The sequence below is a fragment of the Pantoea sp. Morm genome (assembly GCF_016643525.1).
In the GTDB taxonomy this organism is placed as follows: Bacteria; Pseudomonadota; Gammaproteobacteria; order Enterobacterales; family Enterobacteriaceae; genus Pantoea; species Pantoea dispersa.
On sequence record NZ_VOQX01000001.1, the window covers coordinates 1 to 115343 of the forward strand.

The window sequence follows — 115343 nt, forward strand, 5'->3', positions numbered from 1 at the left end:
TCTTGCCTTGCGTGGCTGGACGCTCTGGTGGATGTGGCGACGTCACTGGCGACACGACAGCTGGTTCACTGTTTGAATAAGCGAAGCGTAACCTACAGATTATTCTGTATTTTTTTGCGTAATCCTATCTGGCTACTATAATTATCTCAAACGGCGCAATTGAGTAGCGCGTTGTGTGGGTGATTACCTGATTTATCAGGAGATCATCACATCTCACTCAGGATGATGTGGAGGATTATGATGAACAAAGACGAAGCGAGCGGTAACTGGAAGCAGTTTAAAGGAAAAATGAAAGAGAAGTGGGGCAAGCTGACGGATGACGATATGACGGTCATTGAAGGTAAGCGCGATCAGCTTGTCGGTAAAATTCAGGAACGCTACGGCTACGCGAAAGACCAGGCCGAAAGCGAAGTGAAAGACTGGGAAAGTCACAATAAAGATTACCGCTGGTAACCGGAATTAAGGAAGATGCTCCTACCCCGCCGATCACCCGTCGGCAAGGCACAAGGAAGTGCCACTCACCCTTTTCTCACTCTCTTTTTCGTATCAATCTCATGATCGTGATCGCAGCTATCGTGATGATTACACGCTGCGACTTCTGCGCAGTTTTCACACAAACCATGGGCTTCAATAACCGTGTGGCGCAGTGAGAATCCGGCCTGATCGGCCAATCCCGAAATAATCTTTTCTACGCCGTGTGCGTGTTTTTCACTGACTGCCGCACAACCATCACACACCAGCATCACCGAAGTATGCGCAGGCTCATCGAAATGGTGGCAAACCACATAGCTGTTATTTGATTCAACACGATGAATAAAACCCTGCTCCAGCAGAAAATCCAACGCGCGGTAAATGGTCGGCGGTTTAGCCTGCGGCTCGCTGATGCGGAGTTGATCCAGCAGATCGTAAGCACTGATCGAACCATTCTGCTCAGCCATTAAACGCAACACTTCAGCGCGTTGAGTGGTCAGGCGCACGCCGCGGTCAAGGCAAAGGGATTCTGCCTGAGTAAGCAGTTGTGCGGGCGTGAGGTTTGACATAAGTGTTCTCCAGGTTGCAGGCGATGTTATTTTATCACACAAACTTTTACCCTGCTGTGATTGCTTTTTACCCGGTTAAAGACCAGGAAAAATCCTGCTAATCAATAAATTAACTTAACCTTCCTGTTGTGCTGATAAAACTGCTCATTTCAGACCCTCTATGAGATCAGTCATATAGCGTAATTATCACGCTATTTTTGCTTTGCAACTCACCGGGTTAGCGTCTAAGGTTCAAAAGGTCTTAAGTAATATCTGGCATCAATTTAGGCTTTGTTCATTTTTCTGCATAACTAAACAGCAGAATGGTGTGGTTGCATCCAATTCTGCGAACAGCAGTGCTATTTCCTTTTAATTCACAGCAATGATGCGTTAGCCAGGGTTCAGAATAGCGGCTAACTAAACTGTTTCGTTTCTGAGTTATTCAGCGACATTTCAAAGGTGATGGCAGGCTCATGGTGAAGACATTATTCAGGCACAAAAAATTAGCTTATCTTGTTGGTTTGAATGCAGTATTTCTTTCTTCTTCAGCTCTGGCAGCAGGTACATGGTATGACGCGCGTAACGATGCCATGGGTGGCACCGGCGTTGCTTCGTCAACCTGGAGTTCAGCGGTGCTGGCTAACCCGGCATTGATGACCAAAGCCAAACCTGAAGATAACGTCAGCGTCATATTCCCTTCAGCCGGTGTGCAGGTTACCGACAAAGACAAATTAATTAACAAAGTTGATGACATTACCGACAGTGTCGATCGCTATAAACAACTGATTGATGATTTCGACTTTGCTGATTATCTCAGAGGTTACCCGGAGCTTAAGGCTGCGGCAGGGGATATGGCCAATCAGCTTCAAGATTTAAAAGGAAATAAAGCGAACGGTACTGCGGGAGTCGCTTTTGCCGTCACTGTTCCAAACGATACGCTGCCCTTTGCCTTTATTACAAAAGCCTACGGTACAGCACATGTGCGCGCCAATGTGGTTGATAGCGACATCACCTATCTGCGTGGTGTGGCGGATGGGAGCATCACGCCAAGGCCGGGCGATCAGGATAACCTGCGTTCGAGCGGCAATGGCCTTGCGGCGTTAGTCACCGATTATGGCGTCTCCGTTGCACATGAATTTGATGTCGCTGGCCATCCGGTTTCCGTGGGTGTGACGCCAAAGCTGCAAAAAACCTGGCTGTATAACTACACCGCCAGTATTTATAACTTTGATAAAAGTGATATCAACAACAGCCAATACCGCAGTTCCGATACTGGCTTCAACATTGATGCAGGCATCGCGACCGACTTTGGTGAGCATTGGACGTTGGGTGTGACAGGGCAGAACCTGATCTCACGCGACATCGACACCAAAACAGTGGAAGGCTACCGCGATACCTATCAAATCCGTCCGCTGGTCACGTCAGGTCTGGCCTGGAACTACGGCGCGTTCACCCTGGCAGGCGATGTTGATTTGACGCAAACCAAGCGTTTCAAATCGGAAGAAAGCAGCCAATATGCGGGAGTGGGTGCGGAATATCGGGTGCTGGATTGGTTAGCACTGCGCGCGGGTTATCGTGCGGATATGAAATCAAACGATACCAATGTGTTTACCGCAGGTCTGGGCGTTTCACCGTTTAACAATACCGTGCATTTGGATCTCGCTGGTTCAGTGGGTGACGATAATACCTGGGGCGGCATGCTGCAGCTCGGCTTTAACTTCTAAAACTCACAATAACGGGCGGCTGTGTCGCCCGTTATTGCTGTGGTATCATTGCGCAGTTTCTCATCACTCACTAACTCCGGATTTACTGCGTTTCATGACCGATACTTTCTCTTCGCAACGTTTTTCTATCGCTCCGATGCTGGACTGGACCGATCGCCACTGCCGTTATTTTCACCGTAAGCTGAGCGGCGATACGCTGTTGTATACCGAAATGGTGACCACGGGCGCCATTATTCACGGCAAAGGCGATTATCTGGCTTACAGCGAAGAGGAGCATCCGCTGGCGCTGCAGTTGGGCGGCAGCGATCCGGCAGCCCTGGCGCAATGTGCGAAGCTGGCGGAAGCGCGCGGTTACGACGAGATTAACCTTAACGTCGGTTGCCCATCCGATCGCGTGCAGAATGGGCGCTTTGGTGCCTGTCTGATGGCTGACGCCGCGCTGGTCGCCGATTGCATTAAAGCGATGCGCGATGTGGTCAGTATTCCGGTGACGGTGAAAACCCGTATCGGAATTGATGAGCAGGACAGCTACGCATTTCTGTGTGATTTCATTGGTACGGTGGCCAATAAGGGCAACTGCGAGACCTTTATTATCCATGCGCGTAAGGCATGGCTTTCTGGTTTAAGCCCGAAAGAGAACCGTGAGATTCCGCCGCTGGATTATCCGCGTGTCTATCAGCTGAAGCGTGATTTTCCGGCGCTGACCATGGCGATTAACGGCGGCATCAAGACGCTGGAAGAAGCGAAAGCGCATTTGCAGCATATGGATGGTGTGATGATGGGCCGTGAAGCGTATCAGAACCCCGGCATCCTGGCGCAAGTGGATCGTGAACTGTTCGGCCGCGATACGCCGTCTGTCGATCCGGTCGCGGTGGTGCGTGCGATGTACCCTTACATCGAAGCGGAGCTGAGCAAAGGCACCTACCTGGGGCACGTTACACGCCATATGCTGGGCCTGTTCCAGGGCATTCCTGGTGCGCGCCAGTGGCGTCGTCATTTAAGTGAGAATGCCCATAAGCCGGGTGCAGATGTACGGGTGCTGGAAGCGGCACTGGCGCTGGTCGCGGATAAGATTCCACAGGAAGCCTGATTGTAGGTGAGTCGGGAAAGGCAAGAGTGCTTGCCTTTCTCGTCCCTTAAGAGGGGCATCGCTGTAGTTAGTGCGGTTTAAAATGCGCCAATTTTTAGTGTATTTCATCACTACTGAAAACCCTCTCCCAATATAATGTCCTGATTTTCAATGCATTAAGTATCTCTTCACTTTGGCACGCATCTTGTAATGCACTCTGTGTTACTTACACAGGAGAGCCTTCGTGGAAATTTTATTTGTTATCGGCTTTTTTCTGATGCTGTTGCTGACTGGCGTTTCACTGCTGGGTGTTATCGCTGCATTGGTTGTTGCCACCGTTGTGATGTTCCTCGGCGGGTTATTCGCGCTTGTTATCAAGTTGTTACCGTGGCTGGTGTTGGCGGTGGTCGCCGTGTGGCTTTATCGCGCTTTTACGACACCGAGCGGTGAAGTGAAATTGAACAGACTGAAAAGAAAAATCAGTAAGTTAGAGCGGCGTGGTTGGCGCTAAATGCGGGAGCGATCACAGAGTCGGTAATTGCTTAGTACGAATCTGCAATTAAACATATTTTTTACTTATGTTTTCTGTCAGGATGCGTAAAGTAATTCAAAACGAATTCATCGCCGCTGACCCTACACCAGCGCGAACTATAAAAAGAAAGAAAAAAGGGCTTCCTTCGGGAAGCCCTTAACTTTTTAGGGAATCAGCAAGCTAGAGCCCTGCGTGGCACGGCTCTCAAGAACCTGATGCGCGCACACCGCATCGCTCAAAGCAAATTTTTGTTCATCCGGTATCTTCAACTGAATCGCACGACTGGCAATTAACGAGAACAACTCGTTGCTGGCGTTATCCAGTTCCTGACGATTGGTAATGTAACCAAACAGCGAAGGGCGTGTGACAAACAGCGAACCTTTCTTGTTCAGAATCCCAAGATCAACGCCGGTGACGGGGCCCGAGGCATTACCAAAACTCACCATTAAGCCATGACGACGCAGGCTATCGAGAGAAGGTTCCCAGGTATCTTTCCCCACCGAGTCATACACCACCGCGACCTTTTCTCCGTCAGTCAATTCACTGACGCGCTGAGCGATATTCTCTTCGCGATAGTTAATGGTCGCCCAGGCACCGGCATTTTTTGCAATCTGCGCTTTTTCGGCGGAGCCCACGGTACCAATCAGATGCGCGCCCAGCGCTTTAGCCCACTGACAGGCAATCAGTCCCACGCCGCCCGCTGCGGCATGGAACAGGAATATTTCATCGGCTTTCACTTTGTAGGTCTGACGCAGCAAATACTGCACGGTTAAGCCTTTCAAAAACGAGGCTGCACCTTGTTCAAAGCTTATGCTCTCCGGCAGGATCACCAGACGATCTTCCGCCACGTTATGCACTTCGCTATAGGCACCCAGCGCGGCCTGGCAATAGACGACGCGGTCACCGGGCTTAAAGCGCGTTACGCCTGAGCCAACACGCTTCACCACGCCTGCGGCCTCTATGCCCAGCCCGGATGGGAAAGCCGCCACCGGATAGAGCCCGCTGCGCACATAGGTGTCGATATAGTTGATGCCAATCGCCTTGTTTTCGACCTGAACTTCATGTTCGGCGGGATCGGCCAGCTCGAAATCGACCCATTGCAATACCTCCGGGCCACCGTGTTGGTTGAACTGAATACGCTTTGCCATTCTGACTCCTGTGATTGTTCATCCTGGGACGGTATACTTGCGCGTCCCTTTCACGATCGGTAATGCATTCACTATGGCAGGAAATAAACCCACCAACAAATCGAACGAACCCCGCGATCGGCAGCTCGAAGGCGTGAAAATGCCGCCGCACTCTCTCGAAGCGGAGCAGTCGGTGCTCGGTGGGTTGATGCTGGATAACGAACGCTGGGATAACGTCTCCGAGCGCGTGGTCGCGGAAGACTTCTTCAACCGTTCGCACCGCATGATTTTCTCTGAAATGCAGCGCCTGCTGGAAGCCGGTCAGCCCATTGATCTGATCACCCTGTCAGAGTCGCTGGAAACGCGCGGTGAGCTGGAGATGGCGGGCGGCTTTGCCTATCTGGCCGAGCTGGCAAAAAATACCCCAAGTGCGGCGAACCTCGGCGCTTACGCTGACATCGTGCGTGAACGTGCGGTAGTGCGTGAGATGATTTCGGTGGCTAACCAGATCGCTGATGCCGGTTACGATCCGCAGGGCCGCAGCAGCGAAGAGCTGCTGGATTTCGCTGAATCCAACGTCTTTAAAATTGCCGAACAGCGCGCCAATAAGGATGAAGGCCCGCAAAATATCGAGCAGATTCTCGAAGCGACGGTATCGCGCATTGAAGCGCTGGTGTCAACGCCGCACGATGGCGTGACTGGCGTCGATACCGGCTATCAGGATCTCAACAAGAAAACCGCCGGTCTGCAGGGTTCAGATCTGATCATTGTCGCGGCGCGTCCGTCGATGGGTAAAACCACTTTCGCCATGAACCTGTGCGAAAACGCCGCCATGCTGACAGACAAACCGGTGCTGATTTTCAGTCTTGAGATGCCCAGCGAACAGCTGATGATGCGTATGCTGGCCTCGCTGTCGCGCGTTGATCAGACGCGTATCCGTACCGGTCAGCTGGAGGATGAAGACTGGGCGCGCATCTCGGCCACCATGGGCATCCTGTTAGAAAAGAAGAACATGTTCATCGATGACTCGTCCGGCCTGACGCCTACCGAAGTGCGTTCACGCGCGCGCCGCGTGTTCCGTGAAAACGGCGGCCTGAGCATGATCATGATCGACTACCTGCAGCTGATGCGCGTACCGGCGCTCTCTGACAACCGTACGCTGGAGATCGCCGAGATCTCACGCTCGCTTAAAGCGCTGGCGAAAGAGCTTAATGTACCGGTGGTGGCGCTGTCGCAGCTTAACCGCTCGCTGGAGCAGCGCGCCGATAAGCGTCCGGTTAACTCGGATCTGCGTGAATCGGGCTCGATCGAGCAGGATGCGGACCTGATCATGTTCATCTATCGTGACGAGGTATATCACGAAAACAGCGATCTGAAAGGCATCGCCGAGATCATCATCGGTAAACAGCGTAACGGTCCGATCGGCACAGTACGTCTGACGTTCAACGGCCAGTGGTCACGCTTTGATAACTACGCCGGACCGCAATACGACGACGAATAATCGCGCTTCCACAGTTGCATGCACGATTTGTGCATGCATTTCACGTCATCAGAAAATAGTGTTGGACAACCTCGTCAATTATCAGGTTATCTGTAGCAAAGCGAATCCTATAACGCTGTGGACACAGAATGACTCAGGTAGACGATTACGACCTTAAGATACTGACACTACTACAATCTAACGGCCGCCTTACCAACCAGGAACTCAGTGATTTAGTCGGACTTTCGGCGTCGCAATGTTCACGCCGGCGCATTAATCTCGAACAGGCAAATCTCATTCTCGGCTATCACGCACGGCTCTCGCCGGACGCGGTAGGGCTGGGCATGGTCGGCTTGATCGAGGTGCGACTGAAAAATCACACGCCCGATTACGAAGAGAGTTTTCACCGCATGGTGGAGCAGGAAGCGGCGATTGTCGACGCGTTCAAAACCACCGGCGACGCCGACTATCTGTTAAAAGTCGCGGTGGCCGATTTAGCGGCGCTGAGCGCGCTGATCAGTCAGCTCGTCGCTGGCCATCAAAGCGTGGCGCACGTGAAAACCTCGGTGGTACTCAATCGTTTAAAAGAGAACGGTTTGATGATGATCCCCGAGCACAAAGTGCGCCAAAAGAGTGCATGATGTGCCAGTGTGGTGCAGATTTCTGCCATTTTTCGCGTAAAGCGCGCACCAGAAACCGAATTTGTGCATGAATCGATTATTTTACGGCAGATTGATGCACATAAACCTGCAATAAAGCGCCTTAGTTATCAATTGGATAATCGCTGGCACCCATCGGCGGCGACAGGAAGCCGCCGATGTGGTGCGTTTTTTGCAAATGAACGCCATCATTTGCAAAGAGATCGCGCCATGGATAACGCTGTACAATCTTCCCGCATTCCCCACACCCGTACAGAAGATGCGCTGGCTATCGTGCTTGGCACGCTGATGGTGTCGTTTGGCGTCATTATGCTGAAACAGGCGGGCGCGCTGACCGGCGGTACGGCGGGCGTGGCTTTTCTCATTAGCTACCTGTCGCCGCTCTCGTTCGGCAGCGCCTTCTTTCTGATTAACCTGCCGTTTTACTGGCTGGCCATTCGTCGCATGGGCTGGGAATTTACCCTGAAAACCTTCTGTGCGGTGGGGCTGGTATCGCTGTTCACCCATTTGCACCCGCTGTTTATCCATTTTTCTGCGCTAAATCCGTTTTATGCGACATTGTTCGGTAACGTGGTGATGGGGATTGGGTTTATAGTGTTGTTTCGTCACAAAGCCAGCCTCGGTGGTATCAATATTCTGGCGCTCTGGCTGCAGGATCGCTCTGGTCTGCGCGCCGGCAAACTGCAAATGGCGCTGGATACCTGTGTGGTACTGGCCTCGCTTTTTGTGGTATCGCTGCCGATGCTGCTGGCCTCCATCGCCGGCGCGGTGATGCTCAATCTCATCATCGCCATGAATCACCGTCCCGGCCGCTATTTTGTTTGATGACGTCGACCCACACATTTATGAATAATCATGGAGATCTGCACCGTGTTTCAAAACGTTGATGCCTATGCTGGCGATCCGATTCTGTCGCTGATGGAAACCTTCAAACAGGACCCGCGTGACCACAAGGTGAATCTGAGCATCGGCCTCTATTACAACGAAGCCGGCATCATTCCTCAGCTGCAGGCGGTGGCCGCCGCGGAAGAGCGTTTGCAGGCGCAGCCACATCAGGCTTCGCTCTATCTGCCAATGGAAGGATTGGGTCCGTACCGTAACGCCATTGCGCCGCTGCTGTTTGGTAAAGAGCACCCGATGCTGCAGGCGGGGCGCATTGCTTCCATCCAGACGCTGGGCGGATCCGGCGCGCTGAAAGTGGGCGCAGATTTCCTGAAGCGTTACTTCCCGGACGCCAGCGTATGGGTCAGCGATCCGACATGGGAAAACCATGTGGCGATCTTTAACGGTGCCGGTTTTAACGTTAACACCTACCCGTGGTACGACGACGCCACCAACGGCGTGAAGTTCGATGCCTTCATCGCCAAACTGAAAACGCTGCCGAAGCAATCCATCGTGTTGCTGCATCCGTGCTGCCACAACCCGACCGGTGCGGATCTGACCAACGCGCAGTGGGATCAAACCGTTGAGGTCCTGAAAGCGCAGGAGCTGATTCCGTTCCTCGATATCGCCTACCAGGGCTTTGGTGCCGGTATGGAAGAGGACGCTTACGCGATTCGCGTGATTGCCGCGGCGGGCCTGCCGGCGCTCGTGAGCAACTCCTTCTCGAAAATCTTCTCGCTGTACGGTGAGCGCGTTGGCGGGCTGTCGATTGTCTGCGACAGCGCAGAAGAGTCGGCACGCGTGCTGGGTCAGCTGAAAGCGACCGTACGTCGCAACTACTCCAGCCCGCCGAACTTCGGTGCTCAGGTGGTTTCCTGCGTGCTGAACGACGAAGCGCTGCTCAACAACTGGCTGGCGGAGGTGGAAGCGATGCGCCTGCGCATCATCGAAATGCGCCAGGTGCTGGTCAATGTGCTGAACAGTAAACTGCCCGGCAAAAACTTTGATTATCTGCTGAAGCAGCGCGGCATGTTCAGCTACACCGGCCTGAGCGCACAGCAGGTGGACCGCCTGCGCGAAGAGTTCGGCGTGTACCTGATCGCCAGCGGCCGCATGTGTGTCGCCGGTCTCAACAGCCGCAACGTCAATCAGGTGGCTGAGGCGTTTGCTGCCGTAATGTAATTGACGCGATGCCTGTCAGCCGCGCGGCTGGCAGGCATTCGTTCAGCCATCCACGCATTGTCTGTTCCCGCTGTACCTTCTGCCGCCCCCCCCCGCTTTTCCACGCTTCTCTTTGCCAGCCATGCTGGCTGGCGACCGCATTCCGCATGGCTATAACACCTTAACCCCGGGTAATCGGGACGGGTCTTGTGTGTTCCTGTTAGTGAGGGCGCTATTTTTTGCCGGCGCGCTTTGGCGCACTGCCAGAGCGCTCGCCAATCACAATAAGGAACCGCCCATGAGCTATTTCCCTTCCGCACTGAAACCCCTCTGCATTGCCATGACGCTGGCGCTCGCACTGCCTGCTGCGGCCGTTGAGCTGACGCGTGATAACGGCGCGCCGGTCGGCGATAACCAGAATTCACAAACTGCCGGCGCCAATGGCCCGGTGCTGTTACAGGACGTGCAGCTGATTCAAAAGCTGCAGCGCTTTGATCGTGAACGTATTCCGGAACGTGTGGTGCACGCGCGTGGCACCGGCGCGCACGGTGAATTTCGCGCCAGCAAAGATATCAGCGATCTGACTATCGCTGAGGTGTTTAAACCGGGAACGGTGACGCCGGTCTTCGTGCGCTTCTCCAGCGTGGTGCACAGCAAGCATTCGCCGGAAACGCTGCGCGATCCGCGTGGTTTTGCCACCAAATTCTATACCAGCCAGGGCAACTGGGATCTGGTGGGCAACAACCTGCCGGTGTTCTTCATCCGCGATGCGATCAAGTTCCCTGATATGGTGCACGCGTTTAAACCGGATCCGCGCACTAACCTCGATAACGATGCGCGCACCTTCGATTTCTTCTCCCACGTACCGGAAGCCACGCACGCGCTCACCATGCTGTTCTCCAACATGGGCACGCCGGCGACCTATCGCGAAATGGACGGTAACAGCGTGCACGCCTACAAGTTTGTGAACAGCCAGGGCGAAGTGCACTACGTGAAGTTTCACTGGAAAACGTTACAGGGCGAACGCAACCTCGATCCGGCTGAATCGGCAGCGATCCAGGGGCGCAGCTACAGCCACATGACAGAAGATCTGGTGGCGGCGATTAACCGCAAAGCGTTTCCGAAGTGGGATCTTTACATTCAGACCATTAAAGCCAGCGAAGTGGATAAGTTCGATTTCAATCCGCTCGACTCCACCAAAATCTGGCCGAACGTGCCCGAGGTGAAAGTCGGGCAGATGGTGCTGAATCGCAACGTCGACAACTTCTTCCAGCAAACCGAGCAGGTGGCGATGGCCCCGTCCAACCTGGTGCCGGGCATTGAGCCGTCTGAAGATCGCCTGCTGCAGGGCCGCCTGTTCTCCTATGCTGATACCCAGCTGTACCGCGTGGGCACTAACGGCCTTAGCCTGCCGGTGAATGCGCCGCGCGTACCGGTCAGCAACGGCAATCAGGATGGCATGATGGACAGCGGTAATGCTGATGACAAGGGCGTCAATTATCAGCCCAGCCGCATCTATCCGCGTGAAGAGCTGCAAAGCGCGCGTTACAGCCATACGCCGCTTAGCGGCAGTACGCAGCAGGCGATGATCGCCAAACCGCAGAATTTCCGCCAGGCAGGGGAGCTGTATCGTTCCTTTAACGCGAAAGAGCGGGGCGCTCTGATCACCTCGCTCGGTAGCGCGCTGAAAAGCGCCGACGCGCAAAGCCGGCTGGCGATGCTCTCGTTCTTTTATAAGGCCGATAGCGAGTACGGCACGCGTCTGGCGGCGGTAACGCAGGACGATATCACCACGGTAAAAGCGCTGGCTGACAAGCTGAGCGACTGATGTGCCGGCGGCAGAGCAAGCGCTCTGCCGCTTTTTCCCGCTGAAGGGTTTACCTTTCGCCGACATGCTGCACACTTAAGTAAACGGTTTAACCCAGGAATGTGGCATGTGGCAGCAACAAACTCTCACGCTGAGCGCGAAGGCGCGCGGCTTTCATCTGATCACCGACGAAATTGTCGGCCAGCTTAAGGGCTTAACGGACCTGCGCATCGGCCAGCTGCATCTGCTGTTGCAGCACACCTCAGCGTCGCTGACGCTCAATGAAAATTGCGATCCTACGGTGCGCAGCGACATGGAGCAGCACTTTCTGCGGCATGTTCCAGAGGATGCGCCCTACCAGCACGACTATGAAGGCGCTGACGACATGCCGGCGCACATTAAATCGTCACTGCTTGGCGTATCGCTGCTGATCCCGGTCAGCCGCGGCAAACTGCTGCTCGGCACCTGGCAGGGGATCTGGCTGGGCGAACATCGGGTACACGGCGGCGCGCGGCGCATCGTCGCCACCTTACAAGGGGAATAAAACATGAACACGTCGGATTTACTGACCTACTGCATGAGCAAACCGGGCGCTTCACAAAGTTATAAAGATGAGTGGGACGCAACCCAGGTGAAAAGCGATGGCGTGCTGTTTGCCATGGTGCATGACGTTGAAGGGCGACCGGCGTTGTCGCTGAAAACCTCGCCCGCGCTGGCGGAATTATTGCGCGATGAACACCACGATGTGTTTCCCAGTGAACATCTCAATAAGTCGCACTGGAGCACGCTGTGGCTGGATGGATCGCTGAAGGATTCGCAGATTTACTATCTGGTTGATGCATCGTGGCAACAGGCTGACGCCACGCGCGCGGCGGGCGTCAGCCATGATGATGAGACGCGCTGATTAAGCCGCAGACTCTTCACGCAGGGTGTTGATATCAATCACGAAGCGATACTTCACGTCGCTTTTCAGCATGCGCTCGTAGGCGTCGTTGATTTGGTTCATGGCGATCAGCTCGATATCCGAAGTGATGCCGTGCTTGCCGCAGAAATCCAGCATCTCCTGGGTTTCGGCGATACCGCCAATTAGTGAACCGGCAATGCTGCGACGCTTGAGGATCAGGTTAAATACCTGTGGCGCCGGGTGATCGTGCTCCGGCGCGCCGACCAGCGTCATGTTGCCGTCGCGCTTCAGCAGGGCGATAAACGGGTTGAGATCGTGCTGCGCGGCGACGGTATTTAAGATGAAGTCGAAGCTGTTGGCGTGCTGCGCCATCTGGTCAGCATCTTTCGAAATCACCACTTCGTCAGCGCCGAGGCGTTTGCCATCTTCAATTTTTGACGGTGAGGTAGTGAACAGCACCACGTGCGCGCCCATCGCATGCGCGATCTTCACGCCCATATGGCCGAGGCCGCCCAGACCAACGATACCAACTTTTTTGCCGGGACCGACATTCCAGTGACGCAGCGGGGAATAGGTGGTGATACCGGCGCACAGCAGCGGCGCAACGCCCGCCAGATCGAGGTTTTCCGGTACGCGCAGCACAAAGCTTTCATCAACCACCATGCTGGTGGAGTAGCCGCCGTAGGTGATGGCGCCGGTTTCACGATCCTGGCCGTTGTAAGTGCCAACAAAGCCGTTTTCACAGTACTGCTCGAGTCCTTCCTGACAGCTTGGGCAGCTGCGGCAGGAGTCGACCATACAGCCGACGCCGACTAAATCGCCCACTTTATATTTGTGCGTGTGCGCGCCAACGGCGGTGACGCGACCCACGATTTCATGGCCTGGCACCACCGGGAATACGGTGTTGCGCCATTCGTTGCGCGCCTGGTGCAGGTCCGAGTGGCAGACGCCACAGTACAACACTTCAATCTGCACATCATGAGCGCGCAGTTCGCGCGGCTTATAATCGAACGGGGCGAGTTTGGCTTTCGCGTCCTGTGCGGCATAGGCATGCGTAATATTCATGGTGTCTCCAGTCAGATGTGTCGTGAGTATTTTTTGCGAGGGGTCCGTTCAGTGATGACACTGAAGGACAGAGGCGCGTCAGCGGCGCCAAAAGGAACGCAGTAAGAATAGTCAGCGGGACGCGATGCGTATATGCCTGAAGTTGTCTGTTTCTTGCCTGTTTCTGCATTTGCTAAGGCATTCAGACAATAGCACCGGCTGGTAAGCAACCGGAGCGGTGAGCCGTGGCGAGATCAGAAAAAACGCGCCGCAACAGCGGGTGCGGCGCGTTAAACCTACTTTTTCAGCATCGGCTTGAGGAAGCGTGCAGTATGCGATTTTTCGCACTGTGCAACGGTTTCCGGCGTGCCGGCCACCAGAATTTCACCGCCGCCGCTGCCGCCTTCCGGACCGAGATCGACAATCCAGTCAGCGGTTTTGATCACGTCAAGGTTGTGCTCAATCACCACGATGGTATTGCCCTGATCGCGCAGCTGATGCAGTACTTCCAGCAGCTGCTGGATGTCGGCAAAATGCAGGCCGGTGGTCGGTTCATCGAGAATGTACAGCGTCTGACCGGTACCGCGCTTCGACAGCTCACGCGCCAGCTTAACGCGCTGCGCTTCACCGCCGGACAGCGTGGTTGCCGACTGGCCAAGACGAATATACGACAGGCCGACATCAATCAGCGTCTGCAGCTTACGCGCCAGTGCAGGTACCGCATCAAAGAACTCACGCGCCTCTTCGATGGTCATCTCCAGCACTTCGTGAATGCTCTTGCCTTTGTATTTAATCTCCAGCGTTTCGCGGTTATAGCGTTTGCCTTTGCACTGATCGCACGGTACATAAATGTCCGGCAGGAAGTGCATTTCGACCTTGATTACGCCGTCGCCCTGACAGGCTTCACAGCGGCCGCCGCGCACGTTAAAGCTGAAGCGGCCCGGATTGTAGCCGCGCGAACGCGCTTCCGGCACGCCGGCAAACAGTTCACGCACCGGGGTAAAAATCCCGGTGTAAGTGGCCGGGTTTGAGCGCGGCGTCCGGCCGATCGGGCTCTGATCGATGTCGATCACTTTATCGAAGTGCTCCAGCCCGGCGATCTCGCGATACGGCGCAGCTTCACCGCTGGTAGCACCATTCAACTGGCGCTGCGCAATCGGGAACAGCGTATCGTTAATCAGCGTTGATTTGCCGGAACCGGACACGCCGGTGATACAGGTAAACAGCCCAACCGGAACCGTCAGCGTGACATCCTTCAGGTTATTACCGCGTGCGCCGCTCAGTTTCAGTACTTTGGACGGATCGCCTTTCACCCGCTCTGCCGGCACCGCGATTTCACGCTTGCCACTGAGGAACTGACCGGTGAGAGAATCTTCGTGCGCCATGATGGCATGCACATCGCCCTCGGCTACCACCTGGCCGCCGTGCACGCCAGCGCCCGGACCGATATCAATAATATGGTCAGCGGCGCGAATCGCGTCTTCATCATGCTCAACCACGATCACGGTATTACCGAGATCGCGCAGGTGAATCAGCGTCGACAGCAGGCGCTCGTTGTCGCGCTGATGCAGACCGATGGACGGTTCATCCAGTACGTACATGACGCCAACCAGACCGGCACCAATCTGGCTCGCCAGACGAATACGCTGTGCTTCACCGCCGGACAGCGTTTCCGCTGAACGCGACATCGACAGATAATTCAGGCCGACGTTGACCAGGAAGCTCAGACGGTCGCCAATTTCCTTCAGCACTTTCTCGGCGATTTTGGCGCGCTGGCCGCTCAGCTTCAGATTGCGGAAGAAGTCCATGGCGTGGCCGATGCTCATATCCGAGATGGTCGGCAGGTTGGTATCTTCCACGAACACATGGCGCGCTTCACGACGCAGGCGCGTCCCTTCGCAGCTGGCGCAGGCGCGGTTGCTGATAAACTTCGCCAGCTCTTCGCGCACCGCGTTGGATTCCGTCTCTTTGTAGCGGCGCTCCATGTTATGCAGCACGCCTTCGAACGGATGACGACGCACCGAGGTATCGCCGCGATCGTTGATATATTTGAACTCAATGTTCTCTTTGCCGGAGCCGTACAGAATCACTTCGCGCGCTTTCTCGCTCAGGCTATTGAACGGCGCTTCGACATCGAAATCCAGATGTTCCGCCAGCGAGCGCAGCATCTGGAAATAGTAGAAGTTACGGCGATCCCAGCCGCGAATGGCGCCACCGGCCAGCGACAGCTCCGGATTTTGTACCACGCGATCGGGATCGAAATATTGCTGAACGCCGAGGCCGTCACAGGTCGGGCAGGCACCGGCCGGGTTATTGAACGAGAACAGGCGCGGCTCCAGCTCACGCATGCTGTAACCGCACACCGGGCAGGCAAAATTGGCCGAGAACAGCATCTCTTCGGTATCGGGATCGTCCATATCCGCGACGATCGCCGTGCCGCCACTCAGTTCCAGCGTCGTTTCAAAGGATTCGGCCAGACGGGTCGCCAGATCGTCACGCACGCGGAAACGATCGATCACCACCTCAATGGTGTGTTTCTTCTGCAGCTCCAGCTTGGGTGGATCCGACAAATCGCACACTTCGCCATCGATACGTGCGCGGATGTAGCCCTGCGCCGCCAGATTTTCCAGCGTTTTGGTGTGCTCGCCTTTGCGATCTTTTACCACCGGCGCCAGCAGCATCAGGCGCCGCCCCTCTTCCTGCGCCAGGACCTGATCGACCATCTGACTGACAGTTTGTGCCGCCAGCGTGACGTTATGATCCGGACAGCGCGGCTCACCCACGCGGGCAAACAGCAGACGCAGATAGTCATGAATTTCAGTGATGGTGCCGACGGTCGAGCGCGGGTTGTGCGACGTCGATTTCTGCTCAATGGAAATGGCAGGCGACAGCCCCTCAATGTGGTCTACGTCCGGTTTCTCCATTAAGGAAAGAAACTGGCGCGCATAGGCAGAAAGCGATTCAACATAGCGGCGCTGGCCTTCGGCATACAGCGTATCAAACGCCAGCGAAGACTTACCGGAACCCGACAGACCGGTCACTACAATGAGCTTGTCGCGTGGGATGATCAGGTTGATATTCTTCAAATTATGGGTGCGAGCACCGCGGACTTCAATCTTATCCATTCACCTTTCCCGGATTAGGCAACGCTCGCCATGCCTTGCCAGCACGACCAGCAGAAACGCATCATTATGGCACAAAAAATAAACTGAATAAATATCCAGTGTTTTTGCTATCCTGTCACGGTCGAAAAACTGGAATCCCGCTCGAAAGTGGGAAGCGTCATTGTGACGTGATACAATTTTTCGCTTAGACTTTTAGCATTAACTCATCGGGAGACAGCAACATGGCCAGTCGTGGCGTAAACAAAGTGATTCTTGTCGGGAATCTGGGTCAGGATCCGGAAGTGCGCTACATGCCGAATGGTGGCGCGGTAGCCAACATTACGCTGGCCACGTCAGAGAGCTGGCGCGACAAGCAAACCGGTGAAAACAAAGAGATCACCGAGTGGCACCGCGTCGTGCTGTTCGGCAAGCTGGCTGAAGTCGCCGGCGAATATCTGCGTAAAGGTTCGCAGGTCTACATTGAAGGCCAGCTGCGCACCCGTAAATGGCAGGACCAGAGCGGTCAGGACAAATACACCACCGAAGTGGTCGTGAACGTGGGCGGCACCATGCAGATGCTGGGTGGTCGTCAGCAGGGCGGCAACGGCGGTGGCGCACCGATGGGCGGCCAGGGCGGCGGCAACAATAACGGCTGGGGCCAGCCGCAGCAGCCACAGGGTGGGGGCAACCAGTTCAGCGGCGGCGCGCAGCAGCGTCCACAGCAGCAGAGCGCACCGGCGAACAACGAACCACCAATGGATTTCGACGACGATATCCCGTTCTGATTGGCGTACCGATCCACGCATTATCCAGCCCTCGCTTCTGCGAGGGTTTTTTTATGTCCTGATAAGCCGGCGATCAAACATAAACGGTAACGCTTTCACACCCGGCAGATAGTCACTAAATGCAGGATGGAGAGGGTTCAGGATGGCGTTGTTTTCCATCGGGATAATCGTGGAAGGTAGCATCAGCGCGGCACCTTCAGCGGATTGCAGCCAGCCGGTGCCGAGATCCATTGTCGACAGTGGCGCTGGATCATGACGCCAGTCCGGCGGCAAAAATGCTTCAGCAAGATAGGCAACTTCTGCATCCGGGATGTCGATACTGAGTAAGGTGTACTCATCCAGCACCGACTCTCTTCCGATATGGACCAGCACTTCCAGTGCTGCGAGTGACACCGACGTGGCAACATAAACGGTGGGATAGCCTTTATGATTCCAGCGTCCACCATACTGTTTTGCCCCATAACCGGACCAGGCTTCAGCCGCATACTGGCTCTTCGTCAGCCGATAAAAAATCACGAGAAAACACCGTGCTCCAGACGGCCGATCAGATCGAGCACATCCAGCGCACCGCTCTCCGTCGTCAGTAAGGTGATGGGCGCAACATTGCCTAACCCTTTCACCGGCCGGCTCAGCCACTGGGTGGCCTCTTCTTTATTACCAGCAAAAAGCTGAACGGCGGCATCCATCACGCGGACGAAGCGGGCGACACGTTCACTCTCGTCGGGTGACAGACTTTTACCCGTGCTTTTACGACGGGCAATGTTGCGTTCATTAATCCCTGTGACCTTCATGATTTCGGCGCGCGTCATGGCCGACCAGTGACGGATATCATCAATGACGGCCACCGGCAAACCGGCTTCCAGCATACGCGTTAACTCAATACCACGTGGAGGCAGGCCTGCAACCCGCCACAGCGTGTTGTCATTGGCTCCAGGCTGAGGAATATAAGCTCGCATGTGAGAAACTCCATACAGACAAGTGTCATGCTCTATTATTGACACTTGTCAGATTATTTCAATAGCGCAACCCTTAATGCGCGCGCCACTCCCGCAGTAATTCTTCCGTGGTTTTAACCCGCACCGGATTGCCCGGCATGATCAAATCCGCCCACACTTCGTTGTGCTGATTAATAAGCTGCTGCGCCGACACATGTGTGCGATCGGCGGTGGTGTGGGCATCGGCCGCCACGGTGACGTGATAGCCAAGGCTGGCCCCGACTTTGATGGTGGTATCGACGCAATAATCGGTGGCGCAGCCGCAAATGACAAAGCTTTCAATCTGATGCTGTTCAAGCTGCGCCGCGAGCCCGGTTTGCCAGAAGCTGTCGCAGGCGGTTTTGGTGATGTAAAGCGCGCCGGCGGGTTGTTCCAGTTCGGCGACTATTTGCCAGTCTGCGGAGTCAGCGGCTAAATCCGGCCCGCTATGCTGAATAAAAATGACCTGATCGGCGGCGGCCATCAGCTGATTAATGCGCGCGCAGCGTCCGGCGCGGTCGTAACGCGGCGTTGCCAGCACGCCATTTTGCATATCCACTACCATTACCACCCGTTGTGCCATTGTCGCCTCCTTTATAGGTCAGGCCCCAGTGTCGCGCTGAAGGGCCAGGCGCGTAAAGCGATTGGGCTTTGCTTTTTTTGTGCGCGCCGCGCATGCTTACTGCCTGATAGCGTATGGAGGTGTGTGGTGACGGTGGTTCCCGAAGTCTTTCCCTGTGAGCAGGATCGTGCGCAGTTTCAGCACTTTGCTGAGCTGCCGGGCATTGAGCTTTATCAGGCGCACATCTCCCGCTACGCTTTTGAGCCCCATACCCACGAAGCCTTCGGGATTGGCACCATTGAATCCGGCGCGCAGCGCTTTCGTTACCGCGGCACCAATTATGTCGCGCCGGTGCATTCGCTGGTGATGATGAATCCCGATGAACTGCACACCGGTGAATCGGCCTGCGCTGAAGGCTGGCGTTATCGCATGATCTATATCGATCCGGCGGAGATGGATCGGCTGACCGGCGATCGCAACTGGTGGTTCAGCGATGCGCTGCGCACCGATGCGCGCCTGGCGCAACCTTTCTCTCACGCGCTGGCACAGATGTGGCAGGCGCAAAGCGCGCTGGAGCGGCAGGGCGCGCTGCTGGATCTGCTGGAGTGGCTGCGTCCGCTGGCGCAGCAGGGCGTCGCGCGGCCGCGCGAAGGCGCCCACCGCTTTGATGTGGTAAAAGCCTGGCTGCGCGATAACCTGGCAGAGCCGGTGCGGCTGGAAGAGCTGGCGGCGCTGGTATCGCTGTCGCCGTGGCATTTTCTGCGCAGTTTCAAACAACACTTTCACGTCACTCCCCATCAAATGCTGATGGCCTTCCGCCTGTTCGAGGCCAAGCAGCGGCTGGCGCAGGGCGAGAGCGCCGCCAGCGTGGCGGCGGCGGTTGGCCTCACCGACCAGGCGCATCTGACGCGGGCGTTTGCCCATCGCTACGGCATTACGCCGGGACGCTATCAAAAGCAGGTGTTCAGCGGACGTTAACCGCAATCTGCTACAAGCCTTTCACCTTTTCCTGCGCCACACTGTGGCGGATTAAAGATAAAGGAAAGGTGTATGTTTGCAGGAATAGTGTTTGCCCTCGCGGCGGGGCTGATGTGGGGCATGATTTTTGTCGGGCCGCTGCTGATACCCGATTATCCGGGCACGTTGCAATCGGCGGGTCGCTATGTTGCCTTTGGTCTGGTGGTGCTGCCGCTGGCGTGGCTCAGCCGGCGCCGGCTAAAACAGCTGACGCGCCCGGACTGGACGGAGGCGGTGAAGCTGTCGCTGGTGGGCAATCTGCTCTATTACGCCTGCCTTGCCAGCGCGATTCAGCGCACCGGCGCACCGGTCTCCACCATGATCATCGGCACGCTGCCGGTGGTGATAACCGTCACCGCTAATCTCTGTTATGGCCATCTCGAAGGGCGCCTGCCATGGCGCCGGCTGATGCCCGCACTGGTCATCATTGCTGCCGGTCTGGGCTGCGTCAACGCGGCGGAACTGCACGGGCAGGGGCCGGCATTTGATCTCTGGGGCTACCTGAGTGGCCTGCTGCTGGCGGTGCTGGCAGTGGTGTGCTGGACCTGGTATCCGCTGCGCAATGCGCGCTGGCTACGCGAGCATCCTCAGCACAAACCGTCGAGCTGGGCCACCGCGCAGGGGCTGGTGACATTGCCGCTGGCGCTGGTGTTTTATGGGCTGGTGAGCCTGCAGATTCACTGGCAGCAGCCCGATTTCGCTTTGCCGTTCGGCCCGCAGCCGGCGCGCTTTATCTGGCTGATGCTGGCGATTGGTTTGTTCTGCTCATGGCTGGCGGCGCTGTGCTGGAATGCCGCCAGTCAGCGTTTGCCAACGGTAGTGATGGGGCCGCTCATCGTATTCGAAACGCTCTCTGGCCTGCTGTGGACCTTTATTTACCGCCAGAGCTGGCCACCGTTGCTCACCAGCGTCGGTATCGGCTGTCTGATCGTTGGCGTGATCTATGCCATGCGCATTAAACCGCAGCGGCTGACCGCACTTCCTTAACCCTGCCCTGCTGCTGAGTCATCCACTCAGCAGCGCTTTCCTCTGATATTTTAGGAATTTGACCAGCCGATAATCCCGCCTCAGTGACCTGATACTGGCCGCCACGCGCACGCTATATAACCGAGCAGCGCTACGGCTGCCCGGTTTTCATTCTCTTCCGCTATAAAACTCCCTGCCGTCAGCACGGTAAAAGGTCGACTTTAGCTGCCTTTTAGCATTCCGGTGGGATAAAAAAAGCGCATATCGGGCAACAATTCGCCGGTTTGGCGCGTAAAAAACTCTTCGCCAGTCGGATTTTTACCCGGCTGTGGCACTGAAAATCCAGCGTGAGAAGCCACCTTAGCCTTAAGCGTTACCGGCATTGTTAAGAATGATTCCCAACAGCTGCCAGAAAAAAAGATTAAAGATGACGATGGATTTAAGCGCAGTATTTACCGTGGATAACCGTTTTTCGGCTTTATAGTTTAAACATCATAACGTTTTTGAACCGGAGTATTCCTGGTGTGGTTTAAGAGTTAGCCGACTAGCGCTGATCGCCAAAGCGATCATAAACGCAGCGGCCAGATCCAGTTTAAAACTGAGCCAATGTGTGAGCGGTTACACCGTGTTGTTCATTAACGCTTAACAGAATTGTCTGTGATCAGGTCTGATTATTAGTAATCGTGAAGTAATAGACTAAGCACCAATCTCACCGAAATGAGATTGGGCTAAGTCTAAATGGCTTGAAACGCGAGGCTTTTGCTGGTGTGAATCAATTTTACCGCAAAAAAGGAAGTGATTCCGTGATGGCATTCATCAGGAAAAAGTGGTTCGAATTGTTATGTAGCGAATGCCGAATTTAATGATCTTCATCTCTTCTGGTAAGAACAAATCTCAGCATTAAGTCATATAACATCGGCCTCAATGGTATTAGCGATTATCGGAACCGGAAGGGTAATGATAAACGCTACGGCTAATATCCAGTAAACGACAGCTGCGACGGGTACCGATGTCGAAAGTGGTTTGCAGGAAGTTGACCGCCTGACGCTTTTCATTCGTAGTGAAGAAGTTTTTCAGCACGCTTTGCAGCATCTCCTTGTCGGAGCTCAGGGTCTGCAGCTCGCGCGTAAGGTTCTGCAGTTTATCCTCCAACTCCTTGATTTTTCGACCCTCCTCTGAAGAAAGCCCGGAGAACTTCTTCTTCCAGCTATAGAAGGTGGCCTCGGAAATGCCCAGCTCCTCACAAATCTCCCTGACTTTCACTCCCGTTTCAGAAGCTTTAATGGCATTTGTGATTTGCTCTTCGCTATATCGTGACTTTCTCATAAATGCTCTTACCTTTCTTATCAATTAGTGGATGAGAATTACTGTATTAATATCTGGTACTGCAAAAACGGTATTAATGCAGTATTAAAGTGCGCGATTAGAATTGCGAGGGTTAAATTAAGTTATTTAGAATAAATATCATCATGGGATAAATCTTATTTTATTCTTAATGCCATTGAACGCCTTCCTGGTGCTGGGTTTTTGATATAGATTCATTCCATCCCAAATGTAGAAAAATACGACAATCATTGGAAATTCGGCATAGCCTGCTTGCAAAAAACTCAGGATATGCCTGTGAACTTTTGTCCTGAATTCGGGTTGAAATCGTTTACATCCATCGGGCTTCGCACCAGGTTTAATCGGAATTTTCCTGAATTTAATCGCTAAACTCTGACGCGAGTCTCATTTTTCGGACCAGCCTGGTTTGAAGTTATTAAATTGTGTCAGGCCCACTGAGCGCTTGTTAATTCATTTCAAGGACGTTGTACCGAAAAGCAGTTGCTGTACGTAATACTAAGGACCAGTCAATGAAATTGAGCGTAATGTCTAATGCCGCCTGGATGATGTCTGAGAAGATCGTCTCGGTATTCGGCGTCATATTTGTGACCTCCTACGTGGCAAAATCCTTTGGCCCAACGGTGTTTGGCCAAATGGCATTTTCGACCTCGCTGTTCTCCATGGTGCAAACCGTGGCGATTTTTGGTACCGAAACCATCCTGTTCAAGCGCATCAGCAAAAGTGCGCCGAAAGGCCTGCGGTTAATGGCCGTGGCGCGGACCATGCGCCTGGTGCTGCTGTTGCTGACATCAATCCCGGTGTTGATTTGGGTCTGGTACAACATGCAGGAAAACTTCCTTGCGTTTGCACTGGCCTCGTTTATCTCGTCGGTGTTTGTTACCCAGGACACGTTCAGCGTGTATAACAATGCGCGGCTGGCGTCGCGGCTCAATACCATTGCTAACTCGGCCGGCTTGCTGCTGGGCTTTGCCATGAGCTTCACCATCGCCTGGCTGCACCTCAATCCACTGTGGCTCACCGCCTCGATTGTGGCCGTCACGCTGGTGCCGTACGCCATCAAGCGCGTCAATTTCTATCGCGAACATCAGGATCTGGCGCCGCCGCAGGACAAGCGCACCACCTACCTGCGCTACCTGATGTATGCCGGCCTGCCGCTGGCCATCTCCAGCATCTTTATCTCGGTGCAGGTGAAAGCCGCACAGATGTTCCTCGCGGGCATCGCCTCAGCGCGCGACCTTGGCCTGTTCGCCGCCGCGAATACCATTTCGGCTTCCTGGATTTTTATCCCGGTTGCCATCATCACTTCCTGCTTCTCGGAGATTTTCCGCGAGCGTGGAGCAGCCGCGATCAAGCTCACCGCGCGGCTGAACGGCTATGTCATGGGAGTTTCATTGCTGTTATTAGCGGTGATTGCCTTGTACGGCGAAAAAATCATCATCGCTTTATATGGTCACGAGTACACACAGTCCGGAAGTCTCATTACGTTACTGTCGTTAGCAACCTGCTTTTCGGCAATGGGGACCGTCGCTTATCGCTACATGGTGAAAGAGGGCGGGTTTAACTATCTGTTGAAGAAGATCATTTGTCTGATGGTCATCAGCCTGCCGCTGTCGTGGTGGCTGATCCAGGGCTACGGCATCATGGGTGCCGCCTGGAGCGTCTTCATCACGGAGTTACTGTCCCTGACCGTAATGAATTACTTCTTCAAAAACGGCGTCATCCAAAAAATTCAGGTTTCCTCACTCAACTACAAAACCTACAAATGAGGTCAGATATGATCAGGTTGAAAGACGAACTCAGAAGAAGCGTACAGTATTTCATCAAAAAGATGCCCTGGGCTTACCAGGATCGCATCTACTACTTTCACAAATTCCGTAAGCTGCCGAACCTGCGTCAGCCGAAGGTGTTCAACGAGAAAGTGCTGTATCGCAAATTCGTCTACGGCGACTACCAGTGCTATGGCCGCCTGTCGGACAAGTTTTCGGTGCGTGAGTACATTGCCGAAAAGGTGGGCAGTGAGTATCTGATTCCGCTGGTTTATGAGACCAGCGATCCGCACTCACTGCATACGCTGCCGAGCTGGAAGAACACGGTTATCAAGCCGAATCACGGCTCCAACATGGTCGAGATCCTGCTGGAAGAACCGGATGCGCTGAAAAAACAGCAAATTATCAGCGACTGCCAGCGCTGGCTGAAGACCGATTTCGCCAACGAGGCGCGCGAGATTCACTATCGCTATATTAAGCCGCGCATTCTGGTGGAGAAGTACATCGGCGATGGCAAAACCGCGCCGATCGATTACAAGTTTCACATGTTCAACAAGCGCGACGGCAATTTTGAATATGTGCTGCAGGTTATCTACAACCGCTGTAATCCGCTGCTGTCGATGAACTTTTACGTCAACAATCTTAACGAGGCGTATCACAAAATCCGTGATACCGGGCTGGATGTGTCACCGCTGCTGCCACAGCTGCAGCACGCGCTGGCGCTGAGTAAAACGCTGGCCAGCGACTTCGATTATGTGCGTGTGGACTGGTATATCGATGGCGAACAGATCTACTTCGGTGAGCTGACGTTCACGCCAGGCGCCGGGCTGGTCACCGGGTTGGATCGGGGGCTTAATCAGATGATGGGTGATATGTGGATTCAGGATCGTCGCGATACGCAGAGATCGGACGTCACGGTGCCGGAAGTACCACTTCCAGCCGTATTGAAGAAAATTTGAAATCACACAGCAAAATAAAAAACCCCGCTTAGCGGGGTTTTTTATGCGCCGCGTTTACGGCATTGGCCAGTCGGCTGGTGTCTGGCTCATCACCTGAATAAACGCCTCTTTGGTGATGGACATAAAGTTATGCACGTTTTCCATGCTCAGCGTAATGCCGAGCAGACCGGTAACGAACCAGCATGACATCGCTACGCCCACGCCGCCGCACATCAGCGCCATCACGTGGTGGCTGTTCTGACGCAATTTAATTTTCATGGTGCTGGCGAAGAACATCATTACCGCGCTGAGCAGTTCCCAACGCATGACGATCAGACTGGTAGTTAACGTAGCCATCGGCGAAAAACCTCTTGAGATCAGTAATATCCCTGACATTCATCGGACATCACTGGCGGCAGAAAAGGGAGGTCAGGGAAGCCCTTCTGTCGTCTTAATACAGCTTGAATCTGTGACTTGGGTCACATTATATCACTGGATTTGAAAATTTGAACAAAATTTAGACCTGGTATGGCAGGCCAAGAAAGGGCTGGAGGAAGGTGAGGAGGAGGGGAAAGGCGCGCCCGCGTGGGGCGCACTGACTTCAGCGTACCGGGCAGCACTCGCCGGTGGTGCGCTGGGCAAAGCTGTTCATGCCTTCGCTGCAGTCAAAGTTGACCAGACGCGGACGCTGCACCATCGCCTGGCGACGCATGCTGTGACGATAAGCGGTAGGGGTTTGCGAGAACTGACGGCGGAACACGCGCGAAAACGTCTGCTGCGAGTCGTAGCCGTACTGCATCGCAATGTCGAATACCGGACGCTGCGTCTGACGCAAGGCTTCGGCGGCCAGCGTGAGACGGCGTTCACGAATATAACCACCCAGCGTTTGTTTCGTAACTGTACGGAACATACGCTGCAGGTGCCATTTCGAGTAACCCGATTTTGCCGCCACTTCATCAATCGACAATGTTTTATCCAGATTCTGATCGATCCAGTTAGTCAGTGAATGGATGATTTCCTGTTGCATCATAGCCTGTTCCTTCTGCAAGGTTATCGCCTGGTTTGAAATTCGCTGTTTTGCTGGGGTGCGAGTATAATTCCTCAAGTTAACTTGAGGTAAAGGCCCTAAATGAAAAAAGAACGCAATTACCCAAAACCGGTGCTGACGCCGGGCGAAGTGGCGAAACGCAGCGGCGTGGCGGTATCGGCGCTGCACTTCTATGAAAGCAAAGGCTTGATCAGCAGCACGCGCAATGGCGGTAATCAGCGCCGCTACAGCCGTGATGTGCTGCGCCGTGTGGCAATCATCAAAATTGCCCAGCGCATCGGGATTCCGCTGGCGACGGTCAGCGACAGCCTGATGCACGTGCCGGCGAATAAGCGCATGTCGACGCAGGAGTGGGACGCGCTGACGCAGCACTGGCGCGAAGAACTGGATAAACGCATCGAAACCCTGACGCGTCTGCGCAACGATCTTGACGGCTGCATTGGTTGCGGCTGCCTGTCGATGCGCGACTGCCCGCTGCGCAATCCGGGTGACCGTCTGGGGCAGCAGGGCTCCGGAGCGGTCCTGCTCGATCCGCAACAGGACGAGCCGCAGCGTTAATCCGCTATACTAGATGCCAACCCTTAGCAGCAAGGAATCGCGCATGATTACCGTTCACCATCTGGAAAACTCCCGTTCTCATCGGGTGCTGTGGCTGCTGGAAGAGCTGGCGGTGCCGTATCAAATCAAACGCTATCAGCGGGAAAATACCCTGCTGGCGCCGGACGAATTAAAGAAAGTGCATCCGCTGGGTAAATCGCCGGTGATTACCGATGGCAATCGGGTGATCGCCGAATCGGGCGCCATCCTCGAATATCTGCAGCTGAAATACGACAGCGAGCATCTGCTAGCGCTGCATGAGGAAGAGGAGCAAATTCAGGCGCGCTACTGGCTGCACTATGCTGAAGGTTCGCTGATGCCGATGCTGGTGATGAAGCTGGTGTTTGCGCAACTGGGCAAAAAGCCGGTGCCATGGCTGCTGCGCCCGGCCGGCGTGGCGCTGAGTAAAGGCATTCAGAAAGCGTGGCTGAACAAGCAGCTGGCGCTCCACGGGCGCGTGATTGAGCAGCATCTGGGCCAGCAGCGCTTTTTTGCCGGTTCACGCTTCAGCATTGCCGATGTGCAGATGAGTTTTCCGCTGCTGGCGTTGCAGATGCGTGGCGCGCTGGGTGAGATGCCCGCCACGGCGCGCTGGCTGGAGAATATGCAGCAGCGGGCCGCGTGGCAGCGCGCGCTGGAGCAGGGCGGCCCGATTCAGTTCAATAACGGCTGAGGCGCAGCGGTAACGCAACGAAACAAGATGCCGCGACGCGCTGTCGCGGCACCGCAGCAAACCACCTGAAATGCCAGCATTTTTCCTCCATGATTTCCTGCTTCCGCTAGCGTAACGCCAGCCATAATTGCGCCTGAGCTGCGCATTATCCTGCCTGCCAGGTGATTAGCAGTTGAAAACGCCACCCCAAACGCCAGATAATCGTTTGCCTTTTTCCGCGTCACCCCTTTTTGACCTGGAATACGCGGCCACGTAATCGTTTGCCTGCTTTTCTCTCTGAGACATCTTCACCAGGATGATGCGCAAACGCGAGCCGCGCGGTGACCTATATCTTAAAAAACACAGAGGAATAACTATGTCTGGCGAATCACGCCCGGCCAGGGGAAAACTGGACGCCTGGTTCCACATTTCAGCACGCGGCAGCAGCGTGCGGCAGGAAGTGCTGGCTGGCCTCACCACCTTTTTAGCGATGGTCTATTCGGTCATCGTGGTGCCTGGCATGCTCGGTAAAGCGGGCTTCTCACCGACGGCGGTGTTTGTCGCTACCTGTCTGGTGGCCAGCTTTGGCTCCCTCATCATGGGACTGTGGGCCAACCTGCCGATGGCGATTGGTTGTGCCATCTCCCTGACCGCTTTTACCGCGTTCAGCCTGGTACTGGGCCAGCACATTAGCGTGCCGGTGGCGCTGGGCGCGGTCTTCCTGATGGGCCTGCTGTTCACGCTAATTTCCGTGACCGGCATTCGCGCGTGGATTCTGCGTAACCTGCCGATGGGCGTGGCGCACGGCACCGGCGTCGGTATCGGCCTGTTTCTGCTGCTGATTGCCGCCGATGGCATTGGTCTGGTGGTAAAAAACCCGGCGGCAGGCCTGCCGGTGGCGCTTGGTCACTTCACCTCTTTCCCGGTGATCATGGCGCTGATCGGGCTGGCGGCGATTTTTGGTCTGGAAAAACGGCGGGTACCGGGCGGCATTCTGCTGACCATCATTGCGATTTCGCTGCTTGGGCTGATTTTCGACCCGGCGGTAAAGTGGCAGGGGCTGTTTGCCATGCCAAGCCTGCGTGATGCCAGCGGCCAGTCGGCAATGTTTAGCCTGGATATCATGGGTGCGCTGCAGCCGGTGGTGTTACCGAGCGTGCTGGCGCTGGTGATGACCGCGGTGTTTGACGCCACCGGCACCATTCGTGCGGTGGCCGGGCAGGCGAACCTGCTGGATAAAGAGGGCCAGATTATCAATGGCGGTCGCGCGCTGACCACTGACTCTATCAGCAGCCTGTTTGCCGGACTGGTGGGTGCCTCGCCCGCCGCAGTGTATATCGAGTCCGCTGCGGGTACTGCCGCCGGCGGTAAAACCGGCCTGACGGCGATTGTCGTGGGTCTGTTGTTCCTGCTGATTCTGTTTATGTCGCCGCTGGCTTATCTGGTTCCGGCCTATGCCACCGCACCCGCGCTGATGTATGTCGGCCTGCTGATGCTGAGCAACGTGGCCAAAATCGACTTCAATGATTTCGTCGATGCGATGTCTGGCCTGCTGACGGCGGTATTCATCGTACTGACCTGCAACATCGTCACCGGCATCATGCTCGGCTTTGCCGCGCTGGTGATTGGCCGCCTGTTTGCCGGCGAGTGGCGCAAGCTCAACGCTGGCACGGTGGTGATTGCTGTGGCGCTGGTGGCGTTCTACGCGGGCGGCTGGGCTATCTGACCGCAATCCGGGCGTCAGTCCGGATTATTCTCTTTATCGCACACGCCGCACATCGGGTAGCCCCGCCGGGCGGCGTTTTGTTTTACACTTTCCGACGCAACATCGCTTCGATTAATATGATTCGCCTAAGGAAAGCATGGAAATCTTCTTTACTATTCTCATCATGACGCTGGTGGTTTCGCTGTCCGGCGTTGCGGCACGTATCCTGCCGTTTCAGATCCCGCTCCCGCTGGTACAGATCGCGGCCGGCGCGCTGCTGGCCTGGCCAACCTTTGGTCTGCACGTCGATTTTGACCCCGAACTGTTCCTCGTGCTGTTTATTCCGCCGCTGCTGTTTGCCGATGGCTGGAAAACGCCGATCAACGAGTTTCTGCATCACGGCCGTGAAATTATCGGCCTGGCGCTGGTGCTGGTGCTGATTACCGTGGTCGGTATCGGCTACCTGATTTACTGGCTGGTGCCGGGCATTCCGCTGATTCCGGCGTTCGCGCTGGCGGCGGTGCTGTCACCGACCGATGCGGTGGCGCTCTCCGGCATCGTCGGCGAAGGGCGCATCCCGAAAAAGATCATGTCGATTGTCCAGGGCGAGGCGCTGATGAATGACGCGTCGGGCCTGGTGTCACTCAAGTTTGCCGTCGCGGTGGCGATGGGCACCATGGTGTTCACCTGGGGCGGCGCCAGCGTCGAATTCCTTAAAGTGGCGATTGGCGGCCTGGTGGCCGGTGTCGCAGTTTGCTGGCTGTACGGTCGTTCGCTGCGCCTGCTCAGCCGCTGGAGCGGTGACGATCCGGCAACGCAAACCGTACTGCTGCTGCTGCTGCCGTTCGCCTCTTATCTGATTGCTGAACACCTCGGCGTCTCCGGCATTCTGGCGGCGGTCGCGGCCGGTATGACCATCACCCGTTCCGGCATCATCCGTCAGGCACCGCTGGCAATGCGCCTGCGCGCCAACAGCGTATGGCAGATGCTGGAGTTTGTGTTCAACGGCATGGTGTTCCTGATGCTGGGCCTGCAGCTGCCGGACATTCTCTCCACCTCGATTGCTCAGGCGAACGCCGATCCTAACGTCGAGCTGTGGATGCTGTTCGCTGACGTCGGACTGGTCTATGCGGCGCTGATGATCGTGCGCTTCGGCTGGCTGTGGATCATGAAGCGCACCAGCCTGCGCCTGCTGAAGAAGAAGCCGCTGGAGTTTTCCAGCTACTCGCTGCGTGAACTGCTGATCGCCTCTTTTGCCGGCGTGCGCGGTGCTATCACGCTGGCCGGTGTGCTGTCGATTCCGCTGTTCCTCAGCAATGGCGAACCTTTTCCGGCGCGCTACGAACTGGTGTTTATCGCCACCGGCGTGATTCTGTTCTCTCTGTTTGTCGGCGTGATTCTGCTGCCGATTCTGCTGCGCGGCATGGAGAGCCACGACAAAGTGGGACACCGTCGCGAAATCCAGAGCGCGCGTGCTGCGATGGCCGGCGTGGCGATCGAAAGCCTGCACAAAATGGAGCAGCGACTGGAAAACGACGCTGAAGAGAACATCGATCCTGAGCTGCTGAAAGAGGTCAGCCTGCGCGTGATTGGTAATCTGCGTCGTCGCGTCGATGGCAAAGATGATATGGAGCAGGCGCTGTTTGCGGAAAATCTGGAGCGCCGTTTCCGCCTGACCGCGCTGCGCGCCGAGCGTGCCGAGGTTTATCATCTGCGCGCCACCCAGCAGATCTCCAACGAGACCATGCAGCGCCTGCTACGCGATCTCGACCTGCTGGAAGCGTTGCTGATAGAAAAAGAGGAATAGCCGCCGCGTTTTGCTGCTCTCCGATCCCGCGGCCGCCTGACAGACAGGGCGGCCGCTTTGCTACAGCGATAGCCGTGGCGCGTTATCCGGCCAGTGTTCGCGGCAGCAGGCAATCCACGCCTGCGCGCTGCGCGACAGATAACTGCCTTCGCGCCAGATTAGCCCCAGACGCCACTGCAGCTCCGACTCCAGCGGCAGCCACAGCAAGGCCTGTTTATCCAGCCGCTGGCAAATCGGCTCCGGCAGGATCGCCAGCCCCATATCCGCCTGCACCATCGCGGCAAGAAAATCCCACTGCGCGCTGCGCAGCGCGATATCCGGCATCACTCCCTGGCGCTGAAACGCTTTCATCAGCTGGCGGTTAAGCGAAAACTCTTCGTTGAGGATCAGCAGGGGATGCTGAGCCAGCTCGGCCAGCGTCAGGCTGGTGCGGTTGAGCCAGCGCGCGCTGCGCGGCAGCAGCACGCACAGCGGATGGCGCATCAGTTCCAGCGTATTCAGCGGCAGCTCCGCATCAATCGGCAGGGCGGTCAGCGCAATATCCAGCCCGCCGCTCAGCACCGCCTGCTGCACCGTCAGGCCACCAAATTCGGAGATTTTCAGCTGTACGCCGGGATAGCGGCGGCGGAACGCTGAGATCGATCCGGCAATCTGCATGCCGACCATCGGCGGAATGCCCAGCCGCAGCTCACCGGTTTTCAGCTGGTTGATGTCACTGATTTGCGCCTCCAGCTGATGAAACTCCTGCAAAATCGCCAGGCCGCGCTGATACACCGCCTGGCCGCTGTCGGTGAGATGCAGCTTGCGTCCCTCGCGCAGCAGCAGCGTGCAGCCCAGCTCTTCTTCCAGCTGGCGCAGCATTTTGCTGATGGTGGGTTGCGTCACGAACAACTTCTCCGCCGCGCGGGTAAAGCTCTGCTGACGCACCACTTCGGTAAAGTAACGCAGGGCACGCACGTCCATAAACATTCCTTTTTGGCATAGTTTGAATAATTTTAATTCATTTCTTTCACACTCTGGCGCGGATTTATACTGAAACCCTGAATTTTGAGGGGGAAGAGAGAAATGGCGTCCGCGCTTCGTCCGCGCACCACGGATATCCTGCAACGCGTCACGGTGCCGCTGCAGCTGGTGCTGTATATCGCCCTGTTCGTTGCCAGCGGTCAGCTGGTGAGCTGGCTGCATCTGCCGTTACCGGCCAACGTCGTGGGTATGGTGTTGCTGTTACTGTTGATCGTCAGCGGTATCGTGCCGCTGCGCTGGGTTAAAGCCGGGGCCAACTGGCTGCTGGCCGAAATGCTGCTGTTTTTTATTCCGGCGGTGGTGGCGGTGGTGAATTACAGCGACCTGCTGCGCAGTGAAGGCTGGCGCATCTGCGTGGTGATCGCCGTCAGTACGCTGATGGTGCTGGCGGCCACCTCGCTGGTGGTCGATCGCTTATACCGCTTCGAACTGGCGCGCGCGGCGCGTAAGCAGGGCGATCGTGACTGACTTTATCATTAGCCTGTTGTGTCTGGCGCTGACGCTACTGGTTTACTACCTCAATAAACGCCTGTACCGGCGCAGGCCCACACTGCTGCTGATGCCGCTGGTGTTAACGCCGCTGGTGCTGGTGGCGCTGCTGCTGCTGACGCACGTCAGCTGGCAGGATTACATCGCTGAAAGCCACTGGCTGCTGTGGCTGCTGGGGCCGGCGACGCTGGCTTTTGCGGTGCCGGTTTACGAAAACCTGCACATTATCCGCCGCCACTGGCTGTCGCTGAGCGTGGGCGTGATCACCGCCACGCTGGTGGCCGTGTGCAGTTCGGTATGGCTGGCGCGGCTGCTGACGCTACCGGAGAGCATCCAGCGCAGCCTGGCGGTGCGCTCCATCACCACGCCTTTTGCGCTGGCAGCGGCCCAGCCGATTGGCGGCCAACCCGATTTGGTCGCGCTGTTCGTAGTGATTACCGGCGTGTTTGGCATGGCGGTGGGCGACGTGCTGTTTTTACGCATCGCGATTAAGCAGGGCGTGGCGAAAGGCGCCGGCTTTGGCGCCGCCTCGCACGGTGCCGGCACGGCACGCGCTTATCAGCTCGGCCAGCAGGAGGGCGTGGTCTCCAGCCTGGTGATGATGCTCTCCGGCGTGCTCACGGTGTTGCTGGCCCCGCTGCTGGGACAGCTGTTATGGCATGCCTGACGGGCAAATCTGCGCCCGCATCGCCCTGCATGTTATCGGATGCGGTCAGTTTCTGCCCGCTGTAACCCATTTTTACGTAAAGCTTTCCAAATAAAGTTGTGTCACGTCGCCGCGCTGTTTACCCTTTGCGCCGAATTATGTGTCCTTCATGGAGTGGATTGTTATGTTTAAGCAACTTGTTACGGGAAGCGTTTTAGGTCTGGCACTGCTGAGCGGCGGCGCGCAGGCGATTGAGGGCAGTGTTGACGTGGGTGAGCACAGCACCAACCTGAACCTTGGCCTCGGCACCGCTTCACCGGGTCTGTTTCTGAAAGGCAACTGGCTGCGCAGCGATCACGACGGCAGCACCTACGGCCTTGGTATGGGGTATAACCTGGATGTGGGTGATTTCCGCGTGGCACCGACGGCGAAAGCGCTGTTCACCCATCCGGAAGATGGCCGTGATGGCTTCACCGTGGCGCTGGGTGCCGGTGCGCAGTATAACTTCAACAGCATGTGGGGCCTGTACGGCGAATATTACTATGCGCCGGAAGCGTTCTCCGATCGTCTGGACAGCTATAAAGAAGCCTCAGGCGGCCTGAGCTTTACGCCGATTTCGCTGCTGAACCTGCGCGTTGGCTATCAGTACATTGAGCTGAACAACAAAGGCGACCGCAAAGATAACGTGCTGGTCGACGGCCCGTACGTCGGTGCGTCGCTGCGTTTCTGATGACTGGACCAGGTGCGCATGAATGCGCACCCTACGAAATTCTGTTGGGTCGCCATTTATGGCGACCTGGTCAATTACCGCACTACGTTCATGGCGACCTGGTCAATCATCGCACCCTCTCAATCTTAATGCGCTTTCCCCTGCGAAATCCCGACGCCCGTCTGTGAACGGATAAACTGTCCGCGGAATTTCGCCCGCTCCAGCGCCCCCTGCTGGGAATGATCGGTAATGGAAAACAGCCAGGTGCCGACAAACGCGACCAGCATCGAGAACAGCGCCGGATACTCATACGGATAGACTGGCGTTGCGTGTCCCAGTACCTGCACCCAAATGGTCGGGCCGAGAATCATCAGCACCACCGCCGTCAGCAGGCCCAGCCAGCCTCCCACCATGGCGCCGCGCGTGGTCAGTTTTGACCAGTACATCGACAGCAAAATAATCGGGAAGTTACAGCTGGCGGCAATCGAGAACGCCAGGCCGACCATGAAGGCAATGTTCTGTTTCTCAAACAGAATCCCCAGCGCAATCGCCACCACGCCCAGCACCAGCACGGTAATTTTCGACACACGCAGCTCTTCTCGCTCGGTGGCCTGACCTTTGCGGATCACGCTGGCATACAGGTCATGCGACACCGCCGAAGCGCCGGCCAGCGTCAGTCCGGCCACCACCGCCAGAATGGTGGCGAAGGCTACCGCCGAGATAAAGCCGAGGAACAGGCTGCCGCCGACCGCATTGGAGAGATGCACTGCCGCCATGTTAGTGCCGCCAATCAGCGCGCCGCTGGCGTCTTTGAAGGCCGGATTAGCGCCGACCAGCAGAATCGCGCCGAAGCCGATAATAAAGGTCAGGAAGTAGAAGTAGCCCATAAAGCCGGTAGCCCAGAACACGCTTTTGCGTGCTTCCCGCGCATCGGCGACGGTGAAGAAACGCATCAGAATATGCGGCAGGCCGGCGGTGCCAAACATCAGGCCCAGACCGAGCGACAGCGCGGAGATCGGGTCTTTCACCAGACCGCCCGGCTGCATGATCGCGCTTCCTTTCGGATGCACCGCCATCGCCTCGGTAAACAGCCTATTAAAGCTGAAACCGGTGGCTTTCATCACCATGATGGCCATGAAGCTGGCACCAAACAGCAACAGCACCGCTTTGATAATCTGCACCCATGTGGTGGCGAGCATGCCGCCAAACAGCACGTACAACACCATCAGAATGCCGACCAGCACCACCGCGATGTGGTAGTCGAGACCGAACAGCAGCTGGATCAGCTTACCGGCACCCACCATCTGCGCTATCAGATACAGCGCCACCACCACCAGCGAACCGCAGGCGGAAAGGGTGCGGATGGGCTTTTGCTGCAGGCGATAGGACGCCACATCGGCAAAGGTATAACGGCCCAGGTTGCGCAGGCGTTCGGCAATCAGGAACAGAATCATGGGCCAGCCGACGAGGAAGCCGAGCGAGTAGATCAGCCCGTCGTAGCCGGAGGTGTAGACCAGCGCGGAGATACCGAGAAACGAGGCGGCCGACATAAAGTCACCGGCCATCGCCAGGCCATTCTGGAAACCGGTGATGTTGCCGCCGGCGGTGTAGTAATCGCTGCGCGAGCGGGTGCGTTTGGACGCCCAGTAAGTAATGCCGAGCGTGGCTGCCACGAAGACCACGAACATGATGATCGCTTCGTAGTTGGTGGCCTGTTTTTGCACCGCGCCGGTAATGGCATCGGCGGCAAATACGCTGGCTGGTACGATAGCCAGCGAGGCGGAGAGCAGGCGCTTCATGATTTCACCTCGCTGACAATCTGTTTGGTCAGACGATCAAACTCGCCGTTGGCGCGCCAGACATAAACGCCGGTCAGCAGAAACGACACCACAATCAGGCCGACGCCGATGGGGATGCCGCGCGTCACACTAGTGCCGGCGTGCAAGGGCGTGCCGAGCCAGCCGGGCGCGAAGGCAATCAGCAGAATAAAGCCGACGTACAGTACCAGCATGATGAGGCTGAGCAGCAGCGCAAACGACTGACGTTTGTGCACCAGCTCCTGAAAACGCGGATTGCTTTCGATTTGTTGCCAGACGGCTTCCTGTTGGTTCAGGGCTTCGTTCATCACATTTTCTCCAGAGGCAAGGCAGACAGAAAACTCACGGCAACGTGATTTAACTGGCTGAATATTCTAGTTATAAAGGTTGTGCGATGGTGAAAAGCATACGGCGTAAGGATGGAAGAGCGGAGAGCTGCCTGCCGGGGACAGGCTGATACTCTCCGCCGGGTCAATGCCGGTTATGGCATGGTGATCGACTGTTTCTCCTCGAGCAATTTCTCCACCACGCCCGGATCGGCCAGCGTTGAAGTATCGCCAAAGTTGCTGGTATCGCCGGCGGCGATCTTGCGCAGAATACGGCGCATGATTTTGCCGGAGCGGGTTTTTGGCAGCGAATCGGTCCAGTGCAACACGTCTGGCGTGGCAATCGGGCCGATCTCTTTACGCACCCAGTTGCGCACTTCGCTGTACAGCTCTGGCGACGGCTCTTCGCCGTGATTCAGCGTGATATAAGCATAGATCGCCTGGCCTTTAATGCTGTGCGGAATCCCCACCACCGCGGCTTCGGCAATTTTCGGATGTGAGACCAGCGCGGACTCGATCTCCGCCGTACCAAGCCGGTGGCCGGAGACGTTCAGCACGTCATCGACGCGGCCGGTGATCCAGTAATAGCCATCGTCGTCACGGCGCGCGCCGTCGCCACTGAAGTAGCGATTTTTAAACGTCGAGAAGTAGGTTTGCTCAAAGCGATCGTGATCGCCAAACAGCGTGCGTGCCTGGCCGGGCCATGAGTCAACGATCACCAGGTTGCCCTCGGTGGCACCGTCCAGCGTATTACCTTCGTTATCCACCAGCGCCGGCTGGACGCCAAAGAACGGTTTGGTGGCCGAGCCGGCCTTCAGCTCGGTGGCACCGGGCAGCGGCGTAATCATGAAGCCGCCGGTTTCGGTCTGCCACCAGGTATCGACGATCGGGCAACGGCTGTCGCCAATCTTTTTGTAATACCACTCCCAGGCTTCCGGGTTGATGGGCTCGCCGACCGATCCCATGATGCGCAGGCTGCTGCGCTGAGTGCCGGCAATCGCTTTATCACCCTCGGCCATCAGCGCGCGGATAGCGGTTGGCGCGGTGTACAGCAGCGTGACCTTATGTTTATCCACCACTTCCGCCATGCGGCTGGGCTGAGGCCAGTTGGGTACGCCTTCGAACATCAGCGTGGTGGCCCCGCAGGCCAGCGGGCCGTAGATCAGATAGCTGTGCCCGGTAATCCAGCCCACGTCGGCGGTGCACCAGTACACATCATCGTCATGATAATCAAAAACATATTTGAAGGTGGTGGCAGCATACACCAGGTAACCACCGGTGGTGTGCAGCACGCCTTTCGGCTTGCCGGTGGAGCCGGAGGTATAAAGGATAAACAGCGGATGTTCGGCCTCGACCGCTACCGGCTGATGCTGATCGCTGGCTTTCGCCATCAGTTCATGCCACCACAGATCGCGGCCTTCGCGCCAGCCGGTCTCTTTGCCGGTGCGCTGGAACACCACCACGTTTTTCACGCTGGTGACGTTTGGATTGTTCAGCGCATCATCCACGTTTTTCTTCAGCGGAATGCTGCGTCCGGCACGCACGCCTTCGTCAGCGGTAATCACCAGTTTTGCACTGGAATCCACTACGCGTCCGGCCACCGCTTCAGGTGAGAAGCCGCCAAAAATGACCGAGTGCACGGCGCCGATGCGCGCGCAGGCCAGCATGGCGACCGCGGCTTCCGGCACCATCGGCATGTAGATCGCTACCACATCGCCTTTCTTCACGCCAAGGCCGGTCAGCACGTTGGCGAAGCGGCAGACGTCGGCGTGCAGTTCACGGAAAGTCAGGGTTTTGCTCTCGCTGGCGTCATCGCCTTCCCAGATAATCGCCGGGTGATCGCCGCGCGTAGCCAGGTGGCGATCAAGACAGTTGGCGGCAAGGTTCAGCGCACCATCTTCATACCAGCGAATCGAAATATTGCCGGGAGCAAACGAGGTATTTTTCACTTTGCTGTAGGGCGTCATCCAGTCGAGGATTTTGCCCTGTTCGCCCCAAAAGGCCTCAGGATCGTCAACCGACTGTTGATACAGCGCCGCATACTGATCGGCATTTATCAGGGCATTCGCTGCAATGGCAGCGGGTACGGGATGCTTGTGTATTTGGCTCATGGCTGACCTCCTTGAAGATGTTAATCATATGTCAATCAAAGGTTAATTGAAGAGTGAGGCCGGGCTTTGTTTCTGTTTTGCAGTCTGGATCACGACCTTGTGTAAGGCTGAAAAGTCACCCAATTCAATCTGTTTACCGGCGCAGGAAATGAGGCAAAACCACTGGCTGGATCAATAAAATTATGAACCAGCCGGTTAAATAAGCAGCAAACAGACCGGCACGTTTTTTCAGCAATCCTGAATAGCTATGCGGAAAATTATCGAATTAACACTTTTCATAACAGCGAGTTATGACAGGCGCATGTCAGCAGCATTTTATGCTGCCTGGCTGTGCAGGATTTAAGCTATCGCCCCAGGGGTTGCATTTACCGTAGTGAAAATGGTACTTATCTCGGCCCTGTTCAGCAGGTATCAACTCAGGCTGCATCATCGCGCGGGCGCATAATGCCGGCGCAGCGGTAACCGATGCAGTCCATTATAACCCTCTATTTTATCGGGCTTTTGCTCACTTCCCTGTGTGTAATGTCTTCTGCACCTTCGCAGCAGAGCAAAGGGGTTTTAACTGAGGAAATAACGCGTTATGAAAGGTTTTAAACTCACCCTCGCGTGGCAGATTCTGATTGCCCTGATTCTCGGCGTTATCGTCGGAACCGTGCTGCATAATCAGCCAGACGATCGTGAATGGTTAATCACTAACATTCTTACTCCTGCCGGCGACATCTTTATTCATCTGATCAAGATGATTGTGGTGCCGATTGTTATTTCCTCACTGATTGTCGGCATCGCCGGCGTGGGTGATGCGAAAAAGCTCGGGCGGATTGGTGTGAAAACCATCATCTATTTTGAAGTGATTACCACCATTGCCATTGTGGTCGGCATCACGCTGGCCAACGTATTCCAACCCGGCAGCGGCATTGATATGTCAACGCTGGCAACGGTGGACATCTCTAAATACGAAGCCACAACGGAAGCGGTGCAGGGTGCGCCACATGGCCTGGTGACCACCATTCTGTCGCTGATCCCGCAGAATATTTTCGCCTCGCTGGTCAAAGGCGACATGCTGCCGATTATCTTCTTCTCGGTACTGTTTGGCATGGGACTATCGGCGCTGCCGTCGGAGCATCGCGATCCGCTGGTGACTGTATTCCGTTCCATTTCCGAAACCATGTTTAAAGTGACGCACATGATCATGCGCTATGCGCCGGTCGGGGTGTTTGCGCTGATTGCCGTCACCATTGCTAACTTCGGTTTTGCCTCGCTCTACCCGCTGGCCAAGCTGGTGCTGCTGGTGTACGTGGCGATTCTGTTCTTTGCGTTCGTGGTGCTGGGTGCGGTGGCGCGCTTCTGCAAGCTGCGTATTACGACCCTGATGCGCATTCTGAAAGATGAGCTGATTCTGGCGTATTCCACCTCCAGCTCAGAGACCGTGCTGCCGCGCATCATGCAGAAGATGGAAGCCTACGGCGCGCCGAAGGCGATCACCAGCTTCGTGGTGCCAACCGGCTACTCGTTCAATCTGGATGGTTCAACGCTGTATCAGAGCATTGCGGCGATCTTTATCGCCCAGTTGTACGGTATTGACCTGTCGCTGACCGATGAAATCATTCTGGTGCTGACCCTGATGGTGACGTCGAAAGGCATCGCAGGTGTGCCGGGCGTCTCGTTTGTGGTGCTGCTGGCTACGCTGGGCAGCGTCGGTATTCCACTGGAAGGTCTGGCGTTTATCGCCGGCGTCGACCGTATCATGGACATGGCGCGCACCGCGCTCAACGTCATCGGTAACGCGCTGGCGGTGCTGGTTATCGCCCGCTGGGAAAACCAGTTTGATACCAAACAGGCCGCCGCCTACGAGTTGCAGCTGCGCACGCAAAGTGCCAGCTAAGCGACACGCTCTCTGACTGAACCCGCCTTCTGGCGGGTTTTTTATGTTTTGCAGACAAGTCCTGTCGTGATGAGCTACTGAAGAAAGTTTAAATTTATACCCACCATAACCACTCGCATCCGCCGTAGATAATCAAGAAGGCAATTTACATAAGGACTCACCATGAGATTCCCCGTTTATTTGCACAAAACAGAAAACGGCAGCTGGTCAGGTTTCGTACCTGACGTGCAGGGATGTTTTTTTGCGGGCAACACCGTTGACGAGGCGTTAAGCGATGCATTTGGTGCAATCGATGCGCATGTGGAATCGTTAGCGGACGCAGGCAAGGCCATTCCAAAAGCAGCCAGCGTTGAAACCCATATTAATGATGAAGAGTGCCAGGGAGGTTACTGGGCTTTCGTTGAGATTGATCTCAGTCGGTACGAAGGTAAAGCGGTGAAGCTGAACATCACCCTGCCGCAAAACTTACTGACCAAAATCGATAGCCACGTAGAAGCACACCGCGAATACGGCTCCCGTAGCGGCTTTCTCGCCGCGCTGGCACGCAGAGAGCTGGCAAACATCTAGCGCTTCTCCTTAATCCAACCCGCCTTCTGGCGGGTTTTTTTATGCCCGCTGCCGCAAAAGGCAAAAAAATTGACCTGAGCAGGAGGAATTAACAATTCTGTATGATATATATTTTCAAGAATAAATTATTCCTTAAGGGAGCGAACATGAACATCGATCTGAGCCAGATGATCACCGAGGGCCGCAACCCGGCGAGCCAGAACATTGACGAGCTGAACACGGAAGCGATGCTGCGCGTCATTAACGATGAAGACAAAAAGGTGGCGCTGGCGGTGGAAGCTATCGTGCCGCAGATTGCTGAGGTGGTGGATGCCATCACGGCGGCGTTCAGCCAGGGCGGACGTCTGATTTACTGCGGTGCCGGGACCTCTGGCCGCCTCGGTATTCTCGATGCCAGCGAATGCCCGCCCACGTTCGGCACGCCGCGCAGTCAGGTGGTCGGGCTGATCGCCGGCGGCCATACCGCCATTTTACAGGCGGTGGAAAACGCCGAGGACAACCGCGAACAGGGCGCGCAGGATTTAAAAGATATCGACTTTTCGGCACGCGATGTGCTGGTCGGCATTGCTGCCAGCGGCCGCACGCCTTATGTGCTTGGTGCGCTGGCCTGGGCGAAGCAGCAGGGCGCCTTCACCGCCGCGCTGACCTGTAATCCCAACAGCGCCATGTCGCAGGCGGCGGACGTCGCCCTGACGCCGGTGGTGGGGCCGGAAGTGGTCACCGGCTCGTCACGCATGAAAGCCGGCACCGCGCAGAAGCTGGTGCTCAATATGCTGACCACCGGCGCCATGATCCGCAGCGGCAAAGTGTACGGCAACCTGATGGTCGACGTAGAAGCCACCAATCAGAAACTGGTGCAGCGGCAAATCAACATTGTTAAGCAGGCCACCGAATGTGACGATGCCCGCGCGCAGCAGGCGCTGGCAGCGTGCGGCGGCCACTGTAAAACCGCCATTGTGATGATACTGGCAGACCTGAGCGCCGATGAAGCGCAGGCGCTGCTGGCGCAGAACCACGGCTTTATCCGCCAGGCATTACACCACGCAGGAGCGCAATGATGGCGGCGATCACTGAAAGCTTATTGCGCGATATCCTGCAGGCAGTCGGCGGCGCTGGCAACGTGGTGCACTGCGGTAACTGCATGACGCGTCTGCGTCTGACGCTGGCCGATGCCGCGCGGGTCGACAGCGCCCGGCTAAAAACGCTGCCCGGCGTGCTGGGCGTGATTGACAGCGATGCCCAGCTACAGATTGTGCTCGGTCCTGGCAAAGCGCAAACCGCAGCGGAAAAAATGCAGGCGATGCTGAACAGCGCCACGCCAGAGGCGCCGGGCGATCTGCACAGCATCGCCAGCGCGCAGAAGCAGCAGATGAAAGCGAAGCAAACCAGCGCGCTGCACCGTTTTCTCTCCTGCTTTGCCACCATTTTTACCCCGCTGATCCCGGGCTTTATCGGTGCCGGATTACTGCTGGGGTTTGCCACGCTGATTGAGCAGGTGTGCCATCTTAATCAGCCCGGGGAACACGCCCGCTGGCTGCTGGACACCGTGGCTTATATGAAGGTGTTCGGCAAAGGGTTGTTCACCTTCCTCAGCATCTTAATCGGCTATAACGCGCAGAAAGCGTTTGGCGGCACCGGCGTGAACGGTGCGATCATCGCCTCGCTGTTTGTGCTGGGTTATGTCCCGAACGCGACCGTCGGCTATTACAGCGGCATGCAGGATTTCTTCGGCCTGACCATCGATCCGCGCGGCAATATTATTGGCGTGCTGCTGGCGGCGATATTTGGTGCCTGGCTGGAGAAACAGCTGCGCAAAATTATCCCGGATAATCTCGATATGATCCTCACTTCGCTGCTGACGCTGTTAATTACCGGCGCGGTGACGTTCCTGGTGATCATGCCGATTGGCGGCGAGCTGTTTAAAGGCATGTCGTGGCTGTTTATCCACCTGAACAATAACCCGTTCGGCTGTGCCATTCTGGCCGGCTTATTCCTGATTGCGGTGATGTTCGGCATTCATCAGGGCTTTATTCCGGTCTATTTTGCGCTGATGGAAACCCAGGGTTTCAATTCGCTGTTCCCGATACTCGCCATGGCCGGAGCCGGTCAGGTCGGCGCTTCGCTGGCGCTGTGGTGCAAAGCCGACAAGCACTCGCTGCTGCGCAGCCAGATTAAAGGCGCCATCGTGCCGGGTCTGCTGGGCGTCGGTGAGCCGCTCATCTATGGCGTGACGCTGCCGCGTCTTAAACCGTTTATTACCGCCTGCTTCGGCGGTGCGCTGGGCGGCTTCTTTATCGGGCTGGTGGCGTGGCTCGGTCTGCCGGTGGGCATGAACACGGTGTTTGGCCCGTCAGGACTGGTGACGCTGCCGCTGATGACCTCTTCGCAGGGCATCTTTGCCGGTATGGCGGTCTATCTGGTGGGGCTGATCGTGGCGTGGATCGGCGGCTTCGTCTTTACCTGGTGGGGCGGCACCAAAAACGTCGATTTAAGCTAGAAAAGCCCGCACCAGTAGACCGTCAAGAGGTCCGATGTCATTAAATGGATGATTTTGCTGCAATTGTGGGCTGGCTCACAATTGCAGCATTTCGTTAGCGCTGCTTATTATTGAGCGTGAGAATTATCACCCATCCAGACTTTACTGGAGTGGCTGAAGATAAATCACATAATATTAATGCGTTATCACTATAAGCCTTATTTAAACCAGGGTTATAGCCTTTCATTTTCTGCGAAATTCTTATTTCATTCCGATAAATATCTCCGGGCTCGCTTTTGATCTGTGCAGCCATAAAGTCTATATAAGCAACAGCTTTCTCCTGATTTTCACGCATCAGCGGCACCCTCTGTGCCCATAATTAACCACTTGATTCGTTTTGTGAAAATAGAGTTCGCCCATCTGCCCCTTTGTTCTTTTTTTCGCTGTGCTTTCACAGCGTCGCTGATTGCTTGTTACTGGAGGTTGTATGAGATTCACCCGGAATCCCATTGCGTTAGGGATCGTCGCTGCGCAGGCGGTGTTTTATTTCCCCGGCGTAGGGGAAGCGGCAACACTGGGCGCGTATAATCCGCGCGATAACGACCAGCAGAGCGGCGCGCTGATTGTTAACGGCGGCAGCGCAACCTTAACCGGTAATCAGGCGTTTGAGCCGGGGATTGACGGGGCGGTCAACACCACGCTCGGCCAGGTGACCATCGCGGCGGGCGCACAATATCTCAATCAGGCACGTCTCGATCCCGGTCCGCAAAACCTCGCCATCACCGTGCCGGATCCCACTACCGGCGGCAACACCACCTTTCAGGTGTTTGATTCCGCCAGCCTGGTGGCGCAGGCACCGGTTACCGCCAGCACGGTGGTGCCGGATCTGCAAAACGTGAATGACAATCAGTATATCGACGCGCGCATCGCCGACGTCAGCGGCAGCGGCAGTTCGCTGGATGTCAGCATTGGTCAGGCTAACGCCAACAGCAGCGCCAGCACCAACGCCTGGACCATGGCGGCCAAAAACACCACGCTGTTTCAGGTCAGTAACGGCGGCGCCCTCAACTGGAACAACAACAACCGCATCACCTTTAACGGTTCTGCGGCCAACGTTTCCGGCGGCCAGGTGACCGACAGCCTGGCGGTACAAAACCTTGCGACCTATAACGGCAGCTTTAGCGTGCAGACGCTGGACGGCAAAACCACCGCCTTCAACGTCACCAATGCCAGCCAGCTGCAAAGCTACAATAACTGGCTGGTGAGCCAGCTGCAGGCCGGCAATCTCGCGCCGGCCAGCTACCTCAGCGCGTTCAATCAGGCGGTCACTATCACCAACGGCGATATTGTCTATAACGTCAGCGCCACTGCGCCGGATGAAGTGACGCAGCCGATAGGTAGCCGCGTGGTGATCAATGCTGAAGGCGCCGGTTCGCAGGTCACTATCGCCGCCGGTAAAACGCTGGAAGTGGTAGGGGCCAGCGATGGCGCGGTACGCGTGGCCAATGGGGCCAATGCTACCATCGACGGGAAACTGGCGAGCCGCGGCACCGCGCTGGCGCTGGATGGCGCGACGGCTACCAACAGCAGCAGCGGCGTCATCAACGGCGGTTTCCTCAACCGTATTGATGGCACCGGCGTCGGCGCGGCCAGCAACAACGCCACGGCGGTAACGGTGCAAAACGGCGGTGATTTCACTAACAATGGCGTGCTTAACCTCGGTACCACCGGCAGCAATCTGACCAACGGCGTGGCGGGCATCCGCCTTGATGCCAATGCGCAGGCCGCTAACAGCGGCAATATCAACGTGGGCGTCAACGGTTCCAGCGCGCGTGGCACCACTTCCGGCGTGCTGCTCACCAGCGACAGCAGCCGATTTACCAACAACAGCGGCGGCACGATTTACCTCGGGCGAGGCGCGCAGAACAGCCTGAGCGACAACGTGGCGGAGACCGCCCTGAACCAGAGCGGGCTGACCAGCGGCATTGCGCTGCTGGCCAACGGCAGCGCCACCAACGACGGGGCGATTGTGATTGGCCCGCGCGTACAGAACGCCGCCGGGATGTCGGTCAGCGGTGCCAGCAATGCCACGCTGATCAACAGCGGCACCATCGACGTCAACGGCAGCGCTGCGCGCGTGCCGCGCGAGAACGTCGGCATGCTGGTCACTAACAGCAACGGTACGCTGGAGAATCGCGGCACCATCAACCTCAACGGCGTTAACGGCACCGGCCTGAAAGTGCTGGCCACCAGTGGTAACAGCGCCGCCGCCAGCTCCACCGGGACCATCAACGTGGCAGGCGGAGCCGATCCGGCCAGCGGCACGCGCAACTTTGGCGTGTGGGTGGAAGGTCAGGGCAGCGGCACTGCTGCAGCGAACGTGGACGGGCCGATTAACCTCACCGGCAACGGCGCAATTGGCGTGCACGCGCGCGGCAACGCCACGGTTAACGTCACGCAGAATGCCATTCCCCGCTTCAGCACCGGCAGCAATCAAATTGGTTTTTTTGCCTATGGCCCGAATGCGCTGATCAACGTGGACGACAACAACGCCTTTGACGTCACCACCACTAACTCGACGCTCTTCCGCATCGAACAGGGCGCGACGTTTGACGGGACTAATACCACGCTGACCGCCTCCGGCGCGGGTGCGGTGGCGGTGAACGGCACCGGCGGTGGCGGAACATTGGTGAAGACCAATAACGCCACGATCAATGTCAGCGGCACCGGCGCCATCGGCATCAATATCGAGGGCGGTGCGCAGGGCAACATTGACGCGGCGACCACCATTACCCTCAGTGGCAGCAACGCCACGGGCGCGATTGCCGACGGGCAGAAACATACGCTGACCGGTGCCAACAGCCGTGCGCCGGTCGCCAGCACGCGGCTGACCTCCGACGCAGAACTCAATTCGGCGCAGAACGGCATCACCGGCTATCTGGCTCGCAACCGCGCGCAGCTCAGCAACAGCGGCAACATCAACTTCAGCGGGGCCAATACCACCGGCCTGCGCGTGGAGAGCGGGGCGACCGGCAGCAACAGCGGCAACATCAGCATCAGCGACGGCGGCACCGGAATCGCGGTGAACAGCGCGGGCAGCACCTTCGCTACCACCGCCAGCAACAGCGGCAACATCGACGTCAATGGCGGCAGCAATACCCGCCGTTCGCGCGGCGTCAGCGCCAGCGGTAGCCAGGCCGTGGCGAACCTCAACGGCGGTACGCTCACGCTCAACGGCAGTGGTGCCATCGGCGCCGAAGCGCTGGACGGTGCGCTGGTGAATATCGCCGCCGGATCGACGCCGATCTTTAACAATAGCGACCAGATCGCCTATCACGCTGCAGGTAACGGTTCGCGCATTCGCGCCGCCACCAGCGCGCTGGATGTCAGCACGCGTGGTTCGACCGGCTACCGCCTTGACGACGGCGCGGCGCTGAGCTTCAGCACGCCGAACAGCCTGAGCGCCAGCGCCGCCAGCAGCACCGGCGTAATTGTCTCCGGCAGCGGCAGCAGCCTCAACAGCGCCAACCTCAATCTGACCGCCAGCGGCGAGGAGAGCACCGCCGTGCGCGTCGAGGGCGGCGCAGCGGCAACGCTCGACGGCAGCAGCAACATCACGCTCAGCGGCAACAACGCGGTGGGCGTGCTGGTGAATACGCTGCGCAGCGATCTCAGTAATGCGCTGGACGGCAGCGCTGCCGCCACCCGCGTCACCAGCAACGCCCGCATCAGCGGCGCTGGCAACGGTGCCGTTGGCTTTGACCTGACCAACGGCGCGGCGCTGGAGAACAATGGCGCACTGACGCTGACCGGCAGCAACAGCATCGGCATGCGCTCGCGCGCCGGCAGCACGCTGACCAACAATGGCGTGGTTAACATCAGCAGCGGCACCGGGTTAGATGTCGGCGGCAACGGCACCACGCTGGCACAGGGCGGCAGCATTAATGTTGATAACGGCGTGGCCGGCGTGCGCATCAGCGACGGCGCACAGCTGGCGCTGACCGGCAGCGATACGCTGATCACCACGCGCGGCACGGCGCATGGCATTTTGCTCGACAGCGGCGCGGCGGCGCTCAGCGCGCGCGACGCCACCATCAACGTACTGGGCAGCGGCAACGGCATCGAAAACCGCGCGGAGCTGGACAACGTGAGCCTGAGCAACCTGACGCTTAACGTTGGCGATGGCAACGGCATCCGCACTGCCGTCGCGTTCGATCCCGCCTCCACCGTGACCACCAATGTATCCGGCAGCGGTAACGGCCTGACTGTCGCCAACGCCGATGGATCGACCACCGGCGGCGATCTGACGCTGGGTTCGGGTTACGTTTTCAATGTCACCGGCGCCGGCGGCACCGGGATTCGCGCCAACACCACAGGAAATATCGTCACCGCCGCCAGCGTTAATATCACTAATGCGGCAGGCGGTTCGGCGCTGGTCTCCAGCACCGCCGGCACCATCGTCAACCGCGGCACACTCCGCTCCAGCAGCCTGACGGCACCGGTGGTCGATCTGCGCGGCGGCAAAACGGTATTCGAGAACCTTGGCACAATCGTAACCGCCACGGCGCAAAGCGTGGCGGTGGCGGGCAGTAACGCCGACGATGTGATTTTGCTGACCCAGGGTGACGTGCTGGGCGACATCAATCCTGGCGGCGGCAGCGACACGTTCCGCTGGACCGGCGGCACGCTCAACGGCAGCCTGACCATGGGCGCAGACAACAACAATATCGCCGACGTCAGCGGCGTCGATCTCAGCACTACTTACCATCTCACCAGCGGCAACGGCACCGGTAACAGCCTGACCTTTGACCAGATTACGGCGCGCGGCGGCAGCTTCAGCGCCGATGACCTGAGCAAAGGCGTTAACCTCGGCAGCGGCTGGAGCATCATTAACTTCGCGGATAGCCGCTGGACGCTGACCGACAATCTGCAGCTGGCGCACAGCACCATCAACATTGATGGGCGCTCGACGCTGTATGCCGGTGACAACGTGCATCCCACGCTGGCGGGCGGCACAGCGGATTCGCTGCAGGTGAATAACAGCGGCACGCTGGATCTCACCAATGGCGGCGGTTCGCCGGGCAATACGCTGGACATCAACGGCTCGCTGGCGTCGCTGGGCGGTCAGGCGGATCTGGTGACGCGCCTGAATGACGGCGGCGCGCTGAGCAACCAGTTCACCGACCACATCAACGTCAGCGGTAACGCCAGCGGCACCACGCTGCTCAACGTCAGGCTTGATGCGGCAAGCAGCGCGGCGCTCACCGATCGCAACCGCAACGGCGGCATTGAGGGCAACGAAGGCATTTCGCTGGCGCAGGTGGGCGGCAACGCTGGCCAGAACAGCTTTGCGCTCAGGGATGGGTATCTCGGTGCCGGACCGTGGCAGTACCGGCTGTACAGCTTCGCGCCGGGCAGCAGCGATCCGGCGCAGCGCCTGCTGAGCGGCAGCGGCAACAATTACTGGGACTACCGGCTGGCAAACTACTACGTGTGCGAGGACAGCGACAGCTGCCAGCCGGCGCTGGTGACCAGCGGATTTGGTACGCCACAGCGCTACGATGCGCGTCCGGCGGTGGTGCCGCAGGTGCCCTCGTACATTTCGGCACCGGTTGGCCTCGCCTATTACACCGCCGCGATTATTGATGACCTGCACAAGCGTCTCGGCGAACTGCGTCACGAGCAGACGCGCCCGGCGGGTAACGGCGGTGAGATGTTCCTGCGCTACATCGGCTCAAACCTGAAATACAAAAGCGACCGCAGCTTTAGCGATTACGGCTACGGGTTTGATCTCGATTACAGCGCGGTGCAGCTTGGCGGCAACCTGCTGCGTCTCGACGGTGAGCAGGACAGCCTGCGCGGCGGCGTGGCCTACACGCGCGGCAATACGCGCATCCGTCCGCAGGCGGCAGACGGTTACAGCAGCACCAGCTTCGATAGCGACAGCCTGGCGCTGTACGGCACCTGGCAGCGCCAGAGCGGCTTTTACCTTGACGGCGTGCTGTCGTTTGACTGGCATCGTGGTGAAACCGACATTGCGCGCCAGCAGCGCGAGGCAAAGCTGAAGGGCCACGGCTGGACCGCCTCGCTGGAGAGCGGTTATCCGTTTGAACTCGGCGAGGGCTACAAGCTGGAGCCGCAGGCGCAGCTGATGTACCTGAAACTGAACATGAATGATTTCACGGACGAGGACAATAACCAGGTGCGCTATGGCGATTATCACCAGACGATTGGCCGTCTCGGCGCGCGTCTCGACCGCAGCTGGACCGATGACAGCAACCGCCAGTACACGCCTTATCTGCGCGCGAATTATTACAAAGGCTGGGGCGGTACGGCGCAGGCGTCGGTGTCGGCAGCCGATAACCCGGCGCTCGGCGCCAGCTTCAGCAGCGGTAATTTTGGCCAGATGTGGGAAGTGGGTGCCGGCGGCACGGTGACGCTGCAGCAGGATGTGTCGCTGTACGCCGAAGCGGATTACCGCAAGGAGATCGACGGCAACGGCGCCAGAGGCTGGCGTTACAACCTCGGCGTGCGCTGGCAGTTCTGACAGTACGTGCACATGACGCGGTCGCCGTGAACGGTGTAATGCCGACCGGTCAGGGCAGCCGCAAATCGCACAAAATTTGTAGCGGCGCGATTTATCGCGCAATAAATTGCGCCGCTACCAAATGTGCAACGATTGTCGAACAGTTTGAGGTTCAACTGACAAACTTATCATACTCAGCCAAAGCTCGATCTCATTTACCCTAAATGATTTTTTATCGATCCCGCCCGCGGCCAGAACTGTGAAGCGCCGCGCACTCCGGCTTTATTAAGAACAAAAATTAAATAGCCGCGCTAAAGCCAGGCCATTGTGCTGCCGAAAAGGTAAAAAAGTATTATCGATTTCTCTTCAGCCTGCGTTTTGCAAGGACTCACACATGCGTAATAACCAGCCCATCACCCAGCGTGAATTCGTCTTCGACGATCGCGCCACGCTGATGTCGACCACCGATCTCAACAGCCACATCACCTACGCCAACGACGCCTTTATTGAGGTCAGCGGATTCAGCCCGGAAGAGGTCAACGGCCAGCCGCACAACATGGTGCGTCATCCGGATATGCCGCCGGAAGCGTTCGCCGATATGTGGAGCACGCTGAAGCAGGGCGAACCCTGGACCGCGCTGGTCAAGAACCGGCGCAAGAATGGCGATCACTACTGGGTGCGCGCCAATGCTATTCCGGTGGTGCGCGAGGGCAAGCTGCAGGGCTATATGTCGGTACGCACCAAACCGTCGGCGGAGGAGGTCCGTCAGTGCGAGGCGCTGTACCGTGATTTTCGTGAAGGGCGTGCCAAAGGGCGTCGCTTCCATAAAGGGCTGATTGTCGGCAGCGGCTGGCGGCGACTGACCTCAGTGCTGAAAACGCTGCCGCTGCGCTGGCGCATCCGCAGTACGCTGATCGCGCTGCTGCCGTTGTCGGTGCTGAGCGTCTGGCTGCTGGGCATGGCACCGCTGGCGATCGGCTGCTTCAGCGGCGGCATGGCCGGGCTGCTGCTGCTGGCCAGCCTGTGGCTGGAGCAGCAGATTTCGCGCCCGATGGAGCGCATGTGCCGCCAGGCGCTGAGCGTGGCCACCGGCGCCAGCCACAAAGTCGAGCACATCGATCGGGTGGATGAGATCGGCATGACGCAGCGCGCCATCGGCCAGCTGGGCCTGATGTTCCGCTGGCTGGTGGATGACGTCAGCGGCCAGGCGATCAATGTCCTGAGCGCCAGCGACGCCATCGCGCGCAGCAATGATGAACTGAGCCGTCGCACCGAGCAGGCGGCGGCGAACGTGCAGCAAACGGCGGCGACCATGAACGAAATGACCGCCACGGTCAAAAGCAACACGGAAACCGCCAGCGAAGTGAATACGCTGTCGGCCAGCACCAGCGCAGCGGCGATCAAAGGCGGTGAAGTGATGCAGGAGATGGTCGGCATGATGGCGGAAATTGCCGACAGCTCGAAGCGTATCGCCAACATCACCAGCGTGATCGACGGCATCGCTTTCCAGACCAATATTCTGGCGCTGAACGCGGCGGTGGAAGCGGCACGTGCCGGTGAGCAGGGTAAAGGCTTTGCGGTGGTAGCGGGCGAGGTGCGCAATCTGGCACAGCGCAGCGCCAAAGCCGCCAGCGAGATCAAAAACCTGGTGGAAACCAGCGCCGGCCGTGTGCAGTCGGGCAGCGATCACGCCGATGCGGCCGGCCACACGATGCAGGCGATTGTCGATCAGGTGCAGAATGTCACCGCCCTGATCGCGCAAATCAGCGCGGCGACGGCCGAACAATCCATCGCGCTGAGCGAAGTCAGTAGCGCGGTGGAGGATCTCGACGACATCACCCATCAGAACGCGGCGCGCGTGGCGGAAGGCGCAGAAGCCTCCGGCCGAATGGCGCATCAGGCCAACCGGCTGGTTGAAGCGATCAGCGTGTTTCGCTAAGTTTCACGACGCTTCACGTCCGGCGCGCAGTGCGCCGGGCGGTGTGCCGACAATGCGTTTGAAGGCGCGACTGAAGGCGGCCAGTGAACCGTAACCGAGGTGGAACGCCACGCTCTCCACCGCTTCGCCATCGTTAACTATGCGCTCCACTGCCAGACGCATGCGCAGTTCGGTGAGGTAGCGCAGCGGCGTCATGCCGGTGGCGTTTTGAAAGCGCGCGGCAAACACCGAGCGTGAGCTGCCGGATTCGCGCGCCAGCCGCTCCACCGTCCAGTTTTCGCCGGGCGCGCGGTGCATGGCCGCCATCGCCAGGCTGAGGCGCGGATCGCGCAGAGCCTGCACCAGCCCGCTGCCCTGGCCACAGCCATTCTCCACCCAGCCCCGCACAATTTGCGCCGCCACCACATCGGCCAGCCGCGACAAAATGCCGGCAAAGCCCGCTTTGCGCTGACGCGTTTCACGCTCCATGGCATCCAGAATCGGCTGGATTTCCGGGTATTGCGCCAGCAGTGTGCTGACCAGCATCACATCCGGCATGGTGTGCACCAGCGGCTGCATGCCGCCCAGCTCAAACGCCATGCAGGCGCTGAATAAAATCACATCGCTGTCGTCCGGGCAGGCATCCGCGTCCGGCGCATCGTTAATCGCGCACACGCTGTCACAGATGGGTTTGCTGTTAAAGGTAGCGATCGGCACGCACACCGCATCTTCGCCGGAGATTAGCGCGTGCGGCTTACCGTGCGGAATCAGCAGTGCATCGCCCGCCTGCAGCGGATAGACGGTGCCGGAAGCGGAGCGAATCAGCAGCGAGCCGCGGCCAACAAAATGCAGCTGTGCCTTGCCCGGCGCGTCATCATATTGCAGGCCAAACGGCGCATGCAGCGCGATGCGCTGATATTTGACGCCGTACAGGCGCATGCCCATCAGCAGTTCGCTGGTCAAATCTTCATAGCGGCTCATACAATCCAGACGAATTATCAAAAAACAAAGTTTCTGTATCATAGATCGTCTTGCGTCGTCTCTCTATGCTTACAGCCTGATATTTTGTGATGGGGATCGCAGATGAGTCTGGATACTGAAGTAGTGGAAACAAGCATTGCGGTAGAGAAACCCGCATGGGGCGCGGTGTTCGCCATGGCGTTTGGCGTCTTCGGCCTGATCACCGCAGAATTTCTGCCGGTGAGCTTGCTGACACCAATTGCCGACTCGCTGCGCGTCAGCGAAGGGCAGGCGGGCCAGACGGTCACGGTTACCGCGCTGGTGGCGCTGCTGACCAGCCTGGTGATTGGTAACGTCACGCGCCGCCTCGACCGCCGCCTGGTGATGCTGGCGTTCACGTTGCTGCTCATCGCCTCGGCGCTACTGGTGGCGTTTGCCGAAAATCTGCCGATGATTTTACTGGCGCGCGTGCTGCTCGGCATGGCGATTGGCGGCTTCTGGACGCTGTCGACCGCCATTACCATGCGGCTGGTGCCCGCCGATCAGGTGCCGCGCGCGCTGTCGATTGTGTTCAGCGGTATTTCGCTGGCCACCATCATTGCCGCGCCGCTGGGCAGCTATCTTGGCGGGCTGATTGGCTGGCGTAACATCTTCCTGCTGACCGGTGTTTTGGGCGTGCTGGCGCTGTTCTGGCAGTTCTTCACCCTGCCATCGATGCCGCCGGAGAACAAAGCGCGCAGCGGCGGCGTGCTGGACCTGCTGCGTCAGAGCGTGATGCGCTGGGGCATGCTGGCGGTGATCATGATGTTTACCGGCCATTTCGCCTTCTTTACCTATCTGCGTCCGTTCCTGGAAACCAGCGCGCAGCTGAGTGTGAATCAGCTGTCGCTGGTGCTGCTGGCGTTCGGCGTGGCGAACTTCTTCGGCACCTCGCTGGCCGCGTGGCTGGTGACGCGCAGCGTGTCGCTGACGCTGACCGGCATGGCGCTGGTGATGAGCGTGACGGCGGTGCTGCTGGTGAGCTTTGGCCACGTCTCCTGGCTGGTGGCGAGCGGCGTCGCGCTGTGGGGGCTGGCGTTTGGTTCAATGCCGACTGGCTGGTCAACCTGGCTGTCGCGCGCGGTGCCGGACGACGCCGAATCGGGCGGCGGTCTGCTGGTGGCCACTATTCAGCTGGCGATTACCGCCGGTGCGGCAGCCGGTGGCTGGATGTTCGATCTGCAGGGCGCGGGCGGCGTATTCCTTGCCAGCGGCGTGCTGATGCTGCTGGCCGCCATCACCATCTTTACCCGCGTGCGGCATCACGGTTAAATCCGTTTACCGCCATCAGACGCGCCGCGACACGCTTCAGGGTGTGTCGCGGCGCCGCTTTTGCCGCGTATGCCTGGTCTCACCAATCACAGCAATAAATCCTGCCTTTTAATCAAATCGTGGTTTTTTAACCCTTTGCGCACAGGTTGCGCTAAACGTGCTTTTTATAGTCAAAATATTCGAAAGACTTAGGCAAATCTCTGCGCTTTTTTTTGATCGGTTGCCGGCCTACTATATCTCTCATCAAGGCGATGTCGCCTTATTCAATCAAACATCATTAAGGACATGACCATGAAAACCATCAAAACTTTTGCTGCTGTTATTGCTCTCTCTGTTCTGCCATTTGCCAGCTTCGCGCAAAGCGTGACCGCTACCGCCTCTACGCTTGACGGTGCTGAAGCGCAAATCGCTGCTAAAGCGCAGGAACTTGGTGCTTCCTACAAAGTGACTGAAGCCAACTTCAACAACGGCGTTCACATGACCGCAGAACTGACCCAATAAGTTTGCCTTACCCTCTGTGCTGACAGGGTGCCTTCGGGCGCCCTGGCGGCGTTGCTAACGCCATAAAATCCTGTCCCTTTTCCGCATAAATGATTATTATTCGCAAAAACTAACATCCTTATCGGCTCGCCTCGGGCTGAATTTCCTATTGGTTGCAATGTCGGGCTTTCATTTCACTGCCGCACGGCGGTGGTTTTGCTATGGAGAAGTTATGAAAGCGAATAAAACAATGCAGTGGGCGCTGCGTCCGCTACTGGTGGCCACGGCGCTGCTGTCCTGCAGTGCGCTGCAGGCGGCGGAAACGCAGCCGCTCAATCAGCCGATCGCCAAAGGCGCCTACGAACTGGCCTTCAGCAACAGCGACAACGCGCTGTTCCTCGCCACGGCGCAAAACGCCGGCAATCCGCAGGGCGGTACCGTGTACCGTCTCGATCCGCAGAATCTGGCGGTGAAACAAACCATCAGCACTGAGCTGAAGACCTTTGGCGCCGCCATCAATCAGCACACCAACGTGCTGTACTTTGGCAACACGGTCAACGGCGCGCTGACGGCAGTGGATGCCAGCAGCGGTAAGGTGATCAACACGCTGGTGCTGGATGGCCGCAAGCGCGGTGACACGGTTCGTCCGCTGCAGCCGCGTGAACTGGTCGCGGATGCGCTAACCAATCGCGTGTACATCACCGGTCTCGGCGCGCAAAGCGTGGTGTGGGTGGTGGATGGCAAAACACTCCAGCTCATCAGCACTATCCCGAATACCGGCAAAATGGGCACCGGGCTGGCACTGGATGCCGCCGCGCAGAAACTGTATGTCACCAATGCCGATGGCGAGCTGGTCACCATCAATACCCGCCTGAACGCGATTGAAAAGCGCCAGAAAATTGACGGTGATAAAGAGCACTTTTTCCTGAACATTGCGCTGGATAGCAAAGGCCACCGCGCTTTCCTCAGCGATGCGAAGCAGCCGCAGGTACTGGTGCTGGATACCCGCACGCAGCAGGTGATTCAGCGTATTGAGGTACCGGAATCGCTGGCGGTGCTGTTCAATGCTGACCGTGACGAGTTGTATGTCTCGCACCGTAAAGCCGGTGAGATCAGCATCATCGATGCCAGCAGCTATAAAGTGAAACGCACGGTGAAAGCGCCGGGCCTGCCGAACAGCCTGGCGCTCTCCGCCGATGGCAACACGCTGTTCGTCAGCATCAAGCAGCCGGGCTCACGCAAGGAACCGCCAAAAAACCCGGACAGCGTGTTACGCATCGCGCTGTAGGGCGTAATTATCCGAAACTCAGGGGCGACGTGTGTCGCCCTTTGCATTTCCGGCCTTGATCCCCCCTTTCCCGCCCGGCTTACGCTACCTTTAGGACGACAACACCTAAGGGGAGAGTGCAATGAGCCAGTTTTTTATGCATGAAAAAAACGATCTGGTGAACGAAGCGATCGAAGGCGTGTTACTCAGCACACCGTGGCACAACCTGACCCGTCTCGATCTGGGCGATGAGATTCGCGTGGTGGTGCGTTCGGACTGGGATAAAAGCAAAGTCGCACTGATTTCCGGCGGTGGCTCCGGCCACGAACCGGCGCACGCGGGCTTTGTCGGCAAAGGGATGCTGACCGCTGCGGTGTGCGGCGATATCTTCGCCTCGCCGAGCGTTGATGCGGTGCTGAACGCCATCGTTAACGTCACCGGTGAGGCGGGCTGTCTGCTGATTGTGAAGAACTACACCGGTGACCGGCTCAACTTTGGCCTTGCCGCGGAGAAGGCGAAAAATCTGGGTTACAAGGTGGAGCTGGTGATGGTGCAGGACGATATCGCACTGCCGGAGAACCCGCAGCCACGCGGCATTGCCGGCACCGTGCTGGTGCACAAAATCGCCGGCTACGCTGCGGAGCACGGCCAATCGCTCGACGAGGTTAAAGCGCTGGCGCAGCGCACCATCGACGCCACGTCCTCCATCGGCCTGGCGTTTGCCACCTGTCACATTCCGGGTGAAAAGCGCGACGATCGCGTGGCAGCCGGTCATAGCGAGCTGGGGATGGGCATTCACGGTGAGCCGGGCGTGATCACGCTGGATACGCAAAACAGCCGTAAAATTACCAGCATCATGACCGATCAGCTGGCGCAGGCGCTGCCCGACGGCAAACAGGCGCTGTTGATGATCAACAATCTCGGCGGCTTTTCCCAGCTGGAGCTGGCGCTGCTCACGCGCGAGGTACTGCAGTCGCCGCTGGCGGCACGCATCACCCATTTAATTGGCCCGGCAACCCTGGTCAGCGCGCTGGATATGAAAGGGTTTTCGCTGACGCTGCTGGCGCTGGAAGAGGCGTTTTTCGAGGCGCTGCACGCGCCGGTGCAGGTGCTGGGCTGGACGCCGATGTACGACTTTGCGCCCATCAGCCTGCAGCGCGCTGAACGCATCGGCAGCGTGCTGGATTTCGATCCTTCCGATAACGCTGAAGTGGCGCAGGTGATTGAGCGCGTGACGCAGACGCTGATCGATCTGGAGAGCGAACTGAATGCGCTTGACGCCAAAGTCGGCGATGGCGATACCGGCTCGACCTTTGCCGCCGGCGCGAAGAAAATCCAGCGCGGCCTGCGTGAACAGCAGTTGCCGCTGGATGAGCTGCCTACGCTGCTGGCGCTGGTAGGCGAACAGCTGGCGACGGTGATGGGCGGATCGAGCGGCGTGCTGATGTCAATTCTGTTTACTTCGGCCGGACAGCGGCTGGAGGAGGGCAGCACGCTGCCGCAGGCGCTGATGCACGGGCTGGAACGGATGAAGCACTACGGCGGCGCGCAGCCGGGACATCGCACCCTGGTGGATGCGCTACAGCCGGCACTGGAGGCGTTAGCAGCCGGAGAGTCGCTGGCTGCGGCGGCGGTCGCTGCGCAACAGGGTGCCGACGCGACGGCGCAGATGCAGAGTGCGAAGGCAGGTCGTTCGGCTTATCTCAATCAGCAGAGCCTGGATGGCGTGAAGGATCCGGGCGCGTACGCCATCGAGAGGGTGTTTGCGGTGCTGGCGGGCTGAGGATGGGGCGGATGGGTGCGGGGTTCGCCCTCACCCTAACCCTCTCCCACGGGCGGGAGAGGGGGCTGTTCTAAGCGATGTCGGAGTACAGCGCGGTCCTGCCCCCGAGCCTTTTCCGCTTACTCCGAGGCTTCGCGCAGCATCTCGTCGTGCGGAATATCCTGCAGAATCTGCTCAAAGCTGCGCAGACGTTTGTAGATCGACATCAGCGTAATCAGCGTGGACCACGAGGTGATCAGATACTGGAAGGAGGAGCGCACCTGGTCGAACACGTTGGTGATCTGGTTAAGCAGCCCCAGCGTGATGGTGCCCGCAACAATCGAGGGGAACAGCACGAACAGCCCGAACACATTGTCCACCTGCAGATAGAGAATGCGCGTGATGTTGAAATAGAGGTAGTGGAAATAGAGGCGGAAATAGTTGTGACGCACGCGGCTGAACAGCTCCTGCACCGTAGGCGGCGCGGCGCGCTGCGGATCGTCCTCGCCGTACACCAGCTCTTTACGGTACGCGGCTTCCACCCGCTGATTGCGGAACTCCAGCCCCGGCAGTTTAATCCCCACCAGCGCCAGCAGCGCGGTACCAAACAGCGACCACAGCAGCGCGGCGATCACCAGCGCATAAGGGATATTGCCGAGGATCGGCACTTCTTTCACATGATGCGATAGCGTCACCAGTACCGGCAGAAACGCCACCAGCGTCATGATGGCCTGGATAAAGCTGATGCCCCAGTCCTGCAGCGTACTGGCGAAGCGCATGGTGTCTTCCTGCACACGCTGTGCAGCACCTTCTACCAGACGCAGGCGCTGCCAGTTATGCATGTAGTAGTTGTTCATCGCGGTACGCCAGCGGAACACCCAGTGGCTGACGAAAAACGAGTTCATCACGCCGATCACTACCGCGATCAGCGCAATGCCGAGAAACGCCAGCACCTGCACATAGAACTGATTGATGCTCACCGAGCCGGCTTTGGTCAGCGCCTGCTGAATCATGTCGTAAAACGGACCATACCAGGCGTTAACGCCGACGCCTACCTGCACGCCAAACCAGGTGACAAAGATAATCAGTAACGATCCCCATACCGACCAGCGCTGCCACGGATGGTTGTCGATGATGCGCCACACCAGCGCAAAGGCGCCTCCCATGATCCAGTAATAGGCATAAAACCACAGCTGGCTGGCGTGGATAAAGCGGCTGGCGTTGGTCGGCAGCGGCTGCTGCATCGCCGCCTGCAAAGCGGGAAAGCGCGCCGGAAAATCATTGAAAAAGCCAAACCAGGCAAAAATGGCAATCAGGCTCCAAATCGCGGCCGAGCTGAAAAACAGCGCCGGCCGCGGAAAATAGGACTTAAACATAGGCACTCCGCTGTTGTGTGTACTCTTTATACCGCTTCCGGCATTTATCTGTCTGTTGTCGGTTGTATCCGACGATGACAGCATCGCCGCATTTATGTAAAGCGGCAGAGTTAGTTGTTAAGTTTTTTGTGCTCATTTGTTTCGGGAAACTAAATTATTAACGGCGATGGTGTTACACTATGCCAACTGTTACCGGTAACAGCCTTGCTGTATCCCTTAAAACGCCAATAAAAATCATTACAACGCAACTACTTAACTTTCATGCCGCATTATATGCGGTAATGAGGCAATGTCATGTCAGAAGAAAAAAAGGGTCACACTCGCCGGGATTTCCTGCTGAGAACCATCACCCTGGCGCCGGCAATGGCGGTAGGCAGTACGGCGATGGGCGCACTGGTCGCGCCAATGGCCGCCGGTGCGGCAGCGTCGTCGGCCGCGGCGCCGCAGCAGGCGCGCGAGTATCAACCGGTGTGGTTTACCGCCGAAGAGTTTGCCTTCATCAAAGCCGCCGTGGCGCGCCTGATCCCCAACGATGAACGTGGTCCTGGCGCGCTGGAAGCCGGCGTACCGGAGTTTATCGATCGCCAGATGAATACGCCGTATGCCACCGGCAGCAACTGGTATATGCAGGGACCGTTCAATCCGGATCTGCCAAAAGAGCTCGGCTATCAGCTGCCGCTGGTGCCGCAGCAGATCTACCGTCTCGGCCTGGCCGATGCCGATGGCTGGAGCAAACAGCAGCACGGCAAGGTATTTGCTGAGCTGACGCCCACGCAGCAGGACGCGCTGCTGAGCGCCTTCGAAAACGGCAGCGCGCAATTCCCGCAGGTGCCGGCCAAAACCTTCTTCGCCTTTCTGTTGCAAAACACCCGCGAGGGCTACTTCAGCGATCCGATCCACGGCGGCAATCAGGGCATGGTGGGCTGGAAGCTGATCGGCTTCCCTGGCGCACGCGCCGACTTTATGGATTGGGTAGAGCGCGGCGAACGTTATCCGTTCCCGTCAGTTGATATTCGCGGCGAGAGGGCGTAACCGTGGCAAATGCGTTAAAAAAAGTGGATGTGGCGATCGTCGGTTTCGGCTGGGCCGGGGCGATCATGGCGAAAGAGCTGACCGAGGCCGGTCTGCATGTGGTGGCGCTGGAGCGCGGGCCGCATCGCGATACCTATCCGGATGGATCCTATCCACAGTCGATTGATGAACTGACTTATAACATCCGCAAAAAGCTGTTCCAGGATCTGTCAAAAAGCACCGTAACTATCCGTCACGATGCCTCACAAACCGCCGTACCGTATCGTCAGCTGGCGGCATTCCTGCCGGGCACCGGCACCGGCGGCGCCGGCCTGCACTGGTCGGGCGTGCACTTCCGCGTCGACCCGGTCGAGCTGAACCTGCGCAGTCACTACGAGCAGCGTTACGGCAAAAACTTTATCCCGGAAGGCATGACCATTCAGGATTTCGGTGTCAGCTATGACGAGCTGGAACCGTTCTTCGATCAGGCGGAAAAAGTGTTCGGCACCTCCGGCAGCGCCTGGTCAATCAAGGGCAAAGTGGTGGGCAAAGAGAAAGGCGGCAACCCGTATGCGCCGGATCGCTCCAGCGACTTCCCGCTGCCCGCGCAGAAGCGCACCTGGTCGGCACAGCTGTTTGCCCAGGCGGCGGAATCGGTGGGCTATCACCCTTACGATATGCCGTCGGCCAACACTTCCGGTCCTTACACCAATACCTACGGCGCGCAGATGGGGCCGTGCAACTTCTGCGGCTACTGCAGCGGCTACGCCTGCTACATGTACTCCAAAGCGTCGCCGAATGTTAACATTCTGCCCGCGCTGCGCCAGGAGCCGAAGTTTGAGCTGCGCAACAACGCGTATGTGCTGCGCGTCAATCTGACCGACGATAAAAAACGCGCGACCGGCGTCACCTATCTGGACGGTCAGGGACGTGAAGTGGAGCAGCCGGCGGATCTGGTGATCCTCTCCGCCTTCCAGTTCCACAACGTGCACCTGATGCTGCTATCCGGCATTGGCAAGCCGTACAACCCTATCAGCAACGAGGGTGTGGTCGGCCGTAACTTTGCCTATCAGAACATCTCCACGCTGAAGGCGCTGTTTGATAAAAATACCACCACCAATCCGTTCATCGGTGCCGGTGGCGCCGGCGTGGCGGTGGATGATTACAACGCCGATAACTTTGACCATGGCCCGTACGGCTTTGTCGGCGGTTCACCGTTCTGGGTCAACCAGGCGGGCACCAAGCCGATCTCCGGCCTGCCGACGCCAAAGGGCACGCCGAACTGGGGCAGCCAGTGGAAAGCGGCGGTGGCGGATACCTATAACCATCACGTGTCGATGGATGCGCACGGCGCGCACCAGTCGTATCGCGCTAACTACCTCGATCTCGATCCCAACTACAAAGATGCTTACGGCCAGCCGCTGCTGCGTATGACCTTTGACTGGCAGGACAACGACATCAAAATGGCGCAGTTCATGATCGGCAAGATGCGCAAAATCACCGAAGCGATGAATCCGAAGATGATCATTGGCGGCGCGAAAGGGCCGGGTGCCCATTTCGATACCACCGTGTACCAGACCACGCACATGAGCGGCGGCGCCATCATGGGCGAAGATCCTAAAACCAGCGCGGTGAACCGCTATCTGCAAAGCTGGGATGTGCCGAACGTATTTGTCGCCGGCGCTTCTGCCTTCCCGCAGGGACTGGGCTACAACCCCACCGGCATGGTGGCGGCGCTGAGCTACTGGTCCGCCAAAGCGATTCGTGAACAGTATCTGAAGAACCCCGGCCCGCTGGTACAGGCATAAGGAACATGGCGATGATCAAAAGTTTAACAGCCCTGTTGCTGGGCACCCTGTCGTTCGCCGCGCTGGCGGAGGACACCGCCGCCGATGCGCTGGTGCAGCGCGGTGAGTATCTGGCGCGCGCCGGTGACTGCGTCGCCTGCCACAGCACCGCAGGCGGTAAACCGTTTGCCGGCGGCCTGCCGATGGCGACGCCGATTGGCACCATCTACTCCACCAATATCACGCCGGATAAGGCAACCGGCATTGGTGACTACAGCTATGACGACTTCCAGAAAGCGGTGCGTCATGGCGTGGCGAAGAATGGCGACACGCTCTATCCGGCGATGCCGTATCCGTCCTATGCGGTGGTCAGCGATGACGACATGAAGGCGCTGTATGCCTACTTCATGCACGGCGTGGCACCGGTGGCGCAGGCTAACAAAGAGAGCGACATTCCGTGGCCGCTGTCGATGCGCTGGCCGCTGGCGATCTGGCGCGGCCTGTTTGCGCCAGATGTGAAGGCGTTCCAGCCGGCAGCGCAGGAAGATCCGGCGCTGGCGCGTGGTCGCTATCTGGTGGAAGGACTGGGCCACTGCGGTGCCTGCCACACACCGCGCAGCTTCACTATGCAGGAGAAGGCGCTGAATAACGGCCAGGGCAATGATTACCTTGCCGGCAGCAGCGCGCCGATTGACGGCTGGACCGCCAGCAACCTGCGCGGTGACAATCGCGATGGTCTGGGGCGCTGGAGCGAAGCGGATCTGCAGCAGTTCCTGCGCTATGGCCGTAACGATCACACGGCGGCGTTTGGTGGCATGACCGAGGTGGTGCAGCACAGCCTGCAGTATCTCAGCGATGCGGATATCAGCGCGATTGCCCGTTACCTGAAATCGCTCGGCGCGAAAGATCCGTCTCAGGCGGTGTTCCGTGAGGATGACGCAGTGGCCCGGGCGCTGTGGAAAGGTGACGACAGCCAGCCGGGTGCCGGCGTGTATGTCGACAGCTGTGCGGCGTGTCATAAAACCGACGGCAGCGGCTATCAACGCTTCTATCCGGCACTGCGCGGGAATCCGGTGGTGATGGCAGAGGATCCGACGTCGCTGATTCACATCGTACTGGTCGGCGGCACGCTGCCGGGCGTGCAAGGCGCACCGACCGCGATCACTATGCCGGCGTTTGGCTGGCGTCTGAACGACAGCCAGGTGGCGGATGTGGTGAACTTTATCCGCAGCAGCTGGGGCAACGGCGTGCAGACCAAAGTCACGGCGAAACAGGTGGCGAAACTGCGTCAGGATGACAGCGTGCAGCCAAATCAAGGCAGCGCGGATATCCGGGTGCTGGAAAAGCAGTAAGTCTGTCTTAAGCATTCCCTTCAGGTCATGGCGCGGTTCATGGCCTGAGGGATACGAAAAATCCCACTAAAATTCATTATCTTAGATTTTCCTTTCAGACGTTTCTTGTAAGAGATTTCTCCCCCCACGTTTAAAAATCCCTGCCGCTTATTAAGCGTTACTTTAACGATATTAACTCTGGCGAAAAGGATGACCATATGTCTGTAGGCTATTACGACCCGACCAAACCGGGGCAGGAGAACTACGTCAATTCACCTTATCAGTACTGGAAAGGGGTGATTGAGGATAAGAGCGTCAGCTATATCGAATTTGCCATTAACGGCCAGCTGTTTACTACCCAGGTTCAGGCCGATGGCAGCTGGGAGTATCAGCTGCCGCTGCGGCTGGAAGAGGGGAGCCACAATCTCACCGTGCGCTTTTTCGACCGGGCCGGCAACGCCGGGATTCCGTTCCAGACGCGGCTGGAAGTCGATCTCAGCCCGCCCGATATGCCGGCGATTATGCGCGTACTGGATGATTTTGGACCGGTGCAGGGCCCGGTTGGCAATAAAGGCTTCACCGATGATAAAACGCCAGCTATTTCCGGTTATGCCGAGCCGGACAGCATTGTCCGCCTGTACAGCAACGGCGTGCTGACTGGCAGCGTGCAGGCGGCGAAAAATGGTCAGTGGACCATTACGCCGGCACTGAGCGACGGTGAACAGCGCCTGTCCGTCACCGCCACCGACAAATTTGGTCAGGTGAGTGTCGATTCCCCGGTCTATACGCTGTTCGTCAATACGCCGCGCATCGATAAGCCGCAGCTGCTGGAAGTATTTGATAATGAAGGGGTGAATACCGGTGTGATCAAAGCCGGTAGCGCAAGCGACGATCGCAGCCCACGCCTGAGCGGCAACGCGCCGCTGGATGCCGAAAACGTCATCATCTACGTCAACGGGGTACGCGTCGGCGCCGCACCGGTGATTGACGGGCAGTGGCGCTGGGAGAGCAACGTTGATCTGCTGGGCTACGGTGAAAACACCATTACCACCCGTGCGCAAAATAACCGTGGTGAGTTGAGCCATGCGAGCGAGCCGTTTACCTATACGGTGGTGCCCACCGCGCCGGTGAAGATTGAGTATGCGCTGGATAATTTTGGCCCGGCACAGGGCAAACTGGAAAACGGCGCGCTGACCGATGACTTCACCCCCACGCTCAAAGGCACGGCGGAAGCCAACAGTATCGTCTATGTGTATGCCACGCGCGAAAACGGCAGCTGGTGGCTGAAAGGCAGCACCCAGGCGGATGCCTTTGGCCACTGGCAGGTGGAAATCGCCCGACTGGATGGCGGTGCCGGCCCGTATCACTTCCAGGCCAGTAATAGCCCGACGCGCGATCCCGCTGCGCCGCTGTTCGACCTGTATGTGTCAGACAACGGCACCCGCCTGAAGCCCACCATCAACGCGGCGCACGATAATGTCGGGCCCGAGCAGGGCAAATTAATCAACGGTGCCACCACCGATGACATGGCGCCGACGCTGCAGGGCAAAGCCGAAGCCAACAGCATGGTGTATATCCATGCGCGGCATATTGATGGCCACTGGGTGGTGTTAGGCAGTGTTAAGGCCGATGCCTGGGGCAACTGGATAACGGAAGTGCGCGCGCTGCGCGGGGGATACGGCACTTATGAGTTTCAGGCTGCCAAAACTTTTGAGCGCGACACCAGCGCCGAGGTGTTCAGTCTCAACATGGTGCCGGAAAAACCCGGCATCGTTTCTGCCTGGGATAATTTTGGCGCGCAGACCGGCGTGCTGCATCAGGGCGATGTCACAGATGACCTGACGCCAACGCTGAAAGGCCATGCTGCAGCAAACAGCGTGGTTTATATCTATGCCCGTCACGTGAACGGGGTATGGGTGACGCTCGGCAGCGCCGTTGCGGATGCTCATGGTCACTGGCAAAGCGAAGTGCGTGCGTTACGCGGCGGCTTTGGCAAATACGAGTTCCAGGTGTCAGACAGCCCGGTGCGTGACGCCGCCGCCGACGTTTTCGACCTGACGATAATCTCCGGCAAGACAGAGATTATTTCTGCGTGGGATGACAGCGGACCAAAGCAGGGCCAGCTGAAAAGCGGTGATATCACCGATGATATGACGCCAACCCTGAAAGGCACGTCTGCACCCAATAAGGTGGTGTACATTTTCGGCTGCCATATTGAGGGCCACTGGGTATTAATGGACTCGGTCACAGCGGATGCTACGGGTAACTGGAGCTACCAGTCTTACGATCGCTCGCCGTGGAAAGGACTGACGCAATTTCAGGTCAGTGATAGCGCCATTCGTGATGTGAATGCGCCAACCTTTCTGCTGGAGATCAATGTCGATCCGCCGAAGGTCGATCACAAGGGGTTATTGTGGAATTTCAACGACGGCACCCAGCAGGGCTGGATCGCCAGCGGTCTGTATCACAAAAATGACAACATTGCTGTTAAGCGCTGGAGCGCAGGCAATTCCTCTTATGAGTTGGGTTCCATGACCAACGGTTCAAACACCAACGGCTTCAAAGGAGAAGTGGTTTATCGCTATATTCAGGTCGAAGCGGGTAAAACCTACCAGTTCGATTTTGATGGCTACCGTATTCCTGGCGGTAGCCTGAAACCGAAAATCGGTCTGGACGTTAATGGAGAGAAAGTGATTCCCAACATGGGCCTGGATGCTGCCTGGAATCATTTCAGCGGACTGTATACCGCCAGCAAAACAGAAGTGGTTCGCGTGGCGGTAACCAATGAGGTTAATAACGGTAACGGCAACGATTTCGCTATCGATAACATCGGGGTTAAAGAAATCAGCCGGGTTCGTGGACAACCTGATCTGGTGAAAGACGCTAACGGTCATCCGCGCTATATCGATTTTAAAACCGGGGTCAGTTATACCATCGATGACAGTCTGAAAATGACGCTGATTAAAGGACCGAATATCGGCGGCGAGCAAAAAACGCTGAAGCATGGCGAAATCATTGTTGGCCGTGGCGGCCAGATGAAGCTGGATTTCGACGGCGTGGCGGAGAAAGTGGTGCTGAAATCGGATTATGTGCACAGCAAAGCCAATTACATCGATTTCTATGACACACAAGGTAAATTGCTGCACAGCTATGAGCTAAAGGCGCATCCGGGCACCCTGCGAAGCGACATTGTCGAGTACCACGCGCCGGCCGGTAAGCTGATCGGTTCAGCCGTGGTGCGCGTCAATCCGGCTGAAGTGGATTCGGTGAACAATCCGGGCGGCGTGCGCATCAGTGACGTTGAATGGGGCATGCATGATTATCATGTCGGTATCACCGCCTTTGATGTTCCTGCCGTCATCACCCTGGGCGATGAATTCGCCGTTTCCCTGAGCGATGTGCTGGCGCAGGGCAAGCAGGGCAGCACCATCGATATGACGGGTCACGGCAAAAACGTCCTGAGCGTAACGGTTGACGATATCCTGCAGGTTGGAAGTCAGGATCTGTTCGTGAAAGACGGCAAAACCCAGTTGCTGATCAAAGGCGATGCGCAGGACGTGGTGAAACTGGATGACATCCTCGGCGACGGCGGTGACGTGGGCGATTGGGTGAAACAGCAGGGCAGCACCACGGTGGCTGGCGTGAAGTATCAGGTTTACAGCCACAGCGGCGTCGATGCCGACGTGCTGATCCAGGAAGGGGTGAAAACCGAACTGGTGTAAATCTGGAGGGGGCGGAAACGCCCCCCAAAAGTTTGCACCAGGACGTAGCGGCGCGATTTATCGCGCGATGAATCGTGCCGCTCCAAAGGGCGCGCATTGCCGGGCTGAACCGGCCGCCGCCCACCCTGCGCCCGTCCGGTTTAAATGTTTTCCAGATCCAGTCCCCGCGTCTTCGGCCCGTAAATCCCGACCGACAGCATCACCATCAGCATACTCAGCACGATAAACACGATCACCCCCTGACTGCCGGCATACTGCAGAATCAGGCCAATCAGAATACTGCTGAAAGCGGTCGACAGCCGGCTGAATGAATAGCAGAAGCCGACGGCGCGCGCACGAATGTGCGTCGGGAAGATCTCGGTCTGATAGGCGTGATAGCTGAAGGTCAGCCAGGCGTTGCTGTAGGTGATCAGGAAACCGCACACCACCATCAGCAGCGGGTTGCTGGTCAGCGCGAACAGCGTGCCGAACACCACCGTCATCAGCGATGAAAAAACGATCTGCCATTTGTTTTCCAGCCGGTCGGCGTAGCGGCTGCAAATCAGCGAGCCGAGCGGATAGGCCAGCGTGATGAAAAAGGCGTACAGCAGGCTGTGGGTGACGGTGGCCCCCTTGCCGGACAGCAGCGCCGGCAGCCAGTTACCGAAGCCGAAGAAGCCAATCGCCTGGAAGAAGTTCATCACCACCAGCATCAGCGTACGCTGGCGATAAGCCGGTGCCCAGATTTCGCTAAAGCGCCCTTTTTTCGGCAGCTGTGCCGTCGCATCACGCTGAGAGAAATCGTCTCCCGGCGCAATGCCACAGCGTTTTTCCATCTCGCTCAGCACCCGGTGCGCGTCCTGATGCCGCCCCTGCTGCGCCAGCCAGCGCGCCGACTCCGGCAGATTTTTACGGATAAACCAGATCACCAGCGAGCACAGCGCACCGGCGATCACGACCCAGCGCCAGCCTTCGAGGCCGAGCAGGGTTTGCGGTACCAGCCACCATGACATCAGCGCTACCGTCGGCACCGACAGGAACTGAATGAAAAAAGAGAAGGCAAACGCGCGGCTGCGCAGATGGGCCGGCACCCACTCCGACAGATAGGTATCGATGGTCACCAGCTCGACGCCCAGACCGATTCCGACCAGGAAGCGGCACAGAATAATCATCTCCGCGCTGTGCTGGAACGCCATCAGCAGTGAGAACGCACCGTACCACGCCAGCGCGCACATAAAGGTCAGGCGACGGCCGAAGCGGTCGGCATAGGGCGTCAGCAGGCTGGCACCGACAAACAGGCCGAGAAAGGTCGCCGAGGCGAACGCCGCCTGATCGGCGATACCAAACACGCCAGCGGTGCCGGTGTGGAACACGCCAGCGGCGACCAGCCCGGCGCTGATGTAGCCGGTTTCAAACAGGTCGTACAGCTCAAAGAAGCCGCCGAGCGCCAGCAGCGTAATAAAGCGCCACAGCCCGGCGGAAGAGGGCAGAGCGTCGATGCGCCCGGCCAGCGTCTGGCGTTCGGTCGCGATGCGATCGGTCGCCACCCCTGTCGAATAGGTGGTTGTCATTATGATTGTTACCTCGGTGTTTGCAGGATCCGCCCGGTGGTGGTTTGTCAGAAATCATTAACCGTTAGCAAGCGAAGAAATAGCAGAATAATCAATTCGTCCGGGGTTGCCGAGAGGCGTAGCGGTGACATTTTGGCAACGTGCGTTGCAATTCACAGAAAGCGGTACGCCGTCCATGGCGCCAGGTCAGGGCAGATACGGATAAACGCCCGGACCGATGGGCAGGCCCAGCAGATACCACACCAGCAGCAGCGCGATCCACGTCACAAAGAACACCAGCGGATACGGGAAGATCAGCACGTAGTAGGTGCCGAGCTGCGCATCTTTTTGATAGCGCTGCAGGAAACCGAGGAACAGCGGCAGAAACGGCGACATCGGCGCCAGCGGCAGCACGGCGGAATCGGCGATGCGGAAAATCATCTGGGCAAACGCCGGGTGAAAGCCGAGCAGCATAAACATCGGCACAAACACCGGCGCGAGGATCGACCAGATCGCCGAGCCGCTGGCGATAAACATGCACAGAAACGCCGAGAGGAACATCAGGCCGAGAAAGGCCGGCGCACCGCTGATGCCGGCGCTCTCCAGCATATCGGTCAGGCCGATGGCCATAAACTTGCCCATGTTGCTCCAGTTGAAGAACGCCACGAACTGCGACAGCGGAAACACCATGACGATAAAGCCGGCCATGCTCTTCATCGGATCCACCAGCAGTCGGGGGATGTCGTCAGCGCGGCGAATCTGCTGCGTCACCGCGCCATAGGCAATCGCCACCACAAAGAAGAACAGGATGATGATCGGCACGATGCCCTGAATAAACGGCGAAGGGATGATGCCGCCGGTTTTCGGGTTGCGCAGCGGAGCATGCTCCGGCACCACCAGCAGCGCCATCACGCCGATGAACACCAGAGCGGCGAGACCGGCCGCCTTCAGGCCGCGATTCTCCTGCGCCGTCAGCGGTGGCAGGCGATCGTGGTGGCCGCTGTTCCAGACGGGCAGGCGCGGTTCGACAAATTTATCGGTCAGCAGCGCGCCGGCCACGGTTAGCACGATGACCGAGCTGGCCATAAAGAACCAGTTATCGATCACGCTGACGTGGACCGTGTCGCTGACCGCTTTGGCGGCCTCTGTACTGATGCCGGAGAGCAGTACGTCGGTGGTGACGATCAGCAGATTCGCGGTAAAACCCGACGCGACGCCGGCAATCGCCGCCAGCAGGCCCGCCACCGGATGACGCCCGACGGCAAGGAAGATCAGCGCGCCGAGCGGCGGCATCACCACCAGTGCCGCATCGGAAGAGATATGGCTGAAGAACGCGATAAACAGCACCATATAGCTGGCGTAGCGACGGCTGACGCGCGACGCCATTTTCACCATCAGCGACTGCAGCAGCCCGACTTTTTCCGCCAGCCCGGCCCCGATCACCAGCGCCAGAATGGAGCCCAGTGGGGTGAAACCGCTGAAGTTTTTGATGATGTTGGGCAGGATCCACTGAATGCCCGCCACGCTCAGCAGGTTATTGACCCGCACCAGTTCGCCATTGGCCGGATTTTTAACAGCTACATCAAGGCTGCTGAGAAGCGCGGTGGCGATCATCAGCACCACGATCAGGTAGACAAACAGTAAGAACGGGTTCGGCACTTTGTTGCCGACCCGCTCAATCCAGCTGAACAGCTTGCCGGGACTGCGATTTTCGGTCATCACTTCCATCGGTAGATCCTCATGAGTCGTCTTGTCAGTTATGTTTGCGTAATGCTTATATTTTTTTAATGGTGATGCGTTGGTACCAGGTCGCCATAAATGGCGACCCTACACGATAAGGAGCGGTGACCACCGGTCACGCCCTCGTAGGGTGCGCATTTATGCGCACCTGGCGTAATGCGTTGCTGAACTCAGGATGCTAATGTCGATGGCTGCACGCCGGCCGGAATCGGGCACACGTACGGCTGCTCACGGCGCACGCGGTCAAACTCTTCACGACAACGCGCCAGCGCGGCATCATCGTGCAACAGCGTCAGCGCGGTGGCGGCCAGCACTTTGGCGGCCAGGCACATCCCTTTGTGGGCAATCGGCGTGCGCCCCTGTGCCACCAGCTGCCAGGTGTGCAGCGGCGTGCCGAAGGCAAAGCAGGGCGCAAAACACTGCGCCGTCGGCGTTACCCAGCTCACATCCCCAACGTCGGTTGAGCCGAACAGCAACTCGCGCGTGACCGCATACGGCGCTACCTCATCCATCAGCACTTTATCCCCCAGCGCCTCAGCCCAGGCGATACCCGCTTCGCCGCCGGTGCGCGCCGCATTCAGTCGCGCGTTACGCAGATCGTCTTTGCTCAGCGTGGCGCGGATCTCTGCCGCAAACGCCTGTTCCTGCGCGCTGTAGTGCGGCAGACCAAAATGGTGCAAATTACGTTCCATCACCGCTTCCAGCGCGCGGTTGGGCACATAGTTGGAGCAGGCTTTTTCAAAACGTACCGTCATCTGCGTATCGGTCATCAGCGCCGCGCCTTTGGCGATGTTAATCACGCGCTGATAGATATCCTGGGCCTGGTCGAGCTGCGGCGCGCGAATCAGGTACAGCACTTCGGCATCGGCCTGCACCACGTTGGGCGATACGCCGCCGGTTTGGGTGACCGCATAGTGCAGGCGCGCCTCCTGCACAATGTGCTCGCGCAGAAAATTCGCGCCGGTGTTCATCAGCGTCACCGCGTCCAGCGCGCTGCGCCCGAGATGCGGCGAGTTAGCGGCATGCGCCGCCACGCCTTTGAAGTGAAACGCCGCCTGAATATTGGCGAGGGTGCTGAGGTTGAACATGCCGCTGAAGCCTTCCGGGTGCCAGGTCACGGCAGAATCGACATCATCAAACAGCCCCTCGCGCACCATAAAGGTTTTACCCGAGCCGCCCTCCTCGCCAGGGCAGCCGTAAAAGCGCAGCGTGCCGCGTCCGCCCTGTTCTGCCCACCAGGCTTTGATGGCGAAAGCGGCGGCCAGGCCGGCGGTACCGAGCAGGTTGTGGCCGCAGCCGTGACCATTGCCGTTTTCCACCAGCGGCTCAGGCGTGGCGCAGCCCGCCTGCTGGCTCAGGCCGGCCAACGCATCAAACTCGCCGAGGATGGCGATCACCGGCTGGCCGTGGCCGATTGAGGCGATAAACGCGGTGTCGAGACCGCCAACGCCGCGCTCGACCTCAAACCCCTCCTGGGCCAGCGCATCGGCCAGCAGCGCAGACGATTGCGTCTCTTCGAAACGGGTTTCCGGCACGTCCCAGATGGCATCGCTGAGGGCACTGAAACGCGCCTGGTGCTGGTCGATGTAACGATCGATGAAGTCGTGTGCGCTCATCGGGCACCGCCGAATTGCGTCTGATTAAGCGCCAGCGTAGCCAGCATCTGCACGGCAGTAGCCATCACCGCTTCATCAAAGTCGAACCGCGCATTGTGATGGCCCGCCGCCAGCTCGCAGCCGAAGATGACGTAAGACGCCTGGCCGCCGCGCTGCTGCACGCGCTCCATCATGTAGGTAGCATCTTCGGAACCGGCCGCCTGCTGTTTGCTGTCTATCACCGAACTGAACAGGCCGGTCGCCTCGGCCTGCTGATGGATAAAACTGACCCACGCCGGGCTCGGCGTGCAGCTGCGTGCACCGCCCATCAGCGTGACCTCGTGCTCAACGCCGTACATCGCCGCGGCACCGGCAATCACGCGCAGCGCCTGTTGATAGATATCGTCGTTGACCTGATTACTCGCGCCGCGCGTTTCCACCTTCATCAGCGCAACATCCGGCACTACGTTGCGTCCGCTGCCGGCCTGTAAGACACCAACGTTAACGCGCGCCACGCCGCCGCTGTGCTGCGGCAGAGTGTGCAGCGCCAGCGTGGCCTGCGCCGCCGCCAGCAGCGCGTTGCGTCCCTCTTCCGGTTTGCCACCGGCATGCGCGCCGACCCCGGTAAAACGCACGTCCAGCTTGGTCGTGGCGAGAAAGCTGTCGCTGCCGCAGACGATCTCGCCCGGCGGCACGCCGGTTCCAAGGTGAATGGCGGTGAACAGATCGACATCATCAAGCACGCCCGCGGCCACCATGGCTTTGGCACCGCGTACGCCTTCTTCCGCCGGCTGAAAAATGAGTTTTATGCGACCGCTCAGCTGGTGCTTCATCGCCATCAGCACGCCCGCCAGCGCCAGACCTATGGTGGTGTGACCGTCGTGGCCGCAGGCGTGCATCATGCCGGGATTGCACGAGGCGAAGCCTTCGCGCGTCGGCAGGTGATCGGCGGCGGCGCTTTCCGTCTGGTCGAGCGCGTCCATATCAACACGAAAGCCCATCACCGGACCGGGACGTCCGGTGTCCAGCGTCGCCACCACGCCGCAGAAACCGCCGGAGAAGTGGGGCAGCCACTGTGGCAGCGCGCCCTGCTGCAGCGCCCGCGCTTCCTGCTGCGCCAGCACTTCAGCAGACGGCAGACCCATGCGCGCATCGGCATCAATCACCTCACGGCCCAGCTGCAGCTGATAACCAAGACGATGCAGCTCTTCCGCTACCAGCGTGGCGGTGCGGAACTCCAGCCAGCCGGATTCAGCATACTGGTGCAGGTCGCGGCGCCATGTCTGCATCTGCGGTATCCGTGCGTTGACGAGGTCGGAAAGGGTGTTCATCGGCTGTTCCTTAGTGTTGGTTTTTTATGCATTCAACCGAATCTACACAATGGTATTAGGGCGCATAAGATGCGAATATCTTGTGACCGATAGACAACGGTTATCACCTGATCATGGCGTCCAATCTCAAACTTCATCAGCTGCGCGCCTTTGTTGACGTGGCGCGCCAGGGCAGTATTCGCGCCGCCAGCCGGCTGTCGGGCCTGTCACAGCCGGCATTAACCAAAGCGATTCAGGAACTGGAGCTGGCGCTGGGCGCGCGCCTGTTCGAGCGTCGTCAGCAGGGTGTGATGCTGACCGATGTCGGTGAAACCTTTTTTCGTCATGCCTGTCTGGTGCTGGAGGAACTGCGCGTGGCGCAGGAGGATATCCAGCAGCGGCTCGGTCTGGCCGGTGGCAAAGTGAATATTGGGGTGGGCGGCAGCATTGCGCGTACCGTGATGCCGCAGGTGATAACCCAGTTTCATCGTGAATATCCACTGGTGAAAGTGCGTATCGTCGAGGGCCAGCTGGTGTCGATGGTGCATGAACTGCGGCAGGGCGCGCTGGATTTCACCATCAATACCTACGACCGGCATCACTTCGATCAGGAGCTGATTTTCGAGCGGCTGATGCAGCGCGAGTATCAGGTGGTGATGCGTAAAGGGCATCCGATGGCGCATGCGCGCTCGCTGGCCGAGTTGCAACACTGCGACTGGACCATGCCGACGCCGCAGGGCAGTTATTACCGACTGCTGCATGACCTGTTCGGTGAGCGCGGCATGGCACCCAAAATCGCGGTGACCTGCGAGACCTTTATGGCCTGCACCAGCCTGGTGGCGAAGAGTGATTTTGTCAGCATCATTTCGCGCGACGTAATTGAAGACCCTACGCACGGCGGGCAGCTGATCGCGCTGGATCTCGACGATCCGCTGCCGAAAGCCACCTTTTATCTGATTCAGCGTAAAGACACCGCGCTGACGCCGATGAGCGCTTACATGGCGCAGCTGTTCCGCCGCTACTGCCAGCCGTGACGGGCGAAAAACTGCATCGTCTACACTTTAGGTGTACGACACGCGTTTACGCACTCTCAACGGAGGTTACGATGCAGGTGAGTCCTTATTTATTTCTCTACGGTCGCTGTGAAGAAGCGATTGCCTTCTATCTGGAAGCCACCGGCGGCGAAATTCTGCAAAAAATGACGTTTGGCGATATGCCGGAGCAGGGCGAGCAGGTGGGCGATCGGTCGGCACCGCCGCTGCCGCCGGAAAAGATTATGCATGCGCATCTGCGCATTGGTCAGGGCGAGCTGATGCTGAGTGATGGCAATACCGCCCAGCCACCGGCGTCCGAACATGCCGGTTATGCGGTGAGCCTGGCCACGCCAGATGAAGCGGAGGGTAAAGCCTGGTTTGATAAGCTCTCTGCGGGCGGCAAAGTGACCACTGAATGGCAGAAAACCTTCTGGTCGAACGGCTTCGGGATGTTTATCGATAAGTTTGGCATCCCATGGCGCATCAACGTGGTGAAGCCACAGGCGTAACCGACTGGCGTGGCCGCGATGGTGAGCGGCCACGCCGGAAGCGGTTTAGAAGTTGTAACCCACCACCAGGTAGTAACCCCAGCCGGTTGATTTCACTTCAAACGGACCGTTGCCGAAGTTGAGCTCCTGGCCATCAGCCCACTGGCCGCCGTTGTGGAAGTAACGCGCCACGGTAGAGACATGCCAGTGATCGTAGTTCAGCGACAGAATGTGGCTGGAGGCAATTGAGTTGCTGGTGCGCGAGCGGTCAGACTTGTCACGCAGATCGGAACCCCAGTCAAAGTTGGTGAAGCCGATATAGCTCAGCTTGCCGCCCCACAGGTCGGTAATCGGTACAAAGTATTTCACCTTGAAGCGATAACCATCCCAGCTATTTTCATTCGCCGCGCCGTAGTTTTCCCACTGGTATTTCGCGTACACGTTCAGTGACAGGCCGATATCGCTATGGGTATCGATGTCAGTACCCAGACCCATATACCAGGTGTTCTGACGGCTGTCGCTGTTGCGACCCATGTCGTAGATGTAGTTGTTAGCGAAGTACCACTCTTTGAACGGTCCGAACGCCAGGCTGGTGCCGGTCAGCTTATCGATAGAGAAGCGTGGCTCAATTTCCATGAACATCGGCGAACCGTGGTCAAAAATACCGTTGGCATTGCTGTTACCCACGCCAAAGAAGTTGGTCAGGTCAAGGTAGCCGTAGAAATCAAACCAGTCCTTTTTAGTAAAGGCTTCGTATTCGAGATACACATCATTGTTGAACTGGGGTCCGAAGCGGGTGTGATAACTGCCTACCACGTTCACGCTCTGATGCCACCAGTCAGAAAGGTACTGCGGATCGCTTTCCGCCGCCTGTGCGGCGCCGGTCCAGCTACTGGCCAGTAAGGCCCCTGCTATCAACGTTTTAAATTTCATTATTTTTTAACCACTTGCTCGTGATCGCCGCGCAAATGCTGCGATCGGGTGAAATCGATCCCAGGGGATGGGCAGTGTGCTGTTGTCGCCGGTCTGACGCGCCGGATTTTCAGGCCCGCGTAATGTGCCTGTAACAGAGCGATAGAAAATAGATTTTGATCACGTTTGTCAAAAAGTGTTGCATTTCGATTCAGTAAATATGTGAACTAGATCACATAAAGGCCGTGTAACGAACGGAACCCCGCAACCGTTTACGTTGTCGGGATACGCAGAGAACTGGCAGGAGAAGAAAATAGCCGGCGCGGATTATCGCGCCGGAGAGGAAAGACGTCAGGGAAGGGTTACGCGTACCTGCAGGCCACACACTTCACCCTGCGGGTTAAGGCAATTCGACAGCGCCACCTGCATCTGATGCTTCTGCGCCACGCTGCGCACGATCGATAATCCTAAGCCGCTGCCCTGCGCCTGGACATCCGGCGAGCGGGTAAAGCGATCGAAGGCGCGCTCAATAAACGACTCCGGCATGCCGGGGCCGTTATCGACAATATCCACTACCGTATGATGACCGACGCGATGCAGCAGCACATCCACCAGGCTGCCTTCCGGCGTGTGCAGCATGGCGTTGCCTATCAGGTTATCGAACAGGCTGCGCAGATCGGAGCGGCTGGCGTGCAGACGATAGTGCGCGGTGCCGTTGAAGCCGATATCAATGCCGCGCTTGTCAGCCACCACCATCAGCTGCTCAATGCTCTCCTTCAGCAGGTCATCAAGCTCAATGGTCTCGACGCTGGCGACCACGGACTGATCCTCCTGGCGTGAAATATTCAGCAACTGCGTCACCAGATGGCGCGTGCGCGTGACGCCCGCTTCCAGCTGATCAAACTGGCGGCTGGCTTCGCCCGGCAGGATGTGCTGACGCAGGTTCTCCAGCTGTAACGTGACGGCGGTGACCGGCGTGCGCAGTTCATGCGCGGCATCCTCAAGGAACTGGCGTTGTGACGACCAGGCCGCGCGTAGTTTATCCAGTAGCGAGTTATAAGCATCGACCAGCGGCAGCACTTCGTCCGGCAGACCGTCCGGCGACACGCTGTGCGGATGCAGGGTTTCCTGCGCCGCAATCTGGCGCGACGCCACGCGCAGATCGCGCGTAATGGCCCGCACCACCAGCCAGATCACCAGCAGCGACAGCGGCATCATCAGGATGAGCGGAATGATGGCGGAGAGTACGCGTTTCACCATCAAGCTCTTCATATAGCCGACGTTGTGCAGCACCTGAATATTGCCGATCTCACTGCCCAGCTCGCCGGGACGGGTGTAAACGCGCCACTGGCAGTCATCGCCGCAGTCGCCAACTTTTAAATCTGACCAGCCTTTTTTGCTCTGCAGGGGCGCGTGCAGCGCTGGCCAGGAACTGGCGCGCAGGTGATTATTGGTGTCCCAGAGCTGAACGATATAGGTACTTTTCAGCTTCTCCTGCTGCATCACCATCGGCATCAGTGCCGGCATGCGCTGGCTGCTTGACCAGGCATCGGCAATTTTGGCGAGCTGGTCGTCCTTCATGGTGCCCATCATGTCGCCATAGCAGTGGTAGAAATACCAGGTGACACCGCCGATCATCGCCAGATGCAGCAGCACCAGCGTGGCCAGCAGTTTGTTGCGCAGCGACCGCATAAACGTAAAAGATCTCATATTGCCGGCACCCGCCAGCCCAGACCGCGCACGTTGCGAATCACTTCGTTATCGAGTTTGCGCCGCATGCCGTGAATCAGCACGTCCACGGCGTTGCTGGTGACCTCTTCGCCCCAGCCGTAGATGCGGTTTTCTAACTGCTCACGCGACAGGATCGCGCCCGGGCGTTCCAGCAGCGCATAGAGCAGGGCGTATTCACGCGCGGTTAGCTGCTCGCGCTGGCCTTTGTACAGCACTTCACGCGTCATCATATCGAGCTGCACGTCGCCGTTGCCCAGCAGGGAGTCCGCCGCACCGTGGCGGCGTCGGGTGATGGCTCGCATACGCGCCAGAACCTCTTGCAGATCAAAGGGTTTGAGTAAGTAATCATCGGCGCCACTGTCCAGGCCCTGGATGCGCTGCTGCACGGTATCACGCGCGGTCAGCACCAGCACCGGCGTCATGTCACCGCGCGTGCGCGCACGGCGCAGCACATTGATGCCATCTTCACGCGGTAAACCGAGATCGAGCAGGACGCAGGTGTAACCGCCTTCCTGCCAGGCGTTGCTGGCAAATACGCCGTCACGCACCCAGTCCACCGACCAGCCGGCGGCCTCCAGCGCCTGCTGCAGGTTGGCGCCGATCATTTCATCATCTTCTACCAGCAGCACACGCATGATGCCCTCCTGAATAACTTGTCGCAGTGTAGCGCCCGATAATTAGCGCAGAATTAACCTGGCGCGCTGTTTCGTCGGGAAAGCCGTTTTTTTGCTTGCTAATTCTGCGCTAATTTTCTGCTAATTAAGGGATAAATTTAACGCGCTACAGTGACGTCACTGGACATTTTACCGACGCCGGAGGAAGTCATGAATCAGCGCGAATTTATCCGTAGTTTGCTGGAGTGGATTGAAAAAAATTTAGGGCACGATCTGCATCTGGATGAAGTAGCACGCCGCTCGGGGTATTCCCGCTGGCATCTGCAACGTCTGTTCCGTCAGCACACCGGTTTTTCACTGGCAGAATACATTCGCCAGCGCCGGCTGACTGAGTCAGCGCTCACGCTGATCAACAGTGATGAGGCGATTCTGCAGGTGGCGATGAGCTACGGCTTTGATACCCAGCAGGCTTACACCCGCACCTTTAAAAATTATTTCCGCGTCACGCCAGGCCAGCTGCGGCGTCAGCGTCGCGTCGAGCCGGACCGCCTGCTGTTTCCGCTAGCGGTGGCGGTGTGACATCCCTCGCCCGATTTCCCGTGGCCGCTGCGTAACGGGAAATCGGGTGCGCATTCGCGTTTTTGCTTTTAAGCTGCGGTTCTCACTCTTTCGAATCAGCCAGAGAACATGGACAACAGCGATAATCTCACCGCCATGATGCTGTTTGCACGCGTCGTTGAGCGGCAAAGCTTCAGCGAAGCGGCCCGTACGCTGGGGGTATCAAAATCGCACGTCAGCCGCGAAATTGCCCGGCTGGAGGTGCGGTTGGGTATCAAACTGCTGCAGCGCACCACGCGCAAAGTGGCGCTGACCGAGCTGGGTCAGGCTTACTATCCGTTCTGCACCCGCATGCTGGAAGAGATGCATCGCGCCGACGCGTTTGTGCAGCAGGTGCATCAGCAGCCTGCCGGCAACGTGCGGCTGCAGGCGCCGATCACCTTCGGCTGCCAGTGCGTGGTGCCGACGTTGAATACCTTTATCCGCCGTCACATTCACATCAACGTCGATCTCGAACTGACCACCAGCGACGATCCGCAGCCCAGTGCGGACGTGGCGATTGTGATCCGCGCGCGTGCGCCGGAAGTCGCAAACTACCGCGAACTGAGCAGCATTGACTGGGGACTGTATGCGTCGCCAGCGTATCTGGCCGCGCATCCGGCCATCGATCATCCCGAACGTCTGATGCGCCACGATCTGCTGCTGTTTCACGGCCCGGCACACACGGCGGCGTTGCCGTTTCGCCGTGATAAGCAGCGCCTGGCGCTGGATGTGCACAGCCGCTTTCGCGCGAATAACAGCATGGCGCTGCTTAATGCGGCCCTGGCCGGAACCGGCGTGGCGTATCTGCCCGCCTATATGACGCAGGAGGCGCTGGCGCGCGGCGAGATTCAGCAGGTGCTGCCGGAATGGCAGATGGATCGCCTGCACAGTTACCTGCTGCTGAAAGAGCAGCCGCAGCCCTCGTCACCGATCACCTTACTCTGCGACGCGCTGATCACCGCGCTGGGTGCGCCGTGATTGTTGTTTTCTGGCAACAATAGCGCGCTGGCTGGCAAATATCCGCTTCTCCCTGTTTTCTGTGTGCTACCGCTGATAGCCTGCTAAAAAGCCAAAAACAGGGATATCACTATGTCGCACTCTTCTATCGCGTTAGCGCCTGAGCAGCAACACTGGCGGCGAAATTTGTGGGTTTGTGTGCTGGGCTCGTTCAGCACTATCGTCGCCATGACCCTGCTGCTGCCCTTTCTGCCCCTCTATGTGCAGCAGCTGGGCGTGCAGGAACCGGCAGCGATTGCGCGCTGGTCAGGCGCCGCCTATGGTGCCACCTTTCTCAGCGCGGCGCTGACGGCACCGCTGTGGGGCAAACTGGCGGATCGCTATGGCCGTAAGCTGATGCTGATCCGCGCCAGCCTCGGAATGGCCGTCGCCATGTCGCTGATTGGCATAGCCACCGCGCCGTGGCAGCTGGTGGCGCTGCGCCTGCTGGCCGGCCTGCTCGGTGGCTATGCGTCGGGTTCCACCATACTGGTGGCGGCACAAACGCCGAAAGCGCAGACCGGCTGGGCGCTGGGCGTACTGTCCTCCGGCATCATGGCCGGTAATGTGGTCGGCCCGCTGCTGGGCGGCGTGCTGCCGCCGCTGATCGGTATCCGCCACACTTTCTGGCTCACCGGCGCGGTGATTTTTCTTGCGTTTCTCGTCACCACTTTTCTGCTGAAAGAAGCGCCACGTGCGGCGAAGAAAGCCGCAGCCGGGGAGGGGGATGAGCCGGAGGCGTCGATCAACCGGCCAGTGGTGCGGCTGATGTGGCTGTCGGGCATGCTGCTGATTTTTGCCAATATGTCGATTGAGCCGATTATCACGCTGTATATCGCGCAGTTTGTGCACGGCGATCACGCGGTGACGGTGACGGCCGGGCTGGTGATGGCGGCCGCCGCGCTGGGCAGCATTCTCTCCGCGCCGCGCCTTGGCCGGCTGGCCGACCGCATCGGACATGCGCGCGTGCTGATTTATGGCCTGCTGTTCTGCGCGCTGCTGCTGATTCCGCAGGCATTTATTAGCGCGGCATGGCAACTGGTGCTGCTGCGTTTCCTGATGGGGATGGCGCTGGGCGGCCTGATGCCCTGCGTGACGGCGTTGATTCGTCATAATGTGCCGCAGCGGCAGGTCGGGAAAATGCTGGGCTATGCGACCTCAGCCCAGTATGTCGGCCAGGTGAGCGGCCCGCTGTTCGGTGGCTTTATCGGCGGCGCGTTTGGTATGCGACCGGTGTTTCTCGCCACCTGCGTGATTATGGCGCTGTGCGCGCTATTGAATGCGCGGGTGCTGCGTAAAGCTTAACCGCAGGATCGAGCGTAATGCCTGACTGGCGTGAAAAAAAAGCGGGCATTGCCCGCTTTTTTACTTCAGTGCGAAAAATTACTTCGCATCTGGCAGCGCATAGGCAATCACGTAATCGCCCAGCTTGGTACCAAACGAACCGTGACCACCGGCCGCGATGACAACGTACTGTTTGCCATTCACTTCATAGGTCATCGGCGTAGCCTGGCCACCCGCTGGCAGACGAGCCTGCCACAGCATCTCACCGGTGTTGGTATCGAACGCGCGCAGGTAGTTATCTGCGGTCGCGCCGATGAAGAACACGTTACCGGCGGTGGTGATTGGGCCACCCAGCATTGGCATACCCATTTTGAACGGCAGCGGAACCGGTGCGCTATCGCGAACGGTACCGATACGTTTCTTCCACACGGTTTCGTTGGTCTTCAGGTCGATCGCTGAAACGTAACCCCAGGCCGGCTGTTTACACGGCAGACCAAACGGCGACAGGAACGGGTTCAGCTCGACGCCAAACGGCACACCGTACTGCGGCTGAATGCCGGTTTCGGTACCGGAACCGCCTTCTGCGCCCTGCGGTGGCTCAATCGGGTTGCCCGGACCGCGCGGAATCAGCTTAGACACAAACGGCAGCGCCATTGGGTTAGCAATCGCGATCTGACGATGTGGATCAACCGCGATGCCGCCCCACTCGAACATACCGAGGTTGCCCGGGAACACCAGCGTACCCTGCTCAGACGGCGGCGTGAACGGACCTTCGTAGCGCAGACGCTTGAAGATCACGCGGCACACCAGCTGGTCATACATCGTCGCGCCCCACATGTCCTTGTCCGTCAGATTCTGTTTCGGACGGAAGGTCAGTTCGGAGTACGGCTGGGTCGGTGCCACGTGGTCACCTTTCGCCGCGCCCTGCGGTACCGGCGTCTCCGGTGCAGGCACGACCGGCTTACCGGTACGACGATCCAGCACAAAGATGTTACCGGTTTTCGCCGGGGCATAAATCACCGGTACGGTGTTGCCATCTTTGTCCGTGATATCGGCCAGCGTCGGCTGTGACGGCAGGTCCATATCCCACAGATCGTGGTGCACGGTCTGATACGACCACACCAGCTTACCGGTGGTGGCGTTCAGCGCCAGAACGCTGCTCGCGTAGCGCTCCTGCTCTGGTGTGCGGTTACCGCCCCAGATATCCGGGGTGGAAACGCCCATTGGCAGGTAAACGGTATCCAGTTTTGGATCGTATACCGCCGGCGCCCACGAGTTCGGCGAGTTCATGGTGAAGGTGTGTTCATCGGCCGGAATCGCGTTAGGATCTTTCGCGCCCGGGTCGAACACCCACAGCAGTTTACCGGTGTTGACGTCAAAGCCACGGATGGCACCAGACGGCTCACGGGTAGAGTAGTTATCGGTGACCGCACCAGCAATGACGATGGTGGTGTCAGTGATAACCGGCGGTGACGTAGGCTCATACTGGCCTGGCGTCTGTACCGGCTGCTTGTGCTGCAGATCCAGCTCACCGTTGTTACCAAAGGATGGGCAACGGGCACCGGTATCGGCATCCAGCGCGAACAGACGACCGTCGTTCACTGGCAGATAGATGCGGCGTGAGCACAGCGCAGGCTGGCTGTTGGCGGCATCGGCAGCAGCAGGCACTTCATGGTATGAAACACCGCGGCAGGTCACGTGCTGGAAGGTAGGATTCGGCTTCAGGCCCGGATCGAATTTCCACTTCTGCTTACCGGTCGTCGCATCCAGCGCAAACAGAATCTGGTGTGGCGAGCAAAGGTACAGCGTGTCGCGGATTTTAATCGGCGTCACTTCGTCAGTGATTTCACCCGGATCGTTGGCGGTTTTGAGATCGCCGGTCTGGAACTGCCAGGCAACCTGCAACTCTTTCACGTTGCTGGTGTTGATCTGCTTCAGCGGCGAGAAGCGGGTGCCCTGCTGGTCACGCGCGTAGGCTGGCCAGTCAGCATCGTTGATGTTACTCAGCGGCTGGGCCTGCGGGACGTTAGCGGCGTCCGGCAGGTTGCCATTCAGCTCCTGCGGATCGTGGAATACTGCCCACGCCAGCACCAGTACGCTGGCTACCAGCGCAACGGCCATCGCACCCAGCGCACCTTTACCCGCATGATTCAGGCCGCGATACACAAACGGCAGAATCAGCCAGATACCGAAGATCACCAGCACGTCGGTACGTGGGGCCAGCGCCCAGAAGTCGAAGCCGACTTCCCATACACCCCACACCAGCGTTGCCAGCAGCAACAGGGCATACAGCAGCAGTGCGGAACCGCTACGGCGCCACAGCAGAACAGCGGTGATCAGCATAATCACACCGCCAATAACGTAGTACCAGGAACCTCCAATGGCGGCTAACCAAACGCCGCCAATCAGCATAAATGCGCCCGTCAGCAGTGCAAACAGCACCGTCAGGAAGCGAATTACGCCAAAAGATGAGGAAGCTTTCCCCATAATATTGACCTCTTTCTTTGCCATAAAATCAAAGGAAACAACCGATTAGGCTGTATCCCGACATAGAGTACGAAGTGACTTAAGGTGTTCTGTCAGTGCTTTTCCGTTAAGCAGGATGATCCCTTTGCGTTAAATTTTATCTTAAAAACGTTAACAGGTTTGATTTTTTTAGCGCTTTGCTCTTTTTATCAGGCAGTGACACGACATTTTATGAGGATATTGCACCATCCTGTCCGGCGTAATCGGGTGATAACGCCGATGCGCAGAATTTTGTGTAAACGTTTACCCCGGGAAGAGCGGATGACAGCTCCGCTGCGTTTGCCAGCCGCTTAGCTGTAAATGCAGGTAATCTTCGGCCGGTAATTTGAGCTGAGGCGTACGTAATATTACCTCTGCTTGTGTTTCCCGCAGCGAAGCGAGCAGAAAAGGAAAGCTGAACTTGAGATAATTTTCACGGAAGAAGTCATCGCTCAGAACAATACCGCTGAAGGGAAAATCGGTAATATTTTTCCACTCGGTTCCCGGCGGCGCGAGATCGTAAAGCCAGAAGGAAAAACGAGACGCCACAGCGCGTAAGGCGGATCCTGCCTGACGTAAAGTGGCATAGTTGATCGCCAGCCTTACATTCTCATGTTGCAGGCTGGAATAATTATCCACGTCATGCAAAAAGGACATCACACTATTTCCCGCCAGTGGAATAATTATTAATCCCGCAGCATCCGCTGACTGATAATGTTGGGTAATTATCTCGCCTTCATGAAGTAATGCATCACGCTCCGGCACGCAATGCATTAAGGACGCTGAATAGCATGCGCCGATAGGTGTGCCGTCGAAGCGACAGACACGCTCAGTGACATAAGGATGGTATGAATTGTTTTCCATTTATCTCTATGAATAAATTAATGAACGATAGCGTCTTAATTATTATAAGGACGGGAAGACTGCTGTGATTATCACAGGGGGCAATATAGATCGATTCGCCGGCAAAGATCACCTTTTTTAGCTGTTTCTGATAAAGAGATAAAAAGGATTGGCCAGGCATTAATTAACGCTTTACTGAATTATCTGGAATGATTCGGCTATTTTCAAAGTAAAACAATCAGTCTGCTAATATTCAGAACGCCATGTTTAACTGTCAATCCGGATAAGCACCTGTTTTTACAGCGCACATCCAGCCATTGCCTGCCCCGGTCAGTTATCGCACTCTATGGCGTGAAAAACATAAGGAAAGCCGATGGTGGCTTTTCACCAGGCCGGTGCCATGACGCCGGCCGGTTCTGCTTCAGGATGGGATAAAACTATGGGTTCACCGGTCACCGCAGCGGAAGATTCGCTGCTGCGACACAGGTCGTTCGTCGCCTTCTGGCTGGCGCGTACCTGTTCATCGTTTGGTTTTCAGATGTTCTCCGTGGCCGTCAGCTGGCAAATCTATGCGCTTACCCACAGTGCTATGGCGCTGGGCATGATCGGTCTGATGCAATTTTTACCTTCGGTATTGCTGGCGCTGCCGGCGGGTCACCTTGCGGATCAGTATGACCGTCGCCGCATCGTGCTGCTGGGGCAGCTGATAGAGTGGCTGGCGCTGCTCGGGCTGGTGACGCTGACGCTGCTGCACTGGGCGGGTCGGATTGAAATCTGGGGACTGGTATTCCTGATTTCGCTGGCCAAAGCGCTGGAGTGGCCGGCAATCACCTCAATGCTGCCAGCATTGGTACCGCCGCCCGTCCTTGCGCGCGCCATGGCGGCCAGCTCGGTGGGTGGTCAGGCGGCGGTGATTGTCGGTCCGACGCTGGGCGGCTTACTGTACGTGGCCGGGCCGGAGGTGGTGTACGGTGTTTCGGCGCTGTTCTATCTGTTGTCGATTGTGCTGGTCAGCCGTTTGCGCTACGAACGACCGCCGCAGGCACGTATTCCGGCCAGCCTCAGCACCATGTTTGCCGGCGTCCGCTTCATCCGCGAACGCAAAGATGTGCTTGGGGTGATCTCGCTCGATCTGTTTGCCGTGCTGCTGGGCGGCGCCACGGCGCTGCTGCCGATCTTCGCCCAGGATATTCTCCATACCGGTCCGTGGGGGCTGGGCATGCTGCGCGGTGCTCCGTCGGTCGGGGCGCTGCTGGTCGGGGTGTGGCTCAGCCGTCACAAGCTGGAAAAGCACGTGGGCATGATCATGTTTGGCTCGGTAGCCGGTTTTGGTCTGGCTACGCTGGTATTTGCGCTGTCGACGCAGCTGTGGCTCTCGCTGCTGGCGCTGGCGGCACTCGGCGGCTTCGATATGGTGAGCATGGTGATTCGCGGCGCGCTGGTGCAGCTGGACACGCCGGATGAGATGCGCGGGCGCGTCAATGCGGTCAACGCCATCTTCATTAATACCTCTAACCAGCTGGGGGAGTTCGAATCCGGCCTGTTGGCCGCATGGTTCGGTGCGGTGCCCGCAGCGGCGATTGGCGGTGTCGGCACCCTGGTGGTCGTGGCGCTGTGGATGGCGCTGTTCCCTCATCTGCGTAAACGGCAGAAACTGGAAAACGACAGTCTCGCCTGACGTTCGCGGCTGCCCGGCGCGGTGGCCGTGGCCGGGCACGCAGTCTGCCTCGCTATCTCACACAGTTAAGTTTGATTATTATTAATCACATTTGACTGTTTGTGAGCATGATCAAACTAATTAAGCGCCAGTTAATCTATAAATTGCCCTGCCCGTGCGTAAATTTATTCATTTTTGAGTGAAGTAAATCATTTTGCACGGTGCGGGGTAGCCAGCGCAGCGACGCAACAACAATAATCATGGCCGCCTCATTAACGGTGCGTGTGAAGCCCGGCACGCACCACGACCCTACGTTATCAATGAGGCCAACATGAAACAGTTCTCTGCAGAAGGGATGGTGATTATTGTCGGGATTGTCATTGCCTACATCCTGTTCACTACCTGGCTGACCTGGCGGTTGCGCAGTAAAAACAGCGGCGACTTTATGGCGGGTTCAAACGTGATGCCAGCGTTTGTGGTCGGCGTGATGCTGATGTCTGAATACATTGGTGCCAAGTCAACCATCGGTACGGCGCAGGCGGCTTTTGAGGATGGCTTTGCCGCGTCCTGGTCGGTGATCGGTGCCGCTATCGGCTTTCCGCTGTTTGGTTTTTTGCTGGTCAAACGCATCTACAATACCGGCAAAATTACCATTTCCGGCGCGATTGCCGAGCGCTATGGCAACTCCACCAAAAATATTATTTCTATCATCATGATCTACGCGCTGCTGCTGGTGAACGTCGGTAACTATGTCAGCGGTGCGGCGGCGATCTCTACGGTACTGAACCTTGATCTCACCACGGCGGCGGTGATCACCGCGCTGGTCAGCACCTTCTATTTTATGTTCGGCGGCATGAAAGGCATCGCCTGGGTGACGCTGCTGCACAGCGGCCTGAAATATATCGGTATTCTGGTCATTCTCGGCGTGGCGCTGCACATGACCGGCGGCGTCAGCCCGATGATCAAAGAGATGCCGCACTTTTACTGGACCTGGGACGGTAACGTGGGCGCCAGCACCATTTTTGCCTGGATGATTGGCACCATCGGGTCGATCTTCTGCACCCAGTTTGTGATTCAGGCTATTGCCTCGACCAAAAGTGCGTCGTCTGCGAAGCGCGCGACCTGGGTCGCCTTCTTCTTCTGTATGCCGATTGCCATCGCCATTGCGCTGATTGGCGTGGCGGCAAAGTATCTGCATCCGGAGATCAACAGCCTGTACGCGCTGCCGGTGTTCCTGCAGGACATGAGCCCGTGGCTGGCAGGGATTGTCACCACCTCGCTGGTGGCATCGATTTTTGTCAGCGTCAGCACCGTGGCGCTGGCCATCGCTTCGCTGGTGGTGAAAGACTTTTATGTGCCATATCGTAATCCGACGCCGGAACGTGAATTTCGCATGACGCGCTGGCTGTCACTGCTGATCGGTTTCCTGCCGCTGATCTTCGTGCTGTTCGTACCGGAAGTGCTGAAGCTATCTTTCTTTACCCGCGCCATCCGTCTGTCGATTTCGGTGGTGGCGATCATCGCTTTCTACCTGCCGTTTTATAAAAGTACGCGCGGCGCGAACGCCGGCCTGATTGGTGCCTGCGTCATGACCTCGCTGTGGTATCTGCTGGGCGATCCGTTCGGCATCAACAATATGTACGTCGCGCTGGTGACGCCGGCGGTGATCATGCTGATTGACCGCCTGATCCCGTCACGCCAGCCGCAGCGCAAAAATGCACCTGATTCATCAATGCAAAACAGTGGAGCCTGACATGACCGACTCAACCATTACCGTCGAACGCAACGGTAAGCTTCATCCGCACGCGCAGGACGCGCAGCAGCTCACGGCGATGCTGCCTTCGGTCTGTCCGCAGAACCACGCCGCCAACCTGCTGCCGTTACCGAACGGTGATCTGCTGTGCGTATGGTTTGGCGGCACGCAGGAAGGCATCGCGGATATTTCGGTGTGGTGCTCGCGGCTGGCGCAGGGCAGCGCCCAGTGGAGCGATCCCCGGCAGTTATCCGACGATCCGGCGCGATCGGAACAGAATCCGGTGCTGTTCCTCGATCCCGAGGGCGTGCTGTGGCTGCTGTGGACCGCGCAGAAGTCCGGTAATCAGGACACGGCAATTGTGCGCTATCGCCAGTCACACGATTTGGGTCACAGCTGGAGTGCCATCGATACGCTGCTCGATCAGCCGGGCACGTTTATCCGCCAACCGCTGGTGGTGCTGCCGAATGGCAACTGGCTGCTGCCGGTGTTCTATTGTCGCACCCAGCCGGGAGTGAAATGGGTGGGCAACGATGACATCAGTGCGGTAAAAATCTCCAGTGACAAAGGCCAGAGCTGGCGCGATGTGGCGGTGCCGGACAGCCTCGGCTGCGTGCACATGAACATTACGCTGCTGCAGGATGGCAGCCTGCTGGCGCTGTATCGCAGCCGCTGGGCTGATTATATCTACCAGAGTCGTTCGGACGACGGCGGTGAAAGCTGGAGCACGCCGCAGGCGACCGATCTGCCAAATAATAACTCATCGATTCAGGTGACTACGCTGCACAACGGCCATCTGGCGCTGGTGTTTAACGCCATGAGCGCACGTGATGCCAGCGAGCGTCGCCTGTCACTGTACGACGAAATCGAAGACGAAGATGATGCGGCGGTGGCCGTGGCGGCGCAGCCGGTGGTTCAGGGCGCACGCACCGCCTTCTGGGGAGCTCCGCGCGCACCGATGACGCTGGCTATTTCTGCCGATGGCGGGATGAGCTGGCCGTGGCAGCGTAATCTGGATGAGGGGGACGGTTACTGCATGACCAACAATTCACAGCAGAAACTGAACCGCGAGTTCTCCTATCCCAGCATTAAGCAGAGCGCGGACGGCGCACTGCACATTGCCTACACCTATTTTCGCCAGGCCATCAAGTACGTGCGCGTGGAGGAGAGCTGGGTGAGGGACAAAGCATGAGCCGCCACGCGCTGGTGACCGGTGTCAGTTCCGGCATTGGTGCGGCGATTGCCGATGAGCTGCTGACGCAGGGCTGGCAGGTCACTGGTTTTAGCCGTACGCCGGTGGAGAAAGATCATCCGGCGTTTACCTCCGTCAGCGTCGACCTGTTTGACGCCGGTCAGCTGAAACGAGCTTTGGCCGGGCTGGCGAAGGTGGATGCGCTGGTGCACGCGGCAGGCATGATGCTGGCCGCGCCGCTGGGTGAGCTGGAGGAAGAGCAGGGGGCGCGGCTGTGGTATCTGCACGTGCAGGTGGCGCAAATCATGGCCAACACCTTGCTGCCGCAGATGGGCCACGGCGATCGTATTCTGCTGCTCGGCAGCCGCACGTCACGCGGCGCGGCGAATCGCAGCCAGTATGTCAGCACCAAGGCGGCGATGGTAGGCATGGCGCGCAGCTGGGCCGCCGAACTGGCTCCGCAGGGCATTACGGTCAACGTGATTGCTCCCGGTGCCACCGCCACGCCGATGCTGCTGCAGCCGGACCGCGCCAGCTCGCCGCCGCAACTGCCGCCTATCGGACGCTATATCCATCCCGAAGAGGTGGCCGCGCTGGCGGGTTTTGTGCTGTCGCCGGCTGCCGCTGCCATTACCGGACAGGAGCTGGTAATTTGCGGCGGCGCGTCGCTGTAGCTTTATTCTCCAGCGTGCCTCTCCCATCGTAAAAAACAGGATGGAAGAGGCTGATTATGTCTCGTCTGCGAAAACTCCTGGCTTATCGTGCTACGCTTTCTTTGGGTTTACCAAAATGGTAATCTTTTCACCGTTTTGGTAAACCCAATTTTATTGTCTACATATTAAGTGGTTACGGAGTGTAGCGCTCCGCAGCAGAGAAGCGCGCAATGAATCATGATGTTCTTCAGGAAATAAACACCGAACCACTTTTTCCGGTACAGAGCGATCAACATATTGTTTTTGGCGTTGACGGAAAGTTTAAAGCGCATGCGCTAATCACGATTCTGTCCATCATGAAACACGCCGGAGACCGCGTGTATCATTTCCATCTGATCTCGTCAGAACTGACACCGGCCGATAACCCCCGGCTCGCCAGGCTGTTTCAGGGATCGCGCCACGGCGTGACGCTGCATCATCTGCCGGACCAGCTGTTTGCCACGCTGCCGGTCACCGAACTTTTTACCCGTGCGACCTACTACCGCTTTCTGGCACCGCTGATTTTGCCGCAGGCGGAAAAACTGCTCTATCTTGATGCCGATATGGTGTGCATTAATCCGCTCAATGAACTGTGGCAGATCCCGACCGGCCCTAAGGCGGTTGCGCTGGTGGTCGGTGAAATTGCCTCGCTGCAGCCGGTGCTGGCGAAGAATGCCGGCTTGCGCGGCGAGCGCTATTTTAACGCCGGCATGATGCTGATTGATGTGGCGCAATGGCGCGCTGGCAATATCAGCGAACGCGCGTTTACTTTACTGTCCGAACACGGGCGAAACTTCCAGTATCTCGACCAGGATGCGTTGAATATTTTACTGGAAGATAAAGTGACTTTTGTTTCTCCTCGCTTCAATACCCTGACCATGCTGGCCCATGACGATCGTGGCTATACGCTCGACGTGCCGGCGGAAACCTGCCTGATTCATTATGCCGGTGCGGATAAGCCCTGGCAGGTATGGAATCAACAGTTTGTGGTTCACCATTATCGCGATATTTATCAGGATTCACCGCTGTCCACCATGGCGTTTGACCAGCCAGCCAATGCGCAGCAGGCAAAAAGAATGTATAAGTCGCTTTTTCGTCAAAAAAGATGGTGGCAGGCCATGCTGTGGCGCCTGAAACATATCAAGATGAGGTATTGTTAAGTGCAAGCTCACGCTTTTCGCCAGCTGATGACGGGAAAAAATATTTACCAGCTCTGTTTTGTGCTGCTGAGTATCGCGCTGGCGTCGTCACTGGTGGTTGAAGCCTTACCGCGCAAAATATTCTATTTTTCCAGTTATCTGGTGGCTCTGTATTTAGTAATTCTGGCGGTGAAAAAACAGTGGCTAACAGATAAAACGGCCATAACGGTAGCGCTTCCGCTGCTCTTCATTGGGCTGGTCAGGCTCATCTGGGCAAAGATGTTTTCCCACGCTGAATTCAGTGATGTGGTGAATAACTACTTCCAGGGCGGTAAGCTGTTTATTATCGCGGCTTTTCTCAGCTATTTTATCGTCGCGTGGCGCCACTATCTTAGCCGTCCACTCCTGATAACCTGCAGCGCCATCTTATTTGTCGGGCTGCTGGTGACGTTAGGTTTCGCTATCAGTGAACACGCAAAAACGCTGACCCGCATCAGATTGCTGACCGATTCCGCCGGTACCGTCTCTTATCTGATTACCGCGCTGGCGCTCTGTACTTTGTACACCGGCCACCGGGTAATCTCCCATCGCGGCGGACAAATGATCTTATTCAGCGCGGTTTTTGTCGTGAATATGATGCTGATGATTCTGACCGAGTCACGCGCCGGCGTATTAACCCTGCCACTGATTTATCTGGCCTGGTTTTATTTTACCCATCGCTGGGCGGGTAAAATTTCGCTGGTGGTGTTAGCGCTGTTTATTATCGTGGGCGCTTTATTTATGCCGGGCAGCGTCTGGCAGCGCTTAGACAGCATCCACAATGAAGTCGATACTTATCAAACCAACAACAACACCTCGATTGGTGCCCGTTTCTCTATCTGGAAAGGCGGCTGGCACAGCGTTTCGTGGTCGCTGCTGGGGCAAAGTCCGGATCAGCGCACGGCAAAAGCGCGGGAATACATCACGCAGCATGAGCGCCACAATCCCGAAGCGTATAAAAACGTCATGTATCACCTGCACGATGATCTCCTTGAAACGCTTTCGCTGCAGGGGATCGCTGGCGCACTTTCCCTGCTGATTTTTTACCTGGTGCTACTGATAGTAGCCGCACGCCGCGGCGTCGCCGGATTAACGCTGCTGCCGCTGTCAATTATCATCTTTGGGCTGACCGACACGGTGTTAATTCAGAGTGGTTCGGTGCTAATCCTGGTGATGGCGATTATCATCAGCTATGCCATGATTCATCCGCCTGAGAAAGCATCGTCCTGATAAACCGGCGCTGCCATAGCGCCCGGTAGTTACAGCGGTTTGTTTAACTTCAGAGCCAGATATTTCTTTTTAAAGCTGGTTCTGATTTTACTATCGAAAAGAAAAGACAGCGGCCTGATTTTAGTGATCGCCTCAATAACCTGCTTCCTGTCGTCAGGATTATCCAGGGCTTTCCGATGTTTATGTGCAATATTAATCCAGTGGCAGGATAGCAGATTACGATAGCGCGCCTGCAACACCTCATCCATATGCTGCGTTGCGCTCACTAAGAGTGAAATTTTGTGTTTATCCAGCTGGCTGGATAAGCTGTTGCCGCGTTTAAAATAGAGATAAGGGCTCTGGCGGCTATAAGCGATTGCATCACTGCTGACCAGGATTTCCGGGAAAAGCCATGCGTCCTCGTAACAGGTATAATCCGGGAAGGGATGTGCCAGCAGCATGGTGCGCTTAATAAACTGACCGATAAAGTGCGCCTGCAAATCGCGATGAATCAGGAATTTTTCAATGGCCTGATGCCGTGACAGTGTTTCCGCCTGCAGGCCCTGCCACGTGATGTGCTGAGGCCGGGATTCATATACCTCATTAAGCGCCGTGAACAGTGCGTCCGGACGATGGCTTTTCAGGTAGCGGACAATATCGGCGAGGGCGTCGGCCAGCAACTGATCGTCGCCATCCAGCATCGTAATATATTCACCGCTGCACTGCTGAACGCCAAAATTACGCACCCGGCCAATGTTGCGGTAATCAATATTAAATACTTTCGCCTGCGGATGTCGCCGGGAAAAATCATCGAGTAACGCTGCTGTGTTGTCGACGGATGCGTCATTGATAAGAATAAATTCAATATACTGCTCAACACCATGACAGGCCTTTTCTAAACTCGCCAGCGTGTCAGGCAGAAATTTTTCACTGTTATGGGCCGTTAGCAACACACTGATTAAATAGTCAGGAACCATCATTTTTTAAATCAACATCTGTGGCAGGAATGCCGTCAAGCATACTACAAGTAGCAATTTGAGGGGAGGGCATTGACGCAGCGCAGCTCTGCGCCTCCTGCCACCGATCAGGCACATTTACGACTGATACAATAATGCGTATGATTCTCATTCCTTTTTATGCTTCCTGCTCGCGCAGGTAACCCATCGGTCCTTACCGGAGACAGCAATGACTTCATCATTACGCCCGCGCGCCACCGCGCTGGCTCTGGCGCTGCTGGCAGCCATGAGCCTGAGCGCCTGTCAGGCGCCGGCTAAAAAATCAGTAGCGCCTGCCGCCGCGGCTAAGCCAGCGGCAGCGGCGAAGGTACAGCAGCGTGAACTGGGCGACGGCCTGTATGAAATGGCCTATGTGCCGGGCGATCCGGCTGCGCTGTATGTGGCCAGCGCGCAGGCGTTTAAAACCGTCAACGGTGGCGTGCTGTATCGCCTGGATGCCCGCACGCTGGCGACGCTGGGCGAAACCCACACCGATCTGAAAAACTTTGGCATGACGGCTTCACCGGACGGCAGCGTGCTGTACATTACCAACACGCTGGACGGTGGCGTGACAAAAGTGGACGCCAGAAGCGGTAAAGTGCTGCAGCGTCTGCTGTTTGGCCTGAAAAACGACAAAGGCAATCCGGTTGGCGCGCGTGAAATCCTGCTGCATGACGGCCTGCTGTACATCGGTGCGATTGAGAATCCGGCGATGATTTGGGTGGTCGATGCGAATACGCTGCGGCTGAAAACCACCATCAAAAACGCCGGTAAGTGGGTGACCGGGTTGCTCTATTCGGCGTCAACCGACCGTATTTACGCGGCGAACGGCAGTGGCGAAGTGCTGGTGATTAATCCGCGCAGTCACAAAATTGAGCAGCGCTGGACGCCAGGCGATGGCAAGGAGTATCTGCTGTTAAATCTGGCGGAAGATGCCGCCAATGGCCGCCTGTACGTCACTGACAATTCTAAGGGCAAAACCACGCTGGTATTTGATGAGCGCAGCGGTAAGGTGATCAAACGCCTGGATGTCGGCGATTCGCTTGGCATCAAATTCAATGCGAAGCGCAACGAGATTTACATCAGCCAGCGACTCGGCGGCAAAGTGCTGCAGCTGGACGCGACGACTTACGCAGTGAAAAATAGCTGGACGCTGCCGACCCACCCTAACAGCCTGCTGGTGTCGCCAGATGGTCAGACGCTGTACGTGACGGTGAAGCAGGGGCTCAATAAAGATCGCTCGCCGCAAGGGCCGGATAGCGTGGTGCGGATTACGCTGGATTAACCGCGCTGGGTTTAATCGCGGCGCGAGGGATCGCGCCGCGGATAACCCGTGCTTAGCAACGGGTTACGTCATCCATTACGCCACGCCGTTCACCAGCAGTACGCGGTAGTTGGCGCCTTTCAGGCGATGCGCTTTGGCTTCCTGGTAGGCCGGGCTGAAGTACCAGGCTTTGGCGGCTTCAGCATCTTCAAACTGCAGCACCACCACGCCTTCAGCATCGCGCCCTTCCAGTACCTCCAGATCGCCGTAGAAAGCCAGTGGCGTGATGTGGTGATCGCCACGCGCCGCGCCGGCTTTCTGCGAATAGGTGGCCAGCTCATCTTTATCCAGCGTTTCGTCTTTAATCATAACGACATATGCGGCCATTATTGTTCGCCTCGCGCCTGACGCTTGTCTTCAGTATTGGTATCAAAATCGCTCGCATCGTGCCGTTCCAGCAGCTGATCCTGCGGCTCGGCGCCAAATGCCCGATTCACTTTACGCCCGCGGATCACCGCCGGACGGTCGGCAATCTCTTTTGCCCAGCGCACCACATTTTTGTACGACTGCACATCGAGGAATTCGCCGCCGCCGTACTGGTTGTTCAGCACCAGATTGCCGTACCACGGCCAGGTCGCGATATCGGCAATGGTATATTCGTCGCCGGCGAGGAAACGGTGGTCCGCCAGCTGGCGATCCAGCACATCAAGCTGACGTTTGGCCTCCAGCGTGAAACGGTTAATGGCGTATTCAATTTTTTCTGGCGCGTAGTGATAGAAGTGGCCGAAACCGCCGCCAAGGTAGGGCGCGGATCCCTGCAGCCAGAACAGCCAGTTCAGGGTTTCAGTGCGGCCCGCCACGTCAGAGGGAATAAAGTGGCCGAATTTATCTGCCAGATAGAGCAGGATATTGCCGGATTCAAACACGCGCAGTGGCGGCGTGATCGAGTGGTCGCGCAGCGCCGGAATTTTTGAGTTGGGGTTAACCTCAACGAAGCCGCTGGAGAACTGATCGCCATCGCCGATGCGGATCAGCCAGGCGTCATACTCCGCTTCCTGCACGCCGAGCGCCAGCAGCTCTTCCAGCAGAATGGTCACTTTCTGGCCGTTTGGCGTCCCCAGCGAATAGAGCTGCAGCGGATGCTTACCGACCGGCAGCGTTTGCTCATGCGTCGGCCCGGCGGTTGGACGGTTAGTCTTTGCCCCGTTACCTTTGGCTTCCGGGTCCCAGGTCCAGACTTTCGCGGGCTGATACTGATTTTCCGACATAATGCGTTCGCCTTGTTGTGAGAAGATTTTTGCTGCTACTGAGTGTAGCAGCACGCTATCACGCCGATTTAACCGCGCTGGCGATAAAAGACAAAGTCGAATCAGGCAAAATTCTCTTGCGTAAACAGCATAAAGTCGACTTTGCCGGGCTGATAGGTCTCTGGTTGCTCACCCTCTTCCAGATGTCGCAGCAGCAGCGTCAGCGCCAGTTGTGCGTGACGCAGAGTGTTTTGATCGAGCGTCATCGTCAGCACGCGTTTGGCCAGCAGCTCACGGGTGGTTTGGTAAAGTTCGTGCGTAACATACACCACCTTGCCGCACAGCCGGTGGCGCGCCAGCGCTTCGTGAATCTGCGTGTTGCCCATGCCGGTATTGTACAAGCCGACAATCTGCTGCGATGCGGCCAGCGTTTTCTCCAGCAGCCGGCTGATGCGCTCGCGCTCGTCCTGGCCTGCGATGATCTCCCGCAGCCGCAGATGCGGGAAACGCTCCGCCAGCACTGCCTGAAACCCTTCGATGCGCAGACGGTGCGCGGCGTAATCGGCGCGACCGCTAACCAGCACCACATCTCCCGCCACGGGCAGCATGCTGCCGAGCATCAGCGCGGCGGTGCGTCCGGCCTTCAGCTGATCAACACCGACATGACACAGGCGCGGCGCATCAGGCAGATCGGCCACCAGCGTGATGACCGGTACGCCACGCGCTTTACAGGCCTCAAGCGCCGCGTAAATCAGCGGATTTTCATGGGCGAAAACAATCAGCCCGTCCATCTTTTTGCTGCTGGCTTCGATATGCGCCGCCAGCTTTTCGGGCGCATGCTCCGGAATCAGCGTGCGGTGCAGCCGCAGACGACGATAGCCGAGCTCATCCGCCAGCCGGGCAAAATCCTGCGCCAGCTGTTGAAAGAAGAAGGAACCGTTACCGCTCAGCAGCACTTCTATCTGCCACGCGTGGCGGTGTTCCTCCGGCAGGATGCGTTTCAAACCCGCTTCGCGCGCCGCCAGTAAAATCTTTTTCGTCATCGCGGGCGACACGCCGCCCCGGTCGTTCAGCACCCGATCCACCGTGGCGACGCCCACGCCCACCCGCTTAGCCAGTTCGGCCAGCGTCATTGTTTTCATCTGAGTGAATTCCATCAAAAATCGCGTTCAGACAGCCTGCCAGAAAGCGATATTTTGACAAGACCGACGATGCCGAAGTGTGAGCAACAGGAGCGTTATCATGCGCAGTGCGCAACGTTTTGCCTTGATTGGCTGCGGATTTATTGGCCAGGTGCATGCCGCAAACCTGGCGCGCCATCCCGGCGTTGAGCTGGGGCTGGTGTGCGATATTGACGCCGTGCGCGCCGCTGCGCTGGCAGAGCAGTTTGGGGCGCGGGCCGCCAGCGTGCCGCAGGCGCTGAGCAGTGAGGCCATTGATGCGGTGCTGATTGCCAGTGCGACGCCGACCCACGCTCCGCTACTGGAGCAGGCGGTGCTGGCGGGCAAAGCGGTGTACTGTGAAAAACCGATCGATTTGTCGCTGTCGCGCGCCCGGGAAGTGGTAGCCAGCATTTCCCCGCTGCAGGTGCCGGTGACGGTAGGGTTCAATCGGCGTTTTGATCGCAGCCATGCACAACTGAAAGCCCAGCTGCAGCAGGGCGTGATTGGACGCAGCGAGCTTATCCAGATGGTGTGCCGCGCCTCTGAACTGCCGCCGCTGAGCTATCTGCAGGCGTCCGGCGGACAGATGCGCGACCAGGCCATCCACTTTTTCGATCTGCTACGCTGGCTAACTGAGGATGAAGTGGTCACCGTGGGCGCGCTCGGTGCTGCGCTGGCGATGCCGGCGATCCGCGACATTGACGTCGATACCTCAGTGCTGATTATGCGCCTGCAGCAGGGCGCGCTGGCGCAGCTCGATAATGCCCGTCGTACCGCTTACGGTTATGACGAGCGCATCAGCGTGATGGGCAATATGGGCATGCTGGCGTCGGAAAGCCAGGCGGTGCGCGGTGCAACGCTGTATCAGGGGCAGCACATCCGCCAGCCGGGACTGTATGCGGACTGGTTCAGCCGGGTACAGGAGACCTATTACAGCCATCTCGATGCGTTTGTGCGCCATCTTGGCGGCGAGAACGTGGTTGGTCTGCCGGGGTTGATTGACGGGCTGCGCGCGCAGGCCATCGCGGAAGCGGCGCAGCTGTCGCTGACGCGCGGCGAGTTTGTGGAGGTGGAGTTGGTGACGGTTTGATGGGGAGTGGGCGATGGCGTTTGCCCTCACCCCAACCCTCTCCCGCAGGCGGGAGAGGGGGCTGATTGTGCATCCATCTCTCTTTAGTGGGAGAGGGGCTGATGGTGCGTCCATCTGTCATTGGCGGGAGAGGGGGTTGATTGTGCGGGCGATTTACAGATTCAGCAGCTCGCGCTCAATCAGCTCGCGGGTTTCCACCGCCTGATACTTCATCTTCTCCGGATAGCCAAACAGCGCGGCGGAGATAATCGACTCGCCGCCCACTTTATAGTGGCGGTTAGCGAAATCCATCTCGCGCAGCGCCTCGAACAGCGCGTCGAAATTCACCTCACCTTCGCCAACGGCCACGTGCTGATGGATAGTGGCATCGACACCCGGCGGGTTAACGATGTAGCGACAGTGTTTGGTGTGGTTCATGGTATCGGCAATCAGCATGTGCGACAGATCGTCGCCAGCGTAATGCAGCATACTCTTCACGTCGCCTTTGCCCTTGTCATAGTAGAACGTATGCGGTGCGCTATAGATGTATTTGACGTTGTCGCTGCGGAACGACTTGACGATATCGGCCGTTTCATTGCTCTCTTCGCAGAAATCCCACGGATGCGCCTGAATTTCCACGCGAATCCCCTCACGCTCGAAAATCGGCAGCAGCTCGTCCATTGAGCGATAGAACATCTCTTCGCAGATTTCCGGCTCGTTCGGGTTACCGGAAAGTTCGGTATTGATCACCTGCACGCCCATCTCCACGGCAATCTCAATCATGCGCTTCCAGTTTTTCACCGCCGCCTGGCGCCGCAGCTCATCCGGTCCCGACCAGCGATAGACGGTGATAAACGAGGAGATTTCCAGTCCGGTAGCGTTGAGCGCATTTTTGTACTCGCGCATGATCTCCCGGCTGGCTTTTGGGTGTTTATAGAACGGATTGATCTGCGGATGCGGCGACTGTTCAATGTATTTATAACCCCACTCCGCGACCTGATGCACCATACGCGTGATGCCGAGATCGCGGATAACATCCACATCAAAAGCGATTTTCATTGTTGTTCTCCTGCGCGTTACGTTACCCACCACCGCAATCGGCGGCTGGTGTCGCGTCAACTATAAAAACAGCCCGGCACCAGCTCTAATGCTTTGCTGATGCATTTCCATCAGTGCCGGCGGCCCGCTGCGGCAATCTTTTGCCAAATAATTATTCTATTTGCGTGAGAAATGAAACGAATGATGGTGTTTGTGCGACAGCGATCAAAAGAATGAGAGGATTTACTCATTAATTGAGGGATAACGACCGGCTTATATGGCGTGAAAGCATAACATCAGGCATTATTTTTGATAGTTTATTATCATTAAAGGGCTTAACGATGAGCAAAATTACCATGAGCGCGATTGCCGCCGCTGCCGGGGTGGGGATCGCCACCGTGGACCGGGTGCTCAATCGCCGCGCGCCGGTGCGGGCGCAGACCGAACAGAAAGTACTGGCAGCGGCGCACCGGCTGGGCTACCGCAGCAGCCACGCCCCGCTCAGCACGCAGAGCGACGGCGTGACGCTGCGCATGGGGTTTATCCTGCTGTCGGCTTCGTACTCTTTTTATCAAACGCTAACCGATGCGCTGCGCCAGCAGACGCAGCCATTTCATCCGGCCGGCAGCGAGCCGCTGTTTGTCTGGCACGAGATTGATGAGGTGGCAGCGGTGGTGGATTCGCTCTACCGGCTGGCTGAGCAGGTGGAGGCTATCGGCGTGGTGGCGCTGGATCATCCACTGATCCGCCACGCGATAGCGCACGTTTCGCGTCAGGGCGTGCGCGTCTACGCGCTGTTTTCTGACTTCTCGCCCTGTGGGCATGCTGGCTATTTCGGCCTGGATAATCAGAAAGCCGGGCGCAGCGCGGGCTGGATCGCCAGCCATCTGCTGCATCAGCCGGGTCCGGCGGGCGTGCTGCTGGGGGATCACCGCTTTATCTGTCAGGAGAGCTGCGAGAGTGGTTTTCGTTCGTATCTGCGCGAGCAGGACAGTGCGCGCCGCGTGCTGGAACCGCTCAAAACCCACGAATCGATTGCCGGTGGTTATCAGGCGACTCGCCAGCTGCTGGAGCAACATGCCGATCTGGCGCTGATTTACGCGCCGTGCGGCGGTATAGAAGGGGTCGTTCAGGCGCTGCGTGAGCAGCCGCAGCGTAAGGTGGCGCTGATTTGTCACGGCCCGGTCAATGATGGCGACCTGGCGCTGATAGATGGCACCATCACGGTGATGCTGCGCCACCAGATCGATGACATGGCACGACAGCTGGCGCAAACCGTGCAGCAACGTCACGCTGAGCGCAGCGATCATTTTTCTCAGGTCACCCTGCCGTTTGAGATCGTCATGCGGGAAAATGTCTGAGGCGTTGCGCAGTCACCCTTTGTTATCGCTCACCGGGCGACAGCCGCCCCCGCGCGCATGACGACAGCATTTGATAAAAAAATATCAAAAATTTGATAATTAAATTTATGATCGCTATCAAAGAATGAAAGTTCCATGATTGAGGTTGGTGAAATATCTATTTGATACTGACGCCAGCCCTCATCATAAGGAACCATCATGACCCTACACATTGCCAATGCGCCCTGCAGCTGGGGCGTAGACGATCCTGACAATCCTTTCCTGCCGCCATGGCAAACGGTGCTGCGCGAGGCGGCCCAGGCCGGTTACCGCAGCATTGAACTCGGGCCGTGGCGCTATCTGCCGACCGATGCCGCCGAACTGCGCCAGCAGCTGGAAGCGCATCAGCTGTCACTGGTGGCCGGCACCATTTTTGATGATTTGGTCAGCGAGGCGAATTTCCCGGCGATGGTTGAGCTGACGCACAACATCTGCCGCAACCTGTCGCAGGTGCCGTGCGCGGCACGCACGCACGGTGATAACCGACCCGCGCCCTATCTGGTGATTATCGATTTCGGCAACCCGCAGCGGGCGCAATTTGCCGGCCAGACAGAGAAAGCGCCGCGCCTGGCACCCGCAGACTGGCAGCGCATGATGCAGCACATCACTCAGCTCAGTCACATCGCCTGGCACGACTACGGCGTGCGACCGGTGGTTCATCCTCATGCCGGTGGCTGTATTGAGTTTGCTGATGAACTGGAACAGCTGGTACAGGACATCCCGCACGAGGTCGCCGGACTGTGTCTCGATACCGGCCATCTTTTTTATTCCGGCATGGATCCGCAGACCTGGCTGCAACGCTACTGGTCGCGCATCGACTATCTGCATTTCAAAGACATCAATGCGGCCGTCTGGCGCGATGTGATTGCGCGCGGCGTCGACTTTTTCACTGCCTGTGCCGAGGGTGTGATGTGCCCGCTTGGCCAGGGCGCGATTGATTACCCGGCGCTGCGGGCGTTTCTCGCTGAACGTCACTATCAGGGCTGGATCACCATTGAGCAGGAGCGCGATCCGCGCAACGCCGCCACCAGTCTGCAGGACGTCACGGCCAGCCTGCATTACCTGCATTCCATCGGATTCTGAGGAGAACAACATGATTAACGGGAGCAAAGTACTGGATCGCGCGCTGCGCTGGGGCATGGTGGGCGGCGGCGGCACCAGCCAGATCGGTTACATCCACCGTTCCGCTGCTTTACGCGACGGCAACTTCACCTTAGTGGCGGGTGCGTTTGATATTGATGCGGAGCGCGGACAAGCGTTTGGTCGCGCGCTGGGCGTGGCGGCGGAGCGCTGCTATAGCGACTACGAAACCCTGTTTAAAGCGGAAGCCGCGCGTGCTGATGGTATTGAAGCCGTCTCCATCGCCACGCCGAACAATACGCACTTTGCTATCTGCCGCGCTGCGCTCAGCGCCGGGCTGCACGTGGTATGTGAAAAACCGCTGTGTTTCACCTCCGCTGAAGCTGAGGAACTGCAGCAACTGTGTAAAGCGCAGCAGAAGATCATCGGCGTGACCTACGGTTATGCCGGGCATCAGCTGATTCAGCAGGCGCGCACCATGATTGCTGACGGGCTGCTGGGTGAAATCCGCATTGTGAACATGCAGTTTGCTCACGGCTTTCATCACGAAGCGGTCGAATTACAGAATGCCAGCACCAAATGGCGCGTCGATCCGCGTTTTGTTGGCCCGAGCTATGTGCTGGGCGATCTGGCCACCCATCCGCTGTTTATCGCTGAAACCCTGTTGCCGCAGTTGCAAATAAAACGCCTGCTGTGCAGCCGCCAGAGCTTTGTGGCCTCGCGTGCGCCGCTGGAAGATAACGCCTTTGTGATGATGGAATACGACAACGGTGCGGTCGGTACGCTGTGGGCGTCAGCGGTGAACTGCGGATCGATGCACGGCCAGAAAATTCGCGTGGTGGGGGCCCGAGCCAGTCTGGAGTGGTGGGACGAACAGCCAAACCAGCTGCGCTATGAAGTGCAGGGCGAGCCGGTGCAGATTCTTGAGCGCGGCATGGGTTATTTGCACGCCAGCGCGCTGGCAGATGACCGTATTGGTGGCGGCCATCCCGAAGGATTATTTGAAGCCTGGTCGAATCTCTATCGCCGTTTTGCGCTGGCGATGGACGCCACCGATCGCGGCGATCACGCCTTCCTGCAGGACTTCTGGTATCCGGACGTGCACGCCGGGCTGATGGGGGTACGCTGGGTGGAACAGTGTGTCAAATCGGCGGATGCCGGTGCGGTGTGGGTTGAGTGCTGACTGGCTGACGAAATTTAACCGGAGTGCGAGGCAGCGGGGCGGCATCCGTGCTTTACTGGGAGCCGCTGCGCATGCCTTCTGCAGTCGCTGCGGCGATCTGATCGATGGCGCGCTGTGCCTGTTCGCACTGATGCAAAATAGTGAAGGCATGATGGTAGAGCATTTTTCCTGCTTCGGTAGGTGTTACGCCGCGTTTGGTGCGGATCAGTAACTGCTGATTCACTTCTCCTTCCAGCGTGGCAAGCTGCTGGCTTAGCGCCGGTTGCGCAATATGCAAACTTTCAGCGGCCTGCGTCAGGCTGCCCGCGTCGACGATTTTGATGAAATATTTAAGGCGACGAAGGTTCACGATTACTCCCTCTGGCGACACGATTCGGTGTATCTAAAGCGTCCGGCACGGTGAGATGCAGCAGACGCTGAGTTAAGGACAAACGCCACGACGGCAGGCAGGTACTACGATTAACAGTTTTTTAACATCGACACGCGCAACGCGGCGTGACCGGTGGCGCAATTCGCTGGAAAGGTTTGGGCGCAATCGCAAAAGTGTGCGACGCGTCGCGCAAATGGGGGACTGGAAAGAGAGAAATAGCAGCGATACAGCTGCGAATTTTTAGCGCTAAGACCGGCAATGTAGCGAATCAATATGCTGACGCAGAAAAGCAAAAACCCAGCCATAAGGCTGGGTTTTCTGAATAGTGGTGCCCGGACGCGGAATCGAACCACGGACACGGGGATTTTCAATCCCCTGCTCTACCGACTGAGCTATCCGGGCAACGGGGCGCATTAAACCCTAATGGCTCACAGCCGTCAACGGGTTTCGTAAAAAAAGCGTAGCAATCGTGACTGATTGCCTGCTTTTCAGGCAGGCTGAACAAAAAGCCTACGCCAGCGCGCCGTTTTGCCGGCATAGCGCGATGCTCAGCACATCTTCAGCCAGACGCCGCGCGGTAGCGACATCCTGCACGTTGCGTTTCACCAGCAGCTTACTCAGACAGCCTTCGAGGATCAGCTCCATCTGATCGGCCACCATGCTGGGGTTGTCCAGCGCCAGGTCGACGAGGATTTCATGGGTGAACTGCCAGGAACTGCGCTTCTGCTGTTCGGCAAGCTGGTGCACCGGTTGATCCGGCTGGGGATAGAAACTGCAGGCGGCAATAAACAGACAGCCGGGAAAGCGGCCTTTACTGACGTGCTCTGCCAGCACGTCGTAACGCGCCAGCAGCTTTTGTGCTGCACTGAGGCGCTCATCCAGTTGCACCTGGCGGCGCCAGCTGTCGATCTGCTGGCCGTGAAAGCGCAGCGCGTCATATAGCAGGGCATCGCGATCGGGCCAGTAGCGCTCCAGCTGATCGCTGGTGAGGCCGCTTTCGCCAGCCAGCTGCTGCAGCGAGGTGGTCGCGGCCAGGCCGCTCTGTTCGAGCACATTCAGCGCATGCTCAAGGATCTGTTCGCGTTGCAAAAGACTCTCCTCCGGAATGCGGGCCCGAACGCGTGCGCCCGGGCAGTGTCGTGCAACCAGTTTCGTTTAACGCGGCAGATTGTGCAAATGGGCGCGGAAATCCGCGGCGTTAAGGAAGCCGGTGACGCGTGAATCGGCAATCTCTTTGCCCTGCGCATCAAAGAACAGGATGGTCGGCAGGCCAAGCACCTGCAGATGCTGCAGCAGCGCGTTATCCTGCGCGTTGTTGGCTGTCACGTTAGCCTGCAGCAGCTGCACGTTGCTCAGGGCACCGCGCACGCCGTCATCGCTGAAGGTGTATTTTTCAAACTCTTTGCAGGCCACGCACCAGTCGGCATAGAGATCGACCATGGTGATACGGCCCTGCGCCTGCTGTAATGCGCTATCCAGCTGCTGGCTGCTGCTGATGCGCTGAAACGGCAGGTGCGCGACGCTTTGCGTACTGCTGCTGCCAAATGCCCAGTCCTGCAGCGGGCGCGCCACCACCAGCGCGGCCGCCAGCATGATGATCGGCAGCACGCGCGCTGTGCCGCGCGCGCTGAGACTCAGGCTGAACGCCCAGGCAAAAAATGCCACGCCGAGCAGACTCCACAGCCGCAGTCCCCAGATATCGCCCAGCACGCGCTCCAGCAGAAACACCGGCAGCGCCAGAATCACAAAGCCAAAACCCTCTTTCACGCTCTGCATCCACGGCCCGCTTTTCGGCAGCAGCCGGTTGCCGAACATCGTTACAGCAATCAGCGGCAGTCCCATGCCGAAGGCGTACAGCCACAGCGTGCCGGCACCGGCCCACAGATTACCGCTCTGCGCGATATACAGCAGGATAGCGCTGAGCGGCGCGGTGGTGCAGGGTGAGCAGATCAGGCCTGCCAATGCGCCCATCATAAACACGCCCGCCAGCGATCCGCCTTGCTGACGGTTGCTCCACAGCGTCAGACGCGTCTGGAGGCTGGCAGGCAGCTGCAGCGTGAACAGGCCAAACATCGACAGCGCCAGCAGCACAAACAGCACGGAGAGGCCGATCAACACGTAAGGATGCTGTAGCGCAGCCTGGAAACGCAGCCCCGCCGCTGCCACCACCATACCGAGCAGGGTGTAAGTCAGCGCCATCCCCTGCACGTAGACCAGCGCGAGGGCGAACAGCCGGCCCAGCGAGTAGCGGCGCTGGCCACCAAGAATGATGCCGGAGATCAGCGGATACATCGGCAGCACGCATGGCGTAAAGGCCACGCCGATGCCAATCAGCAGCGCCCACAGCGGCGAAAACGGCAGCGGCGTGCGGTGAGCGGCCGGTGATGCCGCGATTACCGGCGCGGCATCACCGGCAGCCATCGCCGTCAGCGGCACCGAGCGGGTCTCCGGCGGATAGCAGAAACCGGCCGCGGCGCAGCCCTGATAGGTCACGCTGAGCGTTGCACCGGCATCGGCCTGGCGCAGGGTGATCGGCAGCTGTACGTCCTGCGGATAGATTTCGCTCTTGCCGTAAAACTCATCTTCGTGCGGCTGGCCCGGCGGCAGCGTGACCGGCGCCAGCTGCGCGAATTGCGCGCTGATGTGGAATTGCTGGCGATAGAGGTAATAGCCGTCCTTCACTTTCCAGCTCAACGTCAGCTGATGGCCCTGCTGGCTGAAATCGAAGCCAAAGGCCTGATCGACCGGCACAAAGCGGTTGTTGGTGGTGGGCGAGAACAGGCTGGCCTGCGCCGACAGGCAAAACAGCAGCGCCAGGCACAGGCTTAGCAGGCGGGAAAATCGAGCAGCCATGACGAATTAATCAGCTCCGGTGGCGAAGAAGCCGCGATGATAACACGGCCGCTGCGCCACGAGGTTTTCAGGATGTAACCACGACGCTACAGAATCAGGCTGCCGAACAGGAAGCCAAACGCCACCGAGAAGGTAATTGCCAGTACGCCGGGAATGATAAACGAGTGGTTGAACACGTACTTTCCAATGCGGGTCGAGCCGGTGTCGTCCATCTCCACCGCGGCCAGCAGCGTCGGGTAGGTGGGCAGCACGAACAGCGCGGACACCGCGGCGAAGGAGGCGACCGCCGCCAGCGGCGATACGCCGAGCATCAGTGCCGCCGGCATCAGCGCTTTGGTGGTGGCCGCCTGCGAGTAGAGCAACGTGGCAGCAAAGAACAGCACCAGCGCCAGCATCCACGGATAGCTCTGCAGCATGTCGCCGGCCAGCGTCTGGATGTCGCTCAGGTGCGCTTTGACAAAGGTATCGCCCAGCCAGGCGACGCCCATTACGCAGATACAGGCGCTCATGCCGGATTTAAACGTGCTGGCACTGAGGATTTCACCGGTTTCCACTTTGCAGGTCAGGCAAATCAGCGTAGCAACCGTCAGCATAAACACCACAATGGCTTCGTTACGCGGCAGCACCGGATTGCTGATCAGGCCCACGCTGTCGCTGATTGCCGTCGCGTACAGTACCACCGCCCCAATACCGATCAGGAACAGCAGCACCGCGCGTCTGGCTCCCGGCTTAATGTGATAAACCTGCTCACCGCGCAGCGTTACTTCACCTTTCGCCAGGCGCGCCTGGTAGACGTCATCTTCTTTGAGCTCTTTGCCGAGGAAGTTGGTGATCACGGCGGCACAGAAAATGGCCAGCATGGTGGCAGGCAGCGCGACGCCGAGCAGCGCCAGATAACTGACGCCGCGCGGTTCAAGAATCGAGGCAAAAAATACCACCGCGGCTGAAAGCGGCGAGGCGGTGATGGCGATTTGCGACGCCACTACGGCTATCGACAGCGGGCGCGAAGGGCGTACGCCTTGCTCTTTGGCCACTTCCGCAATCACCGGCAGAGTTGAAAAGGCGGTATGACCGGTGCCCGCCAGCAACGTCATCGCATAGGTCACCAGCGGCGCAAGGAAAGTGACATAGCGCGGATGGCGGCGCAGCAGACGTTCCGCCAGCCCGACCAGATAATCCATGCCGCCAGCCACCTGCATCGCGGCGATGGCCGCAATCACCGCCATAATGATCTCGATGACATCAAACGGAATCGCGCCGGGTTTCATGCCGCAAACCAGCGTCAGCACCAGCACGCCTAAACCGCCGGCAAAGCCAATGCCGATGCCGCCGAGGCGCGCACCCAGCCAGATCGCCAGCAGGACGATGAGCAATTCCACCACTACCATAGTTTCACTCCCTGAAGTGCCGCCACACGCAGCCACTTTAGTTATAGACGTCAAAATAAAAAAGCACGCCGTATTGTATACAGGCGTGCTTCAGACGACTTGATCCGGAACGGATTACTGTTCGTTTTCGTCGGTGTAGCGTTTGGCTTTGTATTCCGGGTGCATCAGGTTCTGGATGGAGAAAATATCGTCCAGCTCGGCTTCGGTCAGCAGACCGCGTTCCAGCACCACTTCGCGTACGCTCTTACCGGTTTCAGCACAAATTTTCCCGACGATATCGCCGTTGTGATGGCCGATGTACGGGTTGAGGTAAGTGACGATACCGATGGAGTTGAACACGTAGTCTTCACAGACCGCTTTGTTGGCGGTGATGCCGTTCACGCATTTTTCCAGCAGGTTGTAGCAGGCGTTGGTCAGGATGCTGATCGACTCAAACAGCGCCTGGCCAATCACCGGTTCCATCACGTTGAGCTGCAGCTGACCGGCTTCAGAAGCCATGGTCACCGTGGTGTCGTTACCAATCACTTTGAAGCACACCTGATTGACCACTTCCGGTACCACCGGGTTAACTTTCGCAGGCATGATCGAAGAACCGGCCTGCAGTTCCGGCAGGTTGATTTCGTTCAGGCCGGCGCGCGGACCGGATGACAGCAGGCGCAGGTCGTTACAGATTTTCGACAGTTTCACCGCCAGGCGCTTCAGCGCTGAGTGCACCATGACGTAAGCGCCGCAGTCTGAGGTGGCTTCAATCAGATCTTCGGCGGGCACCACCGGCAGGTTGCTGACTTCCGCCAGGCGCTGTACCGCCAGCTGCTGGTAGCCGTCCGGCGTGTTGAGGCGGGTGCCGATCGCCGTGGCGCCGAGGTTAACCTCCAGCAGCAGTTCGGCGGTGCGCAGAATGCTGCGCGTCTCTTCGTTCAGCAGTACGTTGAACGCGTGGAACTCCTGACCGAGCGACATCGGCACTGCGTCCTGCAGCTGGGTGCGGCCCATCTTCAGGATGTTTTCGAACTCCACCGCTTTGCGCTGAAAACCTTCGCTCAGCTGGCCAATCGCGTCGAGCAGTTTGAGGATCGAGGCGTAAACCGCAATGCGGAAACCGGTAGGATAAGCGTCGTTAGTGGACTGACACTTATTCACGTGATCGTTCGGGTTGAGGTACTGATATTCACCTTTCTGGTGACCCATCAGCTCCAGCCCGATGTTAGCCAGCACCTCGTTGGTGTTCATGTTGACCGAGGTGCCCGCGCCGCCCTGATAGACATCAACCGGGAACTGGTCCATGCACTTACCGTTGTTCAGCACTTCATCACAGGCCTGAATGATGGTGTTGGCGATGTGGCGGGGGATGGTTTGCAGCTCTTTGTTGGCGAGCGCGGCGGCTTTTTTCACCATCACCATGCCGCGAACAAACTCAGGGATGTCGCTGATTTTACTGTTACTGATATAGAAGTTCTCAATCGCACGCAGAGTATGAACACCGTAATAGGCATCTGCCGGAACTTCACGCATGCCTAACAGGTCTTCTTCGATACGAATGTTGTTCGCCATGATTACCTTCTTATTATTACTGCTGTGTTACTGCCGGGCATCCGGAATGGATGGGCGGCGAATAACGTGCAGGTGAAGCAATTATATTGTCGTGGAATACCAGTGCCGACATTTTATCCATCTTCGGGCTGGCGAGCACGATCATATTCTGTCACTGCAGAAATGCTTGTGCACAGATCACTTTACGGACATTTGCTGGCCCAGCGGTAATAACGATATGTGATGTACTTCGCAATTTTAAGTCAGTGGCATAAATTTAACAGCGGCGGTTGAATTTCCCCGGCCGCGTGCCCATCTCATACGTTATGGTCATGCTGACCCTTCAATTTTGCTGCCCCGCACGCTGCGTGGCGGCGCGACTCACAGGAGATATCGGTGCGCTGGTTACCGTTAGTGATTTTTTTTGTTCTGGCCTGGATTGAGATCTCGATTTTCATCCAGGTGGCGCACGCGCTCGGCGTGCTGCTGACCATGCTGCTGGTGATTTTTACCTCGTGCATTGGTGTGTCGCTGGTGAAAAATCAGGGCATGAAGAACTTTATGCTGATGCAGGAGAAGCTGGCGCGTAACGAGAGCCCGGCGGCGGAGATGATCAAAAGCGTGTCGCTGATCATCGCCGGTTTTCTGCTGCTGCTGCCGGGCTTCTTCACCGATTTCCTCGGCCTGCTGCTGTTGCTGCCGCCGGTGCAGAAACACCTGACGCTGAAGCTGATGCCGCACCTGCGCGTATGGCGCGGCCCGGGGCAGGGCCCGGATAGCGGCGTCACCATGGACGGCGAATTTGAGCGCAAAGATCAGGATCGTATCGGTCACGATAAAGATCGCTGAATGTAAGCGGGGCGGCGTAAGCCGCCCTTTTTGCTGTCTTTTTCGTCATCTGTTACGCAAACGAAAATTTTTTATTTTTTTGCCCTTGAAAGCCCCTTTTCTGCCCCTATCTCTCTCTCCACGAGGCCGGAACCCTCAAGCCCGGCGTTCAACCCAAAAATGAATGATTGGACTTCTCAAAGGAGAGCTATCAAATGAAAATTCGTCCGTTGCACGATCGCGTTATCGTCAAGCGTAAAGAAGTTGAAGCCAAATCTGCTGGCGGTATCGTTCTGACCGGCTCTGCAGCAGGCAAATCAACCCGCGGTGAAGTACTGGCTGTTGGCAATGGCCGCATCCTGGAAAACGGCGACGTGAAGCCGCTGGACGTGAAAGTGGGTGATCTGGTGATTTTCAGCGAAGGCTACGGTGCCAAGACTGAGAAAATCGACAACGAAGAAGTTCTGATCATCTCTGAAAGCGACATTCTGGCGATTGTTGAAGCGTAATTTACGCGTAATTCACTGAACGAAACGAATTTAAGGGATATTTGAAATGGCAGCTAAAGACGTAAAATTCGGTAATGACGCACGCGTAAAAATGCTGCGTGGCGTGAACGTACTGGCAGATGCAGTAAAAGTTACCCTGGGCCCGAAAGGCCGTAACGTGGTTCTGGATAAATCTTTTGGTGCACCGACCATCACTAAAGATGGTGTTTCTGTGGCACGTGAAATCGAGCTGGAAGACAAGTTCGAGAACATGGGTGCGCAGATGGTGAAAGAAGTCGCTTCTAAAGCTAACGACGCAGCAGGCGACGGCACCACCACCGCTACCGTTCTGGCACAGGCTATCGTCAACGAAGGCCTGAAAGCCGTCGCGGCGGGCATGAACCCAATGGATCTGAAGCGCGGTATCGATAAAGCCGTTGCAGCAGCCGTTGAAGAGCTGAAAACCCTGTCTGTACCATGCCAGGATTCCCGCGCTATCGCGCAGGTAGGTACCATTTCTGCCAACTCCGATGAAAGCGTCGGTACCCTGATCGCTCAGGCGATGGACAAAGTGGGTAAAGAAGGCGTGATCACCGTTGAAGAAGGTACCGGCCTGCAGGACGAGCTGGACGTGGTTGAAGGTATGCAGTTCGACCGTGGCTACCTGTCTCCGTACTTCATCAACAAGCCAGAAACCGGTGCAGTGGAGCTGGAAAGCCCATTCATCCTGCTGGCTGACAAGAAAATCTCTAACATCCGCGAAATGCTGCCAGTGCTGGAAGCTGTGGCGAAAGCCGGCAAACCACTGCTGATCATCGCAGAAGACGTGGAAGGCGAAGCGCTGGCTACGCTGGTGGTCAACACCATGCGCGGTATCGTGAAAGTGGCTGCGGTGAAAGCACCGGGCTTCGGCGACCGTCGTAAAGCGATGCTGCAGGATATTGCTATCCTGACCGGCGGTACCGTGATCTCTGAAGAGATCGGTATGGAGCTGGAAAAAGCGACGCTGGAAGACCTGGGTCAGGCAAAACGCGTGGTGATCAACAAAGACACCACCACCATCATCGATGGTGTGGGCGATCAGGGCGCAATCTCTGGCCGCGTGACGCAGATCCGTCAGCAGATCGAAGAAGCGACGTCTGACTACGACAAAGAGAAACTGCAGGAGCGCGTTGCAAAACTGGCAGGCGGTGTAGCCGTACTGAAAGTAGGCGCAGCGACTGAAGTTGAGATGAAAGAGAAGAAAGCACGCGTTGAAGATGCCCTGCACGCTACCCGTGCTGCGGTTGAAGAAGGCGTGGTTGCCGGTGGTGGTGTCGCGCTGGTGCGTGTTGCGGCGAAAATCGCAGCATCTGGCCTGAAAGGTCAGAACGAAGACCAGAACGTCGGTATCAAGGTTGCTCTGCGTGCGATGGAAGCGCCACTGCGTCAGATCGTTTCTAACGCCGGTGAAGAGCCATCTGTTGTTGCTAACAACGTGAAAGCGGGCGACGGTAACTACGGTTACAACGCGCAGACCGAAGAGTACGGCAACATGATCGACTTCGGTATCCTGGATCCAACCAAAGTGACCCGTTCTGCGCTGCAGTACGCGTCTTCTGTGGCCGGTCTGATGATCACCACCGAAGCGATGGTCACCGACCTGCCGAAAGGCGACGCACCTGACTTAGGTGCTGGCGCTGGCGGCATGGGTGGCATGGGCGGTATGGGCGGCATGATGTAATTGCCCTGAACGTCTGAGCTGTTGAGAAACCCCCGATCGGAAACGGTCGGGGGTTTTTCTTTTGCCGGCGAACAAGGTATAAGTAAGGGCGCAATACTTCGGCTTTGCGGGTTTAGGGCAATGAATGTTCAGAAAAAATGTGCGCTTTTCTGCTACGCTGCCGCCCGACACTGATGATAATAAATGGGGATTATAATGCGGATTAACCTCTCGCTCGGACTGGCAGTCGGTACCTTACTGCTGGCGGGCTGTAGCACCTCCAACCAACTGAGTGCCGCCGGCGAACGTGTCACCTTTGTTGATCAACAGCCAGGCAGCCAATGTCAGCTGCTGGGCAATGTTACCGGCTCGCAGAGCAACTGGTTGACCGGTTCAGGCGGTGAAGGCAGTTCACTGCGCGGTGCGGCCAACGACCTGCGTAACCGCGCAGCGGAGATGGGCGGCAACGTGATTTATGGTGCCACCAGTCCGACGCAGAATCTGCTGTCTGCCTTTGCCCCGCTCGACAGCAAAATGTCGGGTCAGGTGTATAAGTGCCCGTAATGGCAGAGCAGCAATAAAAAAGCCGCGAGAGCGGCTTTTTTGTTTTTGAGTACAGTTCCAGCACGGTCGCCATCAATGGCGACACTACGGTGATGGCGCCGACTGTAGGGTGCGCATTCATGCGCACCGGGCAGCTGGCAGGGAACGTCACTCCTGACGCAGCTGCAGATCCAGCGGCGTTTTGCTCGGCTCACCACCAATTTCCCGCGCCAGCTTCGGCACCATATAGCCCGACACCATGGTCAGCAGCTGCCGCACCAGCGCCCGTGCCTGCTCATCCGGCACAAAGAAGTGCGCCGCCCCCTGCACCTTATCCAGCACATGTAAATAGTAGGGCAGGATGCCGGCATCAAACAGCGCATTGCTGAGCTGTGCCAGAGTCTGCGCATCGTCATTAACGCCGCGCAGCAGCACGCTCTGGTTCAGCAGGGTGACGCCGGCGCGTTTAAGCCTCTGCATGCGTTCGCGCAGCGCCTCGTCAATCTCCTGCGCGTGGTTGATGTGGCTGACCAGCAGCACCTGCAGACGCGTATCCGCCAGCAGCTGGCATAGCCCTTCAGTAATGCGCGCCGGGATCACTACCGGCAACCGGCTGTGAATGCGCAGGCGTTTCAGGTGCGGAATGTTTTCCAGCGCGCCAATCAGCCACGCCAGCTCCTGATCTTTCGCCATCAGCGGATCGCCGCCGGAGAAGATGATCTCGTCGAGCTCGGGATGGGCGGCAATGTAATCAATCGCCGCCTGCCAGTTGCGCTTGTTGCCCTGATTATCCTGATAGGGGAAATGCCGGCGGAAGCAGTAGCGGCAGTTCACCGCGCAGCCGCCCTTGACCAGCAGCAGCGCGCGGTTTCTATACTTATGCAGTAAGCCCGGCACCACGCTGCTCTGCTCATCGAGCGGATCGGTGCTGTAGCCCGGCGCATCGGTAAACTCCTGACGGCTGGTCAGCACCTGCAGCAGCAGCGGGTCCTGCGCATTGCCGCGCTGCATGCGCTGAATAAAGGCGCGCGGTACGCGCAGGGCGAACAGACGGCGTGCCTCGCTCCCGGCTGCCAGATCCGCGTGGTTTTCGAGGGCTAAAAGTTGCAGTAATTCAGCAGGATCGGTGACAACATCAGCAAGTTGCTGCAACCAATCTTCTCTGACGGGGGGATTTAGGGTTACAATGTGTGCCATTTTTTTGGCTATTACCAGTTAATATCTACAGAGGGCCTTTATGGCGACTTATCTTAGCAACGATTTTCGTGCCGGTCTTAAAATCATGTTCGAAGGCGAACCGTATGCCATCGAATCCAGTGAATTCGTTAAGCCGGGTAAAGGCCAGGCGTTTGCACGTGTTAAAATGCGTCGTCTGCTGACCGGTTCACGCGTTGAGAAAACCTTCAAGTCTACCGACTCCGCCGAAGGCGCAGACGTGCGTGACATGACGCTGCAGTACTCCTACAACGACGGTGACTTCTTCTACTTCATGCACCCGGAAACCTTCGAACAGTATCAGGTTGAAGCCAAGGTACTGGACGACGTGACAAAATGGCTGCAGGACAACGCCGAGTGTATCGTAACCCTGTGGAACGATAAACCGATCGCCGTTCAGCCACCGAACTTCATCGAAGCAGAAATCACCGAAACTGACCCAGGTCTGAAAGGTGATACTGCCGGTACCGGCGGCAAGCCAGCGACGCTGTCTACCGGCGCCGTGATCAAAGTGCCACTGTTCGTACAGATTGGCGAAGTGGTAAAAGTGGACACCCGCTCTGGCGAATACGTTTCCCGCGTAAAATAATCGTCAAATCAGGCGCATCATCGATGCGCCTTTTTTATTCCCGCGCTCTTCCCCGCACCGCGTCTTTTTTCAGCGGCTTAACCGCCATCATGGCGTATCCGGTCTATGCTTTAAAAGCTGTACTTTTACTGCAACCAACAAGGATATGGCTATGTTAAAGAAAAGTATTGTCGCGATTTTCTCGGTACTGGTGCTTTCCTCGCTGCTTTCTGCCTGTAACACCACGCGTGGCGTAGGCGAAGATGTTGAAGCGGGCGGTCAGGCAATTCAGCGCAGCGCGCAGTAACTAAAACCGGTGCGAAACCTGCTTTCGTACCGGCTTTCTCTTCCTCCTGTTGTCCTGCCTGCACCTGTGATTTCTGAAACTGCCTGCCGCGACGGCGGTGCCGTTGTTTGCCGTCAGCAATACGGGTAGACTTCCTCCCCTTGTCTGTATAAGGAGTCATCACCATGAGCGAAACGGCAAGCTGGCAGCCGAGCGCACCCATTGCCAATTTGTTGAAACGCGCCGCCATCCTGGCGGAAATCCGGCGTTTCTTTGCCGATCGCGGCGTACTGGAAGTGGATACGCCTGCCATGAGCCAGGCGACGATCACCGACATCCACCTGGTGCCATTCCAGACGCGCTTTGTCGGACCTGGCGCGGCAGACGGGCGCGATCTGTGGCTGATGACCAGTCCGGAATATCACATGAAGCGCCTGCTGGCGGCGGGCAGCGGCCCGATTTATCAGATGGGGCGCTGCTTCCGTAATGAAGAGGCCGGGCGCCACCATAATCCGGAATTCACCATGCTGGAGTGGTATCGGCCGCACTACGACATGTATCGGCTGATGAACGAAGTCGACGACCTGCTGCAGCAGGTGCTGGAGTGCGACAGCGCCGAATCGCTATCGTATCAGCAGGCGTTTATCCGTCATCTGGAGATCGATCCGCTGTCGGCGGACAAGGCGCAGCTGCGCGAAGCGGCGGAAAAGCTGGGTGAGGGCGAGCTGGCGAATCGCGAAGACGATCGCGACACGCTACTGCAGCTGCTGTTTATGCTGGGCGTGGAACCGAAAATTGGTCTTGATAAGCCGTGCTTCGTCTATCACTTCCCGGCCAGTCAGGCGGCGCTGGCGGAGATCAGTACCGAAGATCACCGCGTGGCAGAGCGTTTTGAGGTCTATTACAAAGGCGTGGAGCTGGCCAACGGTTTCCGCGAACTGACCGACAGTCGTGAACAGCGTCAGCGTTTTGAGCAGGATAATCGCCGTCGCGCTGCGCGCGGTTTGCCGCAGCATCCGATTGATACTTACCTGCTGGATGCGCTGGCGCACGGCATGCCGGCCTGTTCCGGCGTGGCGCTGGGCGTGGATCGCCTGATTATGCTGGCGCTGAAGGCCGATGCGCTCAGTGAGGTGATCGCTTTCCCGGTCGATCGCAGCTAGTTACGCCGCGGTTCTGCACACCCGGCCGCGGCTCATCGATGGCGCTGTCCGCGGCCGGGTGCGTTTACGGCGAGGTATTATTGGCCGCTTCCGGAAACTCCTGGATGGTAACCGGCAGCGTCATCTTCTGCTCATTGCGCAGCACCTGCACATCAATCACCGATCCCGGGCGGATTTCCGCCACCTGGTCCATGGTCTCCTGCGCGGACAGCGCCGGCTTGCCGTTCACCTGCAGCAGGACATCGTTGGCCTGAATGCCGGCGCGATCCGCCGGACCGCCCGGCGTCACTTCACTGACGATAATGCCCTGCACCCGATCGAGGTTGCTGCCCTGACCGTGCAGCGGCGGCAGCTCGCGCCCGGTAATACCGATATAACCGCGGATCACCCGGCCATCACGAATCAGCTTATCCATAATTTTGGTCGCCAGCGCGGTCGGAATGGCAAAACCAATGCCTTCCGGAGTTTCGCCGTCGTTGCTTTTGTCGAAGGTCAGCGTGTTGATGCCCATCAGCTCGCCCAGCGAGTTAATCAGCGCGCCGCCGGAGTTCCCCTGGTTGATCGAGGCATCGGTTTGCAGGAAGTTCTGCCGACCGGAGGAGCTCAGACCGATGCGGCCGGTGGCGCTGATGATGCCCTGGGTGACCGTCTGGCCGAGGTTGTACGGGTTGCCAATCGCCATCACCACATCACCAATATGCGCGACACGTTTGGCGTTAATCGGGATTACCGGCAGATTAGAGGCGCTGATTTTTAACACCGCCAGATCGGTCATGGCGTCGGAGCCCACCAGCGTCGCTTCAAAAAAGCGTCCGTCCTGCAGCGCGACGATAATCTGGTCAGCGTTATTGATGACATGTTTGTTGGTGAGGATGTAGCCTTTCGCGTTCATGATGACGCCGGAACCGAGCGTGGTAATGCCGCGATTATTGTTACCG

98 protein-coding genes, 1 tRNA gene and 1 pseudogene (1 of these 100 running past the window's edge) are annotated in these 115343 nt (G+C 57.7%); 60 read left to right on the forward strand and 40 right to left on the reverse strand.

All coding sequences use genetic code 11. The features are described 5' to 3' along the window. Positions 1-240 precede the first annotated feature (240 nt). Positions 241-453, forward strand: a complete 213-nt coding sequence (locus FT726_RS00005; RefSeq protein ID WP_034826959.1) for a CsbD family protein — start codon at positions 241-243, stop codon at positions 451-453. Positions 454-518: 65 nt separating this feature from the next. On the opposite strand, the gene zur is transcribed toward FT726_RS00005, so the two are convergent. Continuing rightward, entirely contained in the window at positions 519-1040 is a 522-nt protein-coding gene (gene zur, locus FT726_RS00010) for a zinc uptake transcriptional repressor Zur (RefSeq protein WP_034826958.1), read from the reverse strand. Positions 1041-1492: 452 nt separating this feature from the next. On the opposite strand from zur, the gene traF reads away from it, so the two are divergent. The 3 genes from traF to pspG all read left to right on the forward strand — a co-directional run bounded on the left by traF (position 1493) and on the right by pspG (position 4323). Beyond that, positions 1493-2743 carry a conjugal transfer protein TraF gene (traF, locus tag FT726_RS00015; RefSeq protein WP_346302283.1) on the forward strand — a complete coding sequence of 417 codons (1251 nt, stop codon included), beginning with the start codon at positions 1493-1495 and terminating at the stop codon, positions 2741-2743. Positions 2744-2837: 94 nt separating this feature from the next. Beyond that, the gene (gene dusA / locus FT726_RS00020; protein ID WP_346302284.1) at positions 2838-3833 is read left to right on the forward strand and encodes a tRNA dihydrouridine(20/20a) synthase DusA; all 996 of its coding nucleotides are present in this window, start codon (positions 2838-2840) and stop codon (positions 3831-3833) included. A gap of 223 nt (positions 3834-4056) precedes the next feature. After that, positions 4057-4323 carry an envelope stress response protein PspG gene (pspG, locus tag FT726_RS00025; protein ID WP_034826939.1) on the forward strand — a complete coding sequence of 89 codons (267 nt, stop codon included), beginning with the start codon at positions 4057-4059 and terminating at the stop codon, positions 4321-4323. 185 nt (positions 4324-4508) lie between these two features. On the opposite strand, the gene FT726_RS00030 is transcribed toward pspG, so the two are convergent. Further along, positions 4509-5492, reverse strand: coding sequence for a quinone oxidoreductase (locus FT726_RS00030; RefSeq protein ID WP_346302285.1), 984 nt, complete (start codon positions 5490-5492; stop codon positions 4509-4511). A gap of 73 nt (positions 5493-5565) precedes the next feature. On the opposite strand from FT726_RS00030, the gene dnaB reads away from it, so the two are divergent. From dnaB to FT726_RS00065, 7 genes are all read left to right on the forward strand, one after another. Then, a complete protein-coding gene (gene dnaB / locus FT726_RS00035; RefSeq protein WP_021507851.1) occupies positions 5566-6972 on the forward strand; it encodes a replicative DNA helicase in 1407 nt (468 codons plus the stop codon). Positions 6973-7100: 128 nt separating this feature from the next. Next, positions 7101-7592: an Lrp/AsnC family transcriptional regulator gene (locus tag FT726_RS00040; RefSeq protein ID WP_058757562.1), complete on the forward strand. Its 492-nt coding sequence runs from the start codon at positions 7101-7103 to the stop codon at positions 7590-7592. Positions 7593-7820: 228 nt separating this feature from the next. After that, a complete protein-coding gene (locus FT726_RS00045; protein WP_288425018.1) occupies positions 7821-8435 on the forward strand; it encodes a YitT family protein in 615 nt (204 codons plus the stop codon). Positions 8436-8480: 45 nt separating this feature from the next. Further along, positions 8481-9674 carry an amino acid aminotransferase gene (locus FT726_RS00050; protein ID WP_031279758.1) on the forward strand — a complete coding sequence of 398 codons (1194 nt, stop codon included), beginning with the start codon at positions 8481-8483 and terminating at the stop codon, positions 9672-9674. Between the two features lie 319 nt (positions 9675-9993). Continuing rightward, on the forward strand, positions 9994-11481 hold the full coding sequence (locus FT726_RS00055) for a catalase (protein ID WP_407075047.1): 1488 nt from the start codon (positions 9994-9996) through the stop codon (positions 11479-11481). Positions 11482-11587: 106 nt separating this feature from the next. Beyond that, positions 11588-12004, forward strand: a complete 417-nt coding sequence (locus FT726_RS00060; protein WP_211726529.1) for a secondary thiamine-phosphate synthase enzyme YjbQ — start codon at positions 11588-11590, stop codon at positions 12002-12004. 3 nt (positions 12005-12007) lie between these two features. Continuing rightward, positions 12008-12364 (forward strand): MmcQ/YjbR family DNA-binding protein, encoded by a 357-nt coding sequence (locus tag FT726_RS00065; protein WP_021507845.1) that lies wholly within the window; start codon positions 12008-12010, stop codon positions 12362-12364. Here FT726_RS00065 and FT726_RS00070 read toward each other — a convergent pair whose 3' ends face one another. Together FT726_RS00070 and uvrA are read right to left on the reverse strand one after the other, a co-directional pair. Further along, positions 12365-13429 (reverse strand): NAD(P)-dependent alcohol dehydrogenase, encoded by a 1065-nt coding sequence (locus FT726_RS00070; protein ID WP_104187843.1) that lies wholly within the window; start codon positions 13427-13429, stop codon positions 12365-12367. A 275-nt stretch (positions 13430-13704) separates the two neighbouring features. Next, the gene (gene uvrA / locus FT726_RS00075; RefSeq protein ID WP_150059149.1) at positions 13705-16533 is read right to left on the reverse strand and encodes an excinuclease ABC subunit UvrA; all 2829 of its coding nucleotides are present in this window, start codon (positions 16531-16533) and stop codon (positions 13705-13707) included. Positions 16534-16754: 221 nt separating this feature from the next. On the opposite strand from uvrA, the gene ssb1 reads away from it, so the two are divergent. Next, positions 16755-17297: a single-stranded DNA-binding protein SSB1 gene (gene ssb1, locus FT726_RS00080; protein WP_021507842.1), complete on the forward strand. Its 543-nt coding sequence runs from the start codon at positions 16755-16757 to the stop codon at positions 17295-17297. Positions 17298-17348: 51 nt separating this feature from the next. On the opposite strand, the gene FT726_RS00085 is transcribed toward ssb1, so the two are convergent. From FT726_RS00085 to FT726_RS00095, 3 genes are all read right to left on the reverse strand, one after another. Next, entirely contained in the window at positions 17349-17813 is a 465-nt protein-coding gene (locus tag FT726_RS00085; protein ID WP_088515717.1) for an RES family NAD+ phosphorylase, read from the reverse strand. Next, entirely contained in the window at positions 17810-18253 is a 444-nt protein-coding gene (locus FT726_RS00090) for an antitoxin Xre/MbcA/ParS toxin-binding domain-containing protein (protein ID WP_141496166.1), read from the reverse strand. The genes FT726_RS00085 and FT726_RS00090 overlap by 4 nt, the downstream gene beginning before the upstream one ends. 73 nt (positions 18254-18326) lie before the next feature. Continuing rightward, a complete protein-coding gene (locus FT726_RS00095) occupies positions 18327-18854 on the reverse strand; it encodes an isochorismatase family protein (RefSeq protein WP_150059150.1) in 528 nt (175 codons plus the stop codon). Positions 18855-18980: 126 nt separating this feature from the next. On the opposite strand from FT726_RS00095, the gene FT726_RS00100 reads away from it, so the two are divergent. Together FT726_RS00100 and FT726_RS00105 are read left to right on the forward strand one after the other, a co-directional pair. Then, entirely contained in the window at positions 18981-19811 is an 831-nt protein-coding gene (locus FT726_RS00100; protein WP_058757554.1) for an AraC family transcriptional regulator, read from the forward strand. A 72-nt stretch (positions 19812-19883) separates the two neighbouring features. After that, positions 19884-20837 (forward strand): DMT family transporter, encoded by a 954-nt coding sequence (locus FT726_RS00105; protein WP_288425008.1) that lies wholly within the window; start codon positions 19884-19886, stop codon positions 20835-20837. 909 nt (positions 20838-21746) lie between these two features. On the opposite strand, the gene FT726_RS00110 is transcribed toward FT726_RS00105, so the two are convergent. Beyond that, entirely contained in the window at positions 21747-22142 is a 396-nt protein-coding gene (locus FT726_RS00110) for a transposase (RefSeq protein WP_031279757.1), read from the reverse strand. A gap of 527 nt (positions 22143-22669) precedes the next feature. Between FT726_RS00110 and FT726_RS00115 the strand changes: the two genes are divergently transcribed. Next, the gene (locus FT726_RS00115; protein WP_058757552.1) at positions 22670-23926 is read left to right on the forward strand and encodes a polysaccharide biosynthesis C-terminal domain-containing protein; all 1257 of its coding nucleotides are present in this window, start codon (positions 22670-22672) and stop codon (positions 23924-23926) included. Positions 23927-23934: 8 nt separating this feature from the next. Continuing rightward, a complete protein-coding gene (locus FT726_RS00120; protein ID WP_031279756.1) occupies positions 23935-24885 on the forward strand; it encodes an ATP-grasp fold amidoligase family protein in 951 nt (316 codons plus the stop codon). A 54-nt stretch (positions 24886-24939) separates the two neighbouring features. Here FT726_RS00120 and FT726_RS00125 read toward each other — a convergent pair whose 3' ends face one another. After that, positions 24940-25221: a YjcB family protein gene (locus FT726_RS00125; RefSeq protein WP_010618515.1), complete on the reverse strand. Its 282-nt coding sequence runs from the start codon at positions 25219-25221 to the stop codon at positions 24940-24942. Between the two features lie 244 nt (positions 25222-25465). Beyond that, positions 25466-25894, reverse strand: a complete 429-nt coding sequence (soxS, locus tag FT726_RS00130; RefSeq protein WP_058757551.1) for a superoxide response transcriptional regulator SoxS — start codon at positions 25892-25894, stop codon at positions 25466-25468. Between the two features lie 99 nt (positions 25895-25993). Here soxS and soxR point away from each other — a divergent pair, with 99 nt between their 5' ends. The 4 genes from soxR (at position 25994) to FT726_RS00150 (ending at position 30673) form a co-directional block, all read left to right on the forward strand. Beyond that, positions 25994-26470 carry a redox-sensitive transcriptional activator SoxR gene (soxR, locus tag FT726_RS00135; protein WP_021507832.1) on the forward strand — a complete coding sequence of 159 codons (477 nt, stop codon included), beginning with the start codon at positions 25994-25996 and terminating at the stop codon, positions 26468-26470. 43 nt (positions 26471-26513) lie between these two features. Then, the gene (locus FT726_RS00140; protein WP_346302287.1) at positions 26514-27182 is read left to right on the forward strand and encodes a glutathione S-transferase; all 669 of its coding nucleotides are present in this window, start codon (positions 26514-26516) and stop codon (positions 27180-27182) included. A gap of 355 nt (positions 27183-27537) precedes the next feature. Then, positions 27538-28887 carry an NCS2 family permease gene (locus FT726_RS00145; protein WP_058757550.1) on the forward strand — a complete coding sequence of 450 codons (1350 nt, stop codon included), beginning with the start codon at positions 27538-27540 and terminating at the stop codon, positions 28885-28887. A gap of 136 nt (positions 28888-29023) precedes the next feature. Next, positions 29024-30673 carry a Na+/H+ antiporter gene (locus FT726_RS00150; protein WP_021507828.1) on the forward strand — a complete coding sequence of 550 codons (1650 nt, stop codon included), beginning with the start codon at positions 29024-29026 and terminating at the stop codon, positions 30671-30673. Positions 30674-30733: 60 nt separating this feature from the next. Here the strand turns inward: FT726_RS00150 and FT726_RS00155 are convergent, their stop codons facing one another. Continuing rightward, a complete protein-coding gene (locus tag FT726_RS00155; protein ID WP_021507827.1) occupies positions 30734-31636 on the reverse strand; it encodes a LysR family transcriptional regulator in 903 nt (300 codons plus the stop codon). A gap of 102 nt (positions 31637-31738) precedes the next feature. Between FT726_RS00155 and FT726_RS00160 the strand changes: the two genes are divergently transcribed. From FT726_RS00160 to FT726_RS00170, 3 genes are all read left to right on the forward strand, one after another. Then, complete coding sequence (locus tag FT726_RS00160; RefSeq protein WP_021507826.1) at positions 31739-32164, forward strand: CidA/LrgA family protein; 426 nt, start codon at positions 31739-31741, stop codon at positions 32162-32164. After that, positions 32157-32852 (forward strand): LrgB family protein, encoded by a 696-nt coding sequence (locus tag FT726_RS00165; protein ID WP_021507825.1) that lies wholly within the window; start codon positions 32157-32159, stop codon positions 32850-32852. The genes FT726_RS00160 and FT726_RS00165 overlap by 8 nt, the downstream gene beginning before the upstream one ends. A 163-nt stretch (positions 32853-33015) precedes the next feature. Further along, positions 33016-33561 carry a YfaZ family outer membrane protein gene (locus tag FT726_RS00170; protein WP_031279754.1) on the forward strand — a complete coding sequence of 182 codons (546 nt, stop codon included), beginning with the start codon at positions 33016-33018 and terminating at the stop codon, positions 33559-33561. 125 nt (positions 33562-33686) lie between these two features. Here FT726_RS00170 and FT726_RS00175 read toward each other — a convergent pair whose 3' ends face one another. From FT726_RS00175 to acs, 3 genes are all read right to left on the reverse strand, one after another. Then, on the reverse strand, positions 33687-35339 hold the full coding sequence (locus FT726_RS00175; RefSeq protein WP_150059154.1) for a cation acetate symporter: 1653 nt from the start codon (positions 35337-35339) through the stop codon (positions 33687-33689). After that, positions 35336-35665 (reverse strand): DUF485 domain-containing protein, encoded by a 330-nt coding sequence (locus tag FT726_RS00180; protein WP_282954798.1) that lies wholly within the window; start codon positions 35663-35665, stop codon positions 35336-35338. Before FT726_RS00180 ends, FT726_RS00175 begins: the two co-directional genes overlap by 4 nt. A gap of 173 nt (positions 35666-35838) precedes the next feature. Next, positions 35839-37794 (reverse strand): acetate--CoA ligase, encoded by a 1956-nt coding sequence (gene acs / locus FT726_RS00185; RefSeq protein ID WP_058774926.1) that lies wholly within the window; start codon positions 37792-37794, stop codon positions 35839-35841. Positions 37795-38374: 580 nt separating this feature from the next. Here acs and gltP point away from each other — a divergent pair. The 4 genes from gltP (at position 38375) to murP (ending at position 42740) form a co-directional block, all read left to right on the forward strand. After that, positions 38375-39676, forward strand: coding sequence for a glutamate/aspartate:proton symporter GltP (gltP, locus tag FT726_RS00190; protein WP_058757544.1), 1302 nt, complete (start codon positions 38375-38377; stop codon positions 39674-39676). A gap of 162 nt (positions 39677-39838) precedes the next feature. Further along, positions 39839-40243 (forward strand): type II toxin-antitoxin system HicB family antitoxin, encoded by a 405-nt coding sequence (locus FT726_RS00195; RefSeq protein WP_058757543.1) that lies wholly within the window; start codon positions 39839-39841, stop codon positions 40241-40243. A gap of 146 nt (positions 40244-40389) precedes the next feature. Then, positions 40390-41301, forward strand: a complete 912-nt coding sequence (gene murQ, locus FT726_RS00200) for an N-acetylmuramic acid 6-phosphate etherase (RefSeq protein WP_058757601.1) — start codon at positions 40390-40392, stop codon at positions 41299-41301. Further along, entirely contained in the window at positions 41301-42740 is a 1440-nt protein-coding gene (gene murP, locus FT726_RS00205) for a PTS N-acetylmuramic acid transporter subunit IIBC (RefSeq protein WP_058774923.1), read from the forward strand. Before murQ ends, murP begins: the two co-directional genes overlap by 1 nt. A gap of 94 nt (positions 42741-42834) precedes the next feature. Here murP and FT726_RS00210 read toward each other — a convergent pair whose 3' ends face one another. Continuing rightward, positions 42835-43074 (reverse strand): hypothetical protein, encoded by a 240-nt coding sequence (locus FT726_RS00210; protein WP_150059156.1) that lies wholly within the window; start codon positions 43072-43074, stop codon positions 42835-42837. 132 nt (positions 43075-43206) lie between these two features. Between FT726_RS00210 and FT726_RS00215 the strand changes: the two genes are divergently transcribed. Both FT726_RS00215 and FT726_RS00220 read left to right on the forward strand, forming a co-directional pair. Beyond that, positions 43207-49266, forward strand: coding sequence for an autotransporter outer membrane beta-barrel domain-containing protein (locus tag FT726_RS00215; protein ID WP_346302288.1), 6060 nt, complete (start codon positions 43207-43209; stop codon positions 49264-49266). Positions 49267-49639: 373 nt separating this feature from the next. Then, positions 49640-51184: a PAS domain-containing methyl-accepting chemotaxis protein gene (locus FT726_RS00220; protein ID WP_058757540.1), complete on the forward strand. Its 1545-nt coding sequence runs from the start codon at positions 49640-49642 to the stop codon at positions 51182-51184. 3 nt (positions 51185-51187) lie between these two features. Here the strand turns inward: FT726_RS00220 and FT726_RS00225 are convergent, their stop codons facing one another. Next, entirely contained in the window at positions 51188-52144 is a 957-nt protein-coding gene (locus FT726_RS00225; RefSeq protein WP_021507815.1) for an AraC family transcriptional regulator, read from the reverse strand. 102 nt (positions 52145-52246) lie between these two features. On the opposite strand from FT726_RS00225, the gene FT726_RS00230 reads away from it, so the two are divergent. The 4 genes from FT726_RS00230 (at position 52247) to FT726_RS00245 (ending at position 56964) form a co-directional block, all read left to right on the forward strand. Next, positions 52247-53434, forward strand: a complete 1188-nt coding sequence (locus FT726_RS00230) for an MFS transporter (protein WP_222951369.1) — start codon at positions 52247-52249, stop codon at positions 53432-53434. A 291-nt stretch (positions 53435-53725) separates the two neighbouring features. After that, positions 53726-53935 (forward strand): DUF1471 domain-containing protein, encoded by a 210-nt coding sequence (locus tag FT726_RS00235; RefSeq protein WP_058757538.1) that lies wholly within the window; start codon positions 53726-53728, stop codon positions 53933-53935. A 211-nt stretch (positions 53936-54146) separates the two neighbouring features. Next, positions 54147-55202, forward strand: a complete 1056-nt coding sequence (locus tag FT726_RS00240) for a YncE family protein (RefSeq protein ID WP_346302289.1) — start codon at positions 54147-54149, stop codon at positions 55200-55202. Positions 55203-55323: 121 nt separating this feature from the next. Further along, positions 55324-56964, forward strand: a complete 1641-nt coding sequence (locus FT726_RS00245; RefSeq protein WP_346302290.1) for a dihydroxyacetone kinase subunit DhaK — start codon at positions 55324-55326, stop codon at positions 56962-56964. A 119-nt stretch (positions 56965-57083) separates the two neighbouring features. Here the strand turns inward: FT726_RS00245 and sbmA are convergent, their stop codons facing one another. Next, entirely contained in the window at positions 57084-58319 is a 1236-nt protein-coding gene (gene sbmA / locus FT726_RS00250) for a peptide antibiotic transporter SbmA (RefSeq protein ID WP_021507809.1), read from the reverse strand. Positions 58320-58613: 294 nt separating this feature from the next. Between sbmA and FT726_RS00255 the strand changes: the two genes are divergently transcribed. The 4 genes from FT726_RS00255 to FT726_RS00270 all read left to right on the forward strand — a co-directional run bounded on the left by FT726_RS00255 (position 58614) and on the right by FT726_RS00270 (position 66170). Further along, complete coding sequence (locus tag FT726_RS00255; RefSeq protein ID WP_058780874.1) at positions 58614-59351, forward strand: gluconate 2-dehydrogenase subunit 3 family protein; 738 nt, start codon at positions 58614-58616, stop codon at positions 59349-59351. Positions 59352-59353: 2 nt separating this feature from the next. Continuing rightward, a complete protein-coding gene (locus FT726_RS00260; RefSeq protein ID WP_222951366.1) occupies positions 59354-61138 on the forward strand; it encodes a GMC family oxidoreductase in 1785 nt (594 codons plus the stop codon). An 11-nt stretch (positions 61139-61149) separates the two neighbouring features. After that, positions 61150-62469 (forward strand): cytochrome c, encoded by a 1320-nt coding sequence (locus tag FT726_RS00265; protein ID WP_346302291.1) that lies wholly within the window; start codon positions 61150-61152, stop codon positions 62467-62469. 197 nt (positions 62470-62666) lie between these two features. Further along, positions 62667-66170, forward strand: coding sequence for an Ig-like domain-containing protein (locus tag FT726_RS00270; RefSeq protein WP_346302292.1), 3504 nt, complete (start codon positions 62667-62669; stop codon positions 66168-66170). A gap of 140 nt (positions 66171-66310) precedes the next feature. Here the strand turns inward: FT726_RS00270 and FT726_RS00275 are convergent, their stop codons facing one another. The 4 genes from FT726_RS00275 to FT726_RS00290 form a co-directional block, all read right to left on the reverse strand. Next, positions 66311-67720, reverse strand: a complete 1410-nt coding sequence (locus FT726_RS00275) for an MFS transporter (protein ID WP_346302293.1) — start codon at positions 67718-67720, stop codon at positions 66311-66313. 186 nt (positions 67721-67906) lie between these two features. Further along, positions 67907-69427 carry a p-aminobenzoyl-glutamate transporter gene (gene abgT, locus FT726_RS00280; RefSeq protein WP_346302294.1) on the reverse strand — a complete coding sequence of 507 codons (1521 nt, stop codon included), beginning with the start codon at positions 69425-69427 and terminating at the stop codon, positions 67907-67909. Positions 69428-69609: 182 nt separating this feature from the next. Beyond that, positions 69610-71055 (reverse strand): M20 family metallopeptidase, encoded by a 1446-nt coding sequence (locus tag FT726_RS00285; RefSeq protein WP_346302295.1) that lies wholly within the window; start codon positions 71053-71055, stop codon positions 69610-69612. Further along, positions 71052-72365, reverse strand: coding sequence for an amidohydrolase (locus FT726_RS00290; protein WP_058780868.1), 1314 nt, complete (start codon positions 72363-72365; stop codon positions 71052-71054). Before FT726_RS00290 ends, FT726_RS00285 begins: the two co-directional genes overlap by 4 nt. A 113-nt stretch (positions 72366-72478) precedes the next feature. Here FT726_RS00290 and FT726_RS00295 point away from each other — a divergent pair, with 113 nt between their 5' ends. Both FT726_RS00295 and yjdN read left to right on the forward strand, forming a co-directional pair. Beyond that, complete coding sequence (locus FT726_RS00295) at positions 72479-73378, forward strand: LysR family transcriptional regulator (protein ID WP_159377367.1); 900 nt, start codon at positions 72479-72481, stop codon at positions 73376-73378. Positions 73379-73449: 71 nt separating this feature from the next. Continuing rightward, positions 73450-73887 (forward strand): VOC family metalloprotein YjdN, encoded by a 438-nt coding sequence (yjdN, locus tag FT726_RS00300; protein ID WP_058774910.1) that lies wholly within the window; start codon positions 73450-73452, stop codon positions 73885-73887. 45 nt (positions 73888-73932) lie between these two features. On the opposite strand, the gene FT726_RS00305 is transcribed toward yjdN, so the two are convergent. From FT726_RS00305 to FT726_RS00315, 3 genes are all read right to left on the reverse strand, one after another. After that, entirely contained in the window at positions 73933-74799 is an 867-nt protein-coding gene (locus FT726_RS00305) for a nucleoside-specific channel-forming protein Tsx (protein WP_021507798.1), read from the reverse strand. A gap of 330 nt (positions 74800-75129) precedes the next feature. After that, positions 75130-76488 carry a HAMP domain-containing sensor histidine kinase gene (locus FT726_RS00310; protein WP_058759279.1) on the reverse strand — a complete coding sequence of 453 codons (1359 nt, stop codon included), beginning with the start codon at positions 76486-76488 and terminating at the stop codon, positions 75130-75132. Further along, positions 76485-77144 carry a response regulator gene (locus FT726_RS00315; RefSeq protein ID WP_021507795.1) on the reverse strand — a complete coding sequence of 220 codons (660 nt, stop codon included), beginning with the start codon at positions 77142-77144 and terminating at the stop codon, positions 76485-76487. The genes FT726_RS00310 and FT726_RS00315 overlap by 4 nt, the downstream gene beginning before the upstream one ends. A gap of 189 nt (positions 77145-77333) precedes the next feature. On the opposite strand from FT726_RS00315, the gene FT726_RS00320 reads away from it, so the two are divergent. The 3 genes from FT726_RS00320 (at position 77334) to FT726_RS00330 (ending at position 80024) form a co-directional block, all read left to right on the forward strand. Further along, complete coding sequence (locus FT726_RS00320; RefSeq protein ID WP_021507794.1) at positions 77334-77702, forward strand: helix-turn-helix domain-containing protein; 369 nt, start codon at positions 77334-77336, stop codon at positions 77700-77702. A gap of 108 nt (positions 77703-77810) precedes the next feature. Further along, entirely contained in the window at positions 77811-78701 is an 891-nt protein-coding gene (locus tag FT726_RS00325; protein ID WP_058759280.1) for a LysR family transcriptional regulator, read from the forward strand. Between the two features lie 111 nt (positions 78702-78812). Next, complete coding sequence (locus FT726_RS00330) at positions 78813-80024, forward strand: MFS transporter (RefSeq protein ID WP_346302296.1); 1212 nt, start codon at positions 78813-78815, stop codon at positions 80022-80024. 78 nt (positions 80025-80102) lie between these two features. Here the strand turns inward: FT726_RS00330 and FT726_RS00335 are convergent, their stop codons facing one another. Continuing rightward, positions 80103-82490: a glucose/quinate/shikimate family membrane-bound PQQ-dependent dehydrogenase gene (locus FT726_RS00335; RefSeq protein ID WP_288424970.1), complete on the reverse strand. Its 2388-nt coding sequence runs from the start codon at positions 82488-82490 to the stop codon at positions 80103-80105. A 282-nt stretch (positions 82491-82772) separates the two neighbouring features. After that, positions 82773-83372: a hypothetical protein gene (locus FT726_RS00340; protein ID WP_215480812.1), complete on the reverse strand. Its 600-nt coding sequence runs from the start codon at positions 83370-83372 to the stop codon at positions 82773-82775. Between the two features lie 418 nt (positions 83373-83790). On the opposite strand from FT726_RS00340, the gene FT726_RS00345 reads away from it, so the two are divergent. From FT726_RS00345 to FT726_RS00370, 6 genes are all read left to right on the forward strand, one after another. Then, a complete protein-coding gene (locus tag FT726_RS00345) occupies positions 83791-85029 on the forward strand; it encodes an MFS transporter (RefSeq protein ID WP_282996790.1) in 1239 nt (412 codons plus the stop codon). A gap of 310 nt (positions 85030-85339) precedes the next feature. Then, positions 85340-86761, forward strand: a complete 1422-nt coding sequence (locus tag FT726_RS00350) for a sodium:solute symporter family protein (protein WP_346302297.1) — start codon at positions 85340-85342, stop codon at positions 86759-86761. 1 nt (position 86762) lies between these two features. After that, positions 86763-87953 (forward strand): exo-alpha-sialidase, encoded by a 1191-nt coding sequence (locus FT726_RS00355; protein WP_346302298.1) that lies wholly within the window; start codon positions 86763-86765, stop codon positions 87951-87953. Next, complete coding sequence (locus FT726_RS00360) at positions 87950-88627, forward strand: SDR family NAD(P)-dependent oxidoreductase (protein WP_166719783.1); 678 nt, start codon at positions 87950-87952, stop codon at positions 88625-88627. The genes FT726_RS00355 and FT726_RS00360 overlap by 4 nt, the downstream gene beginning before the upstream one ends. 209 nt (positions 88628-88836) lie before the next feature. Continuing rightward, entirely contained in the window at positions 88837-89805 is a 969-nt protein-coding gene (locus FT726_RS00365) for a glycosyltransferase family 8 protein (protein ID WP_346302299.1), read from the forward strand. Further along, on the forward strand, positions 89806-91053 hold the full coding sequence (locus tag FT726_RS00370; protein ID WP_346302300.1) for an O-antigen ligase family protein: 1248 nt from the start codon (positions 89806-89808) through the stop codon (positions 91051-91053). 29 nt (positions 91054-91082) lie between these two features. Here the strand turns inward: FT726_RS00370 and FT726_RS00375 are convergent, their stop codons facing one another. After that, positions 91083-92012, reverse strand: coding sequence for a glycosyltransferase family 2 protein (locus FT726_RS00375; protein WP_288424959.1), 930 nt, complete (start codon positions 92010-92012; stop codon positions 91083-91085). A gap of 205 nt (positions 92013-92217) precedes the next feature. On the opposite strand from FT726_RS00375, the gene FT726_RS00380 reads away from it, so the two are divergent. Continuing rightward, on the forward strand, positions 92218-93312 hold the full coding sequence (locus FT726_RS00380) for a YncE family protein (protein ID WP_288424957.1): 1095 nt from the start codon (positions 92218-92220) through the stop codon (positions 93310-93312). Between the two features lie 75 nt (positions 93313-93387). On the opposite strand, the gene FT726_RS00385 is transcribed toward FT726_RS00380, so the two are convergent. The 3 genes from FT726_RS00385 to FT726_RS00395 all read right to left on the reverse strand — a co-directional run bounded on the left by FT726_RS00385 (position 93388) and on the right by FT726_RS00395 (position 95680). Next, a complete protein-coding gene (locus tag FT726_RS00385) occupies positions 93388-93678 on the reverse strand; it encodes a DUF1330 domain-containing protein (RefSeq protein WP_021507781.1) in 291 nt (96 codons plus the stop codon). Continuing rightward, complete coding sequence (yghU, locus tag FT726_RS00390) at positions 93678-94559, reverse strand: glutathione-dependent disulfide-bond oxidoreductase (RefSeq protein ID WP_021507780.1); 882 nt, start codon at positions 94557-94559, stop codon at positions 93678-93680. Before yghU ends, FT726_RS00385 begins: the two co-directional genes overlap by 1 nt. 101 nt (positions 94560-94660) lie before the next feature. Beyond that, positions 94661-95680 (reverse strand): LacI family DNA-binding transcriptional regulator, encoded by a 1020-nt coding sequence (locus tag FT726_RS00395; protein ID WP_288424954.1) that lies wholly within the window; start codon positions 95678-95680, stop codon positions 94661-94663. Between the two features lie 100 nt (positions 95681-95780). On the opposite strand from FT726_RS00395, the gene FT726_RS00400 reads away from it, so the two are divergent. Further along, a complete protein-coding gene (locus FT726_RS00400) occupies positions 95781-96791 on the forward strand; it encodes a Gfo/Idh/MocA family oxidoreductase (protein ID WP_288424952.1) in 1011 nt (336 codons plus the stop codon). 153 nt (positions 96792-96944) lie between these two features. On the opposite strand, the gene FT726_RS00405 is transcribed toward FT726_RS00400, so the two are convergent. Continuing rightward, positions 96945-97829: a sugar phosphate isomerase/epimerase family protein gene (locus FT726_RS00405; RefSeq protein WP_021507777.1), complete on the reverse strand. Its 885-nt coding sequence runs from the start codon at positions 97827-97829 to the stop codon at positions 96945-96947. A 320-nt stretch (positions 97830-98149) separates the two neighbouring features. Between FT726_RS00405 and FT726_RS00410 the strand changes: the two genes are divergently transcribed. Next, positions 98150-99169 (forward strand): LacI family DNA-binding transcriptional regulator, encoded by a 1020-nt coding sequence (locus FT726_RS00410; protein ID WP_346302301.1) that lies wholly within the window; start codon positions 98150-98152, stop codon positions 99167-99169. Between the two features lie 29 nt (positions 99170-99198). Here FT726_RS00410 and FT726_RS00415 read toward each other — a convergent pair whose 3' ends face one another. Continuing rightward, positions 99199-99369 (reverse strand): hypothetical protein, encoded by a 171-nt coding sequence (locus tag FT726_RS00415; RefSeq protein ID WP_159377357.1) that lies wholly within the window; start codon positions 99367-99369, stop codon positions 99199-99201. Here FT726_RS00415 and FT726_RS00420 point away from each other — a divergent pair. Together FT726_RS00420 and FT726_RS00425 are read left to right on the forward strand one after the other, a co-directional pair. Then, positions 99368-100291 (forward strand): TIM barrel protein, encoded by a 924-nt coding sequence (locus FT726_RS00420; protein ID WP_059011837.1) that lies wholly within the window; start codon positions 99368-99370, stop codon positions 100289-100291. The two genes, FT726_RS00415 and FT726_RS00420, sit on opposite strands and share 2 nt — an antisense overlap. A 10-nt stretch (positions 100292-100301) precedes the next feature. Beyond that, positions 100302-101471 (forward strand): Gfo/Idh/MocA family protein, encoded by a 1170-nt coding sequence (locus FT726_RS00425; protein WP_058774901.1) that lies wholly within the window; start codon positions 100302-100304, stop codon positions 101469-101471. Between the two features lie 94 nt (positions 101472-101565). Here the strand turns inward: FT726_RS00425 and FT726_RS00430 are convergent. The 6 genes and pseudogenes from FT726_RS00430 to aspA form a co-directional block, all read right to left on the reverse strand. Then, positions 101566-101820 (reverse strand): annotated as a pseudogene (locus FT726_RS00430) (LysR family transcriptional regulator); the annotation flags it as partial. Positions 101821-102167: 347 nt separating this feature from the next. Beyond that, a tRNA-Phe gene (locus FT726_RS00435) sits at positions 102168-102243 on the reverse strand. Positions 102244-102351: 108 nt separating this feature from the next. After that, a complete protein-coding gene (locus tag FT726_RS00440) occupies positions 102352-102930 on the reverse strand; it encodes a transcriptional regulator (RefSeq protein ID WP_058774899.1) in 579 nt (192 codons plus the stop codon). 66 nt (positions 102931-102996) lie between these two features. Further along, complete coding sequence (locus FT726_RS00445) at positions 102997-104694, reverse strand: protein-disulfide reductase DsbD (RefSeq protein ID WP_346302302.1); 1698 nt, start codon at positions 104692-104694, stop codon at positions 102997-102999. Positions 104695-104780: 86 nt separating this feature from the next. Beyond that, positions 104781-106082 (reverse strand): anaerobic C4-dicarboxylate transporter, encoded by a 1302-nt coding sequence (locus FT726_RS00450; RefSeq protein WP_058780369.1) that lies wholly within the window; start codon positions 106080-106082, stop codon positions 104781-104783. A 114-nt stretch (positions 106083-106196) separates the two neighbouring features. Next, positions 106197-107633, reverse strand: coding sequence for an aspartate ammonia-lyase (aspA, locus tag FT726_RS00455; protein WP_288424940.1), 1437 nt, complete (start codon positions 107631-107633; stop codon positions 106197-106199). 375 nt (positions 107634-108008) lie between these two features. On the opposite strand from aspA, the gene FT726_RS00460 reads away from it, so the two are divergent. The 4 genes from FT726_RS00460 to FT726_RS00475 all read left to right on the forward strand — a co-directional run bounded on the left by FT726_RS00460 (position 108009) and on the right by FT726_RS00475 (position 111194). Then, positions 108009-108461, forward strand: a complete 453-nt coding sequence (locus FT726_RS00460) for an FxsA family protein (protein WP_021507767.1) — start codon at positions 108009-108011, stop codon at positions 108459-108461. 194 nt (positions 108462-108655) lie between these two features. Further along, a complete protein-coding gene (locus tag FT726_RS00465; RefSeq protein ID WP_021507766.1) occupies positions 108656-108949 on the forward strand; it encodes a co-chaperone GroES in 294 nt (97 codons plus the stop codon). A gap of 46 nt (positions 108950-108995) precedes the next feature. Next, positions 108996-110651: a chaperonin GroEL gene (groL, locus tag FT726_RS00470; protein WP_021507765.1), complete on the forward strand. Its 1656-nt coding sequence runs from the start codon at positions 108996-108998 to the stop codon at positions 110649-110651. A gap of 195 nt (positions 110652-110846) precedes the next feature. Then, on the forward strand, positions 110847-111194 hold the full coding sequence (locus tag FT726_RS00475) for a DUF4156 domain-containing protein (RefSeq protein ID WP_021507764.1): 348 nt from the start codon (positions 110847-110849) through the stop codon (positions 111192-111194). A 147-nt stretch (positions 111195-111341) separates the two neighbouring features. Here the strand turns inward: FT726_RS00475 and epmB are convergent, their stop codons facing one another. Then, the gene (gene epmB / locus FT726_RS00480; protein ID WP_058759602.1) at positions 111342-112370 is read right to left on the reverse strand and encodes an EF-P beta-lysylation protein EpmB; all 1029 of its coding nucleotides are present in this window, start codon (positions 112368-112370) and stop codon (positions 111342-111344) included. Positions 112371-112410: 40 nt separating this feature from the next. Between epmB and efp the strand changes: the two genes are divergently transcribed. The 3 genes from efp to epmA all read left to right on the forward strand — a co-directional run bounded on the left by efp (position 112411) and on the right by epmA (position 114405). Next, positions 112411-112977, forward strand: a complete 567-nt coding sequence (efp, locus tag FT726_RS00485) for an elongation factor P (protein ID WP_021507762.1) — start codon at positions 112411-112413, stop codon at positions 112975-112977. A gap of 151 nt (positions 112978-113128) precedes the next feature. Further along, positions 113129-113263: an entericidin A/B family lipoprotein gene (locus tag FT726_RS00490; RefSeq protein ID WP_031279745.1), complete on the forward strand. Its 135-nt coding sequence runs from the start codon at positions 113129-113131 to the stop codon at positions 113261-113263. Between the two features lie 164 nt (positions 113264-113427). Continuing rightward, positions 113428-114405: an elongation factor P--(R)-beta-lysine ligase gene (gene epmA, locus FT726_RS00495; RefSeq protein ID WP_021507760.1), complete on the forward strand. Its 978-nt coding sequence runs from the start codon at positions 113428-113430 to the stop codon at positions 114403-114405. Between the two features lie 64 nt (positions 114406-114469). On the opposite strand, the gene degS is transcribed toward epmA, so the two are convergent. Beyond that, positions 114470-115343: the 3' portion of an outer membrane-stress sensor serine endopeptidase DegS gene (gene degS / locus FT726_RS00500; protein ID WP_021507759.1), read on the reverse strand. It continues 200 nt past the right edge of the window; 874 of the gene's 1074 nt are visible here — the last part of the coding sequence; its start codon lies off the right edge, out of view; its stop codon occupies positions 114470-114472.

Coding starts and splice junctions, on each gene's coding strand:
- FT726_RS00005 (WP_034826959.1), top strand. CDS start 241: ATGAACAAAGACGAAGCGAGCGGTAACTGGAAGCAGTTTAAAGGAAAA.
- zur (WP_034826958.1), bottom strand. CDS start 1,040: ATGTCAAACCTCACGCCCGCACAACTGCTTACTCAGGCAGAATCCCTT.
- traF (WP_346302283.1), top strand. CDS start 1,493: ATGGTGAAGACATTATTCAGGCACAAAAAATTAGCTTATCTTGTTGGT.
- dusA (WP_346302284.1), top strand. CDS start 2,838: ATGACCGATACTTTCTCTTCGCAACGTTTTTCTATCGCTCCGATGCTG.
- FT726_RS00030 (WP_346302285.1), bottom strand. CDS start 5,492: ATGGCAAAGCGTATTCAGTTCAACCAACACGGTGGCCCGGAGGTATTG.
- dnaB (WP_021507851.1), top strand. CDS start 5,566: ATGGCAGGAAATAAACCCACCAACAAATCGAACGAACCCCGCGATCGG.
- FT726_RS00040 (WP_058757562.1), top strand. CDS start 7,101: ATGACTCAGGTAGACGATTACGACCTTAAGATACTGACACTACTACAA.
- FT726_RS00045 (WP_288425018.1), top strand. CDS start 7,821: ATGGATAACGCTGTACAATCTTCCCGCATTCCCCACACCCGTACAGAA.
- FT726_RS00055 (WP_407075047.1), top strand. CDS start 9,994: ATGACGCTGGCGCTCGCACTGCCTGCTGCGGCCGTTGAGCTGACGCGT.
- FT726_RS00060 (WP_211726529.1), top strand. CDS start 11,588: ATGTGGCAGCAACAAACTCTCACGCTGAGCGCGAAGGCGCGCGGCTTT.
- FT726_RS00065 (WP_021507845.1), top strand. CDS start 12,008: ATGAACACGTCGGATTTACTGACCTACTGCATGAGCAAACCGGGCGCT.
- FT726_RS00070 (WP_104187843.1), bottom strand. CDS start 13,429: ATGAATATTACGCATGCCTATGCCGCACAGGACGCGAAAGCCAAACTC.
- uvrA (WP_150059149.1), bottom strand. CDS start 16,533: ATGGATAAGATTGAAGTCCGCGGTGCTCGCACCCATAATTTGAAGAAT.
- ssb1 (WP_021507842.1), top strand. CDS start 16,755: ATGGCCAGTCGTGGCGTAAACAAAGTGATTCTTGTCGGGAATCTGGGT.
- FT726_RS00090 (WP_141496166.1), bottom strand. CDS start 18,253: ATGCGAGCTTATATTCCTCAGCCTGGAGCCAATGACAACACGCTGTGG.
- FT726_RS00095 (WP_150059150.1), bottom strand. CDS start 18,854: ATGGCACAACGGGTGGTAATGGTAGTGGATATGCAAAATGGCGTGCTG.
- FT726_RS00105 (WP_288425008.1), top strand. CDS start 19,884: ATGTTTGCAGGAATAGTGTTTGCCCTCGCGGCGGGGCTGATGTGGGGC.
- FT726_RS00110 (WP_031279757.1), bottom strand. CDS start 22,142: ATGAGAAAGTCACGATATAGCGAAGAGCAAATCACAAATGCCATTAAA.
- FT726_RS00115 (WP_058757552.1), top strand. CDS start 22,670: ATGAAATTGAGCGTAATGTCTAATGCCGCCTGGATGATGTCTGAGAAG.
- FT726_RS00120 (WP_031279756.1), top strand. CDS start 23,935: ATGATCAGGTTGAAAGACGAACTCAGAAGAAGCGTACAGTATTTCATC.
- FT726_RS00125 (WP_010618515.1), bottom strand. CDS start 25,221: ATGGCTACGTTAACTACCAGTCTGATCGTCATGCGTTGGGAACTGCTC.
- soxS (WP_058757551.1), bottom strand. CDS start 25,894: ATGATGCAACAGGAAATCATCCATTCACTGACTAACTGGATCGATCAG.
- soxR (WP_021507832.1), top strand. CDS start 25,994: ATGAAAAAAGAACGCAATTACCCAAAACCGGTGCTGACGCCGGGCGAA.
- FT726_RS00140 (WP_346302287.1), top strand. CDS start 26,514: ATGATTACCGTTCACCATCTGGAAAACTCCCGTTCTCATCGGGTGCTG.
- FT726_RS00145 (WP_058757550.1), top strand. CDS start 27,538: ATGTCTGGCGAATCACGCCCGGCCAGGGGAAAACTGGACGCCTGGTTC.
- FT726_RS00150 (WP_021507828.1), top strand. CDS start 29,024: ATGGAAATCTTCTTTACTATTCTCATCATGACGCTGGTGGTTTCGCTG.
- FT726_RS00155 (WP_021507827.1), bottom strand. CDS start 31,636: ATGGACGTGCGTGCCCTGCGTTACTTTACCGAAGTGGTGCGTCAGCAG.
- FT726_RS00160 (WP_021507826.1), top strand. CDS start 31,739: ATGGCGTCCGCGCTTCGTCCGCGCACCACGGATATCCTGCAACGCGTC.
- FT726_RS00170 (WP_031279754.1), top strand. CDS start 33,016: ATGTTTAAGCAACTTGTTACGGGAAGCGTTTTAGGTCTGGCACTGCTG.
- FT726_RS00175 (WP_150059154.1), bottom strand. CDS start 35,339: ATGAAGCGCCTGCTCTCCGCCTCGCTGGCTATCGTACCAGCCAGCGTA.
- FT726_RS00180 (WP_282954798.1), bottom strand. CDS start 35,665: ATGAACGAAGCCCTGAACCAACAGGAAGCCGTCTGGCAACAAATCGAA.
- acs (WP_058774926.1), bottom strand. CDS start 37,794: ATGAGCCAAATACACAAGCATCCCGTACCCGCTGCCATTGCAGCGAAT.
- gltP (WP_058757544.1), top strand. CDS start 38,375: ATGAAAGGTTTTAAACTCACCCTCGCGTGGCAGATTCTGATTGCCCTG.
- FT726_RS00195 (WP_058757543.1), top strand. CDS start 39,839: ATGAGATTCCCCGTTTATTTGCACAAAACAGAAAACGGCAGCTGGTCA.
- murQ (WP_058757601.1), top strand. CDS start 40,390: ATGAACATCGATCTGAGCCAGATGATCACCGAGGGCCGCAACCCGGCG.
- murP (WP_058774923.1), top strand. CDS start 41,301: ATGGCGGCGATCACTGAAAGCTTATTGCGCGATATCCTGCAGGCAGTC.
- FT726_RS00210 (WP_150059156.1), bottom strand. CDS start 43,074: ATGCGTGAAAATCAGGAGAAAGCTGTTGCTTATATAGACTTTATGGCT.
- FT726_RS00215 (WP_346302288.1), top strand. CDS start 43,207: ATGAGATTCACCCGGAATCCCATTGCGTTAGGGATCGTCGCTGCGCAG.
- FT726_RS00220 (WP_058757540.1), top strand. CDS start 49,640: ATGCGTAATAACCAGCCCATCACCCAGCGTGAATTCGTCTTCGACGAT.
- FT726_RS00225 (WP_021507815.1), bottom strand. CDS start 52,144: ATGAGCCGCTATGAAGATTTGACCAGCGAACTGCTGATGGGCATGCGC.
- FT726_RS00230 (WP_222951369.1), top strand. CDS start 52,247: ATGAGTCTGGATACTGAAGTAGTGGAAACAAGCATTGCGGTAGAGAAA.
- FT726_RS00235 (WP_058757538.1), top strand. CDS start 53,726: ATGAAAACCATCAAAACTTTTGCTGCTGTTATTGCTCTCTCTGTTCTG.
- FT726_RS00240 (WP_346302289.1), top strand. CDS start 54,147: ATGAAAGCGAATAAAACAATGCAGTGGGCGCTGCGTCCGCTACTGGTG.
- FT726_RS00245 (WP_346302290.1), top strand. CDS start 55,324: ATGAGCCAGTTTTTTATGCATGAAAAAAACGATCTGGTGAACGAAGCG.
- sbmA (WP_021507809.1), bottom strand. CDS start 58,319: ATGTTTAAGTCCTATTTTCCGCGGCCGGCGCTGTTTTTCAGCTCGGCC.
- FT726_RS00255 (WP_058780874.1), top strand. CDS start 58,614: ATGTCAGAAGAAAAAAAGGGTCACACTCGCCGGGATTTCCTGCTGAGA.
- FT726_RS00265 (WP_346302291.1), top strand. CDS start 61,150: ATGATCAAAAGTTTAACAGCCCTGTTGCTGGGCACCCTGTCGTTCGCC.
- FT726_RS00270 (WP_346302292.1), top strand. CDS start 62,667: ATGTCTGTAGGCTATTACGACCCGACCAAACCGGGGCAGGAGAACTAC.
- FT726_RS00275 (WP_346302293.1), bottom strand. CDS start 67,720: ATGACAACCACCTATTCGACAGGGGTGGCGACCGATCGCATCGCGACC.
- abgT (WP_346302294.1), bottom strand. CDS start 69,427: ATGGAAGTGATGACCGAAAATCGCAGTCCCGGCAAGCTGTTCAGCTGG.
- FT726_RS00285 (WP_346302295.1), bottom strand. CDS start 71,055: ATGAGCGCACACGACTTCATCGATCGTTACATCGACCAGCACCAGGCG.
- FT726_RS00290 (WP_058780868.1), bottom strand. CDS start 72,365: ATGAACACCCTTTCCGACCTCGTCAACGCACGGATACCGCAGATGCAG.
- FT726_RS00295 (WP_159377367.1), top strand. CDS start 72,479: ATGGCGTCCAATCTCAAACTTCATCAGCTGCGCGCCTTTGTTGACGTG.
- yjdN (WP_058774910.1), top strand. CDS start 73,450: ATGCAGGTGAGTCCTTATTTATTTCTCTACGGTCGCTGTGAAGAAGCG.
- FT726_RS00305 (WP_021507798.1), bottom strand. CDS start 74,799: ATGAAATTTAAAACGTTGATAGCAGGGGCCTTACTGGCCAGTAGCTGG.
- FT726_RS00310 (WP_058759279.1), bottom strand. CDS start 76,488: ATGAGATCTTTTACGTTTATGCGGTCGCTGCGCAACAAACTGCTGGCC.
- FT726_RS00315 (WP_021507795.1), bottom strand. CDS start 77,144: ATGCGTGTGCTGCTGGTAGAAGATGATGAAATGATCGGCGCCAACCTG.
- FT726_RS00320 (WP_021507794.1), top strand. CDS start 77,334: ATGAATCAGCGCGAATTTATCCGTAGTTTGCTGGAGTGGATTGAAAAA.
- FT726_RS00325 (WP_058759280.1), top strand. CDS start 77,811: ATGGACAACAGCGATAATCTCACCGCCATGATGCTGTTTGCACGCGTC.
- FT726_RS00330 (WP_346302296.1), top strand. CDS start 78,813: ATGTCGCACTCTTCTATCGCGTTAGCGCCTGAGCAGCAACACTGGCGG.
- FT726_RS00335 (WP_288424970.1), bottom strand. CDS start 82,490: ATGGGGAAAGCTTCCTCATCTTTTGGCGTAATTCGCTTCCTGACGGTG.
- FT726_RS00340 (WP_215480812.1), bottom strand. CDS start 83,372: ATGGAAAACAATTCATACCATCCTTATGTCACTGAGCGTGTCTGTCGC.
- FT726_RS00345 (WP_282996790.1), top strand. CDS start 83,791: ATGGGTTCACCGGTCACCGCAGCGGAAGATTCGCTGCTGCGACACAGG.
- FT726_RS00350 (WP_346302297.1), top strand. CDS start 85,340: ATGAAACAGTTCTCTGCAGAAGGGATGGTGATTATTGTCGGGATTGTC.
- FT726_RS00355 (WP_346302298.1), top strand. CDS start 86,763: ATGACCGACTCAACCATTACCGTCGAACGCAACGGTAAGCTTCATCCG.
- FT726_RS00360 (WP_166719783.1), top strand. CDS start 87,950: ATGAGCCGCCACGCGCTGGTGACCGGTGTCAGTTCCGGCATTGGTGCG.
- FT726_RS00365 (WP_346302299.1), top strand. CDS start 88,837: ATGAATCATGATGTTCTTCAGGAAATAAACACCGAACCACTTTTTCCG.
- FT726_RS00375 (WP_288424959.1), bottom strand. CDS start 92,012: ATGATGGTTCCTGACTATTTAATCAGTGTGTTGCTAACGGCCCATAAC.
- FT726_RS00380 (WP_288424957.1), top strand. CDS start 92,218: ATGACTTCATCATTACGCCCGCGCGCCACCGCGCTGGCTCTGGCGCTG.
- FT726_RS00385 (WP_021507781.1), bottom strand. CDS start 93,678: ATGGCCGCATATGTCGTTATGATTAAAGACGAAACGCTGGATAAAGAT.
- yghU (WP_021507780.1), bottom strand. CDS start 94,559: ATGTCGGAAAATCAGTATCAGCCCGCGAAAGTCTGGACCTGGGACCCG.
- FT726_RS00395 (WP_288424954.1), bottom strand. CDS start 95,680: ATGAAAACAATGACGCTGGCCGAACTGGCTAAGCGGGTGGGCGTGGGC.
- FT726_RS00400 (WP_288424952.1), top strand. CDS start 95,781: ATGCGCAGTGCGCAACGTTTTGCCTTGATTGGCTGCGGATTTATTGGC.
- FT726_RS00405 (WP_021507777.1), bottom strand. CDS start 97,829: ATGAAAATCGCTTTTGATGTGGATGTTATCCGCGATCTCGGCATCACG.
- FT726_RS00410 (WP_346302301.1), top strand. CDS start 98,150: ATGAGCAAAATTACCATGAGCGCGATTGCCGCCGCTGCCGGGGTGGGG.
- FT726_RS00420 (WP_059011837.1), top strand. CDS start 99,368: ATGACCCTACACATTGCCAATGCGCCCTGCAGCTGGGGCGTAGACGAT.
- FT726_RS00415 (WP_159377357.1), bottom strand. CDS start 99,369: ATGATGGTTCCTTATGATGAGGGCTGGCGTCAGTATCAAATAGATATT.
- FT726_RS00425 (WP_058774901.1), top strand. CDS start 100,302: ATGATTAACGGGAGCAAAGTACTGGATCGCGCGCTGCGCTGGGGCATG.
- FT726_RS00445 (WP_346302302.1), bottom strand. CDS start 104,694: ATGGCTGCTCGATTTTCCCGCCTGCTAAGCCTGTGCCTGGCGCTGCTG.
- FT726_RS00450 (WP_058780369.1), bottom strand. CDS start 106,082: ATGGTAGTGGTGGAATTGCTCATCGTCCTGCTGGCGATCTGGCTGGGT.
- aspA (WP_288424940.1), bottom strand. CDS start 107,633: ATGGCGAACAACATTCGTATCGAAGAAGACCTGTTAGGCATGCGTGAA.
- FT726_RS00465 (WP_021507766.1), top strand. CDS start 108,656: ATGAAAATTCGTCCGTTGCACGATCGCGTTATCGTCAAGCGTAAAGAA.
- groL (WP_021507765.1), top strand. CDS start 108,996: ATGGCAGCTAAAGACGTAAAATTCGGTAATGACGCACGCGTAAAAATG.
- FT726_RS00475 (WP_021507764.1), top strand. CDS start 110,847: ATGCGGATTAACCTCTCGCTCGGACTGGCAGTCGGTACCTTACTGCTG.
- epmB (WP_058759602.1), bottom strand. CDS start 112,370: ATGGCACACATTGTAACCCTAAATCCCCCCGTCAGAGAAGATTGGTTG.
- efp (WP_021507762.1), top strand. CDS start 112,411: ATGGCGACTTATCTTAGCAACGATTTTCGTGCCGGTCTTAAAATCATG.
- FT726_RS00490 (WP_031279745.1), top strand. CDS start 113,129: ATGTTAAAGAAAAGTATTGTCGCGATTTTCTCGGTACTGGTGCTTTCC.
- epmA (WP_021507760.1), top strand. CDS start 113,428: ATGAGCGAAACGGCAAGCTGGCAGCCGAGCGCACCCATTGCCAATTTG.